Raw genomic sequence first — 113800 nt, forward strand, 5'->3', positions numbered from 1 at the left:
TGGTTCATCGCGATGTCCTGTGCCCTTTGGCGCCTTTGCGATTTGGTGTTCAGATCACCCTCATTTTCCTTGATTTCATCCATCATCTCTTCCCGCGACATGCGGTTGCGCTGTGCATGCGCATGTCGCTGCCAAAGAAGATCAGTCGCACCAATCACAAGGGTAATGAGGATCACAATCACCAGGAAGGTTCCGAGAAGCCAGAACAGATAGACAAGGGATTGGCGAGGATCGAGCGACGCTGTCGCCAATATGCCGTTAAGATGTTTCATCACAAACAGGCCAAGGGCGACAGAGACGATGCAAAGCTTGACCACAGTCTTTAAGAACTCAACCAGGCCTTCCCGCCCGAATTTCGATTTCGCGTTCGACCACGGCGAAATCCGAGAGAGTTTGGGGGACAGCTTTTGAGGCACGAACACAAAAGCGCGCTGGGCGAAGATTGCCAGAATGGCAGCGCAGGCCGGGATCAAAAGAATCAATATCAACGGCGAAATGGCATTATGTAGCACGGCGCCAAAAACACTGCGGCCAGAAGAGGCTGCCAAGGCTGCAAGTTCTGGCGCTTGGGCGATGAACGCCTTGCCTGCTGTGGCTGCCGTGTCGACCCCTTGCAGCCCAGCCACTCCAGCCAGAAAGAGCCCGCCGTAGGCCGCCGCCGCAATCAGTTCCGTCGACTTTGGAACGTCGCCTTGCCGCCGCGCATCCATCAGTTTCTTCTCGCTGGGCGCGTGTTCCTTGTCTTCTGATTTCTGGTCTTCGGAGCGCGACATCTGATTTAAGGAAGAGGCGCGGCGAGAAAGCGGTTCAAAGCCTGCAGCCAGACCATGAGCGCCAGCGGGGTAGACAGGGCGATCAGGGTCAAGCCACCGAGGCTGAGGGCAGGCGCCCCAATGAACATGACCATCAGCTGGGGCATGGCACGATTGATGACGCCCAAGGCCAGATTGTAGATCAGAGATGCAATCGCGCATGGCATCGCAATCATGAAGGCAAGCGAAAAGCTATGCGCGACCTGCAAGACTCCCCAGTTCACGATCATGTCTGACGTAGGCCACTGTCCTGCGGGAAGAAGTTGGTAACCAAGGATCAAGTAGTCGAAAACCCGAAGGTGAAGCCCGGACGTCACCGCAAGCGCCAAGCCTGTCATCACCAGAACTTTGGATACAGCTGGCTGCGCATCTGCGCCTGCGGGAAAAAGCTGTGTCAAAGACGTCGCATTTGCGGCGATCGTGCCTGCCGTCACAAGCGCGAGCACGAACAAGCGGATCATCAATCCCAAAACAAGGCCGATCAAAACCTCTGGTGCGAAGCCCGCGACGAGCGGCACGTCGACCATCTCAGGCTGTGCAACCGGAAAGAGTGCCGCGGAGAACATCAGGGCAAGCACCAATCGGATCCGGGCTGGCACACTCGTTTCACCAAAGGCGGGCAGTGTTGCCATGACCGCGCCGACGCGAAGAAACACAAGTGCAGCGGCCTCGGCCTGCTCGGCCGCCAAGGGGTGATACGACATCATCAGCGCCAGAAGCTCGTTCACTGGGGCACCAAGCCCACAATCGAGGGGCGTGCTTCAAGACCAATTTCATCATAGGAAAGAACCGGCGCACTCAGCCCCTTTGCGGCCAGAACCGTTCTGACGAACCGGCGCCTGAGTGTTGTCGTGACAACGGCAGCGGTGATCCCGCTTTCTGCAGCACGATTGACTTTTTCGGCAAGGAGGGACGACAGACGCGCAAACAGATCTGGAGGGAGCGCCACCTGCGTTTGACCGCGTTCGCCCTCCATCTGGTAGGACGCAAAGGTTTTTTCCCATTCAGGAGCGATTTGAATCAAAGGAATTGTTCCATCGGTCCGCTTCAGATCAGACACCAGCTGGAAGCCGATCTTGTGACGGACATGTTCGCAAACGGCTTCGGCTGAGGCCAGCCCCCTGCCCTCTGCAATGGCTTCGAGGATCAAGGGCAGGTTGCGAATAGAGACCCTCTCCTCCAGCAAGAGGCGCAGGACGGACAAAAGCAGGTCTGGCGGAACCTTATCGGGGATCAGATCGTCCAAAAGCTTGCGATTGGCCTCTGCCCGAGCGGTATCCGACACACTGACAAATTCGTCCAGCAGCCGACGCAGGCCTCGCAGCGACAAGAGCCGGGCAAGGTTGGCGCGAATGACCTCTAGCAGATGGGTGGCCAAAACCTCGGGCGCGGAGACCACGGTCATGCCTGCAATGACGGCATCCTCTTGCCGCTCAGGCAATATCCACCGTGCGGGCGTGCCATAGACAGGCTCGCTGACGTCAATGCCATCGGGGGCTGTCTGACCTTCGTTCAGAAGCACGAGCGACCGGTCCGGCATCAGCTGATTTGTCACACGCTCGACCCCCTGAACGCGAATCCGATAGGTGCCCAAGGGTAGGCTGGGCTCGTCGGTCAGACGGATCTCAGGTAAAATCAGGCCGTAGGTCGAGGCGATGTGGTTGCGCATGTTGCCGATCCTGCCGTCAAGCCCGGTGGCAGGATCCAGCACCATCGCGACCAGATCCGGCGAGAACTCAAGATGCAGCTCGTCGAAATCCAAGACATCGCCCAAGGGGCGTTTCCGGATTGGTTCTGATGGCAATGGGCGCGGAATGGGACGGCGGCGCTCACGTTGGTGCACCCAAAATGCGGTGCCCGCCAGAGCCAAGGCACCGAGCATAAACGGCACGAAGGGCATGCCGGGGACCAGCGCGAAAAGAGCCATCAGCACGGCGACCGTCCCAAGGGCGCCCGGATAGTGCCCCAACTGGGCGAAGAACGAGACATCTGCGGCCCCCTTCGTGCCGCCGCGCGCCAGCAGAAGTGCCGCGGCAACAGAGATGATGACAGCAGGGATCTGGCTGACCAAACCGTCCCCGACAGTGAGGATCGCATAGGTTTCAAACGCTTGGCCGACCGGCATCCCATGAAGGAAGATGCCCATCACCAGCCCCATGACGATGTTGAGGAGGGTAATCAGCAGGCCTGCAACGGCATCGCCCTTGACGAACTTTGACGCCCCATCAAGGGAGCCAAAAAAGTTGGTCTCGGCCAATTCGCGCTCTCGGCGTTCCTTGGCCTCGCCATGATCGATTGCGCCGGCAGCCATGTCCGCATCAATCGCCAGTTGCCGCCCCGGCATCCCATCAAGGGCAAAACGCGCCCCGACTTCGGCCATCCGGCCAGCGCCTTTGGTGATCACCATGAAGTTGACGATCAGCAAAACACAAAAAATCACCAAGCCCAAAAGCACATTGCCACCCATGATGAAGCTGGCGAAGCCTTCGATGACAGCCCCGGCAGCATCAGTGCCAGTATGCCCTTGGCCGATGATCAGTTTGGTGGAAGAGACATTCAACGAAAGCCTGAGCATCAGTGATGCGAGCAAGATGGTCGGAAATGCCGAAAAGTCCAAAGGACGCTCAATGAACAGCGTGACTGTCAGCATCAGGATCGCAAGGGCGAAGGACAAGGCCAAGCCAATATCAAGCAGCCAAGCCGGGACCGGAAGAACCATCATCATGATGATGGCCATCAGGGCCAAGGCCAAGAGAATGGTTGGACGAAACAGAAGAACGAGACGGGCCGGCGTGATCATGAAGATCTCACTGAAACAACGGGAGGAGCGGCTGGTCTGAAGCATTCGCCACCAGCGACCCCATCTGTCCGGAGTGCCCAAGCTGCAAAAGCGGATAGCGGTTTTCACGGTCCTTGGGCGGCGGAAGCCCGTGGAGGAACGGCGTGGACAGCGTGAGCCTGTCGGGCGTCCTTTCCATCACCCGCGCCACTTTTAAGGCATAAGTCGTGGCAGCGGCGGTTTTGCGGGAATGGTAGGCGCCAATCGCATCGTCCCAGTCCCCAAACTCATGATAGAGTTGCAGCAAAAAGCGGGCCGCATAGACTGCATTTTCGGTTGGCTCGAACATCGCCTCCACCGAGGTGAATTCCGCGCCGTGCCAACGGATGTTGATCTGAAAGCAACCGATATCGATGTTCCTTTGCCCTTGATCGAGAGCTAGCCGAACATGTGCGATGGCGTCTTGGGCAGAGTCGAAAAAGCTTCCAGATCCGGCTTGATTGACCGTCCAAGGCCAAGGCGAGAGCGTGCCGTCAATCGTTCTTCCAGTCTCGACCCGGGTGATTCCCATGAGAACGTCGACAGGCACCCCGATTTGACTTGCGGCAGTTGCCGCGGCGGCATCGCAAGGGTTTGGCGCGAGGCGCGCCAAGGCCAGTTTGGGCCAGAACCCCAAAGAGGCTACCAAGCCGATCAGGCCGCAGAGAAGACCCAGAGCAAATCGATGTCGCATAGACCACACCTGCCTGACATACCGCGCCTTCTGGCGCCGTTCTGGACGATACGCAGCGAATCTTTCCAATTTGGAAACGCGGTCCTTCGGAAGCGGGGTTGACCCTGCCTCTGGCCTCGTTACCCTTAGGCGCAAGGGTGGAAGCAACCCCTAAGTGACGGAGCAAACAGATGACCCAGCGGCTGCATTTGGTTTTCGGCGGCGAATTGATTGATCCGTCAAAATCGACCTTTATCGATGTGAATGACATCCATATCGTGGGCATGTTTCCCGACTATGCTTCGGCGCACAAAGCTTGGAAGGCCGAAGCGCAGCGGACGGTAGACAACGCCCATATGCGTTATTTCATCGCGCATATTCACCGCCTGCGGGATGAAGAGCAGGCCGCCTCGGCGACGGAAGAACTGGGCCGGTAGACCGACCAGACATATGGTGCATTCGCTTGGTCTGACGCTTTACAACCTGCGTCCCCGGCGCGTGCCTTCCAAAGGCGCTGTTTGGGCAGACAGGCCGGAAGGCCGCGTGATCTGGATGCATGCGCCCTCGGTTGAAACGTCGCGGGGTCTGTTTGAACTTGCGGGCCGTCTGATTGATGAAGAGCAAGTTACGGTGCTTTTCAGTTGCGCCGATCCGCTGCCGGAACGACGGGGGATCATCTGCGTCCGGCCACCCGAAGACCGAGCTTTGGAAGCACGTGCCTTTCTGGAGCATTGGCGCCCAGAGATTGCCCTGTTTTCCGATGGAGAGCTGCGGCCTGCCGTGCTGCATGCTGCCTCGGAAATCGGCTTGCATCAGATCATGGTGGACGGGCGCACGCCCTATGTGCTCAAGGACCGCAACGGGTGGTATCCCGGTCTTATGCGCTCTACGCTCCAAGGATTTACGCGGGTGCTCACCATGGATGAGGCCGCGGCACGCGCGTTTCGCAAAGGGGGTGCACCTTTGTCGGCGGTCAGTGTCGTTGGCCGCATGGAAGAAGACAGCACCGCGCTCCCCTGTCTGGAGGCAGAGCGTGCGGCCTTGGCGAAACTTCTGGCAACACGGCCGGTGTGGCTGGCCGTCGGCCTTCCCGAGGCGGAAGAGGCTGCGGTGATTGCAGCGCACCGTGCCGCCCAAAGCCTTGCACACAGGCTTTTGCTGATCATCGCGCCCGAAGATCCGGCGCGCGCGCAGGGTTTGGCAAAGCGGCTTGCCGATGAAGAAGGCTGGATCGTCGCCGAACGCGCCGAAGATCAGGAGCCAGATGCGGATGTCGAGGTGTTCATCGCAGATGGGGTGGCAGAGCTTGGCTTGTGGTATCGTTTGGCCCCGATCACCTTCATGGGCGGCAGCCTCGCCGGGCAAGGCTGCATTCGCAACCCGATGGAACCGGCAGCCCTTGGATCGGCCATTCTCTACGGCCCCCGTCCCGGCGTGTATGGCAGCACCTTCGGGCGCTTGGGGGCGGCACGAGCCGCGCGTGCCGTTGGCAGCGCCAGCGATCTTGGCGAAGCTTTGTCAGACTTGCTCTCGCCCGATCGCGCCGCGCGACTGGCGCAGGCCGCTTGGAGTGTCGCCTCGGATGGGGCAGAAGTGACAGAGCAGGTTTTGACAGTGGTCCGCCGGGTCCTTGCAGGAGAGAAATGATGCGACCGCCCGCGTTTTGGCAGAACCCGCCTCGCGCTGCTGGGGCGATGGCGCGCATGCTCCAGCCGCTGGGACTGATCTATGCTGCGGTGACGGCAAACCGCGTGGCGCGTCAAGGCTATCGCGCCGCGGTTCCGGTTGTGTGCATCGGCAATCTGAATGTGGGCGGCACCGGCAAAACCCCGGCCACAATCGCACTGCTGGCTCGGGTGGAAGGTGCACATGTCGTCTCACGCGGGTATGGGGGGGCGTTGGACGGCCCGGTGCGGGTCGACCCGATGCGCCATACCGCCGCAGAGGTGGGGGATGAACCCCTGCTCCTCTCCGCCTTTGCGCCGACTTGGGTGGCCAAAGACCGGGCGGCAGGCGTGCGTGCGGCCGAGGCCGCCGGAGCAAAACTTGTGCTGATGGATGATGGGTTTCAGAACCCGTCAGTCCAGAAGGATTTCTCCTTGATCGTGGTGGATGCCGAGCGCGGCTTTGGCAACGGCTTGTGCCTGCCCGCCGGTCCATTGCGAGAACCCGTCGCGGCAGGGTTGTCGCGTGCGCAGGCGCTGCTTTCCATCGGAGGGGAGGCGGCTCAAGCGCAATTTGTTCGGGACTGGGGGGCAACGATCCACATTCCGCATCTGCGCGGCCAGCTGAAGCCTTTGCGCATGGGAATGGATTGGCGCGGCCAACGCGTGCTGGCCTTCGCCGGAATCGGACATCCAGAAAAGTTCTTTGCAACTCTGCGCACGGAAGGCGCGGAAATCGTCAAGGCGGTGGCCTTGGACGATCATCAGCCCTTGTCTGACGCCTTGTTGCGCCGGCTTGAGACCGAGGCTGCAACCTTGGGCGCGCAGATGGTGACCACGGAAAAAGATCAGGTGCGGCTTCCTGTCAGCTTCCGATCGAAAGTGCTGACGCTGGTTGTGCGCTTGGAAGTGGAAGACTGGTCCTGTCTCGACAAGGCGATGGCTGGCCTGAAACAGTCCTGAGGGTTGGTCAGATGATCTCTGCCTGATGTTCCCCCAGCTTTGGCGCCGGACGCGCGAGCGCCAATTCCGCATCGGAAAACCGGAACGGGGAACGCACACCCGGCACACCCTCGGGGGCGATTTGAAGCTGGCGCGCGATGATCTGCGGATCGGCAAACACCTCGGACAGATCGTTGATGGGCCCTGCCGGCACACCCGCACCTTCGCAAGCGGCAAGAAGATCGGCTTTGGTCCACGTGCGGGTCGCCGCCGTGAGACGCAAGGTCAATGCATCCCGGTTTTTGACGCGGTCGGCGTTGGTCAGAAACTCAGGGGCCGACCCCATTTCGTCCAGCCCAAGGATCTGGCACAGACGCTGATACTGCCCATCGTTGCCTGTGGCCAGAATCAGCCAACCATCCGCACAGTCAAACACTGCATAGGGCGCTAGATTTGGATGTGCATTGCCCATCTTTTGCGGCGCGATTCCGGTGGCCAGATAGTTCATCGACTGATTGGCCATGGTCGCCGCAGCCACGTCCATCAACGCCATGTCGACATGCTGCCCGCGACCTGTGCTTTGCCGCTGATGCAGGGCCGCCAGAATTGCCGTCGCCGCGTAGATCCCGGTGAAAATATCGGTCACGGCCACGCCGACCTTTTGGGGCTGTCCGTCCGCCGCACCGGTCACACTCATCAGTCCGGCCATTCCTTGAATGATGAAGTCATAGCCTGCACGATGGGCATAGGGCCCATCCTGACCAAAGCCCGTGATCGAACAATAAACCAGACGCGGGTTGAGTTCGTGCAGGCTGGCATAATCCAAGCCATATTTGGCAAGCCCGCCAACCTTGAAATTCTCGATCACCACATCGGCATCCGCCACCAAGCGGCGAACGAGCGCTTGCCCTTCGGGCGTGCGGAAGTCGCAGGTGACAGAACGCTTGCCACGGTTGGTCGCGTGGAAATAGGCCGCTGACCTCTCGCCATCACGCTCGATGAACGGAGGCCCCCAGCGGCGCGTATCATCGCCTTCGGGAGCCTCAACCTTAATCACGTCCGCGCCGAGGTCTGCCAAAGTTTGTCCGGCCCATGGCCCCGCAAGAATGCGGGCCAATTCGATGACCTTTACCCCGGAAAGCGGTGCAGACATTACTTTGCCAGCTCAGCGTCAAGGATGGTCTTGAGATCGGCATAGGACATGTTGGCATGTTTGGTGCCATTGATGATCAGGGTCGGGGTGCCCTGAACCTCATATTCCTGCATGACCGTTTCATAGTGCTCGACCATGGCCTGCGCCATGGCGCCGTTCTGCATGCACGCGTCAAGCTGGGCATCGTCCATTCCAGCGGTGCGGCCAATCTTTTTCAGATTGCTGACAACGACGTTGGGATCATCAGATGCGGCCCAGCTTTGCATGTCGCTGTAGAGCATTTCCTGAACACCGAAATACTTCATGTCCCCCCCACAGCGCGCGACCATAGCGGCCCACAGACCGTAGCGGTCAAAATAGACCTCGCGGTAGACGAAATGGACCTTGCCGGTGTCGATGTAATCGCGCTTCAGATCCTTGAACACATTGGTGTGAAAATTCGCGCAATGCGGGCATGTGTAAGATGCATATTCGATCAAAGTCACCTTGGCATCAACGGGGCCAAGCGTCATGTCTTTGATTTCAATGGCCTGCGCATCTGCCGCCGGAGCCGTGTCCTGCGCCATGGCCGTGGAAACCGGGAGCAGCGTCTGTGCTGCGTTCTGCGAGGAAACAGACCAAAGGCCGAACCCGCCCGCGATGACAAGGGCCGCAGCGGCCAGAGTGGTTTTCTTTGACATCATTTTTCGCCTTCTGTCGTCCTGCGACGGTTTAGGATGTTTTCGGCCAAGGCTTCAAGAGCTGCCCTCAGGCCAGGATCGTGGATGGGCGCCACGGTTTCAGACGCCTCGGCTTTGATGGCCGGGTCAATGGTTGGCGCGGTCTTGGGGGCAGAGTGAAACTCTGCCTGCCCTTCTGCAAAGCCGATGGGCGCGGTCTGCGTGAGCAAGATGCGCGAGATGGCATTGTAGCCATAGATCGCATTCACCTTGGTGCGGATCATTTCCTTCTGCATCTCGATCATCGGCGCCATCGGCCCCGTCGTCAAAAGGGTCAGGGTTCCGCCAAAGCCGTCACGACCATAGCCAACCTTCACCGGCCGCGTGCATTTGGCCAGATCCTCGCCGACAACCTCTGCCCAATGGGTCAACAAACGCGCGACGGCAAAGCCGCGTGTTTCTCCGGCCATGCGGACCGGATCTTTCATCAGGCCAAACGCAGGTTCAAACCCGCGCATGCGGCGGAACGGCTTCTGAGAAGGGGGCGCGGTGCGGGCCATCTGGTATCCTGTGACACTGCCGCTATCTTATAGCCTCAGAGCAGCGCCGCCAGTGGCAAGACGGAATGAAGGGCATAAAGATTGCGTGACGCAGAGTTGAGTATGGCCTTGCTGCGCTGGTATGATCGTCACGCAAGGGTGATGCCATGGCGCGTCTCGCCGCAGGATCGTGCGCTTGGCGTTCGGCCTGATCCCTACCGCATCTGGCTGTCTGAAGTGATGTTACAGCAAACCACTGTTGCCGCGGTAAAGGATTACTTTCATCGCTTTACGGCACGCTGGCCCACAGTGGCAGATCTTGCTGCCGCGCGGGATGAAGATGTCATGGCCGAATGGGCAGGGCTTGGCTATTACGCCCGTGCGCGCAATCTGCTCAAGGCCGCACGTGCGGTGGCGCAAGATCATGCGGGCAAATTTCCCGGCAATCGGGAGGCCTTGCTGGCTCTGCCCGGGATCGGCCCTTATACCGCCAGCGCCATCGCCGCGATCGCCTATGACGAGCCTGCGACGGTGGTGGATGGCAATGTGGAACGTGTCATGGCGCGGCTTCATGCGGTGGAAACGCCACTGCCCCCCGCCAAGGCCGCGCTCACCGCGCTTGCAGCGGAACTCACGCCCGCGCACCGCCCAGGCGATTACGCTCAGGCCGTGATGGATCTGGGCGCCACAATCTGCACCCCTCGCAACCCCGCTTGCGGACTATGTCCATGGAATGATGTTTGCGAGGCACGACGGCTGGGTGTGCAGGCCGAGTTGCCGCGCAAGGTTGCGAAAGGAGAAAAGCCGACCCGCCGGGGCGTCCTTTGGCTGGCCACGCAAGGAAACCGGATCGTTTTGGAGCGTCGGCCTGAAAAGGGGCTGTTGGGGGGCATGCTCGGGTTTCCCGGCGATGGCTGGGACGGGTATGGCGGGCTGCCCCCGGCCTTGGCAGAGTGGCAAGAGATTGGTGACGTGCGCCACACCTTCACCCACTTTCACCTTCATCTGACGCTTTGTGCCGCAGAACTTCCGGCAGATGTGGTGGTCTCGCGCGGCGCACTTTATGCACCCGATGCCTTTCGCCCTGCTGACCTTCCAACAGTGATGCGCAAGGCCTATGATCAGCTTCGATCCGTTTTGCCACGTTGAAGGCCTGTCGCTCTTGGCGCATCATGCGCCAAGCCATTGCAAGCGTTTCCATGTCAGATCACATGCGCCAGAACATCGGTTTCCTCCAAGCCCTTCCATTCTGGCTCACCTTGGGCTTGGTGCCCCTTGCGGCAATCGGCGCAACGTTTGGCGGTTGGTATACGGCGCTGGTCCCCGCCTATTCGATCCTGATCTACTCGTCTCTGGACGCACTCACCGGCCTGAACGAGAGCAACGCTGATCCCGAGACTCCAGAGGAGATGCTGTTCTGGTATCAGTTGCTGACCTTGATCTGGGCCCCGCTGCAACTGCTGATCCTGTTTGGAACGATCTGGTATGCGACCCATACCAGCCACCTTTCCGGGCTGGAGCTTGGGGTGCTGTTCTTTGGGATCGGTCTCATCACGGGCACGGTGGGAATTAACTACAGCCATGAGCTGATGCATCAAAAGAGTAAGCTGGAACGGTGGCTGGCCGATATCCTGCTCGCGTCAGTGCTGTATTCCCATTTCCGATCAGAGCATCTGCGCGTGCATCATATCTATGTCGGCACCTGCCGCGACCCGGTGACAGCGCGCTACAATGAGGGGTTTCATCGCTTTTTCCCGCGCGTTCTGCGGCAAAGCCCGGCTTCCGCGTGGCAGGCAGAGGTTGCCATGCTGGCACGGCGCGGGCTGCCGTGGTGGCACCGCAGCAACCCGTTCTGGCGTTATGGAGCGCTTCAGGCGGGGATGCTGGCGGTTGCGTTTGGAGCAGGGGGCTGGCCGGGGTTGGGGCTGTTCGTTTATCAGGCTGCGGTGGCCATTTGGCAGTTGGAAGCTGTCAATTACGTCGAGCATTACGGGCTGACACGGCGACATCTCGGCGACGGGAAATATGAGCATGTCAAACCGCACCACAGCTGGAATGCGGCACATACCGCTTCAAACTGGTTGCTGATCAACTTGCAGCGACACTCGGATCACCACTTCAAGCCCGACCGGCGCTTTCCGCTTTTGCAGACCTATCATGCAGATCAGGCCCCCCAATTGCCGCTTGGCTATCCGCTGATGGTGTTCATTGCGATGAACCCGCTGTGGTGGCGACGGATCATGAACCCGCGCGTGCGGGCTTGGCGCAAGTTCCATTACCCCGACATCACGGACTGGAAACCCTACAACAAGGCATTGAACCCACCGCCCCGCTGACCTGCACCCAGTCACCGGGGCCGTTGTCTTGGATCATGCGCGCTCCAGCGCGATCGCAATGCCTTGGCCCACGCCGATGCACATGGTGGCAAGCGCGCGCCGCCCGCTGCCTCGCGCCAGTTGCAAGGCAGCGGTGCCGGTAATCCGCGCGCCCGACATGCCAAGCGGATGGCCAAGCGCAATCGCCCCTCCGTTTGGGTTCACGCGTGGGTCGTCGTCCGCGATGCCAAGCGCGCGCAGACTGGCAAGCCCTTGGGCGGCGAAAGCTTCGTTCAACTCGATCACATCCAGATCGTCTGGGCCCAGACCCAAGCGTGACAACAGCTTTTGCGACGCAGGCGCAGGTCCGATCCCCATCACCCTTGGTTCGACGCCAGCGGTGGCGCCGCCCAACACGCGCACCATCGGCGTCAGCCCATATTTTGCCGCCGTCTCGGCGTTGGCAAGGATCAGCGCCGCCGCGCCATCGTTCACCCCACTGGCATTGCCAGCCGTCACCGATCCGTTGGGAAACAAGGGCTTCAACTTGCCCAAAGCCTCGGCGGTGGTGGCGCGGGGGTGTTCGTCGCGGTCTACGATCACGGCCTCGCCCTTGCGCTGCGGAATGGTGACCGGAGTGATTTCCGCCGCCAAGCGCCCGTTGGCCTGCGCCGCCGCAGCCTTGGCTTGCGACGCAAGCGCCATGGCATCTTGTGCCTCTCGGCTGATGCCGTAGTCGTCGGCCACGTTCTGCCCGGTTTGCGGCATGGAATCCGTGCCATAGGCCTGCTCCATCGCCGGGTTTATGAACCGCCAGCCGATGGTGGTGTCATAAATGGCGGCCTCTCGGCTGAACGCAGTTCCGGCTTTCGGCATAACAAAGGGCGCGCGGCTCATGCTCTCAACGCCGCCGGCAATCATCAGATCGGCCTCACCAGCCGCAATCGCGCGGGCGGCCACCAGCACTGCATCCATACCCGATCCGCAAAGCCGGTTCAGGGTGGTGCCGCTGACGGTCACCGGCAATCCCGCCAAAAGCAAAGACATGCGGGCCACGTTGCGATTGTCTTCGCCCGCCTGATTGGCGCAGCCAAAGACAACATCCCCCACCGCTTCCCAATCGACACCCGCGTTACGTGCCATCAATGCCTTCAGCGGCACGGCGCCCAGATCATCGGGACGGACTGTCGCAAGACTGCCTGCATAACGCCCGATCGGCGTGCGGATGTAGTCGCAGATGAACACATCTTTCATGGTCAAACCTTCAAAGGGCGGGAACTTCAAGATCGGCCACCGCACCCTCAAGGTGCAACGGCGCGCCGGTCAGGGCTTGCAGCTCTTCCAATGACAGCGCCGCCAACTTTTCGCGCAAGACAAAGTGACCATCGACAATATCGATCACGGCAAGGCTAGAGTAGATCCTGGTCACGCAGCCAACCCCGGTCAGAGGCAGCGAACAGCGCTTCACCAATTTGGGCTTGCCATCCTTGGTGACGTGATCCGTGATCACCGCGACGGTCTTGGCCCCATGCACCAGATCCATCGCGCCCCCCACTGCGGGCACGCCACGCGGGCCGGTGGACCAATTTGCCAAATCGCCCGTCTCTGCCACTTCATAAGCGCCCAATATGGCCACATCGAGATGGCCACCGCGCACCATCGCGAAACTGTCAGCGTGATGGAAAAACGCAGTGCCCGGTTTCAATGTCACCGCCTTCTTTCCGGCGTTTATCAGATCCCAGTCCTCCGAACCCGCACTCGGCGCCTCTCCAAAGCCGAGAATGCCGTTCTCGGTATGAAAAATCGCCTCGCGTCCGGGCGGCTGGAACTTGGCAACCATTTCTGGAAAGCCAATCCCAAGGTTCACATAGGCGCCATCGGCAATGTCTTGGGCCGCACGCCATGCCATCTGGGTGGGGGAAAGTTTCGCGGTCATGCTGCGGACTCCGGATAAACGGCCTTGGCGCGGTTCAGATCTTCTTCCTGCTGAGGTTGCGAAACCTCCACCACCCCTTGCACAAAGATGCCGGGGGTGATCACCGCTTCCGGATCAATCGCGCCGGGCTCGACGATCCTTGAAACCTGCACGATGGTTCTGGCGGCGGCCATGCACATCAACGGATTGAAATTGCGGGCCGCCATGCGATAGGTCAGGTTCCCCAGACGATCCCCGAGATGCGCCTTGACCAAGGCGAAATCCGCCTTGAGCCAGCGTTCCTGCACATAGGACCTTCCGTCAAAAACCTCGACCGGCTTGCCCTTCGCCAGATCGGTGCCAAAGCTTGTCGGCGTATAAAAGGCCGGGATGCCAGCACCCCCTGCGCGGATGCGCTCTGCCAAAGTGCCCTGAGGCACAAGCTCAAGCTCAATCTCACCCGCCAGATACTTTTCACTAAAGACGACGGGATCAGCCGAGCGCGGGAAGGAACAGATCAGCTTGGCAACCATGCCTGTCTCGATCAGTGCGGCAAGCCCGACATGGCCGTTGCCCGCATTATTGTTGACGACAGTCAGATTGCGCGGGTGGCCGGTCGCCAGAAAGCGGTCAATCAGAGCATGGATCAGCTCGATGGGCGCGCCAGAGCCCCCAAAGCCCCCGATCATCACTGTCATCCCGTCGGCGATACCTTCCACTGCGGCGGCAAGCGTTGGCAAAGTCTTATCCATCAGCGGTCTCCGGCTGTAGCACATAACGACCCAAGATCAGGCGCCGCGGTCTTGGGTAGCGGGAAAGCTTGCTTGCCGTCCACCAACTTTGTGCGCTATACATACTTTGTTGACATATCGCACAACGAGGCTCAGGTGAGCATCACAGAACGTGACATCATGGGCGGTCTGGCCAAGGGTCTTGCGGTGATCGAGACCTTTTCCGCCGCCAAGCCGCGGCAATCCATCGCCGAGGTTGCCCAAGCCAGCGGCCTTGACCGCGCCACCGCCCGTCGTTGCTTGTTGACCTTGGCGCATCACGGATACGCGGATTGGGACGGCAAGTTCTTTACACTGACGCCGCGGGTTCTCAGGTTGGGCACCGCCTGCCTTGCCACCATGCCGCTGCCGCAAATCGTGCAGCCCATTCTGGATGACCTGTCTGAACGTATCGGACAAAGCAGTTCTGTCTCAATTCTGGACACTGCCGAAATCGTCTACATCGCTCGCGCCGCGCAGAAAAAGGTCATGTCCGTCGGCCTGATGCCCGGGTCGCGCCTGCCTGCGCATTGCACCAGCATGGGGCGCGTGCTGCTGGCCGCGCGGCCGAAAGCAGAGGTGGAAGAGCTGTTCAAGTCTCACCCCCCCCAGTCTCGCACAGCGCTGACCCGGACAGATCCGGCGGACCTTTTTGCAGAACTGGCAAATGTCGCGCGCCAAGGATATGCGATCATAGATCAAGAGGTGGAGCTTGGCCTTCGATCCCTCGCGGTGCCGCTTTTTGATGCGCGCGGCAGAGTGGTCGCGGCGCTGAATGTTGGCGTGGCCGCCGTTCAAGACGCACCCGAGGCGTTGATCGATCTGTATCTTGCACCTCTGCAACGCGTCCAAGCGCAGTTGCGCCCTCTGCTGCGCTAAAAAGTCAGCGCAGCTTTGCGCTGCGCATCCTGCGCCGCAATCGACCATCAAGACAAGCAAAGCGCCATCGCACGGATGGTCAGGGGTGCGCCCCCAAGATCATGTCTGTCAGGCTTTCTTCCAACGTGTAGTTCGGCGCCCAGCCTGTCGCGGCCATCAAACGGCGCGGATCTCCGATGCTGCGGCGCAGCGTGGATGTCGTGTTGCATTGCGCGGGGTGCACAAAAGGTTGCCAACCTCCAATCCGGCACAAGGCCGCAAGCAGATCGGCCACCTCCACACCCCGGCCCGAAGCAATGTTGAAAAGCCCGCGCGGCCCATTGCGCACGCAAAGCGCGATCAAAGCGGCAGCCACATCGCGCACATCGACCCAGTCACGCACAGCACCAGCCGTCACAGTGATTTTAGCCGCATCCGCACGCAATTGGTCGATCATGACTTGTGGCACAAGCCGCGAGGGCTGTCCGGGGCCAATCACATTGAACGGAACGGCTACGGCCAGATCAAGATCCTTCAAACTTGCCTCGGCAAGCGCAAACACGGTTGCGGCGGCCTTGCTCACCCCATAGCTGGCAACCGGACGGATGGGATGTGTTTCGTCAATCGCAGCTTGGCCTTCCGTCATCGGCGCCCAAATCGCCGCTGATGAGACCACAACAAGACGCACCGGGTTTGGCAGTCTGGACACCGCCGAAATCAGGCGGATCGTGGCGGTCAGATTGCTTTGAAAGAGATGCGCCTTTCCGGCTTGCGTCTCTTCGGCAAAGGTGCACCCCGCACAGTGGATGATTGCCGCTGGTTTCATCGCCTGCAACAGAGGGTCTAGTTCGTCTTTGACGAGGTCGACCTTGGCAAAGCCAATCCGCGGGTCAAGGTTCGGAACCGGTGGGGACCTGACCCAACCGACGGGCTTGGCACCAAACTGAAGAAGCCCGGCAAGCACAGACCTCCCCACAAAACCTGTTGCGCCTGTCACCAAGACGGAATGATCTGCCAAAGCCTGTGACACGCCATCCACCGCCCTTCCCTCTCCCGCAAAGGCAGTGTGTTCGCAAGGTCAAGGCCATGTCCAGCCCCTGCCCACCCGTCACAGCGCTTGATCTGGTATTCTGGTGATCCCGACAGGACTTGAACCTGTAACCTGCCCCTTAGGAGGGGGCTGCTCTATCCAGTTGAGCCACGGGACCACGCGAACCTTCATGCGGAAATTCGCATTCGGTTTCAAGCAATGTCTTTTGAAAGGTTCAGAGAAAGAAAAGGGGGAGTGAGTTTTGGCCCACCACTCCCCCTCTGGGTCCGTCGCGTCTGGGTTGAGAGCTTGCAGGACGCGCAGGATACGTTTGGCCGCTTCTGGGCCGTTAGCGTTAACATAGCAAAGGAATCGGGCTTGGACAAGGCCTGTGTTTGACGCTAACAAGAAATGGCACCCGCTGCAGAAGGCCCGATCCCTTGGCAAAGCCTCCCCAATCCGACCTGCGCCGCCCCTTGACCCTGCGCGATGTTTCAGAAGCGTCGGGCGTAAGCGAAATGACCGTCAGCCGGGTTCTGCGCAACCGGGGCGATGTTTCAGACAGCACGCGCGAGCGTGTGCTGGAAGCGGCACGAAGGCTTGGCTATGTGCCCAACAAAATTGCCGGAGCCTTGGCCAGTCAAAGGGTCAACCTTGTCGGCGTCATCATCCCGTCTTTGTCAAACATGGTGTTTCCGGAAGTCATGACCGGCATATCCGATGTGCTGGAAGACACGGGATTGCAGCCTGTTGTGGGCGTGACGAATTATCTGCCCGAAAGGGAAGAAACAGTGATCTATGAAATGCTGAGCTGGCGGCCTTCGGGTCTCATCTTGGCAGGATTGGAGCATAGCGAAGCCAGTCAGGCGATGCTTGCGCAGGCTGGGGTCCCCGTTGTCGAGATCATGGACATCGACGGCACGCCCGTGGATTCCGCCGTCGGGATTTCGCACCGACGCGCCGGCCGCAAGATGGCAGAGGCCATCGTGGCGGCGGGATATCGGCGCATTGCGTTTCTTGGCACACAGATGCCAAATGACCATCGCGCCAAAAAGCGCCTCGCTGGCTTTGAAGAGGCCTTGGCGCGCGAAGGCCTGCATCTGGCCGATCGTGAGTTCTACTCAGGAGGTTCGGCGCTTCTCAAAGGCCGCGAAATGACGGCGGCTGTGCTCAAGCGGACGCCCGACGTTGATTTCCTTTATTATTCCAATGACATGATTGGCGCCGGCGGCCTTTTGTATTGCCTTGACCAGGGAATCGACGTGCCTGGCCGGGTGGGCTTGGCGGGGTTCAACGGTGTCGAACTTTTAGACGGCTTGCCGCGTCGGCTTGCCACCATGGATGCCTGCCGTTTGGATATCGGACGATTGGCCGCAGAGATCATTTCGGGCAAGCGACCGAACGGAATTATCGGCGGGGAAATCATCGAACTTGCTCCGACGTTGCAACCGGGCGACACGATCCGAAGCCGTTAAGTCGGCGGCACCAGCCGCTTTATCGCCGCCACGTGATCCGCCGAGGCGGCCATGGCATCTGCGGCAAGACTGCGCGCTTCCTCCATAAGGGAGTCAGGGGCAGAAATCCGGTCGATCAGGCCCCACGCCAAGGCCTCGGCCGCATCAATGCGGGCGCCCGCCATCAACATCATCTTGGTGCGCGCCGGGCCGATCAGCGCAGCCATGCGCCGCGGATCTGTGGGCTGCGGCAAAAAGCCAAGTTTCATGACAGGATAAAAGAACTTGGCCGTGGGCACGGCAAGGCGCAGGTCGCATGCGAGCACCATCCCCATCGCCCCACCGGCCAATGTGCCGTTCAGCGCCGCGATGGTCAGACAGGGCAGACCAGCCACCCGCGCCGAGAGACGTTCCCACACGGGGTCGATGGCAAGGCCTGCGCGGGCATCATCAAGATCGGCGCCTGCCGAAAACACATTTCCCGCCCCCGTCAGGACAACGGCGCGCACGCCCTTGAGTTCAGCATGGGCAAGTGCCGCATCCAACTCCTCCAGCATCAGCCGCGTCAAGGCATTGGCCTTGTCCGGGCGATTAAGCGTGAGTGTCAGGAGGCGACCTTCAAGTTCGACATTGATCATTCCACAACTCCAATCGCGCGCCGAATGCCTTGGTCGCGCAGTGATACCTCTTCGCCCAGCCATGCATCGCCACCCGGCCCGCACATCCACAAAAGGCACTTGGCCGGCCAATCTGCCGGAATGTGAACAGCAGGGTCCAAGGCAGAGACGGGATTGATCCCGCTGGCCTTGATCCTGACCTGCATGTCGGTCGCGACGGTTCCCGGCGACATGCCCATGATGCGCAATCCGTTGCCCCCTTCTTCCAGATGAGCCGCGCGGGTCAGCATGGCGGCCCCGGCTTTGGCAGAACAATAGGCGCTCCACCCTTCCAACGGGTTACGGGCGGCGCCGGAACTGACGGTGATAATGGTTCCACCGCCCGCCGCCTTCATCACCGGAATCGCTGCGCGCATTCCGTTGAAAACACCTGTGAGGTTAACAGTGATCGCTTCCGCCCAGCGGCCCGCATCGGCATCCTCAATCCTTGCAATCGGGTCAATCACGCCTGCGTTGTTGATCAGGGCGTCTATGCGGCCCCATTTGGAAAGCACCGTCTGGAGCGCGGCTTGCATCGACTCATAATGGGCGACATCACAGGTCAGCGCGATGGCGTTCGCCCCGATTTCATCCGCGAGCGCGCAAATCTCAGAGGTGGAGCGCGCCAGAAGGGCAACGCGCCACCCTGCCTTGGCAAATTCGCGCGCGCTGGCCGCCCCGATTCCGCGGCTGGCCCCTGTGATGACGACGGTTTTCGCATGCATGATCTGCTTCCTTTTCCCTGACAAAACCAGTTAGCAGACGGGCACCGCCTGCGGAAAGCCTTGACCGACCCCGGCAGCAGACAGAGGATAGGCGTCAACCCGTGAATTTTTCGGAAAGGTGCATCATGCAAAGCGCGTTCGGCACAGTGGCCGTGGCTGGTTTGATAGGGCTGCTGGCAGCACCCGTCTTTGCGCAGGTCACGCCAGAAGACGTTTGGCAAGGCTGGCAACAGTTGGGGACCAGTTATGGTCAGACCGTTACCGCCGAAGAGGTGGCGCGCGACGGCGATACGCTTGTCGTCAAAGGCATGACAACGCAGATGGCCCGCGAGGACCTTCAGTTCGACGGAAAGATTGATGAGCTGCGCTTTCGGGATCTGAAGGATGGCACGGTCGAAGTCACAATGACCGATACCCACAAGATCACCATGGTTCTGCCCACGGAAGAAGGCGAAGCCCAAGAGGTCAGCATCACGCTGACCCACCCGCAAGCCTCTCTGATTGCGGGCGGCGACAGCAGCCAAACCTCATACACCTACGACGCGCCAAGCATGGTGGTCGATATGGTGGTGACCGAAGCTGCGCTTACGCTTGCCAACCTGCAGGCCACGCTGACCAATGTTTCAGGAACCTATCTTCTGAACCTGCAAGACAATGCGATGGCGCTGGACAGTGCCTTGGAGATGGACAGTCTTACGTTTTCAATCGAGGCGGGTGATGCCGAGACCAGCGCCAGCGTGACCGGCACGATGGCCGCCCTCAAGGTGGCGTCAGAGGGCAATTTTCTGGGCGTTGCGGCGATGGAGGATATGGCCCAAGCCCTGCGCGACGGATTTGTTGCCAATACAGAACTTACTTATGGGCAAGGCGACTACACCCTCGACGTGATGGATAAGGGCAAGCCGAGCAAGTTCGTCGCCTCGAACGAGACAGGGCATCTGCGTTTCAAGATGGGGGATGATGCCCTGCAATATGCCGCGGGCGCCACAGGGGTTTCGATGGCGGTCTCAGGCGCCGACATCCCCTTCCCCGAGATCAGGGTGGCGTATGGCGAGGCCTCTTTTGACTTCCTGATCCCGCTTCTGGCCAGCGACACTCCGACCGATTTCAGCCTGCTCACCCGAATTGTCGATCTGACAGTTTCGGACGAAATCTGGGCCATGTTCGACCCGACAGTCGCGCTTCCCCGCAGCCCCGCGACGCTCGTTCTGGATGCCAAAGGCAAAGTCAAACTGACGGCGGATCTGCTTGACGAAGCGGCTGTCAATGCTCTGGGCGGTGCATCTCCGGCAGAGATGCATGCGCTCGACATGACGGATCTGACGGTGAAATTTGCCGGGGCAGAGCTGACCGGCACCGGCGCCATGACATTTGACAACACGGACATGACCAGCTTCGATGGCATTCCGGCACCGACCGGCACGATTGACCTTCGGCTCAAGGGCGGCAACGGCTTGCTCGACAAGTTGGTTACCATGGGTGTGATCCCGCAGGATCAGGCCATGGGGGCCCGGATGATGATCGCGATGTTCGCAAAACCGGGCGAAGGCGATGACGTTCTGAACGCCTCGCTGGAATTCCGCGACAAGGGCTTCTTTGCGAACGGGCAGCGGCTGAAGTAGCGGCGGCCCGATACGGCAGGGCGCAAAGGTCTTCAAGGCTCACAGTCGGGCGCAGGTCGTGACTTGCGCCAACAGGCCCGACGGACTACCTCGACCATGATGCAGTGCAAGGAGCCCGCCATGACCGATCTTTCGCGCCTGACCGACGCCCTTTTGTCGGCCGCCAAACGTGCCGGAGCGGATCAAGCCGATGCCTTGGCGATGGAGGGCACCGCGCTGTCGATCGACATCCGGGGTGGCAAGCTTGAGCAGGCAGAGCGGTCGGAAGGCACAGAAATTGGCCTTCGCGTCCTGATCGGCGGGCGGCAGGCGTGCGTGTCGGCATCCGACACTTCGGATGCCACCATCGCCGCGCTGGCCGAGCGCGCGGTGGCCATGGCGCGCGAGGCACCGGCTGACCCGCACGCCGGACTTGCAGAGGCTGACCAGATCGCGCGGGCCTGGGATCTTGCCGCCTTGGAGCTTGCCGATCCCACAGCGGAGCCCTTGGCCTCAGATCTGGAGCTCTCCGCCCGCCGGGTTGAGGCTGCCGCACTGGAGCGGGCCGCGATCAGCCAAGTGGAGGCTTCGGCCAGCTATTCCAAGCGCGCGATGCATCTTGCCGCATCGAACGGGTTTTCGGGCGGCTATGGGCGCACATCCCATTCTCTTTCGGCAGTGGCCTTCACGGGAAGCGGCACCGCCATGGAACGCGATTGGGCGGCCGAGGGGCGCATTTTTGCAAGTGACATGCCAGATGCCGAGGCCATTGGCGCGCTCGCCAGCGCGCGGGCCTTGGAGCGGGCCGGAGCCGTCCGGCCCAAGACCGGAACTTACCCCGTGCTGTTCGACGAGCGTGTGGCTTCCAGCTTGATCGGGCATCTGCTGTCGGCGACCAATGGGGCCGCGATTGCACGGGGCGCCTCTTGGCTGCGCGATGCCTTGGGGCAACAGGTCTTGCCCGCGCATCTGTCGGTCATCGAAGATCCCCATCGCGTGCGGATCAGCGCCAGCCGTCCGTTCGATGGCGAAGGCTTGCCAACCCGGCGCCGCATGATCGTGGAAAACGGCATCCTGATGGGCTGGACACTGGACCTTGCCACCGGGCGCAAGTTGGGCATGCCCTCAACAGCCAATGCCGCACGCGGCCCTTCTTCACCGCCCTCCCCGTCGACCAGCAACATCGATCTTACCCCGGGGACAGCAAGCCGCGATGATCTGATTGCGCAGATGGGCACCGGGCTTTTGGTGACCTCGATGATCGGGTCGACAATCAGCGCGACCACCGGCGACTATTCGCGGGGGGCATCCGGCTTTTGGGTCGAGAACGGAGAGATCCGCTACCCGGTGAATGAGTGCACGATTGCGGGCAACCTGCGCGACATGCTTTTGCGGATCATTCCGGCCAATGATGCGCGCGCCCATCTGTCAACGCGCGTGCCCTCTTTGCTGATCGACGGGATGACCCTTGCCGGGGCTTGATCTTCCGCTCTTGGCCGAAGCTGCCCGTCTTGCGGGCGAAATCACTCTGCGTTTCTGGCGCGCAAGCCCTCAGGTCTGGGACAAGGGGGGCGACCATGGCCCGGTGACAGAGGCGGATCTTGCGGTCAACGATGCGCTCAAGACCATGCTGCTTGCCGCCCGCCCCGACTATGGCTGGCTGTCGGAAGAAACACCCGATTCACCGGAACGGCTGTCGGCCAAGCGTGTGTTCGTTCTTGATCCGATTGATGGAACGCGCGCCTTTGTGGCAGGGGAAGACAACTTTGCCGTCTCGCTGGCCGTGGTCGAAGCCGGGCGGGTGCTCGCGGGGGCTGTGATGCTGCCTGCCAAAAACAGGCTCTATACCGGCGAAATCGGCGGGCCCGCCTTGTGTAACGGGGTTGCGATCAAAGTTTCGGCGCGGCAGGATCTGGGTGGCTCAAGCCTCTTGGCCACCAAAGCCAATATGGAGCCCGCGCATTGGCCCGGCGGTGTGCCCGATCTGCGGCGCAGCTTCCGCACATCGCTTGCCTACCGGCTGTGCCTCGCCGCCGAGGGACGTTACGACGGCATGATCACCTTTCGCGACACTTGGGAATGGGACATTGCCGCTGGCAGCCTGATTTGTGAATGCGCTGGCGCGCGGGTCACCGACAGAACCGGTGCCGCGCTCCGCTTCAACGCGCCGAAAGCGATGACCGCTGGGGTCATCGCGACCAATCCGGCCTTGCACCAAGCCATCATGGCGCGGCTGTAAAGAAAAAGGGGAAAAGCCACCGCTTTCCCCCTTATGTCCTACTTACCGGACTGGCTTAGCGTTTCGCGCCTTTTGGCGGAACGAAGCGTTTTGAGGTGTCTTTTGCATCCGCCCGAGGACGGGCAGGCGCATCCGACTTCCGCGCAAAGGGCTTTTTGCCATCGGCGCCGACCGATTTGAAACCAGCTGACTTGCCAGCGGGCTTGCCTTCACGTTTTGCAAATGGACGCGATTCATCGCCTTTGGGCGCATAGGTGCGCTTCTCTGCCCGGTCGCCATCCGACTTGGGCTTGTAACCGGTGCCTTCCGCCGCATGGCTCTTGAAGCCCGCCGCGCGCGCGGGCTTGCCAGCGCCACCGCCAAAAGACTTATAGCCCGCGGATTTGAACTTGGCACCACCAGCCGGTGCCTCTTCGCGCTTTGCATAGGGCTTGCGGTCGCCACCTTCACGCGGGGTGTAGGGTTTGCGGTCTGCGTCGTCGCGCTTGGCATAGGGCTTGCGCTCGCTCGCTCCTTCGCGCGGGGCATAAGGCTTGCGCTCTGCCACGGCACGCGGAGCGTAAGGTTTCTCCTCGCGCGCCGCATAGGGCTTGCGCTCGCCGTCCTCGCGTTTGGCATAAGGTTTACGCGCCGGTGCGGCCTCGGCAATGATGGCGTCATCTTCCACCACGCGCGAAGGCTTTGGCTTATAGGCCGGGCGATCATCGCGCGCGGGGCGGGGCGCCCGTTCGGGCCGATCCAGGCTTGGCTCACCTTCCATCCGGGCCATCGTCAGGCCAGGTTCCAGCTCCAGCTGCGGCCCAAAGCGTCCGGCCAAAGGCGCAGCAATCTGAACAAAGGTCACATCTTCCTTCACACGGATCGCACCGATGCCATCCTTGGAGATGCCCGCACCGTCACAGATTTTCGGCAGAATCCAACGCGCTTCTGCGCGTCCCGAATGCCCGACCGACAACGAGAACCAGACGGAAGGCCCGAACTCGCCCCGTTCGCGCGGCGCGGAAGCTGGCGGCGGCGGCAAGCTGTCAGACAACACTTCCGGCGCCGAACGGCCTTCGCGCCACAAGCGGATGAATGCCGCAGCTGTCTGTTCGGCTCCAAAGCGCTCGATCAGGGTCGCCACCATCGCGGATTCTTCGCCAATGGCCTCGGCCAGTGCCGGATGTTCGAGAATGCGCTGGTCATCCTTGGCCTGCACCTCTTCCGCACTCGGGGCCTTTACCCAATCGGCCACCACCTTGGCGCCCGCCAGCAGGCGCTGTGCTTTCTTGGCCTCGGCCGGGACAACGATCAGCGCAGACACGCCCTTGTTGCCCGCGCGCCCGGTCCGACCCGAGCGGTGCAGCAGGGTTTCCGAATTGGAGGGCAGATCGGCATGGATCACAAGCTCCAACCCCGGAAGGTCGATGCCGCGCGCGGCGACATCCGTCGCGATGCAAACCCGGGCACGACCATCACGCAGCGATTGCAGCGCATGGGTCCGCTCTTGCTGCGACAGTTCGCCGGACAGCGCCACCACCTGAAAACCGCGGTTGGTCATGCGCGCCATCAAATGGTTCACGTTCATCCGGGTTTTGCAGAACACGATCGCCGTCGGCGCATCGTAAAAGCGCAAGACGTTGAAGATCGCATGCTCGCGGTCGCGGGCCGCCACCGACATTGCGCGATACTGGATATCCGCATGTTGCTTGGTTTCGCCCTTGGCAATGATCCGCATCGCATCGCGCTGGAACGTGCGCGCGAGAGATTCGATTTCCTTGGGCACGGTCGCCGAAAACATCAAGGTGCGGCGGTCTTCAGGGGCCGCGGCAAGGATGAATTCCAGATCTTCGGCAAAGCCGAGATCCAGCATTTCATCCGCTTCGTCCAGAACGACGGCCCGGCAGAACGAAAGGTCCAAAGAGCCCCGTTCAATGTGGTCCCGCAGACGGCCGGGCGTGCCGACCACGATATGGGCGCCACGATCCAACGCGCGCTTTTCCGTGCGATAATCCATGCCACCCACGCAAGAGGCGATCTGGGCGCCAGCGACACCGTAAAGCCATTCCAGTTCGCGCTTTACCTGCAAGGCCAATTCACGCGTCGGCGCCACGATCAGTGCGATCGGCTTGTCTGCGTAGAGCAGACGATCCGAACCCGCGAGGATTTCCGGCGCAATCGCCAGACCAAAGGCAACCGTCTTGCCCGACCCGGTTTGTGCAGACACCAGAAGGTCACGTCCTTCAACGCCTTCTGCAATCACAGACTGCTGCACGGCCGTAAGGGTTTCATAGCCCTTGGCTTCCAAAGCCTGCGCAAGCGGCGCGGCCACGTTCATATCGATCATTCTTTTTATTTCCAAAAGGAGGATGCCTTTGCATCCGTGAAGCCCTGTGCGGCGCCTTCTTTCCCTTTTGGCCGCAGGCCTCCTCGCCCGGCGTGCCCCCGGAATCCTCGGGCCGACGGGGGATCCTTAACGGAAACAAGACAGATTGTATAGCCTGTCTCTCGATCAACCTTGTTTGGCCCCCCGGAACGACCGGCTCCAATTCCCTGAATTGCGGGTTTGGCGATTGCCTCGCCACGCGCTTGCCGCAAAACTCGTCGCATGAAGCGAGGGCTTTGAATGACCAGCCTGCACGTCAAAACAAGCGAAAGCACCGAAGCCGGGTCCAGTGACATCTCTGCCGTGGTCGGCTCTCTGCTGACAGAGCTGGAAGCAGGCGGCGAAGATACGGCGCGCCGACTCTCACAAGAGCTGGACGGATTTGCGGGTGACATCGTGGTCTCTGAAGAAGCGATCGCCCGCGCCTGCGCGCGTGTGCCGCAGTCCTTGAAGGATGACATCGCCTATGCACATGAAAACATCGCAAACTTTGCGCAGGCACAGCGCGACAGCGTCAGAGAGACAGAGGTAGAATTGCGGCCCGGCCTGACGGCGGGGCAAAAGCTGATCCCTGTGCAATCGGCTGGATGCTACGTTCCGGGGGGGCGCTACAGCCATATCGCAAGCGCGATGATGACGGTAACAACCGCCCGGATCGCAGGGGTTTCGCACATTGCTGCCGTATCCCCACCACGCCGCGGCGTGGAAGCTGGGATACCCGATGCCATCCTCTACACGCTGCATCGCTGTGGCGCAGATCGCATTCTGGCCTTGGGCGGTGTTCAGGGAATCGCGGCCATGGCCTTTGGCCTGTTCGGCCTGCCTCGGGCGGATATTCTGGTTGGGCCGGGCAACCCTTATGTCGCCGAGGCAAAGCGCTTGCTGTTTGGCCGCGTGGGGATCGACATGGTCGCGGGACCGACCGATTCCCTGATCATCGCCGACGCCTCGGCCGACCCTTTGACTGTCGCTTGGGATTTGATCGGCCAAGCGGAACACGGTGGCAATTCACCCGTCTGGCTGATTACAGATTGCCCGAAGCTCGCGCAGGCTGTGGCGGGGCTGGCCCCCCGCTGCGCCGCCGAATTGCCACAACCCAACCGCGCGGCAGCGGAAATGGCATGGGCCAATCTGGGACAGATCATCCTGTGCAAAAACAGGGAGGCGATGGCCGCCGAGGCCGACCGCCTTGCGCCAGAGCACCTTCACGTTCAGGCCGCAGAGTTGGGATGGTGGAAAACGCGCCTGACCGCCTACGGGTCGCTTTTTCTGGGCGCCGAAACCACGGTTGCCTTTGGCGACAAGGCGGCTGGCACCAACCATGTTTTGCCGACGTCGGGGGCCGCGCGCTATACAGGTGGCCTCTCGGTTCACAAATTCCTCAAGACCGTGACTTGGCAGCGGGTGACCGCCGAAGCCTTACCAAGGCTTGCGGCAGTCACCGCAAACATCAGCCGCTTTGAAGGCATGGAAGGACATGCCCGAACCGCCGATCTAAGGCTAAAAATGTCTGCGCCCCCCGCCCCATAACCGCGCTTCGCCTTGGACAGGGTGGTTCAGCACTCATACTGTCCCTGCCTGAGGCGCCCATCAACAAAGGTTCACCCCATGCATCTTTCCCGCTTTCCCCGCATCCGCTTGGGTCATCTGCCCACGCCCTTGGAACCGATGCCACGGCTGACCGCTCTGCTGGGCGGGCCAGAGCTTTGGATCAAGCGAGACGACTGCACCGGTTTGTCGACGGGGGGCAACAAGACGCGGAAGCTTGAATTTCTGATGGCCGAGGCGTTGGCACAAGGCGCAGATATGGTGCTGACCCAAGGTGCAACCCAATCGAACCATGCCCGGCAAACGGCAGCGGCGGCGGCCAAGCTTGGGCTGGATTGCCATATCTTGCTGGAAGACCGGACCGGCTACAACGAACCCAACTATCGTTTGAACGGCAACGTGCTTCTGGACGTGCTGCATGGTGCAACGCTGGAACATCGCGGGCCGGGCTTGGACATGCAAGCCGAGCTGCTGGCCGCGGCCGAAACATTCCGCGCAAAAGGTCGTCGTCCTTATGCCATTCCGGGCGGGGGGTCTAACCCGACCGGGGCCTTGGGATATGTCAACTGTGCCCTCGAACTTTTGGGACAGATGGTCGAGCAAGGACTGGCCTTCGATCACATGGTCACGGCAACAGGCTCTGCCGGAACTCATGCCGGGCTGATTGTCGGACTGAAGGCTCTGAACGCGCAGTTGCCGCTGCTTGGCATTGGCGTGCGTGCGCCCAAGGACAAGCAGGAAGAGAACGTGTTCAAACTGGCGCAGGCCACGGAAGAGAAGCTGGGCCTTCACTCTGTGGTCAAGCGCGACGATGTGGTCGCGAACTGTGACTACATCGGCCAAGGCTACGGCATTCCGGCAGACAGCACTTTGGAGGCAATCGATCTGTTCGCCCGACAAGAGGCCATCCTGCTGGACCCGGTCTATTCGGGGAAAGGGGCGGCGGGACTGATCGACCTGATCCGCAAAGGGCATTTCAAAAAGGGGGAGCGCGTGGTCTTTCTTCACACCGGGGGGGCCATCGGCCTGACCGGATACACGCATGTCCTGCCCCACGCATGAGGCGGGTCGGCATCCTTGGCGGCATGGGGCCGGAAGCGACGATTCTGCTGATGCAGAGACTGTTGCGCGCGGTCCCCGCGCAGGACGACGCTGACCATATTCCGCTGATCGTTCATCAAAACCCGTCCGTGCCAAGCCGCATCGCCCGGCTGATCCAAGGCACGGGCGCAGACCCGGGCCCGGTTCTGGCGCAGATGGCCTGCGACTTGCAGGCCGCTGGCGCCCAAGCACTGGCGATGCCCTGCAACACGGCGCATGCCTATGCGCCGCAGATTGTTGCGGCGACCTCCCTGCCCTTTCTGGACATGCGCGCCGCCACGCTCAAAGCGCTGCCGAAAGGCCGGATCGGCATGCTGGCCTCTCCTGCGGTGCGGCTGACGGGTGTCTTCGCGGAAACGTTCCAAACGGCTGGATTAGAGCCGGTTTGGTCAGAGGAAGAGGCATCCCTTCTCGCCTTGATCCGCAGCGTGAAAGCTGGCCAAACTGGCCGCGAGGAACACGAAACCTTTGCTCGGCTGGCGGCACGCTTGTCTTTGCACTGCGACCATCTCCTTGTCGCCTGCACAGAGCTTTCCTTGTTGACCGCTGCCCTTTCCGCGCCTTTCACAGACAGCCTTGATTGCCTCGTGGGCGAAATCGTCGCCTATTCAAAGGGCGAAGACGGCGGCTCATGACTCGCTGATGACTTGGATCGCACCTGCCAGCGCTGGCGCGATGTTATCGAAGCGTGGCACCAGATGGCTGCGCACCAGCATTCTGCAATCCTGCGCGAGCGCGTCGGGCAACCGACCCAATTCCTCCATCCGGGAAATCAGATTCACACGGCGCACATCCCCCGCAAAGGGGAGCGGCAAGACCTCAAGCCTTGGCAGAACCCGCTCGGCATCCATCAGATTCAGGGGAGTCGTGATCGTCCATCCGTGTGTCTGCACGACCATTGCAAGGACAGAGCGCGTGGCTTCCAGCGCGAAGCGACGCTCGGGGTGCAGGCGAACGCGCGCCAAAAGCCTGCTTATACGTTGTCCGATGGGCAGGCTTTCTGAATACTGCACATAAGGCAGCCGCTCGAGCGCCGTGCGACAATCTCCCGTGATCGCCCCCTTGCCCGCGACAAGCACAAAAGGCTCTTGCAGGATGGGCAGCACCCGAAATCCAGATGTGTCCGGGGGCAACAGGGCTGACACGCCGATATCTGCTTCCCGCGCCAACAAACGCGCAATCACCTGATCTGATCGGCCCGAAAAGGCATGCACAAAGCATCGGGACATCCGCGCCTGCAAGGCAGAGACAAGCACCGGCGTCAGGGATGCATCCAGATCATCGATGATGGCCAAATTCAGTTGGGGCAAACTTGCAAGGCTGATCTCTGCCAAATCCGCCTGCGCTTCGGAAAGCGCTGCCAAAAGCCGATGGGCATGCTTTCGCAACACCTGCCCTGCCGGAGTCAGGGTAACCGGCTTTGTCTTGCGGTCAAACAGACGCGCGCCAACCGCCGCTTCCAACGCCGTGATGTGCTGACTGACGCCAGAAGGGGAACCGCCGATGCGACTGGCCGCCCCGATCACTGAACCCGCTTCCTCCAAGGCCACAAAGACACGCAATCCGCGCAGCGTGAGTTCGGCAGCGGGTTTGCCTTCGCCTGCCATCAGGGACGCAAACTGTCCATCACCCGCACGAGTCCGGCAGAGATTCCCGGCTCTGACAGCGCATGCCCGGCCAGAGGCACCATGGTCAGGTGGCACCGATCCCAGCCTTCAGCCAATCTCCACGCCGAAATCGGCGGGCAAATCATATCATAGCGGCCCTGAATGATATGTGCCGGGAGATGCGTGATGCGGTGCTTTTCGCGAAGGATCCAACCATCCTCTTCCAGAAATCCCCCGCTGTGAAAGTAATGGTTTTCAAGCCGAGAAAACGCCCGCGCATATTCGCCGGGACTTTCGCCGACCGGACCATCGTGATGCACCGAAGCGAGGGCATTTTCCCAGTTCGCCCAGATGCGCGCGAAGCGGGTTTCTTCCATCATGTTCCCCGAAAACAGCCGCCGGTGATAGGCCGCAATCAGGTTCTTGCGCTCATCTGGGGGGATGGGGGTCACGAAACGCGCCCAGAGTTCGGGAAAGAAAGCCCCCGCACCCCCCCCATAAAACCAGTCCAGTTCCGCCTGCGTCATCAGGAACACGCCGCGCAACACAAGATGCACCACACGAGAAGGATGGGTGATGGCATAGATCAGCGCCAAGGTGGCGCCCCAGCTCCCTCCGAAAAGGATAAAACGATCAATTCCAAGGGTGCTGCGGATGCGCTCGATGTCGCGCAAAAGATGCCACGTGGTGTTGTCCAGAACGCTGGCATGGGGACGCGACCGGCCACATCCGCGCTGATCAAACAGAACCACCCGATACACGGACGGATCGAAATACCGTCGCATCGCGGGCGAGCAGCCCCCCCCCGGCCCCCCGTGCAAGACAAGCACCGGGATGCCATCGGGTCGGCCACACTGTTCGACATAGATCTTGTGACCGTCGCCCATGTCGATCACGCGCTGGTCGAACGGGTCGACCGGCGGGTAAAGATATTCAACTGCGCGCTTTTGGCCTGATCTCTGATCCATCATCGCTCTATATAACGCCGAAGCGGCCTGCGTCCAAAGGCCAATCGAAAGGGAAACGTGATGGAAAGTCAAACAACCGTCGATCCGGCAGAAGTGGCAAAGTTCGAGGCAATGGCCGCCGAATGGTGGGACCCGAACGGAAAGTTCAAACCTTTGCACATGCTGAACCCCTGCCGCTTGGACTATATCACCGGCCAGATCGCCGCCGAGTTTGACAGGGATCCGTCAAACCCCCTGCCGTTCAAGGGGTTGCGGGTGCTGGACATTGGCTGCGGCGGCGGGCTCTTGTCAGAGCCGATGGCGCGCTTGGGGGCCGATGTGGTGGGCGCAGACGCGGCAGCCCGCAACATTCCAGTGGCGCAGGTCCACGCAGCCCAGCAAGGGTTGCAGATCGACTATCGGCACACCACCGCAGAAGCCATGGCAGCCGCAGGCGAACAATTCGATGTGGTGCTCAACATGGAAGTGGTCGAGCATGTCTCGGACCCGCTGGCCTATCTGACCGCCTGCCAGCAGCTTCTGAAACCCGGCGGGCTGATGATTTGCTCTACCCTCAACCGGAATGCCAAATCTTTCGTGATGGCCATCGTCGGAGCAGAGCATGTCATGCGTTGGTTGCCCAAGGGGACGCATGACTGGAAAAAGTTCATAACCCCGGATGAACTGCAAGATCTGATCCGCAGGGCAGGACTGGAGCCGGTGGATCGCAAGGGCATGGTCTTCAATCCCGTGTCTTGGTCATGGCGCCTGTCCCCCCGCGATCTCAGCGTGAATTATGTGACGGCGAGCGTGAAGCGCTAAACGTGCCGCGCAATCCTGTGGATGCGTTGGCGGGATGTTAACACTCTGAGGGCATGAAAGATCTTGGGTTGGGGGCCGATCCCTTTCACAGGATTTGATCTTGATGCCGTCTTTGTCGGCCAGCGCCAGCCAAAGCACCCTAGCGGGCAGCGAGCTTGATGCCGCGCTGCGCGAAAACCGCAGCCTGTTCGCTATGGCGGCGATTTTCAGCATCGTCGTCAACCTGCTGATGCTGACCGGCCCGATCTACATGCTGCAAGTGTATGATCGGGTGCTTGGCAGCAGATCAGAGCCAACCTTGCTCGCACTCTCGGTCTTGGCCCTGTTTCTCTACCTCGCGATGGGGGTGCTGGATCACGTCCGCGCCCGGTTGCTCGCACGCATCGGCATGAGGGTTCAGGCACGACTGGAACATCGTGTCTTCACAGCGGCCTTGGGGCGCGCCACGGCAAGACCAGACGATGCCTTGGCTGCATCGGCGCAGCACGACCTTGAGGCGATACAGCGGTATTGGACATCCCCCATGTCATCCGCGCTCCTTGATCTTCCTTGGACCCCTCTCTTCCTCCTCCTGCTTTTTGCATTTCACCACGTCCTTGGATGGTTTGCCCTGTTGGGGGCGGGCAGCCTTGTCTTCATGGCGGTCGTCAGCCAACGCCTTGGCAAAGACCCAAGCTTGCGGGCCAATCGTGCGGCTCTTTCGGCTGAGATCATGGCAGATCGCCTGAAAACACATGCCGAGGTCTTGCTGGCGCTGGGCATGACCCGCTCTGTCTATGTCCGATGGTCAGAGGCACGAACGCAGGCCATGCGCGCCATGTTGCAGGTCTCTGATCTCGCAGGGTCTTTTGTCAGCGCCACGCGCGCGCTGCGCCTGCTGCTTCAATCGGCCATCTTGGGTCTGGGTGCATGGCTGGTCCTGAAGGAAGAGTTGACGTCGGCTGTGATGATTGCAGCATCCATCGTGATGGGTCGTGCCATGGCGCCGATCGAGCAGGTGGTGGGTCTTTGGCCCGTGCTGACACGCGCCCGAGAGGGGCGCCGTCAACTGGTGCACCTGCTGGCCGCATCACCACCAAAAGCGCTCCGGACAGAACTGCCACGCCCCCATGCCAAACTGCGGGCAGAGGGGATTTCGCTGATGGTGGACGGCCGCAAAAACCCTGTCTTGCGCGGCATCAGCTTTCAGTTGGACCCGGGACAAGCCCTTGGGATCATCGGGCCGTCAGGGGCAGGAAAATCAACGCTAGGACGCGTGATCATCGGGGCAATTCAGCCGACACAAGGAAGAATCCAGCTCGATGGGGCGGATCTGGACCACTACGATCCGGACGTGCTCGGCAGTTTTTTGGGCTATCTTCCCCAGACTGCAACCTTGTTCGCCGGCACGATTGCAGAAAACATCGCGCGGCTGGCACCTGCACCAGATCCACAAGAGGTGGTGGCTGCAGCGAAAGCGGCCAATGCCCATGAGATGATCCTGAACTTGGCAAAGGGCTATGATACGCAGATCAGCGGGTCAGGTGCCCCGCTGTCCGGTGGTCAGATCCAGCGCGTCGGCCTTGCCAGAGCCTTGTATAAGAACCCGCTTTTGCTTGTGCTGGACGAGCCGAATTCTAACTTGGACAATGAAGGCTCCATCGCCCTGAATGCTGCGATCCGTCAGATCAAGGCAGCCGGGGGTGCAGCCATTGTGATCGCGCATCGTCCCGCCGCCCTACAGGAATGCGACCAGCTTCTCTTTCTGGAAGAAGGCCATCGCCGCGCCTACGGGCCACGGGATGACGTTCTGCGAGAGATGGTGAAAAACCATACGGAATTGATCCCCAGCAAAGCGGCGCGCGGCGGGCCATGACACCCTCTGGCACGCCGTCTTGGCTGGAAATCCGCCCGCATCTGTGGATTGGCCTGTCAACGCTTCTGGTTCTGTTCGGCGGTTTCGGGCTCTGGTCGGTGACGGCCACACTTTCAGGGGCCGTGATCGCGCCCGGCCGCGTTGAGGTTGCCGGCAACAGGCAGCCTTTGCAGCACCCTGAGGGTGGGCTCGTGGCCGAGGTTTTCGTGACGGAAGGTGCCACTGTCAAAGCCGGAGATCGAGTGTTGCGTCTCAACGGCACGCAGGCCCTGTCCGAACTTCGCGTGCTCCAAAGCCAATTGTTCGAATTGCGCGTCCGACGGAGCCGATTTCAGGCTGAGCGGGATGAAAGGGCAGAAATGGCCATTCCGCCCCCGCTTCTCCGGCAATCCACACAAGACCCAACGGCGGCCGATCAGCTTTCGGAGCAGATACGTCTGTTTCTATTCCGGCGTGACGCCTTGATGCGGGGGATCACAAGACTGGGCACGCGCATAGCGCAAAGCCAAGCGCATCTTGACGCGATGGAAGCACAAACCGCCTCTGTCGCCAAACAGTTGACGCTCATCCACAGGGAACTTGCCGATCAAGAAGCACTGCTGGCAAAAGGTTTGGCGCGGGCGTCCTCCGTGCAGGCGCTGCGGCGCGAGGCGGCGCGTCTGGCCGGTATGCGCGAGGAATTGGCCGCCAACCGCGTTCTGGCGGAAAAGCGCATGGAAGAGATCGGGTTGGAAATGGAAGATCTGCGGGCGCAAAGGCGCGCAGACGCCACCCTTGCGCTGCAAGAGGACGCCGCGACAGAACGGGAACTCGTCCAGCGCGAAGGCGTCCTGTTGGACCGGATAGCGCAGCTCGACCTCCGCGCGCCGGTAACGGGCAGAATCTTGGGTCTTACCATCACCACCCCGCCCGCAGTGTTGCGCCCGGTTGACCCTTTTGCTTTCATCGTTCCAACAGACCGGGCCCTCGTCATTGCGGCTGAGATTCCGCCCCTCCACATTGATGAGGTTTTCCCAGGTCAGTCCGTCCGGCTGGTCTTCCCGGCCCTCCCTGCGCAAATGATGCCAGAAATGCTGGGCCGCATCACCGTGCTCTCCGCCGATCTGGTTGTAGAGCCAAGATCAGGTCGGCCTTATTACCGCGCCGAAATTTCTATCGACGCGCATGCAATTGCGTCCATGGGGCAAAGATTGACCCCTGGGATGCCGGTTGAGGCTTTTATCCAAACCGGCGCGCGCACCCCCTTTGCGTATCTGACACAGCCTCTCACGAAATACCTCTCGCATGCCTTTCGTGAGAGGTGACGGTCACCCCATCCGTTCTGAGGCATAAGATCCGGGGGATGCAGGGAAAACCACGGTCTTTGTGCCATTGATGAACACGCGCCCATGCACATGGGCATGGATTGCCCGTGACAGCACCTGAGACTCTACATCACGCCCCAAGGAGACATAATCTTCATTCGACTGCGCATGTGTCACACGAATGGTGTCTTGCTCGATGATAGGGCCTTCATCGAGATCCGCGGTCACATAATGCGAGGTCGCGCCGATCAGCTTGACGCCTTTTTCAAAAGCCTGCTTGTAAGGATTGGCCCCCTTGAAGCTGGGCAGGAAAGAATGGTGGATGTTGATGATCCGGCCAGACATCTCGCGGCACATCTCATCTGACAGCACCTGCATGTAACGTGCCAGAACGATCAGCTCGGCACCGGTTTCCTGAACAATGCGCATCTGTTCAGCCTCGGCCTGGGCCTTGTTCTGGGGTGTGACCTTGATGCAGTAGTAAGGAATATCCTGGTTCACCACGACCTTCTGATAATCCATATGGTTGGAAATCACCGCCGCAATCTCGATCGGCAAGGCACCGATCCGCGAGCGATAGAGCAGATCGTTCAAGCAATGGCCAAAGCGGCTCACCATGATGATGACCCGCCGCTTCACCTGCTCATCAAAAAACTCTGCCTGCATGCCAAACTTGGCTGAGATCGGGGCAAAACCAGCCCGCAGATCCTCCAACCCCTTGTCACCCTCAGACCGGAAGCTGACGCGCATGAAAAAGTTGCCCGTCCCAGTGTCGTCAAATTGCGAACTGTCGGTGATGTTGCAGGATTGATCAGCCAGAAAGGCCGAGATGGCCGCCACGATCCCACGAGTCGAGGGGCATTGGACGCGAAGCGCAAAGCTTTTCATGAGAGGTTCTTTCAGAGACAGCGGGGCAAAGGGCTATAAGCCGGATCTTAATCAGGCGCCCTTACACCCGAATGATCGGCTGCGAACAAGCATGTTCTATTCGCGTCTTTCACGCGCAGGCGGCCGATCACTCGGCCGCCGCCAAAGGTGGCACAGCGCGCGGGCCAGACATGGCGTCCAACCGGTCACGCAAGGCCCGCTGTTCGGCATCAAGAAGCGCAATACGCTCAGCCAGAACTTCAGCAGGTGGTGCTTCGGGGTCTTCTTCCTTGGGCCCCACCAAACCGCTGAAAAGGCGCGCCAAAAGCCGTCCCAGATCATCCATGATCAGGTAGAAGGCGGGAACCACCACCAAAGACAAGATGGTAGACACAATGATGCCGCCGATCACAGCCGTGGCCATCGGCGCCCGGAACGAACCGCCCTCACCCACGCCCAAAGCCGAAGGAAGCATGCCAGCCGACATCGCGATGGATGTCATGACAATCGGGCGGGCGCGTTTGTGCCCCGCCTCCATCACGGCAGCAAACCGTTCCATTCCCTGCGCGCGCATCTCGATGGCGAAATCGATCAAAAGGATCGCGTTCTTGGTGACAATGCCCATCAGCATCAGAATCCCGATCAGCACCGGCATCGACACGGCCGAATTCGTGACGATCAATGCGGCAGCGACGCCACCGATGGCCAAGGGAAGCGAGAACAGGATCGTGAAGGGTTGGATCACGGATTTGAACAGAAGGATCAGAACGGTAAGCACCAGCATAAGGCCAAGCAGCATGGCATTGCCGAAGCTGGCGACCATTTCGTTCTGAACCTCGGCATCTCCGGCCTCAACCACACGGACCGTGGGCGGCAGTTCGACCGTCGCCACAATTTCCTTGAAGCGGGCGGTCGCGCTGCCCAGTGCAACCCCGACGGGCAGGTTGGCGCCAATAGTGGCCCGCCGCTCCCGGTTCAACCGGTTCACGGTCGACGGGCCTTCCGAGATCGCCACATCCGCAACGGCGGCCAAGGGGACCACCACACCTGTGGCAGTGGTCAGCTTCATCGAAGAGATACGGGCAAGATCTTCGCGGGCCGCGTTGTTCAACCTTACCCGCACAGGCACGAGGCGATTGTCGATCGAGAGCTTGGCCAGCGCCGCATCCACATCGCCGATCGTCGCCACCCGCACCGTCTCGGCAATCTGGGCCGTCGTAATCCCCAGCCGCGCGGCTTCATCCATGCGCGGCGTGATCTGGATTTCGGGCCGGGGCAAAGCGCCTTCAGAGGCCACATTGGCCAGCAAAGGGTCGCCCGACAGCGCCGCTTCCAGCCGACTGACGGCAAGGTTCAGATCGGCCTCGTTCGACGACAGGATCGAGAACGAAATGTCACGCTGCCCGCGATCATTCAGCTTGAAGGCGCGCATATCGGGCACCGCGGCCAAGCGCTCGAACACCTGTTCTTCGATAACGCTTTGGGGCACAGTCCGGCCCGTGTTTTCGACTTCAGGGAGAAAACCGCCGATCACGGGAATCGCCCGCGCGAGTTCCGACAGCTTCAGCAGCAGCGAATGATCCAGTCGCGTCAAAAGGATGGTGACAGAGGCACGCCTGATATCCTGTTCGCCGGTGGGGGAGGCCCCGCCCAAGATGAACACATTGTCGATCCATTCCACATCGGAAATGGCCGCATGAATGGCTTGGGTTGTGCGCTCGGTTTCCTGCAAGGTGGTGCCGGGTGGCAATTCTACCGAAACGGCGATCCGGCTGACATCCTCGGGCGGCAGAAACGACCCCGGGATCTGGATCATGTAGTAAACCGATACGGCAAGAACCCCAATCGCCGACATCAGCGTCATATACCGGAAGCGCAGCGATGTGCGGATCAAACGCAGATAACCGGTCATGATCCAGCCATCCTTGTGGCTCTCCTCATGGCCATCTTTGTCCCGCATCAGATAGGCGGCCATCATCGGTGTGATCAGGCGCGCCACGATCAGCGAGAAGATCACCGCGATCGCCACGGTCATCCCGAACTGTCTGAAGTATTGCCCCGGGATACCCGGCATAAAGGACACCGGCACAAAGACCGCAACGATGGTAAAGGTGGTGGCAATCACGGCCAGACCAATCTCGTCTGCGGCTTCGATCGCGGCGCGGAAGGGTGTTTTGCCCATCCGGATGTGGCGGGCGATGTTTTCGATCTCGACGATGGCATCATCGACAAGGATGCCCGTGGCAAGGGTAAGCGCCAAGAACGACACAAGGTTGAGCGAGAAGCCCAGCAGGTCCATCAGAAAAAAGGTTGGGACCGCAGACAATGGCAGGGCCACCGCCGCAATGATGGTGGCGCGCCAGTTCTTCAAGAAGGCCAGCACGACAAGAACCGCCAGAATGGCACCTTCTATAAGCGTGTGCAGAGCCGATTCATAGTTTCCGTAGGTGTAGAAAACCGTTTCATCCACCAATTGGATGTCCACATCGGGATGCGCGGCGCGGATCACATCCAGCTGCGCATTCACGGTTTCCGCCACCGACACCTCGGAGGCACCGCTCGCCCGATAGACTGCAAAGCTGACAACCCTGTCGCCATTCAGGCTCGAAAAGCTGCGCAACTCTTCATAGCTGTCGATTACCTCACCCAGATCAGACAGACGCACCTTGCGCCCCGAAGGCAGGGAGATTGTCGTCTCGGCCAAGCGGGCAACGGTGGCCGCATCGCCCAAGGTGCGAATGGCCTGTTCGCCAGCGCCCAATTCCGACCGCCCTGATCCAAGGTTGGCGTTCGTCGCGCGCAGCTGTTGATTGACCGCCGAAGCGCTGATGCCGAAACTGTCCAGACGCACCGGATCAAGCTCGATACGGATTTCACGATCCGCACCGCCAAAGCGCGTGACGCGGCCGATCCCCGGACGCCCCTGCAACCCGGGTGTCACGACATCATCGACGAACCATGACAGTTCCTCCAACGTCTTGTCGGGCGCCATGACCGCAAAGGTCATGATGGCCTGACCTTCAACGTCGATCCGGCTGACAATGGGGGCTTCGATCGAGGCCGGCAGATCGCCTCGGATCTGGTCAATCGCGTCCTTGGTGTCCTGCACCGCCTTTTCAGTCGCCACTTCCATGCGGAACTCGACCACGGTGGTCGAAATCCCATCGTTTACGGTGGAGGTGACGTTCTTCACGCCGTTCACGCCTGCGACGGCATCCTCGATCTCTTTGGTGACTTGGCTTTCCATCTCTGCCGGCGCCGCGCCGGGTTGCGCCACGGTGATGCCCACCAAGGGCACGTCAATGTTTGGAAAGCGGGTGATCGGCAGGGTATTGAAGCTGTTCCAGCCCAGCACCATCAGCATGAAGAAGGCAAGGATCGGCGCGATCGGGTTCTTGATGGACCAAGATGAAAAGTTCATCACGCGCCCCCGTCAATTCGTCGCCGGAACCGGATTGATCCGGTCACCGTCGCGCACAAATGCCCCTGCCTTTGTCACGACCACATCGCCGGCTTCCAGACCCGACAGAACCTCAACCCAACCTGCGTCACGAATGCCGATTGTCACCGGAACACGTTCGACAGCTCCATCCCTGACCCGCATGACCGAGGTGCCATCTGGACCCGATCCAACAGCCGTGACGGGAACGGCATTCACCTCATGCTCGGTCACCCTGATGTCCGCCTCGACATACATGCCGGCACGCACGGCATGACTGTCATCCACCGCGATGCGAACCCGCCCCAGACGCGTCTGGGTGCCAATCGTCGGCTCGACCAGACGCAGTGTGCCTTTCAAGGGCGGCTGAGAGCCGACCAATCGCAACGTCGCCGATTGACCGGGCTCAAGGCGCATCAGATCCGCTTCGGCCACATCTGCCAGCACTTCCAACGCATTGTCGCGGATAATGGTGAACATGGGCTCCCCCGCAGCCGACGCAACAGATCCGACGCGGGCGTTGCGGCCTGCGATTTCACCCGAAACCGGCGCCTTCACTTCGCTGCGGCTGAGCTGAAGGTCAATGTTGGCCATCTGCGCCTCAACCAAGGCAATCTGGGCGCGCGCCGCCTCGAGCGACTGCACAGCCACCGTCACGCGGGCCGTGGCCGCAATCGCATTCGACTGCGCCGTATCGGCGGCCGCCTGAGACGCGGTGCCTTGCTGACGCAAAGCCGATGTCCGCTCGCTCACCCGCTGGGCCTCATCCGCAGCGCTCCGGGCCTCCAGCATCTGAGCTTCGGCCTGCGCCATGGTGGCGCGCGCAGATGCCAAAGAGGCGTTCAACTGGCTTTTCTGAAGTTCAAGCGTGGTTTTCGACAAAACGGCAAGGGTCTGTCCCGCCTCGACAACATCACCGACATCGGCCAGCAAAGCCTCGATCGGCTGACCTTCGATCAGCGGCGCGACTTGGACATTCTCAATCGCGGCCACCAAACCCGAGGCGATCACGCGGTCACGCAGCACGCGCCGCTCAACCGAAGACACCGTGATGGCAGGCGCCACGACGCTCGCAGCGGGGACAGCTCCGGTGGCAGCCGCTGCCGTTTCGGCATGGACAAGACCGGCAGGAAGGCAAGCCAGACAGAAAGGAAGGAAAAACTGCAAGGGACGCATTTGGTCAGCCTTTCGCGGCGACAGATGAATCGATGTCTTGAAGGGTGATGTCGATGTTACGCATCAACAGGCGTTTCAGATCAGGTGTCACAGGACAATCTGGCGGATGCATCGCGCAAGATTTGACAAGCATGATCAGCAGCTGTGCATGGGCCATCCAGCGTGTCTGCGCATCTTGCACGGCAAGCCCTGAGGCGCGCGCAAAGATGGTGATCAGGTGTTCCGCAATCTTGGCTTCCATCCGCCGCGCCGCTTCACCGATTTCGGGCTTTCGCATCGAAGCTGCCGTGATCTCAGCCCAAAGCTGACCATCCCTTTGGCAATCCGCTTCGGAAATCTTGCGTTCGATGGTCTCCCGCAAAGCCTGAAGTGGCCGAGGATGCGCAAGAATAGAGACAAAATCTTGCTCCATTTCCTGCATGTCGATCTCGATCAACGCCTCGACGATACCCGATTTGGACGGAAAATAGCGGTAGAAATTGCCAACACTCATGCCAGCCTTGCGCGCGATGTCTTGCATTGATGCGCCGTCAAATCCCTTTTCGGCAAAGGCGAGGCGCGCGCTTTCAAGGATTTCTGCCGAACGCAGATCGGCAAGCGGAACGTCCGGCGACAGGTTCATAAATCACCCGAGAATGAATGTTCATTCATCAGGTAGCGAACCGTTTTCAACCGTCAAGCGGAATCACTGAAAAGCGCCGCGCAGACTGAAAAATTGCGCTGGTGAGCGCAGGGCGGACCGGAGTCTTCAGAGATCCTTGGTCAATCGTAGTGCATCGAAGATGGCGGCGTGGGTGTTGCGCGCGGCCACAGCGTCACCGATTCGATACAGGACAAAGCCCGCAGGACCATGTCCTTGCGGCTGAGGCAGCCCGGCGATGAGGGCATCATAATCGATTGCTCCAAGGTTCTGGGCCTGCGGCTTAAGCTCGAAATACAGGTCCGCCAGCGGTTGCGTCCCGTGATTGACCACAATCTGGTCAAAGCTCCGCTCTTTGACGATGTCCATGTAATCCGACCCGATCACAGCGCGAAGGTGATTGCCCTCACGTCTCACCCCGCGCAGGCGGTAGGTGACCGTAAAGGTCACAGGCTTGTCTTGAAGCGCCCGCATATAGGGGACCAAGTTCATCCCCATCACCTCGGGGGCAAAGCTGCGGTCCGGGGTCATCACCTCGACCGTCGCGCCGGAGTCGGCCAGCCGTTGCGCGGCCTGCAACGCGGTGTGATCCCCAGCGTCGTCATACAGCAAGACATTGGACCCGGGCTTCACATCGCCCGACAGAATATCCCAAGCCGAAACGGTCAGATCATTGCCATACTCCAGCACCGCCATGTCTGGGAGGCCCCCGGTCGCAATGATCACGACGTCGGGCGCCAGAGTCAGAACATCCTGCGCCTCTGCATATGTGTTGAACTGGAAGGTGACTCCCCGCGCCGCGCATTGCGCCATGCGCCAGTCGATGATGCCGATCATCTCGGCCCGCCGCTTTGTCTGCGCCGTCAGTCGGATTTGTCCGCCCGGCTGGCTTGCTGCCTCGAGAACGGTCACATCATGACCGCGTTCTGCGGCAACGCGCGCGGCTTCCAATCCTGCCGGACCGGCCCCCACAATCACGACCCGCCGCCGCACCACGGCTGGCGCAATCGCGTGCGGCATGGTCTCTTCCCGACCCGTGGCCGGGTTGTGGATACACAATGCCATGCCGCCCTGATAAATCCTGTCCAAGCAGTAGGTTGCGCCCACACAGGGCCGAATATCATCCTCACGCCCTTCCATGATCTTGCGCACGATATGGGGATCGGCCATGTGGGCGCGCGTCATACCCACCATGTCAAGCTGACCTGACTGCACCGCATAGCGGGCTGTTGCCACGTCCGGAATTCTTGCTGCATGGAAGGTGGGCAGACCAACCTCGGCCTTGATCCGCCCCGCAAAATCCAGATGGGGCGCAGAGCGCATGCCTTGAATCGGGATCACATCGGTCATCGCCGGGTCCGTGTGGATCCGGCCTTTGATGATATTGAGAAAATCCACAAAACCCGAATCGCGGAACATCTTTCCGATCGCGATGCCTTCGTCGGCATCAATCCCGCCCTGCGCCGCCTCATCGGCCGTGTAGCGCACCCCCAGCAGAAAGTTTTGCCCCACACGCTTGCGACAGGCGGCCAGCACTTCCATGGCAAAACGGGCGCGGTTCTCAAGACTGCCGCCATAGGGCTCCGCCATGGCATTGGTCAGCGGCGACATGAACTGATCCATCAGATGGCCATAGCACTCGAACTCTACCCCATCGAGACCGGCAGCCTGCATCCGCTCCGCCGCGTCTGCGTAATCCTTGATGATCCGCTCGATGTCCCACTCTTCGGCCACCTTTGGAAAGGCGCGATGGGCCGGTTCGCGGGAGGGGCCAGCGGCAACCACAGGCAGCCAGTCCCCTTTGTCCCAGCGCGTGCGGCGGCCCAGATGCGTGAGTTGAATCATCACGGCGGCACCGGCTTCGTGGCAATCATCGGCCAACCTGCGCAACCAAGGCACGACCTCATCCTTGTAGGCAAGAATGTTGTTGAACACAGGGGGGCTGTCCTTCGACACGGCGGCCGATCCCGCCGTCATCGTCAGCGCCACGCCCGCCTTGGCCCGCTCCAGGTGGTAGAGGCGGTAGCGATCCTTTGGCATGCCATCTTCAGGATAGGCCGGTTCATGACTTGTGGTCATGATCCGGTTGCGCAGGGTGAGGTGCTTGAGTGTATAGGGCTGCAGCAGAGGATCGCTTGTCATCATGCACCTTTCGCTTTTCCTGAAGGGTAGGTTTGCAAACCCACGCGCGCTGAACCGAAAACGACGACTGACAGCCTGTTCCTGCCGTTTCAAGAAAGGCCCGGAAAGCAGGCGTTGGCAAAGATGCGCGACATCAGCCCGCACAACGCAACGCAAAGGCTGCCTCCAAAAGCATTGCGGCACCCTCCCCCTCACCATGCGCGCCTCAGGGCGTTGTGGCCACAGCGTCTTTCCGGCACTGTCAGCCCGAAAGCGGCAAAGGCATCAATGGCCCTGCCGTCACAAGGAAGGTCAGCATGTGGGCATCAAGATGAACCTGCCGCGCATCCCTCTGAAAGGTGCTTGTGCCACCTTCTGGCAAGACCTTTCGTCAGACCGCCGCCAGAACGGGCCACCCCCCTCTCAGTTTGCGCATTTGGCGCCGAGCGCATCCGATCATCGAAACGGCCTGTTAAAGCGAGGTTCAGTGTATGCGCTGTCGCAAGGCAAGGAACATCTGCAATGAAAACACTCGCGGGTCTTTGCATGCTTATGCCCGGCGCCGCCTTTGCCTGCGCCTTGCCGCCATCGGTGATCCTGACCTTGCCCACCGGGCATTACATCACTGCAGCGGCGCTCACTGTTGCGGTGACCGCCCTGATGGGCGCGATGGCCGGCAAGCTTCCCCCCTCGCGCGCGACGCCCGTGCTCGAGCGACGGGTCTGGGTGCCAGATATCATCACGTCCTATCTGTCTTTTCTGTGCTTTATCGGCTTGGTGTTGATCGGTCTTTTCGGGGCGCGCGACCCGATGCACAATCTGATGACTTTGGTGTTCTGGACAGGCGTGTGGATTGCCGTCCCCCTTGGGTCCATGGTGTTTGGCAACATCTGGCGCGCCGTGAATCCATGGACGGCTCCTGTCCGCATTGCCCGAAGCCTGCTCGGACGGAAAGGAAGCGTCGGGCTTTCACACGCGGGCCATTGGCCCGCAGTGGCAGGCTACGCTGGCTTTTCTTGGTTTCAACTGGTCTCGATGTCGCCAGATGACCCCTCGGTCCTGGCACAGGTGGCGCTCTGTTACTGGTTGGTGATCTTCGCCCTTGCGGTGGCAGAAGGCGAAGATTGGCTTGAACAGGGCGAGTTCTTGACGGTGCTGATGGGCTATCTGGCCAAAGTCTCCCCGTTCTGGATGGACACTCGTGGCGCGCGCGTCCGTCTGATGCGCGGTTGGCCCGGCGCTCAGGTGACGCAGATGGCGCCCTTGTCCGTCTCTGCGATGGCCTTTGTGACACTTGCCCTCTCAGCCCTCACCTTCGACGGGCTGATGGAAACATTCTGGTGGCATGCTCTGATCGGAGAGAACCCTTTGGAGCCAACCGGGCGGTCCGCCGTGATCGGGGTCAACACCTTGGGGCTTTTCGGGGTTTGGCTGCTGACCACTGCGGCAATCTGGGCCGTGATCCGCTTGGGTCAGGCGATCGGAGGCGCTGGCTTTGCGACCGGGCCGGTGATGCTGTCCTTTCTTGCAATCGCAGCGGGATATCATGCCGCGCATTATCTCGTCACCTTGCTGACCGCCGGGCAATACACGCTGGCTGCGCTGAATGATCCTTGGTTTCGCGGCGATTCCTATCTGGGCCTGCCGCCGTTCTATGTCTCTTTCGGCTTTCTGACAGACCCGAACACGATGCCGATGATCTATGCCGCGCAATTCGCGCTCATACTGGCAGCGCATCTTTTGGCCGTTTTGCTGTCTTTGCAGATGGCAGGTCAGATGAAAGCGATGGCGCATTTGCCCATGACTGTCTTAATGGTGGCCTACACGATCTTGGGGCTTTGGCTTTTGTCGACGGCGCGGACAGGTTAAGACTTGCGCAGACCGAACCACCTGCTCAGAGACGACGGTGGGAAAAGGCTTCCCGCAGAGGTATGCCGCAACAGTGGAGATGGTGAAGATGACACAGAAACACATCGGGCTTGCACCATCTCGGCGCGCCGTGCTCAAGGCCGCGGGTGCGGGATTGCTGACAGCGGGGTTCGCGGCACCGGTCTGGTCACAAGCCGCTCCGGTAAAGCTCGGCTTTCAGCTGCACCGGACGGGGATCGGCGCCGCCTATGGGCGCTGGTATGAACGGACGGCGCAAGCGGCCCTCAAGGTTGTGAACGATGCCGGCGGCATCAATGGCCGCCCGGTCGAGATCGTGTTTGAAGATGATGGCACCGATCCGAAGCGCGGGGCCGAAGTGGTTGAAAAACTGACCAGACAGCACAATTGCGATCTGATCTTTGGACCTTTGTTCAGCCATGTCGTGATTGGCTCTGCCCCGCGCGCGGCAGAATTGAAAGTGCCCTATCTTGTCTGTTCCGAAGGGTTTCACGTTGCAGGCGGCATGCTGAACCGATGGACGATGCAGCCCGGAATCACGGATGTGCGCGCGCAGGTTTCTTCCATGGCACCTTGGGTCTTGGCCAATCTTGGCAAGAAGGTTGCGATGGTGTTTCCAGACTATGCCTTTGGCCACGATCACCGCGATTTCTTCTCTGCCGCGGTCGAGGCAGGCGGCGGGCAGGTTATCGCGCAGATCGCGGTTCCTCCGACGGAGACCAGCTTTACCCGCTATCTGCCGCAAATCCCCAATGACACCGAAGTTCTGTATCACGTGATGGTCGGCCCTGCCGTTCTCACCTTCGTCAAAGAGCTGGGCGAGTTTTACGGGACGGGGGCAAGGCCGGAAATCTTTGGCTTCATCGACTCGCTCGAGGCCGTGGATCTTGCATCGCCCGGTTTGGCGTTTCTCGAGGGCACTCATTTCTGGGAGGGCCATTGCCGCAACCAGCAGGCCGATGCCTCCGAGTTTGAAACCGCATATCGGGCGGCCGTTGGTGTCGATGCCAATGGCGCATCTGTTTCAGATGCCAAGGATGTCTCGACCTATGCCCATATGTTCAGCGTTTGGGAAACCTTGCACATCATCAAGGCCGGGATGGAGGCGTCGGGTTATCAAGGCGCCGCAGACAGGCAGAGGTTTGTCGAAGCGGTCGAAGCCATGACAGACATGCCAGAAAGTCTGGCCCATGTGCAGGGAAAGAAGCTGTTCAATGGCAAGACGCATCAGGTTTTTGGCCATCAGTTCATCAGCAAGGTCGAAGGCGGCAAGCTGATCAAGGTGCACACAACCAGCATCGAGGACAGCCTGTATCCCGACGCGGTGGACTACACGACGCAGAGCTTCTGAGTGCGCGCTTTGCCGGATCCGCACCTCGCGCCTGCCACCGTTTGCTGGGGGGTGCCGCTTTTGCAAGCGGTGCATCCGCGCGCATGAGTTTCGGTCCTTTCCTGCTTCTGGCCGTGCTGGAAGGCACGGTCATGGCGGCAGTTCTTGCCTTAACAGCCGTCGGCCTTTCGCTGGTCTTCGGGGTGATGCGTGTGGTCAACGTGGCGCATGGCGAGTTTTACATGCTGGGCGCTGTTCTGGCATGGTTCGTGACTTACTATCTGCCCTTCCCTCCCCTGCTTGCCTGGATGGCGGCCCTGATCATCGCGCCTGTTCTGGTGGCAGCGGTTGCGGCCTTGACCGATGTTCTGGTTCTGAAGCGGCTGAAGTATAACCCCGAGGCGACGATCATGGCGACGATCGGTCTGCTTTACATGTTGCAGCAGGCCGCGCTCACAGTCTACGGACCGGATGCCCGCCCGGTGGTTGCGCCGTTTGAATGGCGGATCCAACTGCCGTGGTTTGGATATTCCGGCTACAAGCTGTTCGTCGTTGTCGCGGCAATCCTTGTGTTGATGGCGGTCTGGTGGGTGATGACCCGCACCAAAGCCGGGCTTATCATGCGCGCCACTCAGGTCGACCGCGACACCGCACAAACCTTTGGGATCAACGTAAACAGGGTCTATGCCGGCACTTTTGCCTTTGGCGGTGCCTTGGCCGCGGTGGCGGCGGTGCTGATCGTCCCGATTCAGCAGGCCCATTATCTGATGGGACATGATCCGTTACTGCTGTCCTTCATCGTGGTGATCATCGGGGGCTTGGGTTCGATCCGCGGAACATTGGTGGCAGCGGTCATCATCGGCCTGTCTGACGGCATCATCAGCATGTTCTTTTCCCCCACCTTGGCGAAAATCATCGCCACCTTGCTGGTGGCGCTTGTCCTTGTCTTTCGCCCACAGGGCTTGTTTGGGGCAAAGGCATGACCCCCGCGATCAAAGTCTGGAGCCTTCATCTGCTGGTGCTTGCGCTCCTTTTCGCGGCGCAGTTCGTTTTGCCGCCCTACCACGCCACCAACCTTGCCCGGATCATGGTGCTGGCCGTGTTCGCCATGGGGTATAACATCGCCTTTGGCTACACCGGCCTGTTGTCCTTGGGACATGCGCTTTTTTTCGCGGCGGGCATGTATGCGATGGGACTGTCGGCTTGGCATCTGGATGCGCAGGCTTGGCCCGCCTTGATTGCGGGCCTGATCGCCGGTGGCGCCATCGCAGGGGCCGTGGGACTGCTGGCCCTGCGCGCTGTCGGGGTCAGCTTCATGATTGTGACGCTGATGTTCGCACAGGCCGGCTACCTCACATTGCTTTACCTGAACAGTTGGACAGGCGGTGATGAGGGTTTTGTGATCGCGCAGAATGCGCGGGTGCTCTCTGGATTTGACATGGCCACAGATACGCCCCGCTTTGTGGCCGCCTTCGTGCTGTTTGCCGTCGGTTTGCTGGCCTGCCTGTGGCTGGTGCGCTCGCCCTTTGGCAGGGTGATGATCGCCATGCGCGAAAATGAAGAGCGCAGCCGCATGTTGGGCTATAGCCCGTTTCACGTGAAACTGACAGCGCTCGTGCTTTCGGGTGTCTATGCCGGTGCGGCAGGTGCGGCCTATGGCATGTTGTTTGGCTATGTTGGGGCAACCTTCGCCACAATCCAGTATTCGATCCTGCCGATGCTTTACGTGCTCTTGGGCGGTGCGGGCACCGTGCTGGGGCCGTTTCTCGGGGCCTTGATCATGTTCTATCTGATCGACATCACAAGCGCCTACACCGACGCCTATTTCTTCGTCGTGGGCGCGGCATTGGTCGGCTTGGTGCTGTTTGCACCACAAGGCATATTGGGTGCCTTGCGCGAAAGGGTCTTGAAGTGGTTGCCGTGATCGAAGCCAAGCGCCTCACGCGCCACTTTGGCGGTGTGCGTGCCGTTGACGGAGTCGATTTCAGTCTCGAACAAGGCGAGATTCATGGGTTGATCGGCCCCAATGGGGCAGGAAAGACCACTTTCGTCAGCTTGTTGGCAGGCCGCGTCCCTGTGCAATCGGGCGAGATCCGACTTGAGGGCGAAGACATCACCCACCTCCCCGCGCATTTGCGCGTCCGCAAGGGTGTGGCCTATACGTTTCAGATCACCTCCATCTACCCGCGCCTTTCCGTGTATGACAATGTGATCTTGGCCGCACAAAGCCGGAACAGCACGGGTGCGGACAAAGACGCAACAGCAGCGCTGCACAAAGCCGGGCTGACCACTTTGGCAGGCGAACAGGCAGGCACCTTGTCTTACGGGCATCAGCGGCTGGTAGAGCTGGCCATGGGCCTTGCCCTGCGCCCCAAGGTGCTGATCCTTGATGAGCCGACACAGGGCTTGGCCTCAGGTGAGATCGAGAATTTCAAGCTTTTGATCCGGTCGCTGGTGCCGCACACCACGCTCTTGTTGATCGAACACAATATGGATGTGGTGATGGATCTTGCGCATCGCGTGTCGGTGCTGAACTTTGGTCAGATCCTCGCCGTGGGCACCCCCGAAGACATTCGCCACAACACGGCCGTTCAAGACGCCTATCTGGGGGGGCCCCATGCTGCGGGTTGATGGAATCACCGCAGGCTACGGCCCTGTCACCATCCTGCGAGACCTCTCCTTCAAGGCGGAAGCCGGGCAGGTGACCTGCATCATGGGCCGGAATGGGGTTGGAAAATCCACATTGATGCGCGCGATCATCGGGCTCGTGCCGGTGCAGTCGGGGCAAATCACCTTGGGCAAGGTGGCTTTGCACGCTCTGCCGCCTCACCAAGTACCAGTCCAAGGCGTGGCTTATGTTCCGCAAGGGCGTCGGCTGTTCGGCCCGTTGACGGTTGCCGAAAACATCGAGATTGGCTTGCTGGCACGCAAGAAAGGCCCCCAGAGGCGGGATTACGTATTGGACCTCTTTCCCCGCCTGCGCGAACGGCTGGATCAGGTGGCCAGCACACTTTCGGGCGGCGAGCAGCAGATGCTGGCCATCGCACGGGCCTTATGTCTAGAGCCTGAGGTGATGCTGCTGGATGAACCAAGCGAAGGTCTCCAGCCTTCGATGATCACATTGATCCACGAAACCATCCTGCGGCTCCGCGAAAGCGGGATCGCCATCATCCTTGTCGAACAGCGGGTGGACAGCGTGCTGCGGGTTGCGGATCATGTGGCCTTCATGGCGAACGGTCGGGTGGAAACGGTAGTCCCCCGGTCAGACCTTGCCCCGGACTCGATGCTGTTTCGGGATTATCTCGGGGTCTAGTCTGAACGCCGACCGGGGCCTGCGGTGAAGAACGCGGTGGCCAGACGGTTGAGGCCAGTTCAGCCTGATCAGACCCGCTTTTCGCCCGCTTGCCACACGTTCAAAACCTGAAAATCGGCATCCAGATGCACAAGGTCGGCCCGCGCGCCCGGCGTGAACTGCCCCAAATCGGCGCGACCGATCACGGCGGCAGGCACCCGGGTTGCCATCGCCAAGGTGCGCGCAGGCGCCAGCCCGATCGTGCGAACCATGAACGCCACCGCCTGCGGCAGGCTTAGGTCTGCCCCCGCAAGCGTGCCATCTTCCAAGGTCAACCTGCCCTCTTCGCGCAAGATCCTGCGCCCTCCGAGCATAAATTCACGCTCGGTCGTTCCAGCGGCGGCCATGCAATCAGACACCAGAAACAAGCCGTCAGGATGCGCAGCCAAGGCGATCCGCAAGGTGGCCGGGGCAATATGGATGCCATCGGCAATCAAACCCGCAGGGAGCCTCTGGTCAAGAACCGCCCCTACCAAGCCGGGTTCGCGGTTGCCCAGCTGGCTCATGGCGTTGAACAAATGCGTGGCACAGTGCGCACCCGCAGTGAAGGCCGCCATGGCCTCCTCATAGGTGCACTCCGCATGGCCAAGACTGACCGTTGCCCCGGCCCGCACCAGTGCCGCGATCTGATCCGGGCGCACCGCGGCTGGGGCCACCGTCACCATCAGCGCGGGCAAGCGTTGGGCGGCGCTGATCAGCATCGCAAGGTCCCGGTCCTCCATCGGCCGGATCAGCGCCGGATCATGCGCCCCCTTCCGGCGTGGGTCGAGATGCGGCCCCTCCAGATGCAGGCCCAGAAATCCGGGTGCGCCAAGGCAGGCAACGCCTGCCTCGACAACGCGGGCCGTTGCCGCGAAGCTGTCGGTGATCAGCGTCGGCAGAATCCCGGTCGAACCCATCCGGACATGGGTTTGGCAGATGGCGCGCAAGGAGGCGGCGGTGGTCGTGCCATCCACCATGACACCCCCACCGCCATTGACCTGAAGATCAATAAAGCCGGGCGAAAGAAGACCACCGCCCAGCGTGACGATCTCTGCCGTGGCAGGAACCGAAGATCCCACCTCGACAATGCCTTCACCTTCGGTGAGCAAGACGGCGTCGTCATGCAGCGCCACCCCGTCGAAGATCCGCGCCCCGGTGAAGGCCGTCAGCATCACACCGTCTCCGTCACTTTGCGCAGGTGGGGCGGTGTGTCAGGGTCGAATCCACGACGCCGGGCCAGCCCTTCCACAAAGCGATAAAACGCCGTCGCAAGAACCAGCGGAGCCACCAACGGATGCAAATCCGGCACCGAAGGCAATTCGGTCGCCCCCTGTGCCGCGGCGCCCGTCAGGAAGACATCGGCGCCTTGCGCCGCAAGCCGCTCTGCTGTGCTCACGACATGGGGCAAGGCCGCATCGGCAACACCCAAGGCAAGCACGGGGAATTGCGCCTGAACAATCGCCGCCGGACCATGCAGGACTTCCGCAGCCGAATAGGATTCAGCGTGCAGGCCACAGGTTTCCTTGAACTTCAACGCACACTCGTTGGCGATCGCAAAGGCAGGACCGCGCCCAAGAACATAGGCCGAATTCGCCCGCGACAGCCGCGCCGCAAGCGGCGACCAGTCAAGCTGCTGGGCCTTCTCGAAGGCCGCAGGCAAATCCGCAATGGCACGACGCAACGCGTCATCCTGTTGCCACTCGGCCAGCAGGGTCAGACCCGCCAGCACAGAGACAACAAAGGTTTTGGTGGCGGCAACGCTGTGCTCCACGCCAGCTTGCAACGCAAGACAGTGATCCGAAGCCGCCCCCATCGGGCTGCCAGAGAAATTCGTGATGGCGATCGACAAAGCGCCCCCACTTCGTCCCGCCCGCATCATCTCCACGATGTCCGGGCTCTGACCCGATTGCGAAATGCCCACACAGACCGCGCCCTTCAACCGCAGCGGACGACCATAAATGGACGCGACAGACGGTCCGACAGAGGCGACAGGCACGCCAGCAAGCAGTTCGACAGCGTATTTGAGATAGGTGGCCGCATGATCGGAAGACCCGCGCGCGACGGTCACCAGCAAGGCCGGGTCAAGCTGTTGCATGGCCTTGGCCGCCGCTTGAACGGCAGGCGCAGTCTCTTGCAGGAACCGCTCGGCCACTGCCGGGATCTCTGCCACTTCGCGCGCCATATGGGTTTGAGTCATGTCGTTGTCCTTTCCGAAAAGTCACCTTGCGGCGACAGGGTCAGTTCCACGGCAAAATCATAGGCATCGCCGCGATAGAGAGAGCGGGTGAATTCCACCACCCTGCCCGATGGAAGATAGCCGATCCTTTCGATGCGCAGCCCAGCGGCGCCCACCGGCACGCCCAGAAGCTCTGCATCGCGGCCCCCCAGATTGGCGGCCGAAATCCTCTGGACCGCGCGAACAGGCCGCAGGCCGCGCGACTCGAGCATGGCATAAAGGCTGGACTCCACGAGGTCGGGATCGGGCAAGGTTGCCGTGGAAAGCGAGGCGCGCTCAATGGCAAGCGGCACATCATCCGAACGCCGCACCCGTTCCAGACGCGAGACACGGTCGCCGATGCCCAATCCCAAGGCCATCACCTCCTCGGGCGAGGGTGTGGTGATCTGGCGCGACAGCCAGACGGATTCCACCGATTTGCCGCGGCGCGCCATATCTTCGGTAAACGAGGTCAGCAAGGACAGCGCCTGTTCCAGCCGCTCAACCTTGGGCGCGACAAAAGTGCCCGATCCCCTGCGCTGAACCAATTGCCCATTCGCCACCAAGGCCTGCACCGCTTTGCGGACCGTCACCCGCGACAGTCCCGTCATCGTGGCCATGTCGCGCTCTGCGGGAAGGCTGTCGCCCGCAGCAAGCCGCCCCGAGTTGATCGCTTCGGCCAAACGCTTCTGCAATTGCAGATACAACGGGCCAGACCCGGCCTCGTCAAAACCAGCGGGGGAAAACAGCAAATCCATCACGCTCCCTCACGGGCAAGGCGCAGCGCGCCATCCAGTGCCGTGCCATTGGCCTTGCGCTGTGGAAACTGCGCCAAAGCCTCTGCGTAGCTGGCCCCCAACCCCCCGATAAAGGTCACAGGCAAAGCATCGGCCTTTCGCAAATGCGACAGCGCTTTGGCCATGTCAGACACGGCTTGAGACCAGATCCTTGTGGCGGCCAGATCCTTGGACTGCACGACAGACGGCGCAATCTTTGCAAAATCTGTGGCGCGCGCGGTCTGTGCAAAGCTGACAACACCCGCAGGGCCGCCGAGATCGTCCAAAAGCTGCGTCAAAAAGGGCGTCATAGGCTCGAATCCGTCAACTGCGCGCAAAGCGCTCGAATAGGCCGCCCGACCAAGCCAAGCCCCACTGCCTTCGTCACCCAACACCAAACCCCACCCGCCATAACAGCGAATCTGACCCCCGCTTTGAACCGCAAACACCGATCCCGTCCCAATCGCGGCGACAATGCCATCAGCATCGGCCAATGCCCCCAAGGCGGCCGCGACCGCATCCGTCTCGATCCGAGCGCGCGCAAATGGCAAGCCAAGGCGCAACCGCCCCGCCGCGCCCGCCGCATTCGCGCCGGCCAAACCCAGCCCGGCAACCAGCAACGGAAGCTCGCGCGACAGGTTCTGCGCACCAACCGCCTGCACCATGGCCTGTCGGGTCGCCTCAAGAATGTTGTCACGCGCGCCCACCGGATCAGATGCGATATTGGCAGGACCACCCTGCCCAGAGCCAAGCACATGGCCCCGTTCATCGGCCACGACGGCACGGCACCCGGTCCCACCCCCATCGATTCCCAGATAAAGCGCCATCAGACTCCCCCTGAGCCAACAAGATACCAAAACAATACCATTTTGAAAGTGGTATCTTCAAGACATCCCTATTCTTGCAGGATTCCGGGATTCGGCGCTAAACGAAACTTCACACTTTACAATTGGTATTATTTTGGCATTGTTTTGATGCAAGGGAGAATCATATGTCCGAGCAGCGCACAGAAGGTCGGCACGTCTTGTCCACAGGTCTCCATGCCGTAGCGGCACAAGAGACGATGTCACGGATATTGGAGTGTCAGCTTCACGCCTTGGCCGCGCTGCGCCCTGCCCTTGCTCAGATTGAACGTGCGGCGCAGGCCGGGGCCGATGCATTGCGGCGCGGCGGCAAGATGGCCTATGCGGGCGCAGGATCATCGGGCTTGATGGCCTTGGCGGATTGCCTCGAACTGCCCGGAACATTTGGCATCGCGCCAGATCGCGTGCCAATGCTCTTTGCCGGGGGCGCCGATGCGCTCTTGCACATGCGGGGCGGGGTTGAGGATGATCCCGAACTGGCAAAATCCGACCTGAACCGGGCCCAACTTTCCCAAGGGGATGTCATCCTGTGCCTCGCGGCATCTGGCGGCACACCTTACACTTTGGCGGTCGCGCGTGGCGCCAAGGCGCTTGGCGTCACCGTTGTCGGGCTCTCCAACGTCCGGACGGCGGCGCTGCTTGATCTGGCCGATATTCCGATCCTGCTGGAGACGGGGCCGGAAATCGTCACCGGGTCGACCCGCATGGGCGCCGGAACCGCACAGAAAGTGGCGCTGAACATGGTGTCGGTTCTGATCGGAGTCGCACTTGGGCATGTGCACGACGGTTTCATGGTGAATCTGACAGCCGACAATGCCAAACTGGTGGGGCGCGCCGCCCGAATTGTGACCGAAGTTTCGGCAGTCACCGAACAGGCCGCGCGTGACGCGCTGTCGCAGACCCATGGTTCTGTCAAACCCGCCATTCTGGTCGCCCGGGGCATGTCCCCGGCGCAGGCGGAACAGGCGCTCGCCAAGACAGGCGGCCATTTGGCGCCGCTGCTGTCTGACGGCCAATAATCAACCGGGCAAAAAGCCCACCAACCGGGAGACGACGATGAAGAAGACCTCTGTCACCGCGCTGTTGACCAGCACATTGCTGGCCGGCCCAGCGCTTGCCCAAACCACCTTGACGATCGAAAGCTGGCGGAACGACGACCTGACCATCTGGCAAGAGACGATCATTCCCGCCTTTAACGCGCAACATCCTGATATTTCGGTGGTTTTCTCACCTACAGCACCGGCGGAATACAATGCCGTGCTGAACTCGAAGCTGTCTGCGGGCAGCGCTGGTGATCTGATCACCTGTCGGCCTTTTGACGCCTCGCTGGAACTGTTCAATCAGGGCCATCTGACCGATCTGACCGATCTGGCAGGCATGGCCAATTTTTCCGATGTGGCCAAGTCCGCATGGCAGACCGATGACGGTGCGGCCACCTTCTGCGTGCCGATGGCCTCGGTGATTCACGGCTTCATTTACAACGCCGATGCCTTTGCCGCTTTGGGCATCGAAGAGCCGAAAACGGAGGCCGAGTTTTACGCCGCCCTCGACAAAATCAAGGCAGACGGCACCTATATTCCGATGGCGATGGGCACCAACGACCAGTGGGAAGCCGCCACGATGGGCTATAACAACATCGGGCCGACGTATTGGAAGGGTGAAGAAGGCCGGCGCGCCTTGATCGCGGGCGAACAGAAGCTGACCGATCCCCAGTGGGTGGCCCCGTTCGAGCAGCTTGCCAAGTGGAAGGATTATCTGGGCGACGGATTTGAAGCGCAGACCTATCCAGACAGCCAGAACCTGTTCACCTTGGGCCGTGCCGCAATCTATCCTGCCGGATCGTGGGAGATTTCCGGCTTCAATGCGCAGGCCGACTTCAAGATGGGCGCCTTCGCCCCGCCGGTCGCCGCTGCCGGCGACACCTGCTATATCAGTGATCACACCGACATCGGCATTGGCATGAATGCGAAATCGCCCAACGCCGAAGCCGCCAAGGTGTTCTTGGATTGGGTGGCAAGCGCTGAATTCGCAACGCTTTACGCCAATGCACTGCCGGGCTTCTTCAGCCTGAATTCCACCCCGGTGCAGATGGAAGACCCTCTGGCACAGGAATTCGTGTCATGGCGCGGCGAATGCGAGCCGACGATCCGTTCCACCTATCAGATTCTGTCGCGCGGAACGCCGAATCTTGAAAACGAAACCTGGAACGCTTCGGCAAATGTGATCCGTGGGTCTGAGACCCCGGCAGATGCGGCCAAGCGGCTGCAGGACGGGCTGGCCAGCTGGTACGAGCCCCAGAAGTAAGCGCAGGCTGAAAGTCCGGGACTGGAGGGGCTGTTACCCCTCCAGACCACTCCGGCGAATTTCTTGAACAGATGAAAGGGGAGCGACATGGCTGCACGAAAGCCGGTGCGCTGGCATATTGCCGTTTTTCTGGCCCCTGCGGTGGTCATCTACACTGCCATCATGATCATTCCCCTGATCGGAACGCTAAACCTGTCCTTGTTCAACAAGGGCGCAGACGGCGTCGAATTCGTGGGGCTGTCGAATTTTGCAACGCTGTTTGGCGACCCGCGATGGTCTGCGTCCTTTTGGAACGCGCTTGGCAACAACGCTTGGTTCTTTTTCATCCACATGCTGGTGCAAAATCCGATCGGCATCGCGCTGGCAGCCATTCTCTCGACGCCGCGGCTCCGCATGGCCGCCTTCTATCGCACGGCCATCTTCATCCCCACGATCCTGAGCTTTGTGATCGTCGGCTTTGTCTGGAAACTGATCCTGTCACCAATCTGGGGCATCGCGCCGGGGCTGCTTGATCTGGTGGGATTGAAAAGCCTGTTTGCGCCGTGGCTCGGGCGCGAAGACTCCGCGCTGACCACATTGGCACTGATCTCGGTCTGGCAATTCGTCGGCATTCCCATGATGCTGATCTATGCCGCACTCTTGTCCATTCCCGATGAGGTGCTTGAGGCCGCAGAGATGGATGGCATTACCGGCATCAGCCAATTCTGGAAAATCAAGCTGCCGCTGATCCTGCCCAGCATCGGGATCATCTCGATCCTGACCTTTGTCGGAAACTTCAACGCCTTTGATCTGATCTATGTCGCACAAGGGGCCTTGGCCGGTCCTGACTTCAGCACAGACATCCTTGGAACCTTCCTGTATCGCACCTTCTTCGGGTTCCAACTGCAGCTTGGAGATCCCTATATGGGCTCGGCGATTGCAGGCGCGATGTTCGGCATCATCCTCTTGGGCGTCTGTGTCTATCTCTTCGGTATTCAGACCCGCCTGCGGAGGTATCAATTCTGATGGCACGCGCGCGCGCATCCCTCGGGCGAACCGTTGCCGCCCATGCTGTCCTGATCACCTGGACTGTGATTGCCCTCTTCCCCGTCTTTGTGACGGTGGTGAACAGCTTCAAATCGCGGCGGGCCATTTTTGCCGAGCCGCTGGCCCTGCCTTGGCCCGAGCATTTCGATCTGGTGGGCTATGCAACAGTTCTGAAACAGGGCGATTTTTTCGGCTACTTCCAGAACTCGCTGATCGTCACGGTGGTAAGCCTGTTTTTCGTTCTGCTGTTTGGCGCGATGGCCGCCTTTGCGCTGTCGGAATATCGCTTCAAGGGCAATCTCTTGATGGGTCTCTATCTGGCCCTTGGCATCATGATCCCGATCCGCCTTGGCACCGTGGCGATCTTGGAAATGATGGTGGCGGGCGGGCTGGTGAATACGCTGACCGCACTGATCCTCGTCTACACCGCACAAGGCTTGCCTCTGGCGGTCTTCATCCTGTCAGAGTTCATGAAAACGGTCTCTGATGATCTGAAGAACGCAGGGCGGATCGACGGCCTTTCCGAATATGCAATCTTCTTCACGCTCGTCTTGCCTCTGGTGCGTCCGGCCATGGCCACGGTGGCGGTCTTTACGATGATCCCAATCTGGAACGACCTTTGGTTCCCGCTCATCCTTGCGCCAGCCGAAGAGGTGAAAACCATCACCTTGGGCAGTCAGGTGTTCATCGGGCAATTTGTGACCAACTGGAATGCGGTTCTGGCGGCGCTCAGCCTCGCCATCGTTCCGGTGCTGGTCTTGTATCTGATCTTCTCGCGGCAACTGATCCGCGGCATCACGGCGGGGGCTGTCAAATGATCCGAACTCTTGTGGCTGGGCTGGGAACCATGGGGCGGAGCCATGCGCTGGCCTATCATCGCAACCCAGAGTTTGAGCTTGTCGGTCTGGTGAACCGCAGCACGCCCCGACTGGACCCTGACCTTGCGCCTTATGAAATCACGCCCGATTTTCATGAGGCCTTGGCAAGGTTAAAGCCTGATCTGGTGAACATCTCGACCTATACCGACAGCCACGCAGACTATGCCTGTGCGGCGATGGAAGCCGGTGCCCATGTGTTCGTCGAAAAGCCTTTGGCGGGCACGGTCCAAGATGCCAGACGCGTCGTTGATTGTGCGGTGGCGAACGGGCGCAAGCTTGTCGTGGGCTATATCCTGCGCCATCACCCCAGCTGGATGCGCCTGATCACCGAAGCGCGGGCGTTGGGCGGGCCGTTCGTGTTCCGGCTGAATCTCAATCAGCAAAGCAAGGGCGCAACATGGGACGTGCACAAAACACTGATGCAAAGCACCTCCCCGATTGTGGACTGCGGCGTCCATTATGTTGACGTGATGTGCCAGATCACCGATGCGAAACCAGTGGAAGTCCGGGGCATGGGCCTGCGGCTTTCGGACGAAATCGCCCCCGACATGTATAACTATGGCCACTTTCAGGTGTTGTTCGAGGATGGCAGCCTAGGGTGGTATGAGGCGGGCTGGGGGCCGATGATGAGCGACACCGCGTTTTTTGTGAAAGACGTGGTCAGCCCACACGGCGCCGTCTCGATCCGCATGCCAGAAAACGCGCGCTCAGACGATCATGACACCCATACAAAGACCTCTGTCATCCGGGTGCATCGCATCGGCCAGCCTGATGAGGATTTGAACATGGCCGACGAACCCGGCCATCAAGAGCTGTGTGAACGCGAACAAGCCTTCATGGCCCGCGCCATCACCGAGGATCTGGACCTGACACGCCACATGCAGGACGCCGTCCAATCGCTTGCCATTTGCCTTGCCGCCGATGAATCGGTGCGCAGCGGCCAACCCGTGAAATTGTGAGACCGAAATGGGTGCACTGGATCTGAAATCCGTCACAAAATCCTTTGGCGCGACCGACGTGATCAAAGGCATTGATCTGGAGGTGGCAGAGGGGGAATTCTGCGTCTTTGTCGGCCCGTCCGGCTGCGGAAAATCAACCCTGCTGCGCATCATCGCCGGTCTGGAAGACGCATCCAGCGGCGATATCCTGCTTGACGGAAAGCGCGTCAACGATGTTGCGCCCGCCAAGCGTGAACTGGCCATGGTGTTCCAGTCCTACGCCCTCTATCCGCATCTGAGCGTCCGCGACAATATGGGCTTGGCGCTGAAGCAGGCCGGTGTCGCCAAGGCCGAGATTGTCAGGGCCACGGATAAAGCGGCGGCCATGCTGTCGCTTGAAAACCTGCTGACGCGTCGTCCGGCAGAGCTGTCGGGCGGCCAACGCCAGCGCGTGGCGATCGGACGCGCCATTGTTCGAACACCGAAGCTGTTCCTGTTCGATGAGCCGCTGTCAAACCTTGACGCGGCACTCCGGGTGGCCACCCGCATCGAAATTGCACGCCTGCACCGCGAGCTTGCCGCAACGATGATCTATGTCACCCATGATCAGGTCGAGGCGATGACATTGGCCGATAAGATCGTGGTGCTGCGCGACGGTCGGGTCGAACAGGTGGGCAGCCCCATGCACCTATACAACGACCCGGACAATACCTTCGTGGCAGGCTTCATCGGCAGCCCGCAAATGAATTTCCTGAAGTCTTCCGAACTCGGGCATCCCGGTGAAACAACCGGCATCCGCCCAGAGCATTTGCACATTCGCACAGGCGCCGCCATCAAGGGCACCATCAGCCATGTGGAAAAGCTGGGGGGCGAAACCTTGGTTTACGTGCGCACCGCTGCCCACGGGCTCCTGACCGTGCGGATGTTCGGCGAACATGATTATGAGGTGGACAGCCAAGTGGCCCTGGACCTCGATCCATCCCGCGCCTTCTATTTCGACGGCATGGGCAAGCGCCTGCGCTAAACGGCAGGCGACCTGCATGTGCGCAGCACGACGGGTCGCTGGTCAAGCCTCGGCGCGCCAAATGTATCATTTTGCTCGAAACCGTGGTGCCGCTGAAGGGACTCGAACCCCCGACCCCATCATTACGAATGACGTGCTCTACCAGCTGAGCTACAGCGGCACTTTCTGGTGTGGTTCTAGTATGGCGGTGGTCAAATCAAGTCAACCCCCGCCGCTGAGGCGCCAAAGAACATTTGCTTGTGCAAGGAGATGTCGCCCGCCGGTCGCAAGCATCCGGCGGGGGCGAGATCAAACCCGTGCGGGTCAAGGCCTTGGAGGAGCGGACACGATATCCGCATCTTCCGCGCTCACCTCCGCCGCCTCCTTTGACGCATCAGCCCGCCCCACGATCAACGGCAAAAGCTCAGTGCCAGTGGCGCTCGGGCCCGAGGTGTCAACCGGCTCGCGCCAACTCAGCGTGTCAAATCCACCGCAATTGTCACAGATCGGGTGCCATTGCGCATGGATCGACTGGCACTTGTCACAGCACCACTGCGGGCCAAGCGGTGCGGTCAGCGCTCGCGTCAACCAGCCCCGAACCACCGATTCTTCCTCTCCTTCGCCACGCGCAATCGCCGCCATGATGGCCAAAGAGCGCTGGGTGGGATGAACCGTGACAATGTCGCCCAAGGCGCGGCGCGCGGCGGGAAAATCCTCGGCCGCGACGCAGAGTTCCGCCAAGAGCAAACGGGTCTGCTCGTGCCCGGGGCGAATGTCGGTCAGCACTTTGAACCGTTTCAGCCGGGCCGCCGGCGTTTCGTCGGGCGCGATCTCGGCGAAAGCTGCGGCAAGGTCTGGATGGGGTTCCACCGACCACGCTTTCTTAAGAACGCGTGTCGCGCCTTTGGCATCGCCCTTCGCGGTGAGGCTACGTCCCGCCATCGCCGCCGCCGGGATCAGATCGGGGGACAGACGGTTGGCCTCAATGGCTGCCTCGCGCGCTTCGATGCTGGCGTCATCATCGATCACCGTCTTGGCCTCTTGCAACGCCAACACAGCATCGCGCCGCCGATACACGTCTCGGGGCAGCGCCCCGGCTTTCAGCTTTGCGCCCAAGGTCCGGCGCGCGCCTTTCCAATCGGCTTTTTCGGCCTGAAGCTTCAGCAGAATGTCCTGCGTATCCGCATGCCGGGGCTTCATGGCAAAGGCCTTTTCAGCCAGCTTCAAGGCCATGTCCGTGTCGCCTTCGGTCAGCTTCTGTTTCAGCAGCCCGCGCACCCCGACAAAGCGGGTCTTTTCGTCTGCCAACAGCCGCTTGTAGGCCTCTGCGGCGCGCTTGGTGTCTCCGGCCGCTTCGGCGGATTGCGCCATCAGCAATGTCGTCAACTCCGGCTTCGCCAGATAGCGCTCGGCGCGTTGCGCACGCGCCATGGCCACCTTGCCCTCACCCGAGGCAAGCGCAAGAAAGCCCTCTGACAGGGCTTGATAGCCCTTTCGTTCGCGATTTCGGTCAAAGTAGCGCGAGATCGCGGTTTCGTCGCCAGCAAGAAAACGCAGCACGGCCACGACAAAACTGACGATCTTGAACACCAGCCAAAGGCCGACGATCACCATCAAAGACAGGATCACAAGCTGAAGCGGGCCAAAGGTCAGCTCCCAGCCAGCCACCGCAACGCGCAAGGCTCCGTCGGTGTCCAAAAGGACGCCCGCGCCATAAGCCATCGCCGCAATGGCAATGACAAAGAGAATAACTTTCAACAGGGTCCAGAGCATGAAAGACTTATCCTTCCACCGCAGCTGACAGGGATGAAACCGCAGCCAGCGCGTCCAGTCGCGTTTGCGCCATCGCCGTCCACGCCGCCATCTCGGCCTGACCTTCCGGAGGAAGGCTGGTAAGCTCCGTCAACGCAAGCTCAAGATCGCCCGCACGCAGGGCGGCTTCCGCACGCGACAAGACCGCGTCAGGATCGTCCCCTTCGCGGGGCACCAAAGACCGCGCCCCGGTCGTGGATTGAAGGAAGGTCGAGAACCGGTCAGACCACCCCTCTCCCATCGTTGCCCGCAATGAGGCGTCAAGCGCAGCGCGCGCAGCCGCTGGAAACGCGTCTTCCAGCGCGGCGCGCGACGGGACGCCAGCCTCGGCGACGCTGGAAAGGGTCTCCGGCACCTCCAGTTCCGCCAGATCGGTCAAGGCCCCGGCAAACGGCTGGCCGCTGTCGACGGCGGCCTGAACCCGGCCCAGCGCCGCCGCAACCACGGCTCTGCGCGCTGTTTGTTCCGCCTCTGCACGCAAGGCAGCGGCCTGCGCTTCGGCCTCGGCCAAGCGCGCTTCGGTCTGGGCGGCCAAGGCCTCAAGTCCGGCATTCGCATCCGCGCCCGATGCGCGCATGCTTTCCACCTCGGCGCGCAGCGTATCGACCAAGGCAACAAGATCACCCGACGGCGCCCCCGACGCGCCTTGCGGCGCTGCGGCCTCGACTTCGGCCAAGCGCTGTTCCAGCGCCGTCACGCTTTGCGACAGGCTCCCAAGCTCTTCTTCAGCTGCCGGGGCCGGGCGCGCTTCCAGCGCCGTCACGCGGTCAGTCAGGTCGCTCGATGGCGCCGGTGCGGTTTCCAGCGCGGCCAACCGCGCTTCCAGCGCCTGAACTTCGGCCTGCGTCGCAGTCAGCGGCGCGTCCGAGGTGCCAACACCCGGGAAGGGCACGACGATGGACAGCGCATAGCCGGCGGCGGCAGCAACCACGCCCCCCAAGGCCGTGGCAAGAAAGCCTCCGCCTCCGCGCTTTTCCATCGCCGGACGGGGCGGTTCAGAGACCGCCGCGCTTGGCGGTTCGGGCAGAACAGGTTCTGGCGCGGTTTTGTCTGTCTCGGGCGTCACCGTCTCGGGCGTCACCAGATCCGGCGTGACAGCGGGCGGCTCTGGCTCACCAATCGGTGCATCCCCGACCACCGCCGAAGGCTTTTCCTCCATACGGCGCGGCTCTGGCATCTCGACCGGTGGGATCGGGTCAGAGATCACGGCTTCCGCACTGCGCTCCGGTCTTTCAGGAACCCCAATCGCTTCAGAGGCGCTTTCGGTGCCCTCATCGGATTTTGAACTGGGGGGGCGTTTTGCCATAGCAAGTTTCCTGACTGTCATTTGGTGGAAGCGCGAAAACAGCGATCCGTGGTCAATCCTAATCCCGCAAGTCTTCGGGCATCAAGCAATGAAGATAAAACGATCCATGGCCGAGAACAGTTCCGTTTGCGTGGGCGCAGATGCCGTTACAATCTGGCGGGCGAAATCCCCCCCCACAGCGGATGCCACGGCGGGGCTGAGCGCCACGAGGCAAAGACGCTCCGAGAGTTTCACGTGCTCAGGCAATTGCGAAACCGCCTGCCGGAAAACTGTCGCACTGCGCGGCGAGAACAAAGGCGCAACCACCGGTCCTGCGCCTTGCAAGATCTCAAGCGCCTTGGACCCAAGGGGCTGTGGCTCTTGCGCATAAAGGATCACCTCATCGGCGGCAACTTCGGCATCTCTCAATCTTTGCACAATATCACCGCGCGTTTCGCGGCCCCGAAGATGCAGGAACGGGGCGTCTCCCCGCGCGCTTAGCAAAAGCTTCAGCAAGGCAGCGGCATCCCCCGCGGCAGATCGCGCGTCAAACCCAAGCGCTGTGGCCACTTCGGCGGTGTGGTCGCCCACGCAATAGGCCCGCTTGGGCAATGCCTCTGCCATCGCCGCCGCTGCTCTCGCACCGGTTTCCGAGGTCAGGATCACCGACCCGAACGGTCCGGAAGGCACAGCCGGATACAGCATCTTGGGCGCAAGCAAGGGCGACAAGACCGGAAAAACCTTCGGCCCGTAACGGGCCTGCAGATCCTGCGCGAAGCGGCTCGCTTGCGGCTCGGGCCGGGTAATCAGCACAGGAATGGCACAGGATTGCGGGACCATGCGCATGGTGTTACCCGTGGACACCTCTTGGCGCAACGGCGGACCATGCAAAACAGTCTTACTTTCCTCGGCATCGAATCAAGCTGCGACGACTCTGCCGCGGCTGTCGTGCGGGTGGGCGAAGGTGCAGAGATCCTGTCGTCGGTTGTCGAAGGGCAAACTGCCCTCCACGCGGCCTTCGGGGGCGTCGTGCCGGAAATTGCCGCCCGGGCGCATGCCGAACGTCTGGATGGCTGCGTCGCGCAGGCCATGGCTCAGGCGGGGGTCCGTTTCGACGATCTGGACGGGATCGCCGTCACCTCTGGCCCCGGTCTGATCGGTGGCGTGCTGTCGGGGGTGATGCTTGCCAAGGGTCTTGCAGCAGGGACCGGACTGCCGCTCATTGGCGTCAATCACCTTGCTGGCCATGCCCTGACACCGCGCCTGACCGACAATCTCGCCTACCCCTACCTCATGCTCTTGGTCTCGGGCGGGCACTGCCAGTTTCTCGTGGTGAACGGCCCCATGTCGTTCCGCCGGATCGGCGGCACCATCGATGATGCGCCCGGCGAAGCCTTCGACAAGACAGCAAAGCTCTTGGGATTGCCGCAACCCGGTGGCCCCGCAGTCGAGTCCGAGGCCGCGCTGGGTGACCCGGCCCGCTTCCCCCTGCCACGCCCCCTTCTCGACAAACCGGGCTGTGACATGTCCTTCTCCGGGCTCAAAACCGCTCTCCTCAGAGCACGAGATGGGATCGTCGCCGAAAAGGGCGGGCTGACAAAAGCGGATCGGCGCGATCTCTGCGCCGGGTTTCAGGCCGCCATGGTGGCTGTGCTCGAAGAAAAAACGCGCCGTGCGCTGAAGATCTATCTCGAGACCGCACCGCCTGTTCCTGCTTTGGCGGTTGCGGGGGGCGTCGCCGCCAATGCACGCATCCGGGCAGCGCTCGAGACACTCTGCCACGCCTCCTCTGTCACCTTCGTTGCCCCCCCGCTTCGGCTTTGCACCGACAATGCCGCCATGATCGCTTATGCCGGGATCGAACAGTTCAGGCTGGGGCATCTCGATGATGCGACCCTCTCGGCACGGCCCCGTTGGCCGCTGGATCAAACCGCACCCTCCCTGATCGGATCGGGAAAGAAGGGGGCCAAGGCGTGACGCACACAGTGGGCATCGCGGGCGCGGGTGCCTTTGGTTCGGCGCTTGCCATGGCCTTGGCGCATCAAGGCCGCAAGATCCGCCTTTGGGCGCGCGATCCCGCCGCTGCGCACCAGATGCAATCCACCCGCCACGTCCCGCACCTTCCGGGCGCCCGCTTGCCAGACAGTGTAACAGCCACATCTGAAATCGACGGTCTTTCGGAGTGTGAAACCATTCTGCTGGCAGTGCCGATGCAAGCCCTTGGCACATTCTTGGCCCTGCATCGCAAACGCCTTGATGCGCGCGTCTTGGTGGCCTGTTGCAAGGGCATGGATCTCACAACGCGGAAAGGGCCGACCGCACTGATCGCAGCGGCCTGTCCGCACGCCATCCCCATGATCCTCACCGGGCCAAGCTTCGCGGCCGACATCGCCAAAGGGCAAGCCACCGCGCTCACCTTGGCCTGCCGCGATGACGACGCGTGCAAAAGAACACAGGCAGAACTTTCCGGCTCTATCCTCAGGGTTTATCGCAATTCAGATGTGACAGGCGCAGAACTCGGCGGCGCCTTGAAGAACGTGGTGGCGATTGCGGCAGGCATCGTCATCGGCGCGGGATTGGGCGAAAGCGCGCGGGCCGCCTTGATGACACGCGGCTTTGCAGAAATGGTCCGCTTCGCAGGCCAGCTTGGCGCAAGACGCGAAACGCTGATGGGGCTGTCCGGTTTTGGCGACCTCGTCCTGACCTGCACCTCGGACCAATCCAGAAACTACCGGCATGGCTTGGCTTTGGGCCGCGCGGAACCCCCGCCCGTCGGGCAAACGGTCGAGGGTGTGGCCACCGCCCAAGCCATCTTGCAGCATGCCAAGGATAGCGGCATCATCGCGCAGATCCCGATAACCGCGATGGTGGCACAGGTCACCGCTGGACAAATCTCGATTGCCGATGCTGTCCAGACTCTCATGTCGCGCCCCCTGAAAGAGGAATAACATCATGCGTGTCGCACTGATCTGCATCGACAAACCCGATCACCTGCAAACCCGCATCGACAACCGCCCCGCGCATCTGGACCACATCACCCGCAGTGGCATTGTCGAGATGGCAGGCCCTTTCCTTGATCAGAACGGCAGCATGATCGGCAGTCTGGTTATCCTGAGCGTCACCACGATGGAAGAAGCGCAGGCTTGGGCCAAGGACGACCCCTATGCAAAGGCAGGCCTGTTTGAAAGCGTCACCCTTCGCGAGTGGAAAAAGGTGATCGGATGACCTTCTGGCTGTTCAAGTCAGAACCGGATGCCTGGAGCTGGGATCAGCAAATGGCCCGGGGTGATGCGGGCGAAGAGTGGACAGGGGTGCGCAACTATCAGGCCCGCAACAACATGCGGGCAATGAAGATGGGCGATCGTGGTTTTTTCTATCATTCCAACATCGGTAAAGAAATCGTCGGTGTGGTCGAGGTTGTGCGCGAAAGCGCACCCGACAGCAGCACGGAAGACCCCCGGTGGGATTGTGTGGTGATCAAGGCCGTCAAACCCCTGAAGCACGCCGTAACACTGGATTTGTGCAAAACCCTTCCAGAATTGCAAAACATGGCGCTGGTCACAAATACCCGCCTCTCCGTTCAACCCGTCCGAGAGACCGAGTGGAAGATCATCTGCCATCTGGGCGGGATCGAAGACTGACCCCATTTGTGCAGGATGAAGGGAAACCAGAGCGCTGCCCCAGTGTCAGACCTGACCGATGGGAATGGAGGGCCCCGGACTGACCAAAACCCTCCATCCACCCCACGTGCTCCCCTAGCACCACACGTGTTCTGATAAAGGGTCCGAGGCATACTGCCTGTCGCCTTGCAGTTAAGCGCAAAGCCACCCGCCTTGCAACACCCAGAAAACTAAAGTTTTTTTAAACACTGGTGCAATTGAAAACGGGCTCCGAAACCCGGAGCCCGTTTTCGATCACGATCCATCAGCCGTAAACGGCTTCTTTGCCGAAATGTTTCACCAACAGGTAATAAACCACCGCGCGGTATTTGCTGCGATTGGAACGCCCGTAAACATCGATGACGGCATTGATGGCCTCCATAAGCTTTGGGCTTTCGGGCAGGCCAAGCTTTTTCATCAAAAAGTTCTTCTTGATGGTTTCCAGCTCCGCAGCATCACTTCCCGCAACAGTGGATGCATCTTCACTGTAAATCGCCGGGCCGCATCCGATTGTCACCTTGGTCAGCAAGGCCAGATCAGGCTTCACATTGCACTTGGTAGAAAGCTCTTCTGCGTATTTAGCGATCAAGTCATCACGTTTGCTCATGCGCACCACCCCTGTCAGACCAAATTACCCTCTGCCCGGCAGAACGGCCTCGGCAGGCCTGAAGCTTAGCCATGACATGCGTGTCAGACCAAGAGAAAACTGTGCCAGCCCTGACGGCCAGAAGCATTTCCAAATTGGGGTGCCATGCGGCGGGCCAAGCCCGGTGGGGTCCGGCCCGCCGCGCGCTGGGTTCAATAGCGGTAATGCTCTGATTTGAACGGGCCTTCCACGGAAACGCCAATATAGTCCGCCTGTTCGCGGCGCAGCTCGGTCAGCTTCACGCCAATCTTTTTCAGGTGAAGTCTGGCCACCTTTTCGTCCAGCGCCTTGGGCAGGATGTAAACGCCGGGCTTGTACGTATCGCCCTTCGTCCACAGCTCGATCTGCGCAAGCACCTGATTGGTGAAAGAAGCCGACATCACAAAGGATGGGTGGCCCGTCGCATTGCCAAGGTTCAGCAGCCGTCCTTCGGACAACAGGATGATACGATTGCCATTCGGCATCTCGATCATGTCCACCTGTTCCTTGATATTGGTCCATTTGTGATTGCGCAGCGCCGCCACCTGAATCTCATTGTCGAAGTGGCCGATATTCCCGACGATCGCCATATCCTTCATCTCCCGGATATGTTCGATGCGGATCACATCGCGGTTGCCGGTGGTGGTGATGAAGATATCGGCGGTCGAGACGACATCCTCCAGCAGCACCACTTCAAAGCCGTCCATCGCCGCCTGCAACGCGCAGATCGGGTCAACTTCGGTCACTTTCACGCGCGCGCCTGCTCCCTGCAACGAGGCCGCCGAGCCTTTGCCCACGTCACCATAGCCGCAGACGACCGCAACCTTGCCCGCCATCATCGTATCGGTCGCGCGCCGGATTCCGTCGACCAAGGACTCTTTGCAGCCGTATTTGTTGTCAAACTTCGACTTCGTCACCGAGTCATTGACGTTGATCGCGGGGAAAGGCAGCTGCCCTTTCTTGTGCAGATCATACAGGCGATGCACGCCCGTCGTTGTTTCTTCCGACACACCCTTGATCGCGGCTTTCGTTTTGGCGAACCAGCCCGGCGATTGCTTCATCCGCTTCAGGATCTGTTGCTTGATGACTTCTTCTTCTTCCGACTGCGGAACAGACAGCACATCCTCGCCCGCTTCCATCCTTGCGCCAAGAAGCACATACAAGGTTGCATCGCCCCCGTCGTCGAGGATCATGTTTGCACCCTCGGGGAACAGGAACGACCGATCCAGATAGTCCCAGTGTTCTTCCAGCGTCTGGCCCTTCACCGCGAAAACAGGCGTGCCGCCCGCTGCAATCGCTGCCGCCGCGTGATCTTGGGTCGAGAAAATGTTGCACGATGCCCAGCGGACGTCAGCGCCAAGTGCGGTCAGCGTTTCAATCAGCACAGCCGTCTGAATCGTCATGTGCAACGACCCAACGATGCGCGCGCCTTTCAGCGGCTGGCTGGGTCCGAACTCTTCGCGGCAGGCCATCAGACCCGGCATTTCCGTTTCAGCAATGGTCAATTCCTTGCGCCCGAATTCCGCAAGTCCGATGTCTTTGACGATGTAATCCGCCATGTTCAACTTCTCCTATCTGTTGAACGTGGCCTTATCATCGAAGGGGCCTTGAAACAACGCAGCAAACCGCCGCGCTTAGCTCAGCGGACCACCCTGCACGACGGCCTCCGGGGTCATACCCTCTTGCCAGCCAAAGCCGGATTGCACGATGCAGGCCAGCCCGTCTTCATTGACGTGAAGCAGTGTCCACGTCCCCATCAGATCCGAGGCCCACAGCTCGATGCCTGAATCCCTTTGGGTCCAGCTCGCCTCCATCGTCTCGGCAAAGTCACCCGACAGCGAAGCCGTGATCACATCCTTGGTATCGCACAGCGGATCTTGAACCGTTTGCGGCAGTTGGCCGACAAATTCCTCGACAGACAGGCCCTGTGACGCCGGATAGGCTGCGACCTGACTTTGCGGCATCGCATCAAACGCACGATCCGTGCGCTCGACAGCGCCGAAATAACCAACGGCGACAGCGCCGAGTGCAAGCAATGGGAGCGGATTGAACATTTTGTGGTCTTCCGATCTATCTCATTCAAGAAGTCAACGGAAGAAAACCTGAAAAAGTTCCGTTTCCGGTTTCGGAATGCGTTTGAAAATGGGCGAAGGCGACGTTACGAACCGATGTTTTTCACAGAATTGGTGCTCCCGTGACCAAATCAAACCGCGCTTGGCAAAGAATGCTGTCGGGAAGACGCCTCGATCTGCTCGACCCGACTCCGGTCGACATCGAAATCGAAGACATCGCGCATGGCCTGTCTTTCGTTGCCCGCTGGAATGGTCAAACCAAAGGGGACTGGCCCTATTCGGTGGCCGAGCATTCCTTGCTTGTTGAAAAGATCTTCAGCCGAAACTCCCCAGCGCCCAGCCCAAAGTGGCGCTTGGCCGCTTTGCTGCATGATGCGCCCGAATATGTGATTGGCGATATGATCTCGCCCGTCAAGGCGGCCATCGGGCCGGGCTATGGCAAACTGGATGAAAAGCTCTCAGCCGCAATTCACTTGCGCTTTGGCCTGCCGGGCCTCTTGCCAAAATCCATCAAGGCACAAATCAAGGCGGCCGATCGCATTTCCGCATGGATGGAAGCTGTCAGCATCGCAGGCTTTTCAGAAACCGAGGCCAACAGGTTGTTTGGCCGGCTTGATGCCGCTTTGGTGGATGGGCTTGCCATAGAGTTGCGCCCTGCAAGCGTTGTTCGCGCCGATTTCATCCGCCGGCATCAGGAATTGCTGATTGACATCGGCCCCTGACAGCGGATTTGACCATCAACACCCATTAAAAAAAGCCATCCGAAAGGATGGCTTTTTTGTCAAATGGCAAGATCTTCGGCGCTTTTGCCCGCTTGCAAAGCCGCCTCAAACCAGCGCGGCTTGCGACCTCTTCCAGACCAAGTGTCTGCCGGATCATCAGGATTTGCATATTTCGCCACAGCGGGCGAACGTTTGCGCGCCGGTGAAACGCCCGTCAATTCGGCCAGAGAAAAACCCAAGGTCCGCGCTTTTTCTTCCAATTCTGCAAGTGCTTCTCTCTTGCGGCGGTCTTCATAGCCGCTGATCGCCTTTGCAACTTGCGATTGCAGATCTTTCAACTCTTTAAGCGACAGTTCGTTAAGATTGATGTCCAATTCTGCATCCTCGTTTTAAGTCACTGTCACGGGGAATACTCTGGAATCAGCACGCATTCAAGGAAAGCAGATAAACATTATTCACTTTGGACTTCTCTTAGCCAGAATGCGCTGCAACGTCCTGCGATGCATCGAAAGTCGGCGCGCAGTTTCTGAAACGTTTCGATCGCACATTTCATAAACCCGCTGAATATGTTCCCAGCGCACCCTGTCGGCCGACATTGGATTCTCAGGGGGGGCAGGCATCGCCTCGCCCTTTGAAAGCAACGCATTGGTCACATCATTGGCATCCGCCGGCTTTGACAAATAATCGATCGCGCCAATCTTTACAGCCGCCACGGCGGTCGCAATGGCGCCATACCCAGTCAGCACAACGATGCGGCAATCCGGGCGTCTTTCGCGCAACGCTTCCACCACGTCCAGACCGTTGCCATCTTCCAGCCGCAGATCCACAACCGCATAGGCCGGAGGGCGCGCTTGTGCAATCGCACGGCCCGCGGCAACGCTTTCGGCTGTTTCCGGGACAAAACCGCGCCGCTCCATCGCGCGCGCCAAGCGTTTGACAAAAGGCTCGTCATCATCGACCAGCAAAAGCGACCTGTCTTGTCCAAGATCTGCCGTCACATCTTCCGCCATCGCGTTTCCCCTGCCAAAATCTTTTCTGTTGCCGCAAAGGTAGGTTGGCACCCCCACCTGGTCAATTTTTCCCGCCAGCGGGCGCATTTGTGGCAAAACATGCCACGCGCTCTGCGATCTGATCGGCAGTCTCTTCGCGCCGGAAGAAATCAACGAAACCGATCCCCGGCAGGGTCAGATAGGTGAAGGTGGAATGGTCGACGAGGTAATAATCCGCGTCCCCCTCCTGTTTGCGGTAGAACGTTTTATAGGCCAAAGACGCTTGCCGCACCTGCTCGGGCGATCCGGTCAGACCCAGCATCTTGGGGTGCATGTATTCGGTGAACGTCGCCAAAACCTCGGGCGTGTCCCGCTCCGGGTCGACGGAAATGAAAATCGGGGTCACATCCACCCCCCATTCTTCCAGAATATCGACGGCCTCAGCATTTCTGGCGGCATCCAGCGGGCAGATATCGGGGCAAAACGTATAGCCAAAGTAAATCAGCGAAGGTTTTGTCAGCACCTCTGCGTCCGTCACCGTCGCGCCTGTCTCGTCGACCAGCGTGAAAGGCCCACCGATATCGCCCCCGCCCACCTGTCCACCGCGACATTGCGCAAAGGCATCGTCCTTTTGCTGCAAGACGATGTAGAGCGCGCTTCCCCCCAGAAGCCCTGCCACGGCGGCTGCGGCAACTGCTGCATATAACTTTGTCATTGGTGCCACCCTGTCCATTCACGCCCTGCGACCATCCCCGCATTGATCCCGGGGCGGGTCGCACCTAACACTGGCCTAGATAATGCCATCAGACGAGGGATGCCATGCTTTCCCAAGGCTATGCCTTGCTTTCGCGCGACGCACGCAGTGATTGGGTGCGCCTGCGAACCCTTATTTTACTGCGCTGGATGGCGATAGCGGGACAATTGGCCGCAATCACGGTGGCAGACCGCTATTACGACATGAACCTCCCGCTGGGGCTGTGTTACCTGGCGGTCGGGGCTTCGGTCATTGCAAACCTTGTCTCTGCTTTTGTCTTTCCGGAAAACAAGCGCTTGTCAGAGGCAGAAGCCATGCTGGTGCTTCTCTTTGATCTCTCGCAACTGTCGTTTCTCCTCTATCTGACAGGGGGCCTGACCAACCCCTTCGCCCTGCTGATCTTGGCGCCTGTCACCATTTCGGCCTCCGCGCTCGAACTGCGGACCACGCTGTTTTTGGGCAGCCTGTCGATCATCTTCATCACGCTGATCGCCTTCACCAGCGTGCCTTTGGAATATGCAGACGGGTCTCTCCTGTCGGTGCCTACGCTGTTCGAGTTCGGCTTCTGGCTCTCCATTGTCATCGGCATTCTGTTTCTGGGGCTTTACTCACGCCGCATCGCCACGGAAATGCGCTCTATGTCGGATGCTTTGCTGGCCACCCAAATGGCCTTGGCGCGTGAACAAAAGCTGACAGACCTTGGAGGTGTGGTGGCCGCCGCCGCGCATGAACTCGGCACCCCCTTGGCGACCATCAAACTGGTCTCAGCAGAAATGATGGACGCGTTGGAAGATCACCCCGAGCTTCTGGAAGACGCGCGGCTGATCCGGGAACAGGCGGACAGGTGCCGCGATATTCTGCGCTCGATGGGTCGGGTCGGCAAAGACGATCTGCACATGCGCTCTGTCCCGCTTGCCATGTTGGTGACAGAAGCCGCCGAACCGCACCAGACACGCGGCAAGCATGTCGCGCTCAGCTTTGCTCCGGGCAAAGAGGGCAGTGAAAAGCAACCCACCGTCAACAGACGGCCCGAAGTGATCCACGGCCTGCGAAATCTGATCCAGAATGCCGTTGATTTTGCACAGTCCAACGTTTGGATTCACGGGGAGTGGACCTCACACTCCATCATCATCCGGATCGTGGATGATGGCGATGGCTTTCCGTCCCATGTGATCGGTCGGATCGGCGATCCGTTCGTGCGCAGCCGCAGAACCTCACAGGATCTGGCCTTCCGCCCGGAATATGAAGGCATGGGCTTGGGTCTTTTCATCGCCAAGACCCTCTTGGAACGCACGGGCGCCGAACTGACCTTTGCCAACGCCACCGATCCCTTTCTCGCCCCGGCGGATCGGCCCGAACGCAAGGGGGCGATTGTCGAGGTCGTCTGGCCGATCGAGCGGTTGGTGCGCACGCATGACCAAGGCCTTGGTCAGAATGAGCCCTTCCAGGTGTAACGCAGACCGCTGATGTCCGGTCTTGAACCTATGCTGGCGGCATTCTTTGGGTTAACGTTACGTTAACGACGAGGCGTTTAGATAACGATCAATGACGTTTCAGCGGGTACATGATGGAAAGCTCTTTCATCTTCGGCCTCGGCATCGGCCTTGCCGCAGTTTTTGCGTCGCTGGGCAGCATTCTGATCCTTGCCGCGCTTCAGGCCCGCCGCAAACCCGCCCGCCACAGCATTTTTGACGAACGTCAGAAAGGCACCCTGTTTCTGTTCGATGGCGAAACACTGATCGATTGCACCCCCGGCGCGCAGGCGATCCTTGCTGCTTCCCCGGTTCCGGGCAGTGCTTGGGCCAAGTTGCTCGCCTATCTGGCGACAACCTTCCCCGAAATCGCCCAGCAACTCTCCAAACTGCCGGAAACCGGCATGCTGAGCTTGGCCTCGAATGGCCTGAACGGCCCGGCCCTTGTCGTCCGGGCTGAACATCGCGGCGGCCTTTCCCGGATCGCGCTGACAGACGGCGAAGCCGGGGAAGGTGCTCCGGGACAAGATCCGCTGGCGCAGCGCTGCATGACCGAAGAGTTGACGTTTCTGCAATCCATGATGTCACGCGCGCCATTTCTTGCATGGCGGGAACAAAAAGACGGTGACATCATCTGGGCCAACACGGCCTATCTGCTGCGCGCCGCAGATTTTCTCCCGCCCGGCAAAGACCTGTCGTGGCCCTTGCCGCGCCTGTTTGAAAAGACGGCGACACAGCAAGGAGCGTCCGGCCAAAGGCAACGATTGCGCCTGCCCAACGGAGGGGGCCTCTGGTTCGATCTCGTCAGCATGCCAGAGGGTGACGGCTGGCGCGTTTATGCGCTGCCCGCCGATTCAGCCGTGCAAGCGGAAACAACCTTGCGGGATTTCATGCAGATCCTGACCAAAACCTTTGCGCATCTTCCGATCGGACTTGCCATCTTTGACAACCGTCGGCGGCTGCAACTGTTCAATCCCGCATTGATTGATCTGACCGGACTCGCGCCAGATTTCCTGTCGATGCGCCCGTCGCTCCTTGCCGTGCTTGATGCCCTGCGCGATCACAATATGGTGCCCGAACCGAAGGACTATCGGGATTGGCGCAAGCAGATCACAGATCTCGAACGCGCCACGGCCTCGGGTGTCTATCAGGAAACCTGGAACCTGCCCGGCGGACAAACCTACAAGGTCATTTGCAGACCGCATCCGAACGGGGCCTTGGCCTTGATGATCGAAGACATCTCGTCCGAAATCACCCGAACACGCCGCTATCGCGCCGATCTGGAGCTTGGCCAATCCGTGATCGACTCCATGCCTGACGCGATGGCCGTCTTCTCTGAAACCGGCATCCTTGTGATGACCAATGCGGCCTATACCAAACTCTGGGGCCATGACCCGGCATCAACGCTGGCAAACGAAGGCATCCGGTCGCTTGCGCATCATTGGCGCAGCAAAACGGCGCCAAACGGGGTCTGGACCGAGGCCGAAGAGTATGTGTGCACCATCGGCGACCGCCAGATCTGGAGCGATGAGGTCCGGATGGCAGACGGTCGCCTGATTGTCTGCACCTTCACACCGCTTTCGGGCGGGGCCACGCTGGTCGGCTTCCGGGTCCAGCAGGGCACGGCTGACACGCCCTCGCGGTCCAGCGCGGAGCGGCGCTCTGCCTGAGCGGTAGTGCTTGCGGTGGCGGCGCGGCGCAGTAAAACTGTCGCCATGTCCAAACGCACGCATCTCAGCCTTTTTTTGCCCGATGAAGAGGCGACCGATGCACTGGGCGGCCTTCTGGCCGATCACCTTGTCCCGGGTGACACCGTCCTGCTCACCGGGAGCATCGGGGCAGGAAAGTCCCATCTGTCTCGGTCCATCATCCGCAGCCGGTTGAACCGGATGGAAGATGTGCCCTCGCCCACCTTCACCCTTGTGCAAACCTATGAGCATCCAGGGGGGGACATCTGGCACGCCGATCTTTACCGTCTTTCTCACCCGGACGAGGTGCTCGAACTCGGGCTGGAAGAGGCCTTCAGCACGGCCATCTGCCTTGTGGAATGGCCCGAAAGGCTTGGCCGCCATCTGCCGCGCGACGCGATTCAGGTGGCGCTTTCGCCAGAGGCCGAAGGTCGCCGCGCCGAGATTGCCTTTGTCGGCAGACCCGAACTGGCCGAGGCGCTCGATGAACGACCGTAGGGCTGCATCAAACCGCTTTCTGAACGCCAGCGGCTGGGGCGATGCCACGCGCGCCTTTCTCGCCGGGGATGCGTCAGACCGCAGCTATGACAGGCTGACCCGCGCAGGGGAAACGGCCGTGCTGATGGATGCCCCCCCCGGCACAGGCGACGATCCGGCGGCGTTCATCGCGATCGCCCGACATTTGCAAAAGATCGGTCTCTCTGCCCCAAGACTCTTGGCGCAAAATCTGGACCAAGGCTTTTTGCTGCTGGAAGATCTTGGCGATGCGCTCTTCGCCCATGTCGTAAAGACAAACCCGGAACGCGAGGCGTCGCTTTATTCCTCCGCGGCACAGGTCCTGATCCACCTTCAGGCGCACCCTGCCCCGCCCGGTCTTCCAAACCTCACGGCGGTTGACTGGGCCGAAGCCGCCGCCTTTGCTGTCGATTGGTATGCCTATGCCGCCACCGGCATCCGAGCCGACAAGACCGCCTTTGTCGCCGCTCTTGCCAAAGCGCTGTCGCTGCATGCGGATGGACCCAGAGTGCTGATCTTGCGGGATTTTCATGCTGAAAATCTGCTCGATCTGCCGGAAAGATCCGGCATCCGGTCGGTCGGCCTGCTCGATTTCCAGCTCGCGCAGATGGGGCAGCCCGGCTATGATCTGGTGTCTTTGCTGCAAGATGCCCGACGCGATGTCTCACCCGATCTTGCAAACCGTCTTGTTGCCGAGTTTGCCGCCGCAACCGGACGCCCTCTCGCCGATTTTCAAACCGAATATGCCGTCCTTGGCGCCCAGCGCGCGCTGCGCATTCTGGGTGTCTTCGCGCGGCTTTGCCTTGTGGGGGGAAAGTCCGGCTATGTGCCGATGATCCCGCGCGTCTGGGCGCAACTGCAACACAACCTGTCCCACCCCGCCCTCGCGGATCTGCGCAGCATCTGCACACATCTCTTGCCGCCCCCCACAGCGGGCGTCCTGCAAACCATCGGAGAAAAATGCGCGCCCCTTTCCCGCTGATGTTGTTTGCGGCTGGCTTTGGCACCCGCATGGGTCAGCTGACCGCCACGCAACCCAAACCCCTGATCCGCGTGGCAGGTTTGCCGCTGATCGATCATGCAAGGCGTCTCGCCGCACAGGCCGGCGTGCAAAGACAGGTGGCAAACCTGCATTATCGCGGCGAGCAGTTGGCACAGCATCTGGCTGGCACCGGGGTGGCGCTGTCTTGGGAAAAAGAGACGATCCTCGATACAGGGGGCGGCCTCAAGGCGGCGCTGCCCCTGTTGGGCGACGGCCCCGTCCTGACACTCAACACGGATGCGATCTGGACAGGACCAAACCCGCTCACCCGGCTGATGCAGATGTGGGACCCCGAGCGGATGGACCAGCTTTTCCTGTTGCTCCCTGCCGCTCAGGCCCAAAGCGCCTCGGGACGTTCCGATTTCGTGATGGACAGCCAAGGTCGGGTGGATTGGGCGAAAGGGCGTGACGGGTTTCTTTACTTGGGCGCGCAGATCATTCAGCCACACCTGCTCACCGAAAGCGAAGCGGCCTTCTCCCTTCACGGTCCATGGTCACGCGCCATGGCCGCCGGGCGGGCCTACGGTGTGCTGCACCAAGGCGGCTGGTGCGACGTTGGTCATCCGGGGGGCATCGCCGTGGCCGAACGCCTCTTGCGTGATGCAAAGGAATGGCCCGGTGTTTGATCCTGCCGACTCCCGCCTGTTTGCCTTGCCTCCGGGCGTGGATTTTCCACAAGCGCTGGTCGCTGGCTTGCAAGAACGGATGCAGGGGCAGCCGCCAGAGGCGATGGCGCGGGTCACCCTGTATCTGAACACCACCCGCATGCGCCGCCGCGTGGTGCAGATCTTCGGTCAAAGCGGGCCAGGGCTTTTGCCCCGCATCCGCCTTCTCAGCGATCTGGCGGCCGATATGGTGCTGCCCGACCTGCCTGCCCCGGTCCCCACCTTGCGGCGCAAGCTCCAGTTGACAGTGCTGATCGGTCGATTGCTCGATTCCCTCCCAGATCTGGCGCCCCGTTCGGCCCTGGCAGATCTGGCCGACAGCCTGACAGCCCTGATGTCTGAAATGCAGGGCGAAGGCGTCGGCCCAGAGGATGTTGCCGCCTTGGATGTGTCGGATCATTCCGAACACTGGGCGCGCACCCGCGCCTTTCTGACCATCATCGCCCCTTATTTCGCAGACAACACAGAGCCCGACAGTGAAGGCCGCCAAAGGCGCCTCGCGCTGATGCTGTCGGATCTGTGGGCCATATCTCCGCCCACAGACCCTGTGATTGTCGCGGGCTCCACCGGCTCGCGCGGGACCACCGCCCTTTTCATGCAGGCGGTGGCCCGGCTGCCTCAGGGCGCAATCGTCTTGCCGGGTTATGATTTCGATATGCCCGATCCGGTCTGGAGCGGGCTGAGCGATGCGCTCACATCAGAGGATCACCCCCAGTTCCGCTTTCACCGCTTGATGGAGCTGACGTCGACCTCCCCGCGCGATGTCAAACTCTGGCACAAGTCCCCGCCGCCCAGCGCCGCACGCAACAGCGTCGTTTCGCTCGCCCTCCGCCCTGCGCCTGTCACCGATCAATGGCTGATCGAAGGACCCGATCTTCCAGAACTGACAACCGCCCTACAGGATGTCACCCTGATGGAATCCGCAAATCCGCGGCAGGAAGCCTTGGGGATTGCGCTGATCATGCGCGAGGCGACAGAGCGCGGCACCCCCGTTGCGCTCATCTCTCCCGACCGGGTGTTGACACGGCAGGTCGCGGCGGCGCTGGACCGCTGGGGCATCAAACCGGATGACAGCGCAGGCATCCCGCTCAATCAAACCGCGCCCGGGCGGTTCTTGCGGCATCTGGTGCGGCTGACGGGGCAGCGGCTCACATCAGACGCGCTTCTGACGGTGCTCAAGCATCCGCTCACCGCCTCAGCGATGGACCGTGGCCAGCACCTTCTGCTGGCCCGCGATCTCGAACTGAAACTGCGGCGCGAAGGCCCGGCTTTTCCTGTCGGTGACGATTTGCTTCACTGGGCAGCCGCACAGCGAAACCCACATGCGCTTGGCTGGGCCACCGCCTTGGCGGGCGCCTTGGACGGGCTGGACCAGATCGGAACCCTGCCCCTCGCCCAACATGTCTTGCATTTGCGCCGCCTTGCAGAACGCCTGTCGCGGGGTCCGGCACCGGAAGGCACCGGAGAACTCTGGAACGAAGCGCCGGGCGAAGCGGCGCTAGCCTTCCTGACCGACCTTGAGACAGAGGCCTCGCACGGCGGCGACCTGTCGCCGGGCGAATTTAGGGATCTGTTCGATGGTCTGATCTCGGGCCAAGAGGTGCGGGCACCGATGATCGCGCATCCCGGTGTGATGATCTGGGGCACGCTCGAGGCGCGGGTGCAAGGCGCCGATCTGGTCATTCTCGCCGGGCTGAACGATGGCATATGGCCCGCTTTGCCTGCGCCAGATCCGTGGTTGAATCGCAAGATGCGGCTCGACGCCGGGCTTTTGCTTCCGGAACGCCGCATCGGTCTGTCCGCCCACGATTTTCAACAGGCCGTCGCGGCGCCCAAGGTGGTTTTGTCGCGCGCCCTGCGCAATGCCGATGCGGAAACCGTGCCGTCCCGCTGGATCAATCGCCTGACAAACCTGCTGGAGGGCCTGCCCATGCGCGGGGGGCCCGAAGCTCTGCGCCAGATGCGCGCACGCGGAGAGTCTTGGCTGACTTTGGCCCATGCCATGGACAGGCCCTTGGCAAACCCCGACCCGGGTCTTCTTCCTGCCAAGCGCCCTGCCCCGCGCCCGCCCGTGGCCGCGCGACCGGACTCGCTTTCCCTGACGCGGATCGAAACTCTGATCCGTGACCCATATGCCATCTACGCCGACAAGGTTCTGAAGCTTCAGACCTTGGACCCCATCCGCCAATCCCCCGATGCCCGCGATCGCGGCACGGTGGTGCACAGCATCCTCGAACGCTTCGTCCGGGAACGCCCCGCCACCGAAGACAGGCAAGAAGCCCGCAGCCGCCTGATGGCGCTGACCCGAGAGGTGTTGGAAGCCTTGGTGCCATGGCCCGCCGCCCGGGCGCTTTGGGAAGCCCGCATGGAGCGTGCGGCAGATCACTTCCTCAACATCGACGCGGCCGAAGGCGGCACCAGCGTGCTGGTGGAAGGCAAGGGCACGCTTGTGCTGCAAGGCCTGAACTTCACGCTGTTCGGCACACCAGACCGCATCGACATGCTGCCAAGCGGCAGATTACATCTGATTGATTACAAGACCGGCAGCCCTCCCTCCGAGAAAGAGCAGAAATCTTTCGCCAAACAGCTCCACCTCGCCGCTCTCCTTGCCGAAGAAGGCGGTTTCAAAGGGCTGGGACCGGCAGAGGTGGCGAAAATCACCTATGTGGGGCTCGGCTCGGCAGGCAAGGTGACCGAGGATGAAATCACTCCGGAAAAGCTCGAAAGCGTGCGCGACGGGCTCTACCATCTGATCGGCGCTTATGCGCGGCGCGGCCAAGGCTATGCCGCGCGAAGGGCCGTGTTTTCAGAACGTTTCCCCGGGGATTACGATCATCTGGCCCGTTTCGGAGAATGGGAAATGACCGATACACCGGTGCCGCAAGACGTGGGCGAAGAGGATGGCCGATGACACATGATGCCAGCCTCGCACAACGGGCAGCGGCGCAACCCGACCTGTCCACTTGGCTCTCTGCGAATGCCGGGTCGGGCAAAACCCGCGTTCTGACCGACCGTGTCGCCCGCCTTCTGCTCAACAAGGTCGAGCCACAGCACATCCTGTGCCTGACCTACACCAAAGCCGCCGCCACCGAGATGCAGAACCGCCTGTTCCGCCGCCTTGGCGAATGGGCCATGAAACCCGACGCCGCCTTGCGGGCCGACCTGACCGAGTTGGGGGAAGGCATGGTCATGGATGCGGAGCGCTTGGCTTTGGCGCGGCAGTTGTTCGCCCGCGCCATTGAAACGCCGGGCGGTCTGCGCATCCAGACCATCCACAGTTTCTGTGCCACCCTGTTGCGCCGTTATCCCCTTGAAGCAGGCGTCACGCCCGGTTTCAAGGAAATGGACGATCGCACCGCCCGGACCTTGCGTGAAGACATCGTGCAGGCCATGGCGGATCGGCTCGCGCCCGAGGTGGTCACCGATCTGGCCCGCCATTACACCGGCGAAGATTTCGCGGGCCTGATGGCCGAAATCTGCAGCCGCGCTGATGATTTCTCTCATCCCCTGACCCTCGGCCAAGCGCTTGCCCGTTTCGGCCAACCCGAAACGCTGACGAAAGAGCGTTTGCTGGACGCCGTTTTTCTGGGGGACGAGGCCGATCTTCTGACAGAGCTGACAGCGCGCTTGGCAGGCAGTGGCGCCAATGATCAAAAGGCAGGCAACCGGCTTGCGGCCCTTGATCCGTTCACCCCCAATCTGCACAGCCTTCAGGTGCTTGAATCCGTCTTCCTGTTTGCCTCGGGCGCGCGCGCCCATCAGGCCAAGGTCAACGATTTTCCCACCAAAGACCTGCGCAACGCCCTTGGCCCACTCGGCGACCGCCTTCAGAAACTGATGGGCCGGGTCGAAGCGGCACGCGGCGCGCGGGTGGCGCTGGACGCCGCCGAGAAAACAGTGGCGCTGCACCGCTTTGCGCAGGTCTTCCTGCGCCATTACACCGCCCGCAAGGCCGAGCGCGGCTTTCTCGATTTTGATGATCTCATCCGCAAGGCGCGCCAATTGCTGAACGATCCCGGGCTCGCGGCTTGGGTTCTGTTCCGGCTTGATGGCGGCATCGACCACATTCTTGTGGACGAGGCGCAAGACACCTCTCCGGCACAATGGGCGGTGATCGAAAAACTGACGGCCGAGTTCACGGCCGGGCAGGGGGCCAGTGACAAGACGCGGACACTCTTTGTGGTCGGGGACAAGAAACAGTCCATCTACTCCTTTCAGGGTGCGGATCTGTCGGCCTTTGACACCAAGCGCCTTGAATTCGGCGCGCGGTTTTCTGCGGTCGGGCAGCCGATGCAGGATCGCACGCTCGATTACTCCTTCCGCTCCTCGCCCGCTGTTCTGGACGTGGTCGACGCCACCTTCGGCTCTGCCTTTCCCGCAGCCTTGGGCGATCCGCCACGCCATCTGGCGTTTTTTGACCGGCTCCCGGGCCGCGTCGATCTGTGGCCGCTGATCGAAAAGGCTGACGTCACCTCGGATGAAGATGGCTGGAACCCTGTCGATCTGATTTCCGACAGCCATCACACGGTGGAACTGGCGCGGAAAATTGCGTCAGAAATCAAAGACATGATAGAGTCCGGCGTCCACATTCCCACCGCGCCCGGCCAAAGCCGCGCGGTGCAGGCGGGCGATGTGCTGATCTTGGTGCAAACCCGCGGCACCTTGTTTTCCCAGATCATTCGCGCGTGCAAACAGGCGGGCCTGCCCATCGCCGGGGCAGATCGGCTGAAGCTGGGCGAAGAACTGGCCGTCAAGGATCTCATCGCCCTGCTGTCCTTTCTGGCAACACCCGAAGACAGTCTGTCCTTGGCTGCGGCCTTGCGCTCGCCCTTGTTCGGCTGGTCGGAAGATCAGCTGTTCCGTCTGGCCCATGGCCGGTCCGAACGCCATCTTTGGGCCGCCTTGCGAAACGCGGATGCCCCGGAAACGCTAGCGGTGCTGACAGACCTGCGCAATCAGGCCGATTTCCTGCGCCCTTACGAGATGCTGGAACGTATCCTGACCCGCCACAAGGGCCGCCAAAGATTGCTGACCCGCTTGGGGCCCGAGGCGGAAGACGGGATCGACGAATTGCTCAATCAGGCCTTGGCCTATGAAAACAGTGATGTGCCCAGCTTGACAGGTTTCCTGATCTGGCTGGAAAGCGATGTGGTCGAGGTCAAACGCCAACTGGACAGCGAAGGCGCCAACATCCGCGTGATGACAGTGCATGGCTCCAAGGGGCTGGAAGCGCCGGTTGTCATCTTGCCGGACACCGCCGACCGCAACCCCCGCGACCATGGCGAAGTGATCAAGCTTGCCGATGGCCTGCCTGTCTGGAAAACCTCCGAAAAGGAAAGCCCTGCCGATGTCGCCGCCGCTTTGGGCCTGCGCAAGGCCAAGATGGCCGAAGAAAACCTGCGCTTGCTTTATGTGGCCCTGACCCGCGCAAGATCATGGCTGATAGTGGCAGGGGCCGGTGAAGCGAAAGTGACCACCGGGAAAGAAACCAAACCGCGCGAGAAATGGGCATGGTATCGGCAGGTCGAGGCCGGGTTGCAGGCCCTTGGCGCCCGCGCCGATGCGCAAGGTCGGCTGCGCCACGCCTCTGGCCAGTGGCCGGCAAACGCGCCCGCCGTCGTTGCCCCCCGCCTTCAGACCTTGCACCCCGACTGGCTGTCCCGTCCTGCGCCCGAGGTCGCCCGAAACCTCCTGCCGCTGTCGCCTTCGGATCTTGGCGGGCCAAAGGCGCTGCCGGGCGAAGGTGACGCGCCCGAGGTGGCAAAGGCGCGGGGCACCCTTCTGCATCGTCTGCTCGAGCTGTTGCCCGGCACCGCCCCTGAACACTGGTCAGAAATCGCCCGCGCGCTGTGTGTGGACGGGTTCGATCCAGACCAGCTTCTGGCAGAAGCATCCGCCGTGCTGGGCCGCCCAGACTTGTCGGTGCTTTTCGCGCCCGACACTCTGGCCGAAGTGGCGCTGACCGCAACGCTTGACGGGCGTCAGATCGAAGGCGTGATCGATCGTCTGGTGCTGTCTCCCGGGCAGGTGCTTGCGGTTGACTTCAAGTCCAACCGCGTGGTTCCCGCCACACCCGCGGCGGTTCCGGATGGCATTCTTCGGCAGATGGGGGCCTATGCCCATGCGCTTGGGCAGATCTATCCCGACCGTCTCATCAAGACAGCCATCTTGTGGACGGCGGGGCCCAGTCTCATGCCGCTTGATGCCGCGATGGTGAGCGCCGCGTTGAAGCGGGTCCCGGTCGCTTGACCTTTCGCCTGCCAGTGCCTAGCTTCGAGAGCTGATACATTCCATTCAGGAGATATGACATGGGCGCTGCGACCGTTGCTGTCACCGACGCCACCTTCGACGCCGAAGTCCGCAATTCGGACATCCCCGTCGTGGTGGATTTCTGGGCCGAATGGTGCGGTCCCTGCCGCCAGATCGGCCCCGCACTGGAAGAGCTTGCCACCGAATACGCGGGCAAGGTGAAGATCGTGAAGGTCAATGTGGACGAAAACCCGGACAGCCCGGCCCAACTGGGTGTGCGCGGGATTCCGGCGCTGTTCCTCTTCAAGGACGGGCAAGTCGTCTCCAACAAGGTCGGCGCGGCCCCCAAGGCAGCCTTGGCCACTTGGATTCAATCGGCGATCTGAACCTCGCCACCAGATGGAAAAGGGCGGTCCTCCGGGGCCGCCCTTTTGTTTTGCGCCTCCGTCGCCATATAAGGAGGCAGAAGACGGAGGCTGAGTGATGGCGGAAGACAAATTTCCCGGCTGGCATGGAACAACCATTCTTGCGGTCAGACGGGGGGGCGAAGTTGTGGTGGCCGGGGACGGACAGGTTTCCCTTGGCCAAACCGTGATCAAGGGCAGTGCCCGCAAGGTGCGTCGGTTGTCTCCGGGCGGGCATGATGTGGTCTGCGGATTTGCGGGCTCCACCGCTGACGCGTTCACATTGCTGGAACGTCTTGAGAAAAAGCTTGAATCGGCCCCCGGCCAACTGGCGCGGGCCTGTGTCGATCTGGCGAAAGACTGGCGCATGGACAAATACTTGCGCAATCTCGAAGCAATGCTGATCGTCACCGACGGGCGTGAGCTTTACGTCATCACCGGCGCGGGCGATGTGCTCGAACCAGAGCATGACGTTGCCGCCATCGGATCGGGCGGCAACTTCGCGCTGGCCGCCGCGCGCGGCCTGATGGAAACCGACCTCCCCGCCGAAGATGTCGCCCGAAAAGCAATGGCCATCGCAGCCAGCATCTGCGTTTACACCAACGGAAACCTGACGGTGGAACGGATTTCGGCGGCATGATCGAACCCCAAGACCTCCGTGCCGCCGTCCAGCGCGGCCTGCTCACCGAGGCACAGGCGGCAGGACTGACGGGCATTGCCGAAGCGCGTCGGCAAGCGGTCGCGGGGGTAGAGCCGGGCGAAGAGCCTTTCGTGCTCTTCAAAGGCTTCAACGAGATCTTCATCGTCATCGGCCTGTCGATCCTCTTCGTGGGCTGGATCGGTGTGACCGCCGTTCTGGGCGCAGAGGTCTTTGGCCCCGGTGACCTCGATACCGTCTTGGTGGCCGCTGTCACCTTGTTCGGCCTCGCAGCGGTTCAACGGTATTTCACCCTGACCCGGCGGATGATCGCGCCCTCCATCGCCTTGGCCCTCATGACCGCCCTGACGGCATGGGTGCTCGGGTCTGCCGTGGCTCATCTGCTGGGCATGCAAGACCTCATGGCTTCCGCGTTTTCCTCGGCAGTCATCGCCGCCACGATGCTCTTGCATTACCGCGCCTTCCGCGTGCCCTTCGATGCGGCACTCATCGCAACGGCGGTTTTCTCCACCGTCTGGACGCTGCTGGCGGGGGGCGGCGTTCTTCCCGAAGATGGGATCAGCCTGCTTCACCTGTCGGGAAGCGGCCCATTGGCCGTGCTGTCCCTCGTCTTCGGGCTGATGACCTTCGCGCTGGCCATGCGCTTTGACATGTCAGACCCGCTGCGCGTCTCCACGCGCAACACCACGGGGTTTTGGCTGCATGTCACCGCCGCACCTGCCATCGTGAACACGACCGCCCTTTTCCTGCTGGGCCACGGGCAGGGCGGGCAACTTCTGTTGCTCCTCTTCCTCCTTGCCATCGCTGCGGTTGCGCTGGTGATTGACCGTCGGTCCTTTCTGGTCTCCGGCGCGGGCTATGCGGTCTGGCTCATCTTCACCCTTTTCGACGGATCGGCGCTGGTGATCCTTTTCCTCGGCTTCGGCCTCGTTTTCCTTGGAGCGCAATGGGATCGCTTGCGCTCTGCCTTGATGCGCGCCTTGCCAGAGTTTCCGGGCAAGGACCGTCTTCCCCCATACATGAGCACAATATGACTGACCTGACCCCCCGTGAAATCGTCTCAGAGCTTGATCGCTTCATCATCGGGCAGAACGATGCCAAACGTGCCGTCGCCGTCGCCCTGCGCAACCGCTGGCGGCGCAAACTGCTCGCCGATGATCTGCGGGATGAAGTGTATCCCAAGAACATCCTGATGATCGGGCCAACCGGCGTTGGGAAAACCGAAATCTCCCGCCGTCTGGCCAAGCTGGCCAAGGCGCCGTTCCTGAAGGTCGAGGCGACCAAATTCACCGAAGTCGGCTATGTGGGCCGCGATGTCGACAGCATCATCCGCGATCTGGTGGACGCGGCCATGATCGACACCCGAGAGCGGATGCGCGACGAGGTAAAGGCCCGCGCCCAAAGCGCGGCCGAAGATCGCGTGATCGAGGCGCTTGCGGGCAAGGACGCGCGCGAGCAAACGCGTGAGATGTTCCGGGGCAAGCTGCGCCGGGGGGAACTCGACTCGACCGTGATCGAACTCGACATCGTCGATACCTCCAGCCCGCTGCCCATGATGGGCGGCCCGGGGATGGAAATGCAGATGCAAGGCCTGCAAGACCTGTTCAAGGCCTTTGGCGGGCGCACTGTGCGCAAGAAGGTCACGGTGGCGGACAGCTATGATCTTTTGATCGGGCAAGAGGCCGACAAGCTTCTGGATGACGAGGCGGTAAAGGCCGCAGCGCTGACGGCGGTTCAAGAAAATGGCATCGTCTTTCTGGATGAAATCGACAAGATCTGCGCCCGCAGCGATGCGCGGGGCGGGGATGTCAGCCGCGAAGGCGTGCAGCGCGATCTGCTGCCGCTGATCGAAGGCACCACGGTTTCCACCAAATATGGCCCGGTCAAGACCGACCACATTCTGTTCATCGCCAGCGGCGCCTTCCACATCGCCAAGCCCTCTGACCTGTTGCCTGAATTGCAGGGTCGCCTGCCGATCCGCGTGGAACTGAAGCCGCTGACCGAAGCCGATTTCGTCCGCATCCTGACGGAAACAGAAAACGCTCTGACACGGCAATACACGGCGCTGATGGCGACAGAAGAGGTCACGGCGACATTCACGCCCGATGGCATTTCTGCCTTGGCGCGGATCGCCGCCGAGGTGAACCAATCGGTTGAAAACATCGGCGCCCGGCGTCTTTACACCATTCTGGAGCGCGTCTTTGAAGAGCTGAGCTTCTCGGCACCCGACCGCTCGGGCGAAACGGTGACAATCGACGCCGCCTTTGTCGAGGCCAATGTGGGCGCGCTGGCGCGCTCTGCCGATCTGTCGCGTTACGTTCTGTAACACAGCTCGGCAAGGAACCGTCGCCGCCCCGGATCAAGCCGCTTGACGACTGACAACGAAGCGTCAATTGGATGAGCGGTGGTTTGGGGTGGGGTCGGATCGTGCTGCGGTCAATCAAGCTGACATTGTTCCTCTGCCTCTTGGCGGCCTGCTCGCCCAGAGGGCAGATGACCTATGCCCCCGAGGCTGCCGAGATTGGCAGCGTGCGGCAGATTTTTGTCGGCACCACGCGCGGGATCGACGAAAAGGGCAATTACAGCGGCACCCGGGTGGAAGCTGTCAGCTTCGCGCGCTTTGGCGTCTCCATCCCGCCGATGCGACAGCCGGGCCAGATCAACTGGCCGCCGCGCTCCGGGAAGACCGACCCGAACACCCAATTCCTGACAACCTCGGCCGGGCGCTATCAGTCAAGCGACGATTTCCGCGCGGCCGTGGCCAAGGATCTGCGCAGCAATGGCGGCGAAGCCGTGATTTTTGTGCATGGCTTCAACAACACCTTCTCGGAAGGCGTCTATCGCATCGCGCAAATGTCGCATGATCTGGAGCTGCCCGGCACCACGCTCCACTATTCTTGGCCATCTGCGGCACAGCCCTTGGGCTATGTCTATGACCGCGACTCGGCCTTGTTTGCGCGCGACGGGCTGGAAAGGCTGCTGGTCGAGGTTGAAAAGGCCGGGGCAAAGCGGATCGTCCTCGTGGCGCATTCGATGGGCAGCGCCTTGCTGATGGAATCCTTGCGCCAGATCGCGATCCGCAATGAAAGCGATCTGCTGGATCGGATCGGCGGCGTGATCCTGATCTCCCCAGATATCGACGTGGATGTGTTCCGTGCACAGGCGTTGGCCATTCCCAAGCTGCCCGAACCCTTCATCGTGTTTTCCTCAGAACGCGACCGCATCCTGCGCTTGTCTGCCACACTGACAGGGCAATGGGACAGGCTTGGCACCCTGAACGACATCTCGCGCGTGGGGGATCTGCCAATCACCTTCCTGGATACCGCCGCCTTCAGCAGCGGCTCGGGGCACTTCAATCTGGGGGATTCACCCGCCTTGTTGCGCTTGCTGGATGGCATTCTGGCGGTGGATGCCTCGCTGGATGCAGACCGGATCAGCAGAACCGGCTTGCTTCCGGGCGCGGTGCTGACCGTGCAAAGCGCCACGCAGATCATCCTCAGCCCCGTCGTGGCAATCGGGAACGAATTGCAGCGCTAGGCCTTACCGGCCGCGCCGCAGATAGACATAATAGGCACCACCGCCGCCATGGCGCAAATGCGCCTCGGTCACTTGCAGCACGATCGGCCCCAAGGGGGGCAGGCGAAGCCATTGCGGCACCTGATGGCGCAAGGCACCGATGCGGGACGGGATCGGCCCGAAATCGGGCTTTGCTTTCCCCTTGCCGGTGATCACCAGCACCAGCCGCATTCCCTGCGCATGGGCGCGCAAGATGAAATGGGTCAGATCAGGATGGGCCTCCGCCAAGGTCAGCCCATGCAGGTCGATCCGCGCCTCTGGCATCAACTTGCCCCGGGTCATCCGGCCATAGGTCTTGGCATCCATCTGCAACCCGGCGCTCGCAAGCGATTGCGCCAAGCTCGGCGCCAGATTGTGCCCGCTGGTGCTGCGCGCCTTTTCCCCCAGCCGAAAGCGGGGCAGGGGTGCCGCGCCTTTCTCCTCGCCGGGAAAGGCGACAGGCGGGGCAGGCTCTGCTGGTGGGTGCAAGACAGACTCGGCGTTCGAATGCATCGCCCGCGCGGTGCGGGTCACCGCCTGCCAAAGGTCGAGTTCATCTGGGCGCAGACTGCGGCGGCGGGCCATGGCTTAGCCCTCCGCCACAAGCGCATAAGCGCGGTCGATGGGCAAAAGCTGGATCAGACGGCCACCATCCTTGATGCGGCCCGCTTCTTCTCCGGCCACAGCGCCTGTGCCGTAAAAGATATCCGCCCGCTGCGCGCCCTTTATCGCCCCCCCGGTATCCTGTGCGATCATCAGGCGCCGCAGCGGGTTGGCGCCCTCCTTTTCAATCCAGACCGGAGCGCCCAAGGGCACATAGGCCGGATCAATCGCCACCGTGCGCAGATCGGTGATGGGCCGACCCATCGCGCCGATCGGACCACTTTCAGGCGGAAGATCTTTCAATTCACGAAAGAACACAAAGGACGGGTTGGAATTCAACAAAGCCCGGCCCGGTTCCGGATTGGCCCGCACCCAAGCCTTGATGTCTTGCGCCGAAACATCGGCCATCGACGCCCCTCTGCGGATCAACTCCTGCCCGATGGACCGATAGGGATGCCCATTCTTGCCCGCATAGGCCACGCGCATGATGCGCCCGTCGGGCAACTTGACGCGGCCAGACCCCTGAACCTGTAGAAAATAGACCTCCACCGGATCATCCAGCCAGACCAGTTCCAGACCGCGGCCCCGCAAGGCCCCTGCCTCGATCGCCGCGCGTGGGTGAAACAGGCTCCCTTCGGAAAGCTCGGGTGGCCGGCGATACAGCGGATAGGCAAAGCGCGGCGTCCGCGCCAAGGCGCCGTTCAGCTCCGGCTCATAATAGCCCGTAAACAACGCAGGCGGGGTGCCGACGACAACCGGTCGGAACAGCAGCTCAAAAAACTGGCGCGCCTCCGCCGGATCGCCGCCAACCTCCGCCGCAAGCTTGCACAGGGGCGACCAGAGCGGGTCCGTCAACGCGGCACAGGTGCTTTGAAACACCCGCAGCGCTGCGGCATGGTCATCGTGCTCCCAGCCATCAAGTTCTTGAAACTCAAGAACCTGCGCCGAAGCAAAAGGTGCGGCCGTCAAGGCCGCACCCAGCACAAAGGCAGAGAGCGCATGGCTGACCCAACCCACCGCAGACCTTAGTCGCCAGTGGCCACAAGCTGCCAGTTGGGATCAGACGACCCCATGACACGTGCATAGGTCCAGATGTCGCGCTGGCGCTTGATTTCCTTGGCATTGCCCTCGATCACCTCACCCGCTTTGTTGCGGATGACAGAGGTCAGTTCACCAACATAACGCACCGAGATTTCGGCGCGATTTGTCTCACGGTTGAACGTCGCATTGTGCAGGGCCAATTCGCGCAACCCAACAAAGGTCGCCTCAATCGTCAGCCCTTCGGCTTCGCGGGCTTGGATCGCCTGCGCAAAGGCGGCCTCAATCTCATCGTCAAGGAAAGGGCGGATGGCATCCAGCTCGCCGCGCTCGAACGACATCAGGATCATTTCATAAGCGCCGCGCGCGCCTTGCAAGAACGTGTTCACCGAAAAGCCCGGCTCGGCCAGCTTCATCGCCGCAAGGGCCTTCGCCGCCTCGGACCCATCGGCGACGTGATCGGTGATGTCACGGTCAGGGCCGCCTTCGATCACTTCGAAATCCCGTTTGACACGCGGCCGCACATCCTCCAGCGGCACCGGCGGCTTTTCAAAGCCATCCCGCGTGCCAAGAACAGACCGCAGCTTCAGGATCAGAAAAATTGCGATCCCGGCGAGCACGAGAAGCTGGATCAGGGAAGAGTTCATTCATAACCTCGATCAAACGCCGCAATAGGCCCGGCACAATTTGGGGGGTTGGTAACTTTGACCATCGGCTCTTATGTAGGGCTGGCAGGGGGCGGTGTCTACCGCCACGCGGCCTGCATTTTCCGTTGAAGGAGGCCAAGATGCGGCTTTTCGCCCTGTTTCTGATTGTCCCGCTGATCGAGATCGCGCTTTTCATCACCGTCGGGGGCTGGCTGACCTTGTGGCCCACTCTGGGGCTCGTGCTGTTGACAGGGATCGCCGGCACCGCCCTGATGCGCTGGCAAGGGCTGAAGGTTCTGGCAGAGCTGCGGGGCGACATGGGGCAGCTGAAAAACCCGCTGTCGCCCTTGGCGCATGGGGCCTTGATCCTGCTGGCAGGATTGCTGCTTCTGACGCCCGGATTTTTCACCGATACCATCGGCTTTCTCTTGATGGTGCCCAAGCTGCGTGAAGCGGTCATTCGCTTCGTGGGCGCTCGGGTGGCGGTCCAGACCTTTGGCAGCCAACAGACGCGCTCGCACAGCCATGGCCCCACCGTGATCGACGGCGAGTTCTTTGAAGTCGAGGAAAACCCTGCGCCCAAAGGCCCTTCAGGCTGGACCCGGCATTGAGAACGGCGGGATGACCTGATAGGTAGCCACCGAAGACTGTCTCAGGGAGAACACAGACGATGGCCGAAGAGGAAATTGGCGCTGCCGCCCAGCCGCAAGCGCAGCCGCAAATCAAGATGCAGGTGCTGGCACAGTTCATCCGCGACATGTCGTTTGAAAACGCGGTGGCTCAGAAAGGCTTGAACGGCGGCGAAGTCCAGCCAGACATTCAGGTCGCTGTCAGTCTGGACGCGCGCAAGCGTCCGCAAGACCACCAGTTCGAAGTGATCCAGAAGTTCCGCGTCACCTCGAAGAACCGCGCCAACAATGAAACGCTGTTCCTGCTGGAAATCGATTACGGCGGCGTCTTTCACATCGAAGGCGTGCCGGATGAACAGATGCATCCGTTTCTGCTGATCGAATGCCCCCGGCTGTTGTTCCCGTTCATCCGCCGCATCATCAGCGATGTGACCCGCGACGGCGGCTTCCCGGCGCTGAACATCGACACCGTCGATTATCTTGCGCTCTACCGCCAAGAACTGGCGCGCCGCGCTCAGACCCAAGCGGCCCAAGGTCAGCCGAACTGATCCTGTCGCCTGTGATGTCAAAGGCCGGTCCCATCGGACCGGCCTTTTGCACTCAGCCTCGCTTCAGCCAGATGGCCTGATCGCCCAGCTTGCCCACAAAGGCCGCATGCGCCGCCATCTCCTCTTCGGTGATCCGGCTTGCAAGCGGCACCGGACGGGGGCGGGGGCGCCAATCCGCGCTGGCCTCGGCAGCGCCGGTCTGCTTGGCAGCGCCCGAAGCGGCGGCCAGCATGAAATCAGGCTGTCGGCCCCCCACCAGTTCCAGATAGACCTCGGCAAGAATTTCCGAGTCGAGCAAGGCGCCGTGCTTTTCGCGCGCCGAGTTGTCGACACCAAAACGCCGGCACAGCGCATCAAGCGAGGCTGGCGAGCCCGGAAATTTGCGACGCGCGATCATCAAGGTATCGGTGGCGCGGCTGTTGGGCAGAACCGGAAGCCCCGCGCGCTCCAACTCGAAGTTCAAGAACTTCATGTCGAAGGCCGCATTGTGAATCACAAGCTGCGCATCGCCGACAAAATCCAGAAACGCCTGCCCGATCGCCTGAAACACCGGCTTGTCGCGCAGGAATTCATCCCCCAGCCCGTGCACCTCAAAGGCTTCCTTGGGCATGGGCCGTTCCGGGTTGATGTATTGGTGATAGGTCTGTCCGGTCGGCAAATGGTTGAACAGTTCCACCGCGCCAATCTCGACGATCCGATGCCCCTCCGACGGTTCAAAACCCGTGGTTTCAGTATCAAGGACGATTTCACGCATGATGGCTCCGCAAATGTGCGATCAGGGCCTCTACATAGGCGCGTGTCTGCGCAAGCGACAGGGTTTCCACGATATGCGTGGCCCGCGCCCGCTTTTCCGCATCGGGCATCTGCCGCGCCAAGATCAAGGCGAACTGCGCCTCTGTCATCCCCGGGCGCGCCATGACACGCGCGCGCTGAACCGCCGCAGGGGCGGTGACCAGCAAGGTTGCCTCCATCTCGCCTTCGCTGCCCTTCTCGAACAGCAAGGGAATGTCGAGAACCACAAGATCTGCCGTGGCATCCGCCACAAAACCCGCGCGATCGGCAGCCACCAAAGGATGCACCACCGCTTCAAGGCGCGCCAAGGCCCCGGGTTCCGCCGCAATCCATGCGCGCAGCGCGCCACGATCAATCGCGCCTGCCAGATGCGCTGTCGGGCAGATCTCTGCCACGGCAGCAACCGCGGCGCCCCCCTTGGCATAAAGCCGGTGCACGGCCGCATCGGCATCCCAAACCGGCACTCCGGCTTCGGCAAACAGGGCGGCCGTCGTGGATTTCCCCATGCCGATCGAGCCGGTCAGGCCAAGACGAAAGGCGCTCATGACATCAGGACAGCGCGGCGTGTCTCTTCATCCACCTCTGGCCGATGGCCGAACCACCGCTCGAATCCGGGTGCGGCTTGATGAAGCAGCATCCCCAGACCGTCGACAACGGTGCATCCTTTCGCTTGGGCTTCGATCAGGAATTGCGTCATCAAAGGGGTGTAGACCAGATCTGTCACCACGGCTTCGGGGCGCAGCGCGTCAAGCGGAACGCGAAAATCCGGCTTTCCGGTCATGCCCAAAGACGTGGTGTTGACCACCGTCGCCGCGTCCTCCAGCATATTGGCCGCCTGCACCCATTCCATCACCGTAACCTTGGCGCCAAAATCCGAACGCAGCGCCTCGGCCCGTGGCCGGGTCCGGTTCGTGATCCGCACCTCTGGCACCCCCACCTCGATCAAGGCCGCCACAACGGCCCGCGCCGCACCGCCCGCGCCAAAGATCACCGCTGGCCCGGCGGCCGGGTTCCACTGCGGGGCGTTCTGCCGCAGGTTTGCGATAAAGCCCGAACCATCGGTGTTGTCGGCCTGAATCCGACCATCCTTGCGGAAGATCAGCGTATTGGCCGCCCCGATCAGGGCCGCGCGGTCGGTGATGATGACATCCGGGATCTTCAGGATCGCTTCCTTGTGCGGAATCGTCACATTTGCCCCGACAAACCCCATCTTGGGCAGCGCGTGCAGCATCGCCTGAAGGTCTGCGGGCGCAATATCCAAAGGAACATAGTGACCCCGGATGCCATAGCGCTTCAGCCAATAGGTGTGCAGGGCAGGGGAACGGCTGTGGGCGATCGGATGGCCAATCACGCCGGCAAGGGGCACACGGGGATGATCTGTCATGTCTGGATAAGACCTCTCTGACCCAAATATCCCAGAACGGGCAACAGCGGAAGACCAAGCACCGTGAAGTAATCCCCATCGACCGCAGAAAACAAGCGCGATCCCTCTTCCTCGAGCTTGTAGGCCCCCACGCTGTCGCGCACCGAAGGCCAGTTGCGCGCCAGATACGCATCAAGATAGGCGTCCGAAAACGACCGCATGGTCAGCTTCGTTTCGGCAACGACACGCCAGACAGGCCGCGCCGCTTCATAAATCACGACCGCCGACCACAGGCTGTGAACCTTGCCCCGCAAAAGGCGGAGCTGCTCGCCAGCCTCTTCAACACTGGACGGTTTTGAAAAAACTTTCCCTTTAAGATCAAGGACCTGGTCGCATCCTATCACAAGGTCTTCGGGACAGCGTTCGGCAATCTTCCGGGCTTTCAGCTCTGCAAGCGTATCCGCCATGTCGCGCGGCTTTGCCGCCTCGGCTTCCAGACTTTGCCGGATCGACTCTTCATCGATCCGCGCTGGCTGCACGACGACGCTGACCCCGGCAGAGATGAGAAGATGGTGTCGTATCGCAGAGGTGGAGGCGAGAATAAGGCGCATGGCAGCGGGGACAGCTCTGTGGATATCTGTGCTTTGTTCTTGTGGCGGAGATTGTGCGCAGGACGCGATATGACGCAAAGGAGCGGCAGGGCAGGGCAGTTGTCAAGCGTGAGTCAAAAGATATCCCACTGTGCACGCCGGAATGCGACGGCTGTGGGAAAGCCGCAAAGCCCCTGTCGCAGTGTCGCGGCGTGGATGTTTTCTCCACCAAAGTCCACAAAGCTAACATTATGAATTTCAATAGAATTTAAAAAGTTTTCCACAGAAAAGGTGACTTATCCACCGACTTATCCCAGAAAGCCCGTCTGTGGAAAATCAGTTGGAAAAACGCTGAAATTCTGTTTTCCACAGGCCCTACATCTACATTCCTTTTCTCTCTTTATTTTAATAAAGAAGATGAGATCGTGAGGTGAGATGACCGAAGTTCTGACAAACTGGTATTTTTGGGTGAAGTCCTTGCACGTCATCTCGGTGATCGCGTGGATGGCGGGGCTGTTCTATCTGCCCAGATTGTTCGTTTACCATGTCGAGGCGGTCGCCCAAGGCAGCGACACGGACCGCTTGTTCCAGACGATGGAGCGCCGTTTGCTGAAAGCGATCATGAACCCGGCGATGATCTCAACCTGGATCTTCGGGCTGAGCCTTGTGGCCACGCCCGGAATTGTGGACTGGACGATGATCTGGCCATGGGTCAAGGCCGCGTCCGTTCTGGCGATGACCTGGTTTCACATGTGGCTTGCCAAACAAAGAAAATCCTTCGCGGCGGGCAGCAATACGCTGACAGGGCGGCGATACCGCCTGATGAACGAGGTGCCGACGCTGCTATTGCTGCTGATCGTCTTCTCGGTGATCGTGAAGTTCTGATTTCTTGACTTTTTCGCGCGCGGTCTGTATCGCGCCAGACAAGGGCCGTCCGGTCTTTGTTTTTCCCTTCGATGTGGTGTCGCTGTTTGTCTGCGTGACAAGCTGCAAAAGGACTATTCCATGACTGTAGAGCGCTTGAACCTTGCCGATTTGAAGGCAAAGACACCTGCTGATCTTCTCGCGATGGCGGAAGAGTGGGAAATCGAGAATGCGCCCAGCATGCGCAAGGGCGAGATGATGTTCCAGATTCTCAAGGAACATGCCGAAGAAGGCTTCGAGATCGGCGGCGACGGCGTTCTAGAGGTTCTGCAGGATGGCTTTGGCTTCTTGCGCAGCCCCTCTGCCAACTATCTGCCGGGCCCGGATGATATCTATGTCAGCCCTGACATGATCCGCCAGTTCAGTCTGCGGACCGGCGATTCGATCGAAGGGGTGATTCAGGCCCCGCGGGAAAACGAGAAGTATTTCAGCCTGATCAAGGCCACCAAGATCAACTTCGATGATCCGGAACGCGCCAAGCACAAGGTGCACTTCGACAACCTGACGCCGCTGTATCCGGATGAACGGTTGCGGATGGAAGTGGATGACCCCACCGTCAAGGATCGTTCGGCCCGCATCATTGATCTGGTCTGTCCGATCGGCAAAGGCCAACGCGCGCTGATCGTGGCGCCTCCGCGCACGGGTAAGACGGTCTTGCTTCAGAACATCGCGCATTCGGTGGCCACAAATCATCCGGAATGCTACCTGATCGTGCTTCTGATCGACGAGCGGCCGGAAGAAGTGACCGATATGCAGCGCAGCGTGAAAGGGGAGGTGGTTTCCTCCACCTTTGATGAACCTGCCACACGCCACGTGGCTGTTGCCGAAATGGTCATCGAGAAAGCGAAGCGGCTTGTGGAACACAAGCGGGACGTTGTGATCTTGCTTGATTCGATCACCCGTCTGGGGCGGGCCTTCAACACGGTGGTGCCGTCTTCGGGCAAAGTGCTGACCGGCGGGGTGGATGCCAATGCCTTGCAGCGTCCGAAGCGGTTTTTCGGCGCCGCGCGCAATATCGAGGAGGGGGGCTCGCTCACCATCATCGCGACGGCGCTGATCGATACGGGAAGCCGCATGGATGAGGTGATCTTTGAAGAATTCAAAGGCACCGGCAACAGCGAGATCGTTCTGGACCGGAAGGTTGCAGACAAGCGGGTTTTCCCTGCCATCGACATTCTGAAATCTGGCACGCGCAAGGAAGATCTTCTGGTCGAGAAGACCGATTTGCAAAAGACCTATGTCCTGCGTCGAATCCTCAACCCGATGGGAACCACGGATGCGGTGGAATTCCTGATCTCGAAATTGAAGCAGACCAAGTCGAACGCCGAATTCTTCGATTCGATGAATACGTAACGCGCAAAGCAGAGCATCACAGATGGCGGACACAATCTTCGCGCTGGCAACAGCTCGCGGCAAGGCTGGTGTTGCCGTCATCCGGGTTTCCGGCCCAAAGGCTTTGGAGGCCGCCTCGGCTTTGGGTGTGCAAGGGCTGACGCCCCGGCGCGCCAGCCTGCGGGATCTGGTCTTTGAAGGGGACGCGATCGATTCGGGGATCGTGATTTATTTCGAGCCGGGTCGCAGCTTTACGGGCGAAAAAGTTGTTGAATTTCAAATACATGGCGGCGAATCGGTGGTTTCTGCGCTTCTTTGGTCGCTGGAGAGGGTGCCCGGCCTGAGACTTGCCGAGGCAGGCGAATTCACGCGCCGCGCCTTGGAAAATGGCATGATGGATTTGACGCAGGTCGAGGCGCTTGCCGATTTGATCGATTCAGAGACCGAAGCGCAGAGGCGGCAGGCTCAGGCTGTGCTCAAGGGTGCGATTGGTCAGAAAGCTGCCGCTTGGCGCAAGGATCTGATCCGTGCGGCGGCGCTGATCGAAGCCTCTCTCGATTTTTCAGAAGAAGATGTTCCGGAAAATGTTGTTCCGGAAGTTCTTGCGCTTGTATCCGGGCTTCGTGACGCATTTCGTTTGGAACTGACGAAAAGCGAGGGCACCGAACGGGTGCGCGCCGGATTCGAGGTTGCGATCATCGGCGCGCCGAATGCCGGAAAATCCAGTCTTCTCAATGCGCTGGTTGGTCGAGAGGCCGCGATTACGTCATCGATTGCTGGAACCACGCGGGACATCATTGAAGTCCGCATGGAGATCGAGGGCTTGGCCGTTACCCTGCTTGATACCGCCGGGCTCCGGGAGACAGAGGACGAGATTGAAAAGATCGGCGTTGACCGCGCAAAGCAGCGCGCCGAAGCGGCCGATCTCAGAGTTCTGGTTTTGGCTCCCGAAGATTTGACCGATGTTCCTTATTGGACAGAGCAGGACATTGTCGTTCGGAGTAAGGCAGACCTTGTCCCGCAAGAGGGTGCGATTTCGGCCAAAACAGGCCAGGGTTTGGATGATCTGGTCAAAACCATTGGCCTGCGCTTAAAGGACAGGGTATCAGGCTCAGGGATTCTGATCCGTGAACGCCACCGCGCCGCTTTGAAGACAGCGTTCGAATCCATGGAGTCCGCCAGAAGTTCGTTGTATGGTGAAGCTCCGCCTTTGGAACTGGTGGCAGCGGACATCCGGATGGCTGCGCATGCGCTCGACCTGTTGGTGGGGAAAATCGGAGTTGAAACGCTGCTTGATGAGATCTTCAGCAGCTTCTGCATCGGAAAGTAGGATTGTTTCACGTGAAACATTTTGATGTCATTGTGATCGGTGGGGGACATGCGGGAACAGAGGCGGCTTTCGCGGCTGCCCGTACAGGCGCGTCCGTAGGCTTGGTGACCCAGAAACTCAGCTCCATCGGGATGATGTCCTGCAACCCCGCCATCGGAGGCTTGGGAAAAGGCCATCTTGTACGCGAGATTGATGCCTTCGACGGGCTGATGGGACGGGCCGCAGATGCGGCTGGCATTCAATTTCGGCTTTTGAACAAAAGAAAAGGGCCTGCCGTGCAAGGCCCTCGCGCACAGATTGATCGAAAACTGTACCGTCAGTTTGTGCAATCAGAGCTTCGTCTCACCAAAGGCCTGACGCTCATCGAAGGCGAGGTGGTGGACCTTCTGGTGGAATCCGCGCAGGTCACAGGCGTTTTGTTGGGGAACGGCGAACGCGTCGCCGCGCCCGCCGTGGTTTTGACGGCGGGAACTTTCCTGAATGGTCTGATTCACATCGGCCAAGACCGTCATTCTGGCGGGCGGATGGGCGATGATGCGTCTCTTCGGCTTGGAGACCGTCTGAACGATCTTGGCTTGAAACGCGGCCGTTTGAAAACTGGGACGCCTCCACGCCTTGATGGAAAGACCATCGACTGGTCCATGCTTGAGATGCAGGCCGGTGACGAAGTTCCGACGATGTTCTCTTTTCTCAATACCCGGCCCGTGGCGCGGCAGATTTCCTGCGGCATCACCCGCACAAATGAGAAAACGCATGAGATCATCCGGGCCAACTTGTCAAAATCTGCCATGTATGGCGGCCATATCGAAGGCGTCGGGCCGCGGTACTGCCCTTCGATCGAAGACAAGGTGACGCGTTTTTCCGATAAGGATGGGCATCAAGTCTTTCTGGAGCCTGAAGGATTGGACGACGACACCATCTATCCCAATGGCATTTCGTCCTCCCTCCCGATTGACGTGCAAGAGGCCTATGTTGCCTCGATCCCAGGGCTTGAACACGCCAGAATTCTTCAACCCGCTTACGCGATCGAATACGACTATTTCGATCCACGCGCCCTGTCGCCATCGCTGGAACTTCCAGATCTGCCCGGGCTCTTCCTCGCCGGCCAAATCAATGGGACGACGGGATATGAAGAGGCGGCGGCGCAAGGGCTTTGTGCCGGATTGAACGCGGCACAACTTGCCCTTCAAAAGCCCAGTGTCACCTTCCATCGCTCTGACAGTTACATCGGCGTTCTGATTGATGATCTGCGCACAATGGGGGTGACAGAGCCTTATCGCATGTTCACCTCTCGGGCTGAATTCCGGCTTTCGTTGCGGGCGGATAATGCGGATCAGCGTCTTACGGCGCGCGCCATTGATCTTGGTATGGTCAGCGAAGAACGCGTTGGCGCCTTTACCCAAAAACTCGATCGTCTTGAAAAAGCAAAAGCCGCGTTGGATAGCCTGAGTTTCACCCCGAGGGAACTTTTGGCCTTTGGTCTCCAGGTCAGCGCTGACGGCACCCGCCGGTCCGCGCTTGAAGTGTTGGGCGCCTATCCGATGTCGCCGGAAGAGCAAACCCGGTTGGTCCCCATGCTTGATGATCTTTCGCCCGAAACACGAGAGCAATTGATCCGTGACGCGATGTATGGGCGTTATCTCACTCGGCAGTCAGAACAGATTTCACAACTCAAAAGGGAAGAGGCGACCGAAATCCCGCATGATTTTGCCTATGCCTCCATGTCTGGCTTGTCTGGGGAGCTGAAGTCAAAGCTGACTGTGCGCCGTCCGGCATCTTTGGCAGAAGCCGCCAAGATCGAAGGAATGACACCTGCAGCATTGGCGTTGATCCTCGCCAACTTGCGCAAACACACCGCGTCACGGGCCGCTGTATGATGTCATCGGTGGAAAGATCTTTCGCAGGAAATGTTTCACGTGAAACAATGGAACGTTACAACCTCCTCGAAAGTCTCGTCAAAAAATGGAACCCGGCCATAAACCTGGTTTCCAAGGAAAGCGTCGCTCACCTCTATGACCGTCACATCCAAGATTCTGCCCAGCTATTTTACCTTGCCAATTGCACCTCAGGGCTATGGTGTGATCTGGGCAGCGGTGGCGGATTCCCCGGACTCGTCATCGCAATCCTCATGAAAGGGGAGGGTGTTGCCGCCAACCTGACGCTTGTCGAATCCGATGCGCGCAAATGTGCATTTCTCCGAGAAGCAGCGCGTCAACTCGACCTTGATGTCGCGGTTTCGAACCACAGGATCGAGGAATTGCCGCCCTCTCACGCAGACTATCTTTCTGCAAGGGCACTCTCGTCCCTCACAAACCTGTGCGCCTTCGCAGATCGCCACCTTGCTGCCAACGGCACCGCATTTTTTCCGAAAGGAGAGCGCTTTGCCGCCGAGGTTGAAGAGGCGAAACGGCTCTGGACCTTCGATCTTCGTGTTCATCCCAGCATCACTCATCCCGCCGCCGCGATCCTTGAACTGAAGAATATTCGCCATGTCTGATGTCGCCTCACGCACCGCGCCTCGTGTCATCGCCATCGCCAATCAGAAAGGGGGCGTGGGCAAAACCACGACCACGATCAACCTCGCCGCTGGACTTGTCGAGTTTGGCTATAAAGTCCTGGTCATCGACATTGATCCTCAGGGAAATGCGTCGACAGGCCTCGGCATCTCCGCCGAGAACCGGCACCGCACCAGTTACGATCTGCTGCTCGAACAGGCCAAGCTGGTGGATCTCATTCAAAGTGGCTCGGTGCCGGGCATTTTCGTATGCCCCGCCAATGCAGATCTCGCCTCCGCCGATATCGACCTCGTGGCCAGCGAAAAGCGCTCTTTTCTGCTGTCGGATGCCATCCGAGACGCCGCCTTCTTGTCGGAAGCCTTCGATTTCGTGCTGATCGATTGCCCGCCGTCCTTGTCGCTCCTGACCGTCAATGCGCTGGTGGCCGCGGAATCCGTCTTGATTCCCTTGCAAAGTGAGTTCTTCGCGCTCGAAGGCCTCTCGCAACTGATGCTGACAATCCGAGACATCCGAAAATCCGCCAACCCTCGCCTGCGCATCGAAGGGGTTTTGGTTACGATGACAGACAGCAGGAACAGGCTGTCCCAACAGGTTGAGGCGGACGCAAGGGCAAATCTGGGCGATATGGTCTTTGCAACCACGATTCCCCGCAATGTCAGGGTCTCCGAGGCACCCTCCTACGCGCTGCCTGTGCTCCAATATGATCCGACATCAAAAGGGGCCGAGGCCTATCGCCGCCTGTCACTCGAGATCATTTCGCGCCGGCCCAACGGGCGCGCCGCCTGAAGAAGAAAGAGCAGTTATGGACAAAAAAGCAGACCGCAAAGGGCTAGGGCGCGGCCTCTCCGCATTGATGGCGGATGTGAATTTGCTGAAAGGCGATGTCGAGCCCCGTGAGGGCACAGCGCCAATCCCCGACACAACGCTGCCGATCGAGCTTGTCTTCCCCAACCCAAATCAGCCGCGCAGAGATTTCGACCCCGAGCTCTTGGAAGAACTCGCCGCGTCGATCCGAAGCCGAGGCATCATCCAGCCGTTGGTCGTGCGGGCCATCAAGGGCCGTGAGGCTTACGAAATTGTCGCGGGCGAGCGGCGGTGGCGCGCCGCGCAGATGGCGCAACTCCACACGGTTCCGGTGGTCATCCGCGACTTTTCGGATGATGAGGTCCTCGAAATCGCGATCATCGAGAACATTCAGCGCGCCGATCTCAACGCGGTGGAAGAAGCGCTCAGCTTCCGGCAGCTGATGGAAAGCTATGGGCATACGCAGGAAAAACTCGCGGAAGCCCTGTCAAAAAGCCGCTCTCACATCGCGAACACGATGCGTCTGCTCACCTTGCCAGATGATGTTCTGAACATGATCCGGGCCGGCAAGCTGACCGCCGGCCACGCCCGTGCCCTGATCGGCACACCCGAACCCGCTGCCTTGGCGGCCAAGGTTGTGGGCGGCGGCCTCTCGGTCAGGGAAACGGAAAAACTCGTCAAAAGCGCCCTGTCGCAGCCCGCAAAGCGCGCGCAGAAATCCGGTCGCTCCGAAAAAGACGCCGATACCCGCGCGATAGAGGCCGATATCAGTGCGAATTTGCGCATGACCGTGACCATCGATCACGACTCTGCGGGGGAAGGCGGAACCCTTCGCATCCGCTACGCCAATCTGGATGAGCTGGATATGCTCTGCCAAGTCCTCTCTGTCATTCCCCGCGATTTTGCGAAGTAAACAGCCCCCAAGAAGATGTTCACCGCTCAGATCCGGTGAACATCTCGTTCTCATCAGAGACCAGAAAAGCCCAAAAGCGCGCTCAGTCCACGCGAAAGGGCAGGGGCCTCACGCGATCAAAAGCTGTTTGATCACCCAATTCAGCACCAACCGCCCCGCAGGTGTCGCGCAAATCCTGCCCTCGGCCACGGAGATCAGCCCCAAACCGCGCAATTCCTCGATCGCGGATGCCGAGACTGCACTTCCCCCGATGCTCTCATACTCGGCCAGCTCGACACCCTCCGTCACCCGCAGACCCATCATCATGAATTCCTGCGCATGCTCTTCGGCACTCAGCTGCACATGGTCTCCCTCGATCACCTCACCCGCCCGCGAAAGCCAGGCTGTGGGCGCCGCCGGGCGCTGCGTGGCATAGCGCGCGCCTGCCTTGGTGGTGATCCGTCCATGCGCCCCGGGGCCGACCCCGACGTAATCCCCCCCGTTCCAGTAAATTAGATTGTGCCGAGATTCATGCTCCGGCCGCGCATGGTTCGAGACTTCATAGGCCGCATAGCCTTCTGCCGCGCAAAGATCCTGCGTGATCTGATACATATCGGCCGCCAGATCTTCGACCGGCAGCCCCTTCAGCTGGCCCTTGTCGAACCGCGCGGCAAACACAGTGCCGGGCTCGATCGTCAGCTGATACAGCGACAGATGGCCATTCGCCATCTGCAACGCCTGTTGCAACTCCGCCTCCCATGCCCGCAGGCTCTGATCCTGCCGCGCATAGATCAGGTCGAAACTGGTCCGGTCAAACACGGCCTGAGCGGTGGCAATCGCCCGCTGGCCTTCGTCGGCACTGTGCATGCGCCCCAAGCGCCGCAGGTCATTGTCGTTCAGGGCCTGAATGCCGACAGAGACCCGATTAACCCCGGCGATGCGGAAATCCCTGAACCGCTCAATCTCAACCGAGGTCGGATTGGCTTCCAAGGTGATCTCGATATCATTCGCGGGCGTCCACAAACGGGTCGCTTCATCAATGATGGCGGCCACCGTCGCCGGAGGCATCAAGGACGGCGTCCCCCCGCCAAAGAAGATGCTGCTCAGGTTGCGGTCCGGCGCTTCGCGCGCATAGCGCCGCAACTCCGTCAGATAGGCCAAACGCCATGCATCCTGATCAACCGATGCCGAAACATGGCTGTTGAAATCGCAGTAGGGGCACTTGGACTGGCAAAAAGGCCAATGCACATACAGACCGAACCCGGCCTTTTGCCATCTTTCCATCATGAGCTCGCCTTCTCAGCGTTAAAGACGCACCGGGCGCAAAAGCGCCCGACGGTCAGGAAAAGCAGTGCTTTACGAATTTTTCAAAGGCGTCCGCCCGGTGACTGATCTTGCCCTTTTCCGCAAGGCTCATCTCGGCAAAGGTCACATCATAGCCATCGGGTTGGAACATCGGGTCATATCCATGTCCCTCGGCCCCCCGCATCGGCCAGACCAGCCGTCCGCCAACCGCGCCTTCGAAAATCTCCTCGCGCCCATCCGGCCAGGCAAGAACCAGCGTGCAGCGAAACTGCGCTTTGCGGGGCTCCGCCGCCTGCGCCGCCTCGCAGGCCTCCCACGTGCGCGTCATCGCCAAGGTAAAATCGCGTCCTTGCGGCGTTTCTGCCCAATCTGCCGTGTAAACACCCGGCGCGCCGTTCAGCGCATCCACGCAGATCCCGGAATCATCCGCCAAGGCGGGCAGCCCGCTGGCCTGTGCCGCCGCATGCGCCTTGATCCGCGCATTTCCCACAAAACTATCCTCGGTTTCCGCCGGCTCAGGCAGGCCCAGTGCCGCAGCCGAGATCACCTCAACCCCATAGGGCTGAAGAAGCGCCGCAATCTCCTCCAGTTTTCCCTTGTTGTGGGTTGCAATCAACAACCGCGTGCCAAGATCGGCCCGGGCGGTCATCGTGCCACCGCCGCGCGCTGCGCTTCAACCAACGCGGCAGAGCCTTGGTCGGCAAGGTCCAGCAACTGCATCATCTCCTCACGTGAAAATGACGCGCCTTCCGCCGACATCTGCACTTCGATCAGGCGGCCCCGCCCGGTCATGACAAAGTTGCCATCCGTCCCGGCCGCCGAATCCTCTGGATAATCAAGATCCAAAACCGGCTGACCCGCATAGATGCCGCAAGACACGGCGGCCACATGGTCAATGATCGGGTCACTCACGATGGCGCCGGTGCTCAGCAATTTGTTCACGGCCAAACGCAAAGCCACCCACCCGCCGGTGATCGAGGCACAGCGCGTGCCGCCATCGGCCTGCAAAACATCACAATCCACCACGATCTGCCGCTCACCCAAGGCGCTGCGATCCACGCCGGCGCGCAAAGACCTTCCGATAAGCCGTTGAATTTCTTGCGTTCTTCCGCTCTGCTTGCCCAAAGCGGCTTCCCGCCGCGTGCGGCTGTTGGTGGCGCGGGGCAACATGCCATATTCGGCCGTCACCCATCCCAGCCCCGTGTTCTTCAGGAAAGACGGCGCCTTGTCCTCGATCGTCGCCGAGCACAGCACATGCGTATCCCCAACCTTGATCAGGCAAGAGCCTTCTGCGTGCCGCATGACGCCCGTTTCGATTGAGATAGAGCGCATTTGGTCCAGTTTCCGGCCAGAGGGACGCATGTTTTCTTCCTTTCTATGGGTCAAGGGCAGATATGCGCGTCGAACCTTGCGATGCAACCCCGATTGACCACGCCGCCCATCGGAATACTCTGGTTCCACAAGAGGAGTCACACATGACTGACGGTGCCAATCTGCTCAAGGAAATGAATGACCGCTCTCGTGAAGTGTTTCGCCGTGTCGTCGAGGGCTATCTCACGAATGGAGAGCCGGTCGGATCGCGCAGCCTGACCCGAAGCATGACCGAAAAGGTCTCGGCCGCCACCATCCGCAATGTGATGCAGGATCTGGAATATCTCGGCCTGCTGGACAGTCCGCATGTCTCGGCAGGCCGCATTCCCACCCAGCGCGGCCTGCGCATGTTTGTCGATGGGTTGCTGGAAATCGGGGCGGTCGCGCAGGAAGACCGCGAAAAGATCGACGCCACCTTCGGCGAGTCCGACCGGGATGTGGCCTCTTTGCTCGATCAGGTCGGCTCCGCGCTTTCTGGCATCACGCGCGGCGCCAGCCTTGTCCTGTCGCCGAAACGCGAAGCCCCGATCAAGCACATCGAATTCGTCAGCCTGTCCCCCGAGCGGGCCTTGGTGGTTCTGGTGTTCGGGGACGGGCATGTCGAAAACCGCCTGTTCACCCCGCCGCCCGGCCAAACGCCGTCTTCCATGCGCGAAGCCGCAAACTTCCTCAACGCTTTGGCCGAAGGCCGCACCTTGTCCGATCTGCGGCGCACCATGGCGCAAGACATCGACCGGCACCGTCAGGAAATCGACGTTCTCGCGCGCGAACTTGTCGAAAGCGGCCTCGCGATCTGGGACAGGGGTGGCACCGATGCCGCGCGTCTGATCGTCCGTGGCCGTGCGAACCTGCTGGACGGCGCAACCGAAGGGGCCGAGATCGACCGGATCAGAACCCTCTTCGATGACCTTGAACGCAAGCGTGACATCGCCGACTTCCTCGAATTGACCGAGGCAGGCGATGGTGTGCGCATTTTTATCGGCTCAGAGAACAAGCTTTTCTCACTTTCGGGTTCCTCTCTGGTGGTGTCTCCCTATATGAACGCTGATCGTAAGATCATCGGCGCCGTCGGTGTGATTGGTCCGACGCGGTTGAATTATGGCCGCATCGTTCCGATCGTCGACTATACGGCGCAGCTTGTCGGCCGGATGGTATCCGAGCGGGGCAAGGGATGATCTCCCAAAGGTTTGTGTAAGGAAGACGAAAAGATGGCACAGGACAACCCAAGCCCGGACGCGGCAGAGATCGGTGAGATCGAGGATTTTATCGAAGCCGAAGAACTCGATGCTTTGCGGGCAGAACGTGATGAGCTGCGCGATCGTTTCATGCGCGCGCTCGCCGATGCCGAAAACTCCCGCAAGCGCGCCGAGCGTGACCGTCGTGAGGCCGAGCAATATGGCAGCACCCGTCTGGCGCGCGATCTTTTGCCCGTGTTCGACAATCTGAAACGCGCGCTCGATGCCGCCACCGATGAAACCCGCACGCAGGCGGCAGCCCTCATCGAAGGTGTGGATCTGACGTTGCGCGAACTCACCAATGTGATGACGAAACACGGGGTGACGCCGATTTCCCCCGTCGCGGGCGATACCTTCGATCCGCAACTGCATCAGGCGATGTTCGAGGCACCGGTTCCCGGCACCAAGGCCGGGCAGATCATTCAGGTGATGACCGAAGGTTTCATGCTGCACGATCGTCTGCTGCGCCCGGCACAGGTCGGCGTCTCTTCCACCCCGGCAAACTGAAGGCACAGCTCCGTTGCGGCGTGCGCGGCACGGCCGAGTGCCGCCATCCGGCATGATCCGGGCAAAAAAACGCCGGACCCCACAGGGGGGTCCGGCACGCGTGCTGAAAAGGCCTTGGTCCAATCGTCCGGCGCCGCCACCGGCGGCCAATGTCATACGGGGACCCCAGATCCTCCCGCAGCAGGGCAAGGCACCCCCAAGGTCAGGGAAGCTCTCCCGGCACCCACAACAGGCTCAGGGATAAAGCCCGTTGGTGACACGCTCTTGACAGCATCATGGCGCTGGGATGGCCGCGGCCTTCAAAGCAACTGCTTCAGGTCGTAAACCAGCCGCAAAGCCTCGATCGGGGTCAGCTCATCGGGGCGAATGTCTTTCAGACGCGCCTCCACAGCCGAGTCTTTCGCAGCCGCCTTCTGCATCACGGGCGGCGGTGCGGCGCGGAACAGCGGCAGATCATCAATCAGCGCCATTTGCTTGCCACCGTCCCGGTCGCCTTTTTCCAGCGCCTCCAGCACCGCCTTGGCGCGCTCCACCACCGAAGGCGGCAGCCCGGCCAGCCGCGCCACCTGCACCCCATAGCTGCGGTCGGCGGCGCCTTTGCGCACTTCATGCAGGAAGATCACGTCGCCTTCCCATTCCTTCACCGCCACGGTGGCATTCTCCACCCCGCGCAGCTTCCCGGCCAGCGCGGTCATCTCATGGTAATGCGTCGCAAACAGTGCGCGGCAGCGGTTGCTCTCGTGCAGATGTTCCAGCGTGGCCCAGGCAATGGAAAGCCCATCATAGGTCGCGGTGCCGCGCCCGATTTCATCCAGAATCACCAAGGCGCGATCATCGGCCTGATTCAGAATGGCTGCGGTTTCCACCATCTCCACCATAAAGGTGGATCGGCCCCGCGCCAGATCATCCGCCGCACCCACCCGGCTGAAAAGCTGGCTGACAAGGCCGATATGGGCAAAGCGCGCCGGCACAAAGCTTCCGGCCTGTGCCAGCAAGGCGATCAAGGCGTTCTGCCGCAGAAAGGTGGATTTACCCGCCATATTGGGGCCGGTCAGCAGCCAGATCGCAGGCGTCGTCGCCTCTGTCAGGCTGCAATCATTGGCGACAAAAGGCCCTGCACCTTGGCGCTTCAGCGCACGCTCCACCACAGGATGCCGTCCTCCGCGGATCACAAAGGCATGGCTCTTGTCCACCACGGGCTCCACCCAATCCTCCGCGGCGGCCAGATCGGCAAGCCCCGCCGCAAGGTCGATCTCGGCCAAGGCGCGGGCGGTGGCGCCAATCGGCCCGGACCTGTCCAGAATCGCCTGTTTCAGGCTGTCGAAATGCCGCCGCTCCAGCTCCAGCGCATGGTTGCCCGCGTTCAGAATGCGGGTTTCAATCTCATTCAGCGCCACCGTGGTAAAGCGCACCTGTCCCGCCGTGGTCTGCCGATGGATGAACAGCTCTGGCTTCGCCCGCATCGCCGCTTCATGGGTCGAGGTCACTTCGATGAAATAGCCCAGCACATTGTTGTGCTTGATCTTCAGCCCGGCCACACCCGACGCCGCCGCATAATCGGCCTGCATCTTCCCGATGACCGACCGCCCTTCATCGCGCAGGGCGCGGGTCTCATCCAGCTCCGGGTCAAAGCCGCTTGCGATGAACCCGCCGTCCCGCGCCAAAAGCGGCGGTTCCGCCACCAGCGCCGCCTCCAGCAGCCGGGTCAAATCCGCGTGCCCTTGCAAGGCCTCTGCCGCCTCGCCAAGAACGGCAGGGGCATGGTCCAGCAACGGATGAATCTCCAAGGCTTGTGCCAGCCCCGCGCGGATCGCCGCCAGATCGCGCGGCCCGCCCCGGTCCAAGGCCAGACGCGACAGCGCGCGGTCCATATCGGGAACCCCGCGCAACCGCGTTCTCAGCGCCTCCCGCAGGCCGCTGTCTTCCAGCAAAGACCGCACGGCCTCATGCCGTCCCCGGATGATGCCCAGATCACAGGACGGCGCCGAGATCCGCCGCTCCAGCAAACGCGCCCCCGCAGGCGTCACCGTCCGGTCGATGGCCAGCAAAAGCGATCCCTCGCGCCCCCCTGACAAGGCCTGCGTCAATTCCAGATTCCGGCGCGTCGCAAAGTCGATCTGCATCGCACCGCCCGCCGTTTCCCGCACAGGCGGCTGCAGCAGGGGAATCTTCCCCCGCTGTGTCAGATCCAGATAATCGACCAGCGCCCCCATGGCCGACACTTCGGCCCGGTCAAAGCTGCCATAGGCCTCCAAAGACCCCACCGCAAACAGCGCGCACAGACGCTTTTCCGCCGACACAGAGTCGAAACTGCCCCGGGCCAGCGGCGTCAGCGCCGCGCCAAGGTCTTCTGCGATCGGGGCCACCACCCGTTCCTGCTGATCACTGACCAAAACCTCGCGCGGGGCCAGCCGGGCCAGTTCCGGCGACAGACGGCTCACAGGGCAGGGGATCACCCGCAACTCCCCCGTCGAGATATCGACCCAAGCCAAGGCCGCCTGATCCCGCACTTCGGACCATGCGGCCAGATAATTGTGTCTGCGCGCATCCAGCAGCGCGTCCTCGGTCAAGGTTCCGGGGGTGACCAGCCGCACCACATCGCGCCGCACCACAGATTTCGAGCCACGCTTTTTCGCTTCCGCCGGGTCTTCCAGCTGCTCGGCAATCGCCACGCGAAATCCTTTGCGGATCAGCGTCAGAAGATAGCCCTCGGCGGAATGGACCGGCACCCCGCACATCGGGATCGGTTCCCCCAGATGAAAGCCGCGTTTGGTCAGCGCAATGTCCAAGGCTTCTGCGGCGGCCAAGGCATCGTCGAAGAACATCTCATAGAAGTCGCCCATGCGGTAAAACAGCAAGGCGCCGGGATTGGCTTCCCGGATCTCAAGGTATTGCGCCATCATCGGCGTCACAGTTGCGTCGTCTTGTGGCACACGTGGCCTCCCTGCTGCGCGCCGACCCTACAAAACCCGTGAGAGGGGGGAAAGACCTATCCCCCGGCAAACCGGCAGGCCCTGCGCGCAAGCCTTGGCACGCTGCAAACGGCCCCGCCCCGCGATGCTTGCCCGCGATGTTTGCCCGCGATGTTTGATTGTGTGGCGGGATTTGGCTCGTTATGACGAAACAAACCCATCAAGGAACATATGGCCCATGTCCTCGAAGAACCGTGTGACCCCCGAAGAAGCGCTTGCCTATCACCTCGAACCGCGCCCCGGCAAATACGATGTGGTCGCCTCAACACCGATGGCCACCCAGCGCGATCTCAGCCTCGCCTACAGCCCCGGGGTCGCCGTTCCGGTTCAGGCCATCGCCGACAATCCGGCCTTGGCCTATGATTACACCGTCAAGGGCAACATGGTGGCGGTCATCTCCAACGGCACCGCCATTCTGGGCATGGGCAATCTGGGCGCGCTGGCCTCGAAACCGGTGATGGAAGGCAAGGCCGTGCTCTTCAAGCGCTTCGCCGATGTGAACGCCATCGACATCGAACTCGATACCGAAGACCCGGACGAGATCATCAAGGCCGTCAGCCTGATGGGGCCAACCTTTGGCGGGATCAACCTTGAAGACATCAAGGCCCCGGAATGCTTCATCATCGAACAGCGCCTGAAAGAGATCATGGACATTCCGGTGTTCCACGATGACCAGCACGGCACAGCGGTGATCTGCGCGGCGGGCCTGATCAACGCGCTGGAACTGTCGGGCAAAAAGATCGAAGACTGTCGGATCGTCCTGAACGGGGCAGGGGCCGCCGGGATCGCCTGCCTTGAACTGCTCAAATCCATGGGCGCCAAGCATGACAATTGCATCATGTGCGACACCAAGGGCGTCATCTATCAAGGCCGCAGCGAAGGCATGAACCAGTGGAAATCGGCGCATGCCGCCAACACCCCGCTGCGCACGCTGGAAGAGGCGATGATCGGCGCCGATGTGTTTCTCGGCGTCTCGGCCAAAGGGGCCGTCACTCCGGAAATGGTCTCGAATATGGCGGAAAACCCCGTCATCTTCGCAATGGCCAACCCCGACCCCGAGATCACGCCGGAAGAAGCCCATGCGGTGCGCCCCGATGCGATCGTGGCCACCGGGCGGTCGGATTATCCCAATCAGGTGAACAACGTCCTAGGCTTCCCCTATCTGTTCCGTGGCGCGCTCGACATTCACGCCCGCGCCATCAATGACGAGATGAAAATCGCCTGCGCCCGCGCACTCGCTGCCCTCGCCCGCGAAGATGTCCCGGACGAGGTGGCCATGGCCTATGGCCGCAAGCTGTCCTTTGGCCGCGATTACATCATTCCCACGCCCTTCGACCCGCGCCTGATCTACGTGATCCCGCCTGCGGTGGCCAAGGCGGGGATGGACACCGGCGTGGCCCGGCGCCCCATCACCGACCTCAAGGCCTATGAACAAAGCCTGAAATCCCGCATGGACCCGACCGCCAGCATCCTCCAAGGCATTCATGCCCGCGCCAAACAGGCACAGGCCCGGATGATCTTTGCCGAAGGCGACGATCCCCGTGTTCTGCGTGCCGCCGTGGCCTATCAGCGCGCGGGGCTTGGCAAGGCAATCGTGGTGGGGCGAGAGCCGGATGTGCGCGAAAAGCTGGAAGCCGCAGGTCTGGCCGATGCCGTGCGCGAGCTCGAGGTCGTCAATGCCGCCAACACCCGCCACCTCGAGACCTATAAAGACTTCCTCTACAAACGCCTCCAGCGCAGCGGTCATGACGGGGAAGACATTCACCGCCTTGCCGCCCGTGACAGGCATGTGTTTTCGGCTCTGATGTTGCAGCACGGGCATGGTGACGGGCTGGTTACGGGCGTCACCCGCAAATCGGCGCATATCCTGTCGCTGATCAACCATGTCTTCGACGCCACGGCCGCCGATGGCGCGGTCGGCGTCACGGCCTTGCTGCACAAGGGCCGGATCGTTCTTGTGGCCGATACGCTGGTGCAGGAATGGCCGGAGCCGGAAGATCTTGCCACCATCGCCATCCGCTCGGCGGGTGTGGCACGCTCTCTGGGGCTCGAACCTCGGGTGGCCTTCGTCTCCTTCTCGACCTTCGGCTATCCGGTGTCAGAGCGGGCCACCAAGATGCACGCCGCACCGCGCCTGCTCGACAAGATGGGGGTTGATTTCGAATACGAAGGCGAAATGACCGTCGATGTGGCCCTGAACATGGACCAGATGAAGCATTACCCCTTCTGCCGCCTGACGGGGCCTGCCAATATTCTGGTGGTCCCTGCGCGCCACTCTGCCAGCATCTCGGTGAAACTGATGCAGGAAATGGCCGGCGCCACCGTGATCGGTCCCATCCTCACCGGCGTGAAAAAGCCGATTCAGATCTGTTCCACCAATTCCACCGTGAACGATATCCTGAACATGGCCGTGATGACCGCCTGCAAGATCGGGCAATAAAACGCACAGGGCCCGCCGGTCAGGCGGGCCCTATCCTTATGCGCAGTCCGGCGGTGTCACTTGGCAAAGACGGCCTGATTGCCCCAAAGCTGCTTCACGCGGGCATCCCGCCCACAGGCTTGCCGATAGAAACTATAGGCATTCTTCTTCTGCTTCGGCCCGGCGCGGGTCAGCACGATGTCCGAGCTTTTGTAGTAATCCTGATGATAGGCTTCGGCCTTCCAGAAGGTGCTGGCCGCAAGCACGGGGGTCACAACCTTGGTGCCCAAGCTGCGGCTGGCTTCGGCCACCGCCGCCTCGGCTGCTGCCTTTTGTGCGGCATCAGAGACGAAAATCGCTGTCCGGTAAGACGCGCCCCGGTCACAGAACTGCCCGCCATTGTCGGTCACATCCACCGATCTCAGGAACATCCCGATCAACTGCTCATAAGAAATCTGGCTGTTGTCGAAGATGATCTCGACCGCCTCATAATGCCCCTCATGGTTCTGATAGGTCGGATTCTGCGACGTGCCGCCCGTGTAACCCGAAACAACCGAGCGGACGCCCCGCACCTTTTCAAAATCCGCTTCCACACACCAGAAGCATCCGCCTGCCACGATGGCGCGTTCTGTCGCCGCATGCGCTCCACCACTCATTGCCAGCATCCCCAGCAGGGCGATGGCCATCACCATTGACACAATCCGTTGCATCTTGCGCTCCTCGTTTCCAACCGCAAAGGTTTACCCATCATGGCCCGGCGTCCACTCACCCTGCCGTGATGTCACGCAGTGGTGATCCTTGCTCTTTCCCTTGCGCGAAACAGGGCTTAGCCTGCCGGAAAATCCGGAGATCCCCATGACAGACAATGTGTCCACCCATCAGGCCGAAGACGATGCCCGCAATGAATCGATCCTGATCTGGGTGAACGGCGTGCTGAAGCCAAAGGCCGAGGCGCTGGTGTCGGTCTATGATTCCGGCTTCATGCTGGGGGATGGGGTCTGGGAAGGCATACGGCTCTACAACGGCCGCTGGACCTTTCTGGATGAACATATGGATCGCCTGTTCGAAGCGGCCAAGGCGATTGATCTTGAAATCGGGATGACCGCCGAACAGCTCATCGCGGCCGTGCATGAAACGCAGGCCGCCAATCAGATGACAACCGATGCCCATGCGCGGCTGATGGTGACCCGCGGGGTCAAGACCCGCCCGTTCCAGCATCCAAAGCTGTCACAGCGCGGCCCGACGGTTGTGATCATCATGGAACATTCGCGCCAGAAACTGCCGCGTCCGATCCGGCTGGCCACGGTGCCGCATCTGCGCGGTCTGCCGATGACGCAAGACCCAAAGCTGAACTCGCATTCCAAGCTGAACTGCATCCTCGCCTGTATCGCCGCAGAAAAGGCGGGCGCGGATGAGGCGCTGATGCTTGATGTGCATGGCTTCGTGAACACCACCAACGCCTGCAACTTCTTTATCGTGAAGAAGGGGCAGGTTTGGACCAGCACGGGCGATTACTGCATGAACGGAATCACGCGAGCCAAGGTGATCGACCTGTGCCGCGCCAATGTTATTCCGGTCTTTGAACGCAACTTCAGTCTGGTCGATACCTACAGCGCGGATGAGGCCTTTCTCACCGGCACCTTTGGCGCGCAAACGCCGGTCGGCATGATTGATGGCCGCGTGATCGGGACAGGCCAGATGGGGCCGATGACAGAGCGGATTCGCGGGCTTTATAAGGCGCTTGTCGGCGGGTGAACCGCTGCCGCCCACGTCATGACGTAAACCATACCTTTTCCCTACCTTGAACATACGGAAAACAGCCATGAAAATCGCGATGTGGTCCGGGCCGCGCAACCTCTCGACCGCGATGATGTATGCCTTTGCGGCGCGGGGCGATTGCGCGGTCTGGGATGAACCTTTCTATGCGGCCTATCTCCGCCAAACCGGCATCGACCACCCGATGCGCGACCAGATCATCGCCGCGCATGAAGATGATCCTGCCAAGGTCGCCGCGGCCTGTATCTCAGAGATCCCGCAGGGAAAAACGCTGTTTTATCAAAAGCATATGACCCTGCACATGATCCCGGAGTTTGACCGCCAGTTCATGCGCAGCCTGAAAAATGTCTTTTTGATCCGCCACCCGGCGCGGGTCGTCGCGTCCTATGCCAAAAAGCGCGAGGGCCCAACCCTTGCCGACATCGGCTTTGTTCAGCAGGCGGACCTGTTCGATCAGGTCGCCGGATGGACGGGAAAGCCACCTCTGGTGATCGACAGCGCCGACATCCGCGCCAACCCCAAAGGCGCGCTGCAACGCCTTTGCGCAGCGCTCACAATTCCGTTTAAAGACAGTATGTTACACTGGCCCGCCGGGCCAAAGCCCTATGATGGAATCTGGGCCGAACACTGGTATGGCGCGGTGCACCGCTCCACCGGTTTTGAAGATCCCGAAGGCCCGCTGCCCGACCTGCCCCCCGCCTATCAGGCGCTCGTCGATGAGGCGCTGCCGTTTTACGAAAAACTAACCGCTTACAAGCTATGAAAAAGGGCCGGAGACCCGGCCCTTTCGCAAAACGCTGGAATGGGTCTCAGCCCTTGGCCACCCGCGCATTGCGGTTGGCAATCAGCTTCAGGCGCAGCGCGTTCAGGC

At 60.8% G+C, this 113800-nt stretch carries 106 protein-coding genes and 2 tRNA genes (2 of these 108 running past the window's edge); 59 read left to right on the forward strand and 49 right to left on the reverse strand.

Features of this window, described 5'->3' with window-relative positions; all coding sequences use genetic code 11:
* The 4 genes in view from CUR21_RS08475 to CUR21_RS08490 are tightly spaced (at most 35 nt apart) and all read right to left on the reverse strand, a layout consistent with a single transcriptional unit that may run on beyond the window.
* Positions 1-773 carry the 5' portion of a flagellar biosynthesis protein FlhB gene (locus CUR21_RS08475; protein ID WP_100196561.1) on the reverse strand. It extends 316 nt beyond the left edge of the window, so 773 of the gene's 1089 nt are visible here — the first part of the coding sequence; it begins with the start codon at positions 771-773; its stop codon lies beyond the left edge, outside the window.
* Between the two features lie 5 nt (positions 774-778).
* Positions 779-1501 (reverse strand): flagellar biosynthetic protein FliR, encoded by a 723-nt coding sequence (locus CUR21_RS08480; protein ID WP_232622728.1) that lies wholly within the window; start codon positions 1499-1501, stop codon positions 779-781.
* A gap of 35 nt (positions 1502-1536) precedes the next feature.
* A complete protein-coding gene (locus CUR21_RS08485; RefSeq protein WP_100196813.1) occupies positions 1537-3612 on the reverse strand; it encodes a flagellar biosynthesis protein FlhA in 2076 nt (691 codons plus the stop codon).
* Positions 3613-3619: 7 nt separating this feature from the next.
* Positions 3620-4324 (reverse strand): transglycosylase SLT domain-containing protein, encoded by a 705-nt coding sequence (locus CUR21_RS08490; RefSeq protein ID WP_100196562.1) that lies wholly within the window; start codon positions 4322-4324, stop codon positions 3620-3622.
* A 170-nt stretch (positions 4325-4494) separates the two neighbouring features.
* Between CUR21_RS08490 and CUR21_RS08495 the strand changes: the two genes are divergently transcribed.
* The 3 genes from CUR21_RS08495 to lpxK are packed head-to-tail and all read left to right on the forward strand — an operon-like array spanning position 4495 to position 6930.
* Entirely contained in the window at positions 4495-4740 is a 246-nt protein-coding gene (locus CUR21_RS08495; protein WP_100196563.1) for a DUF4170 domain-containing protein, read from the forward strand.
* Between the two features lie 13 nt (positions 4741-4753).
* On the forward strand, positions 4754-5950 hold the full coding sequence (locus CUR21_RS08500) for a 3-deoxy-D-manno-octulosonic acid transferase (protein WP_100196564.1): 1197 nt from the start codon (positions 4754-4756) through the stop codon (positions 5948-5950).
* The gene (gene lpxK, locus CUR21_RS08505; protein WP_100196565.1) at positions 5950-6930 is read left to right on the forward strand and encodes a tetraacyldisaccharide 4'-kinase; all 981 of its coding nucleotides are present in this window, start codon (positions 5950-5952) and stop codon (positions 6928-6930) included. The genes CUR21_RS08500 and lpxK overlap by 1 nt, the downstream gene beginning before the upstream one ends.
* A gap of 7 nt (positions 6931-6937) precedes the next feature.
* Here the strand turns inward: lpxK and CUR21_RS08510 are convergent, their stop codons facing one another.
* From CUR21_RS08510 to CUR21_RS08520, 3 genes are read right to left on the reverse strand one after another with little or no spacing between them, the layout of a single operon-like run.
* Complete coding sequence (locus tag CUR21_RS08510) at positions 6938-8062, reverse strand: CaiB/BaiF CoA-transferase family protein (RefSeq protein WP_100196566.1); 1125 nt, start codon at positions 8060-8062, stop codon at positions 6938-6940.
* Positions 8062-8742, reverse strand: coding sequence for a DsbA family protein (locus CUR21_RS08515; RefSeq protein ID WP_100196814.1), 681 nt, complete (start codon positions 8740-8742; stop codon positions 8062-8064). The genes CUR21_RS08510 and CUR21_RS08515 overlap by 1 nt, the downstream gene beginning before the upstream one ends.
* Entirely contained in the window at positions 8742-9281 is a 540-nt protein-coding gene (locus CUR21_RS08520; protein ID WP_100196567.1) for a DUF721 domain-containing protein, read from the reverse strand. The genes CUR21_RS08515 and CUR21_RS08520 overlap by 1 nt, the downstream gene beginning before the upstream one ends.
* Positions 9282-9362: 81 nt before the next feature.
* Here CUR21_RS08520 and mutY point away from each other — a divergent pair, with 81 nt between their 5' ends.
* Both mutY and CUR21_RS08530 read left to right on the forward strand, forming a co-directional pair.
* A complete protein-coding gene (gene mutY, locus CUR21_RS08525) occupies positions 9363-10409 on the forward strand; it encodes an A/G-specific adenine glycosylase (protein WP_369802514.1) in 1047 nt (348 codons plus the stop codon).
* A 50-nt stretch (positions 10410-10459) separates the two neighbouring features.
* Positions 10460-11596 carry an alkane 1-monooxygenase gene (locus CUR21_RS08530; RefSeq protein WP_100196815.1) on the forward strand — a complete coding sequence of 379 codons (1137 nt, stop codon included), beginning with the start codon at positions 10460-10462 and terminating at the stop codon, positions 11594-11596.
* Between the two features lie 33 nt (positions 11597-11629).
* Here the strand turns inward: CUR21_RS08530 and pcaF are convergent, their stop codons facing one another.
* From pcaF to CUR21_RS08545, 3 genes are read right to left on the reverse strand one after another with little or no spacing between them, the layout of a single operon-like run.
* Positions 11630-12829: a 3-oxoadipyl-CoA thiolase gene (pcaF, locus tag CUR21_RS08535; protein WP_100196569.1), complete on the reverse strand. Its 1200-nt coding sequence runs from the start codon at positions 12827-12829 to the stop codon at positions 11630-11632.
* Between the two features lie 10 nt (positions 12830-12839).
* A complete protein-coding gene (locus tag CUR21_RS08540; protein ID WP_100196570.1) occupies positions 12840-13511 on the reverse strand; it encodes a 3-oxoacid CoA-transferase subunit B in 672 nt (223 codons plus the stop codon).
* Complete coding sequence (locus tag CUR21_RS08545) at positions 13508-14242, reverse strand: 3-oxoacid CoA-transferase subunit A (RefSeq protein ID WP_100196571.1); 735 nt, start codon at positions 14240-14242, stop codon at positions 13508-13510. Before CUR21_RS08545 ends, CUR21_RS08540 begins: the two co-directional genes overlap by 4 nt.
* Positions 14243-14401: 159 nt before the next feature.
* On the opposite strand from CUR21_RS08545, the gene CUR21_RS08550 reads away from it, so the two are divergent.
* Positions 14402-15139 carry an IclR family transcriptional regulator C-terminal domain-containing protein gene (locus CUR21_RS08550; RefSeq protein ID WP_198431659.1) on the forward strand — a complete coding sequence of 246 codons (738 nt, stop codon included), beginning with the start codon at positions 14402-14404 and terminating at the stop codon, positions 15137-15139.
* A gap of 79 nt (positions 15140-15218) precedes the next feature.
* Here the strand turns inward: CUR21_RS08550 and CUR21_RS08555 are convergent, their stop codons facing one another.
* Positions 15219-16157: an NAD(P)-dependent oxidoreductase gene (locus CUR21_RS08555; protein ID WP_100196573.1), complete on the reverse strand. Its 939-nt coding sequence runs from the start codon at positions 16155-16157 to the stop codon at positions 15219-15221.
* Positions 16158-16249: 92 nt separating this feature from the next.
* Positions 16250-16326: transfer RNA gene (locus CUR21_RS08560), tRNA-Arg, on the reverse strand.
* A 262-nt stretch (positions 16327-16588) separates the two neighbouring features.
* Here CUR21_RS08560 and CUR21_RS08565 point away from each other — a divergent pair.
* Positions 16589-17623, forward strand: coding sequence for a LacI family DNA-binding transcriptional regulator (locus tag CUR21_RS08565; RefSeq protein WP_100196574.1), 1035 nt, complete (start codon positions 16589-16591; stop codon positions 17621-17623).
* Here CUR21_RS08565 and CUR21_RS08570 read toward each other — a convergent pair.
* Both CUR21_RS08570 and CUR21_RS08575 read right to left on the reverse strand, forming a co-directional pair.
* Positions 17620-18240 (reverse strand): enoyl-CoA hydratase/isomerase family protein, encoded by a 621-nt coding sequence (locus tag CUR21_RS08570; protein ID WP_100196575.1) that lies wholly within the window; start codon positions 18238-18240, stop codon positions 17620-17622. The genes CUR21_RS08565 and CUR21_RS08570 overlap by 4 nt on opposite strands.
* The gene (locus CUR21_RS08575) at positions 18237-18983 is read right to left on the reverse strand and encodes an SDR family oxidoreductase (protein WP_100196576.1); all 747 of its coding nucleotides are present in this window, start codon (positions 18981-18983) and stop codon (positions 18237-18239) included. Before CUR21_RS08575 ends, CUR21_RS08570 begins: the two co-directional genes overlap by 4 nt.
* A gap of 125 nt (positions 18984-19108) precedes the next feature.
* On the opposite strand from CUR21_RS08575, the gene CUR21_RS08580 reads away from it, so the two are divergent.
* From CUR21_RS08580 to CUR21_RS08590, 3 genes are all read left to right on the forward strand, one after another.
* Positions 19109-20605 (forward strand): DUF2125 domain-containing protein, encoded by a 1497-nt coding sequence (locus CUR21_RS08580; RefSeq protein ID WP_100196577.1) that lies wholly within the window; start codon positions 19109-19111, stop codon positions 20603-20605.
* A gap of 120 nt (positions 20606-20725) precedes the next feature.
* Entirely contained in the window at positions 20726-22066 is a 1341-nt protein-coding gene (locus CUR21_RS08585) for a TldD/PmbA family protein (protein ID WP_100196578.1), read from the forward strand.
* Positions 22053-22823, forward strand: coding sequence for a 3'(2'),5'-bisphosphate nucleotidase CysQ (locus CUR21_RS08590; RefSeq protein WP_100196579.1), 771 nt, complete (start codon positions 22053-22055; stop codon positions 22821-22823). The genes CUR21_RS08585 and CUR21_RS08590 overlap by 14 nt, the downstream gene beginning before the upstream one ends.
* A 55-nt stretch (positions 22824-22878) precedes the next feature.
* Here CUR21_RS08590 and CUR21_RS08595 read toward each other — a convergent pair whose 3' ends face one another.
* Complete coding sequence (locus CUR21_RS08595; protein WP_100196580.1) at positions 22879-25149, reverse strand: DEAD/DEAH box helicase; 2271 nt, start codon at positions 25147-25149, stop codon at positions 22879-22881.
* A gap of 279 nt (positions 25150-25428) precedes the next feature.
* Here CUR21_RS08595 and hisD point away from each other — a divergent pair, with 279 nt between their 5' ends.
* From hisD to CUR21_RS08610, 3 genes are all read left to right on the forward strand, one after another.
* Positions 25429-26718 (forward strand): histidinol dehydrogenase, encoded by a 1290-nt coding sequence (hisD, locus tag CUR21_RS08600; protein ID WP_100196581.1) that lies wholly within the window; start codon positions 25429-25431, stop codon positions 26716-26718.
* Positions 26719-26796: 78 nt separating this feature from the next.
* Positions 26797-27798, forward strand: a complete 1002-nt coding sequence (locus CUR21_RS08605) for a D-cysteine desulfhydrase (RefSeq protein ID WP_100196582.1) — start codon at positions 26797-26799, stop codon at positions 27796-27798.
* Entirely contained in the window at positions 27795-28472 is a 678-nt protein-coding gene (locus CUR21_RS08610; protein ID WP_100196583.1) for an aspartate/glutamate racemase family protein, read from the forward strand. Before CUR21_RS08605 ends, CUR21_RS08610 begins: the two co-directional genes overlap by 4 nt.
* On the opposite strand, the gene CUR21_RS08615 is transcribed toward CUR21_RS08610, so the two are convergent.
* A complete protein-coding gene (locus CUR21_RS08615; RefSeq protein ID WP_100196584.1) occupies positions 28467-29444 on the reverse strand; it encodes a LysR family transcriptional regulator in 978 nt (325 codons plus the stop codon). The two genes, CUR21_RS08610 and CUR21_RS08615, sit on opposite strands and share 6 nt — an antisense overlap.
* The gene (gene pip / locus CUR21_RS08620) at positions 29444-30412 is read right to left on the reverse strand and encodes a prolyl aminopeptidase (RefSeq protein ID WP_100196816.1); all 969 of its coding nucleotides are present in this window, start codon (positions 30410-30412) and stop codon (positions 29444-29446) included. Before pip ends, CUR21_RS08615 begins: the two co-directional genes overlap by 1 nt.
* Positions 30413-30472: 60 nt before the next feature.
* Between pip and ubiG the strand changes: the two genes are divergently transcribed.
* The 3 genes from ubiG to CUR21_RS08635 all read left to right on the forward strand — a co-directional run bounded on the left by ubiG (position 30473) and on the right by CUR21_RS08635 (position 34372).
* Complete coding sequence (ubiG, locus tag CUR21_RS08625; protein ID WP_100196585.1) at positions 30473-31213, forward strand: bifunctional 2-polyprenyl-6-hydroxyphenol methylase/3-demethylubiquinol 3-O-methyltransferase UbiG; 741 nt, start codon at positions 30473-30475, stop codon at positions 31211-31213.
* A 103-nt stretch (positions 31214-31316) separates the two neighbouring features.
* Positions 31317-33068 (forward strand): type I secretion system permease/ATPase, encoded by a 1752-nt coding sequence (locus CUR21_RS08630; RefSeq protein ID WP_100196817.1) that lies wholly within the window; start codon positions 31317-31319, stop codon positions 33066-33068.
* Positions 33065-34372, forward strand: a complete 1308-nt coding sequence (locus tag CUR21_RS08635) for an HlyD family type I secretion periplasmic adaptor subunit (protein ID WP_100196586.1) — start codon at positions 33065-33067, stop codon at positions 34370-34372. Before CUR21_RS08630 ends, CUR21_RS08635 begins: the two co-directional genes overlap by 4 nt.
* A gap of 3 nt (positions 34373-34375) precedes the next feature.
* On the opposite strand, the gene purU is transcribed toward CUR21_RS08635, so the two are convergent.
* From purU to CUR21_RS08660, 5 genes are all read right to left on the reverse strand, one after another.
* Positions 34376-35260, reverse strand: coding sequence for a formyltetrahydrofolate deformylase (gene purU, locus CUR21_RS08640; protein ID WP_100196587.1), 885 nt, complete (start codon positions 35258-35260; stop codon positions 34376-34378).
* A gap of 127 nt (positions 35261-35387) precedes the next feature.
* Positions 35388-38660, reverse strand: a complete 3273-nt coding sequence (locus CUR21_RS08645) for an efflux RND transporter permease subunit (protein ID WP_100196588.1) — start codon at positions 38658-38660, stop codon at positions 35388-35390.
* Between the two features lie 12 nt (positions 38661-38672).
* Positions 38673-39854, reverse strand: a complete 1182-nt coding sequence (locus CUR21_RS08650; RefSeq protein WP_100196589.1) for an efflux RND transporter periplasmic adaptor subunit — start codon at positions 39852-39854, stop codon at positions 38673-38675.
* A gap of 4 nt (positions 39855-39858) precedes the next feature.
* Entirely contained in the window at positions 39859-40476 is a 618-nt protein-coding gene (locus CUR21_RS08655) for a TetR/AcrR family transcriptional regulator (RefSeq protein WP_100196590.1), read from the reverse strand.
* 126 nt (positions 40477-40602) lie between these two features.
* Positions 40603-42636, reverse strand: coding sequence for an NADH:flavin oxidoreductase (locus CUR21_RS08660; protein ID WP_100196818.1), 2034 nt, complete (start codon positions 42634-42636; stop codon positions 40603-40605).
* Between the two features lie 501 nt (positions 42637-43137).
* Here CUR21_RS08660 and CUR21_RS08670 point away from each other — a divergent pair.
* From CUR21_RS08670 to CUR21_RS08695, 6 genes are all read left to right on the forward strand, one after another.
* On the forward strand, positions 43138-44484 hold the full coding sequence (locus CUR21_RS08670; protein WP_100196592.1) for a hypothetical protein: 1347 nt from the start codon (positions 43138-43140) through the stop codon (positions 44482-44484).
* An 88-nt stretch (positions 44485-44572) separates the two neighbouring features.
* Entirely contained in the window at positions 44573-45853 is a 1281-nt protein-coding gene (locus CUR21_RS08675; RefSeq protein WP_100196819.1) for an ABC transporter substrate-binding protein, read from the forward strand.
* 83 nt (positions 45854-45936) lie between these two features.
* On the forward strand, positions 45937-46815 hold the full coding sequence (locus CUR21_RS08680) for a branched-chain amino acid ABC transporter permease (protein WP_100196593.1): 879 nt from the start codon (positions 45937-45939) through the stop codon (positions 46813-46815).
* On the forward strand, positions 46812-47756 hold the full coding sequence (locus CUR21_RS08685) for a branched-chain amino acid ABC transporter permease (protein ID WP_232622729.1): 945 nt from the start codon (positions 46812-46814) through the stop codon (positions 47754-47756). The genes CUR21_RS08680 and CUR21_RS08685 overlap by 4 nt, the downstream gene beginning before the upstream one ends.
* Entirely contained in the window at positions 47744-48463 is a 720-nt protein-coding gene (locus CUR21_RS08690; RefSeq protein WP_100196594.1) for an ABC transporter ATP-binding protein, read from the forward strand. Before CUR21_RS08685 ends, CUR21_RS08690 begins: the two co-directional genes overlap by 13 nt.
* Positions 48450-49145 (forward strand): ABC transporter ATP-binding protein, encoded by a 696-nt coding sequence (locus CUR21_RS08695; protein ID WP_100196595.1) that lies wholly within the window; start codon positions 48450-48452, stop codon positions 49143-49145. The genes CUR21_RS08690 and CUR21_RS08695 overlap by 14 nt, the downstream gene beginning before the upstream one ends.
* A gap of 68 nt (positions 49146-49213) precedes the next feature.
* Here the strand turns inward: CUR21_RS08695 and nagA are convergent, their stop codons facing one another.
* Genes nagA through CUR21_RS08715 form a run of 4 tightly spaced genes read right to left on the reverse strand, consistent with a single transcriptional unit; the run spans position 49214 to position 52984 of the window.
* Complete coding sequence (gene nagA / locus CUR21_RS08700; protein WP_100196596.1) at positions 49214-50338, reverse strand: N-acetylglucosamine-6-phosphate deacetylase; 1125 nt, start codon at positions 50336-50338, stop codon at positions 49214-49216.
* Positions 50338-51363 (reverse strand): SIS domain-containing protein, encoded by a 1026-nt coding sequence (locus CUR21_RS08705; protein ID WP_100196597.1) that lies wholly within the window; start codon positions 51361-51363, stop codon positions 50338-50340. Before CUR21_RS08705 ends, nagA begins: the two co-directional genes overlap by 1 nt.
* Positions 51360-52139: a GntR family transcriptional regulator gene (locus CUR21_RS08710; RefSeq protein ID WP_100196598.1), complete on the reverse strand. Its 780-nt coding sequence runs from the start codon at positions 52137-52139 to the stop codon at positions 51360-51362. The genes CUR21_RS08705 and CUR21_RS08710 overlap by 4 nt, the downstream gene beginning before the upstream one ends.
* Positions 52139-52984, reverse strand: coding sequence for a BadF/BadG/BcrA/BcrD ATPase family protein (locus tag CUR21_RS08715; RefSeq protein ID WP_100196599.1), 846 nt, complete (start codon positions 52982-52984; stop codon positions 52139-52141). Before CUR21_RS08715 ends, CUR21_RS08710 begins: the two co-directional genes overlap by 1 nt.
* A gap of 164 nt (positions 52985-53148) precedes the next feature.
* Here CUR21_RS08715 and CUR21_RS08720 point away from each other — a divergent pair, with 164 nt between their 5' ends.
* The 6 genes from CUR21_RS08720 to CUR21_RS08745 all read left to right on the forward strand — a co-directional run bounded on the left by CUR21_RS08720 (position 53149) and on the right by CUR21_RS08745 (position 59190).
* Entirely contained in the window at positions 53149-54039 is an 891-nt protein-coding gene (locus CUR21_RS08720) for an N-acetylmuramic acid 6-phosphate etherase (protein ID WP_100196600.1), read from the forward strand.
* A 37-nt stretch (positions 54040-54076) separates the two neighbouring features.
* Complete coding sequence (locus CUR21_RS08725) at positions 54077-55324, forward strand: ABC transporter substrate-binding protein (protein ID WP_100196601.1); 1248 nt, start codon at positions 54077-54079, stop codon at positions 55322-55324.
* Positions 55325-55411: 87 nt separating this feature from the next.
* Entirely contained in the window at positions 55412-56329 is a 918-nt protein-coding gene (locus CUR21_RS08730) for a carbohydrate ABC transporter permease (protein ID WP_100196602.1), read from the forward strand.
* Positions 56329-57168 (forward strand): carbohydrate ABC transporter permease, encoded by an 840-nt coding sequence (locus tag CUR21_RS08735; protein WP_100196603.1) that lies wholly within the window; start codon positions 56329-56331, stop codon positions 57166-57168. Before CUR21_RS08730 ends, CUR21_RS08735 begins: the two co-directional genes overlap by 1 nt.
* The gene (locus CUR21_RS08740) at positions 57165-58187 is read left to right on the forward strand and encodes a Gfo/Idh/MocA family protein (RefSeq protein WP_100196604.1); all 1023 of its coding nucleotides are present in this window, start codon (positions 57165-57167) and stop codon (positions 58185-58187) included. Before CUR21_RS08735 ends, CUR21_RS08740 begins: the two co-directional genes overlap by 4 nt.
* A gap of 7 nt (positions 58188-58194) precedes the next feature.
* On the forward strand, positions 58195-59190 hold the full coding sequence (locus CUR21_RS08745) for an ABC transporter ATP-binding protein (protein WP_100196605.1): 996 nt from the start codon (positions 58195-58197) through the stop codon (positions 59188-59190).
* A gap of 84 nt (positions 59191-59274) precedes the next feature.
* Here CUR21_RS08745 and CUR21_RS08750 read toward each other — a convergent pair.
* The 4 genes from CUR21_RS08750 to CUR21_RS08775 all read right to left on the reverse strand — a co-directional run bounded on the left by CUR21_RS08750 (position 59275) and on the right by CUR21_RS08775 (position 63112).
* Positions 59275-59350: transfer RNA gene (locus tag CUR21_RS08750), tRNA-Thr, on the reverse strand.
* A gap of 143 nt (positions 59351-59493) precedes the next feature.
* Positions 59494-60942 carry a heme biosynthesis protein HemY gene (locus CUR21_RS08755; RefSeq protein ID WP_100196606.1) on the reverse strand — a complete coding sequence of 483 codons (1449 nt, stop codon included), beginning with the start codon at positions 60940-60942 and terminating at the stop codon, positions 59494-59496.
* Positions 60943-60949: 7 nt separating this feature from the next.
* The gene (locus tag CUR21_RS18590; protein WP_157791970.1) at positions 60950-62287 is read right to left on the reverse strand and encodes a COG4223 family protein; all 1338 of its coding nucleotides are present in this window, start codon (positions 62285-62287) and stop codon (positions 60950-60952) included.
* Between the two features lie 81 nt (positions 62288-62368).
* Positions 62369-63112 (reverse strand): uroporphyrinogen-III synthase, encoded by a 744-nt coding sequence (locus CUR21_RS08775; RefSeq protein ID WP_100196609.1) that lies wholly within the window; start codon positions 63110-63112, stop codon positions 62369-62371.
* A 39-nt stretch (positions 63113-63151) separates the two neighbouring features.
* On the opposite strand from CUR21_RS08775, the gene tsaD reads away from it, so the two are divergent.
* Genes tsaD through CUR21_RS08795 form a run of 4 tightly spaced genes read left to right on the forward strand, consistent with a single transcriptional unit; the run spans position 63152 to position 65907 of the window.
* Positions 63152-64243: a tRNA (adenosine(37)-N6)-threonylcarbamoyltransferase complex transferase subunit TsaD gene (gene tsaD, locus CUR21_RS08780; protein ID WP_100196610.1), complete on the forward strand. Its 1092-nt coding sequence runs from the start codon at positions 63152-63154 to the stop codon at positions 64241-64243.
* A complete protein-coding gene (locus tag CUR21_RS08785; RefSeq protein ID WP_100196611.1) occupies positions 64240-65214 on the forward strand; it encodes an NAD(P)H-dependent glycerol-3-phosphate dehydrogenase in 975 nt (324 codons plus the stop codon). The genes tsaD and CUR21_RS08785 overlap by 4 nt, the downstream gene beginning before the upstream one ends.
* Positions 65215-65218: 4 nt before the next feature.
* On the forward strand, positions 65219-65491 hold the full coding sequence (locus CUR21_RS08790) for a YciI family protein (protein WP_100196612.1): 273 nt from the start codon (positions 65219-65221) through the stop codon (positions 65489-65491).
* Positions 65488-65907 carry an EVE domain-containing protein gene (locus CUR21_RS08795; RefSeq protein WP_100196613.1) on the forward strand — a complete coding sequence of 140 codons (420 nt, stop codon included), beginning with the start codon at positions 65488-65490 and terminating at the stop codon, positions 65905-65907. Before CUR21_RS08790 ends, CUR21_RS08795 begins: the two co-directional genes overlap by 4 nt.
* A 283-nt stretch (positions 65908-66190) precedes the next feature.
* Here the strand turns inward: CUR21_RS08795 and CUR21_RS08800 are convergent, their stop codons facing one another.
* From CUR21_RS08800 to CUR21_RS08810, 3 genes are all read right to left on the reverse strand, one after another.
* Entirely contained in the window at positions 66191-66532 is a 342-nt protein-coding gene (locus CUR21_RS08800; RefSeq protein ID WP_100196614.1) for a DUF2853 family protein, read from the reverse strand.
* A gap of 191 nt (positions 66533-66723) precedes the next feature.
* Positions 66724-68109: an adenosylhomocysteinase gene (gene ahcY, locus CUR21_RS08805; protein ID WP_100196615.1), complete on the reverse strand. Its 1386-nt coding sequence runs from the start codon at positions 68107-68109 to the stop codon at positions 66724-66726.
* 75 nt (positions 68110-68184) lie between these two features.
* Positions 68185-68604, reverse strand: a complete 420-nt coding sequence (locus CUR21_RS08810; RefSeq protein ID WP_100196616.1) for a hypothetical protein — start codon at positions 68602-68604, stop codon at positions 68185-68187.
* 170 nt (positions 68605-68774) lie between these two features.
* Between CUR21_RS08810 and CUR21_RS08815 the strand changes: the two genes are divergently transcribed.
* Positions 68775-69344: a hypothetical protein gene (locus CUR21_RS08815; protein WP_198431660.1), complete on the forward strand. Its 570-nt coding sequence runs from the start codon at positions 68775-68777 to the stop codon at positions 69342-69344.
* 59 nt (positions 69345-69403) lie between these two features.
* Here the strand turns inward: CUR21_RS08815 and CUR21_RS08820 are convergent, their stop codons facing one another.
* From CUR21_RS08820 to CUR21_RS08830, 3 genes are all read right to left on the reverse strand, one after another.
* Positions 69404-69718, reverse strand: coding sequence for an H-NS family nucleoid-associated regulatory protein (locus CUR21_RS08820; RefSeq protein ID WP_100196618.1), 315 nt, complete (start codon positions 69716-69718; stop codon positions 69404-69406).
* An 81-nt stretch (positions 69719-69799) separates the two neighbouring features.
* Positions 69800-70354: an ActR/PrrA/RegA family redox response regulator transcription factor gene (locus CUR21_RS08825; RefSeq protein WP_100196821.1), complete on the reverse strand. Its 555-nt coding sequence runs from the start codon at positions 70352-70354 to the stop codon at positions 69800-69802.
* Between the two features lie 61 nt (positions 70355-70415).
* Complete coding sequence (locus CUR21_RS08830) at positions 70416-71048, reverse strand: SCO family protein (RefSeq protein ID WP_100196619.1); 633 nt, start codon at positions 71046-71048, stop codon at positions 70416-70418.
* 104 nt (positions 71049-71152) lie between these two features.
* On the opposite strand from CUR21_RS08830, the gene regB reads away from it, so the two are divergent.
* The 12 genes from regB (at position 71153) to CUR21_RS08890 (ending at position 87318) form a co-directional block, all read left to right on the forward strand.
* The gene (gene regB / locus CUR21_RS08835; RefSeq protein WP_100196620.1) at positions 71153-72541 is read left to right on the forward strand and encodes a sensor histidine kinase RegB; all 1389 of its coding nucleotides are present in this window, start codon (positions 71153-71155) and stop codon (positions 72539-72541) included.
* A 110-nt stretch (positions 72542-72651) separates the two neighbouring features.
* Positions 72652-74229: a PAS-domain containing protein gene (locus CUR21_RS08840; protein ID WP_232622730.1), complete on the forward strand. Its 1578-nt coding sequence runs from the start codon at positions 72652-72654 to the stop codon at positions 74227-74229.
* 45 nt (positions 74230-74274) lie between these two features.
* The gene (gene tsaE, locus CUR21_RS08845) at positions 74275-74745 is read left to right on the forward strand and encodes a tRNA (adenosine(37)-N6)-threonylcarbamoyltransferase complex ATPase subunit type 1 TsaE (protein ID WP_100196621.1); all 471 of its coding nucleotides are present in this window, start codon (positions 74275-74277) and stop codon (positions 74743-74745) included.
* Entirely contained in the window at positions 74732-75745 is a 1014-nt protein-coding gene (locus CUR21_RS08850) for an aminoglycoside phosphotransferase family protein (protein ID WP_100196622.1), read from the forward strand. Before tsaE ends, CUR21_RS08850 begins: the two co-directional genes overlap by 14 nt.
* Positions 75724-76431, forward strand: coding sequence for a nucleotidyltransferase family protein (locus tag CUR21_RS08855; protein ID WP_100196623.1), 708 nt, complete (start codon positions 75724-75726; stop codon positions 76429-76431). The genes CUR21_RS08850 and CUR21_RS08855 overlap by 22 nt, the downstream gene beginning before the upstream one ends.
* Positions 76424-79381: a double-strand break repair protein AddB gene (gene addB / locus CUR21_RS08860; protein WP_232622731.1), complete on the forward strand. Its 2958-nt coding sequence runs from the start codon at positions 76424-76426 to the stop codon at positions 79379-79381. Before CUR21_RS08855 ends, addB begins: the two co-directional genes overlap by 8 nt.
* Positions 79378-82719: a double-strand break repair helicase AddA gene (gene addA, locus CUR21_RS08865; protein ID WP_100196625.1), complete on the forward strand. Its 3342-nt coding sequence runs from the start codon at positions 79378-79380 to the stop codon at positions 82717-82719. The genes addB and addA overlap by 4 nt, the downstream gene beginning before the upstream one ends.
* 59 nt (positions 82720-82778) lie before the next feature.
* Positions 82779-83105, forward strand: a complete 327-nt coding sequence (gene trxA / locus CUR21_RS08870; protein ID WP_100196626.1) for a thioredoxin — start codon at positions 82779-82781, stop codon at positions 83103-83105.
* Positions 83106-83202: 97 nt separating this feature from the next.
* A complete protein-coding gene (gene hslV / locus CUR21_RS08875) occupies positions 83203-83763 on the forward strand; it encodes an ATP-dependent protease subunit HslV (RefSeq protein ID WP_100196627.1) in 561 nt (186 codons plus the stop codon).
* The gene (locus CUR21_RS08880) at positions 83760-84815 is read left to right on the forward strand and encodes a hypothetical protein (RefSeq protein WP_100196628.1); all 1056 of its coding nucleotides are present in this window, start codon (positions 83760-83762) and stop codon (positions 84813-84815) included. Before hslV ends, CUR21_RS08880 begins: the two co-directional genes overlap by 4 nt.
* The gene (gene hslU, locus CUR21_RS08885; RefSeq protein ID WP_100196629.1) at positions 84812-86107 is read left to right on the forward strand and encodes an ATP-dependent protease ATPase subunit HslU; all 1296 of its coding nucleotides are present in this window, start codon (positions 84812-84814) and stop codon (positions 86105-86107) included. Before CUR21_RS08880 ends, hslU begins: the two co-directional genes overlap by 4 nt.
* Before the next feature lie 167 nt (positions 86108-86274).
* On the forward strand, positions 86275-87318 hold the full coding sequence (locus CUR21_RS08890; protein ID WP_157791971.1) for an alpha/beta hydrolase: 1044 nt from the start codon (positions 86275-86277) through the stop codon (positions 87316-87318).
* Positions 87319-87321: 3 nt separating this feature from the next.
* Here the strand turns inward: CUR21_RS08890 and CUR21_RS08895 are convergent, their stop codons facing one another.
* From CUR21_RS08895 to CUR21_RS08905, 3 genes are read right to left on the reverse strand one after another with little or no spacing between them, the layout of a single operon-like run.
* On the reverse strand, positions 87322-87921 hold the full coding sequence (locus CUR21_RS08895; protein ID WP_100196631.1) for a Smr/MutS family protein: 600 nt from the start codon (positions 87919-87921) through the stop codon (positions 87322-87324).
* Positions 87922-87924: 3 nt separating this feature from the next.
* Positions 87925-88956, reverse strand: coding sequence for a murein transglycosylase A (locus tag CUR21_RS08900; RefSeq protein WP_232622732.1), 1032 nt, complete (start codon positions 88954-88956; stop codon positions 87925-87927).
* Between the two features lie 8 nt (positions 88957-88964).
* Positions 88965-89624, reverse strand: coding sequence for a Tim44/TimA family putative adaptor protein (locus CUR21_RS08905; RefSeq protein ID WP_100196632.1), 660 nt, complete (start codon positions 89622-89624; stop codon positions 88965-88967).
* 140 nt (positions 89625-89764) lie between these two features.
* On the opposite strand from CUR21_RS08905, the gene CUR21_RS08910 reads away from it, so the two are divergent.
* The gene (locus tag CUR21_RS08910; RefSeq protein ID WP_100196633.1) at positions 89765-90235 is read left to right on the forward strand and encodes an FxsA family protein; all 471 of its coding nucleotides are present in this window, start codon (positions 89765-89767) and stop codon (positions 90233-90235) included.
* A 59-nt stretch (positions 90236-90294) separates the two neighbouring features.
* Positions 90295-90801, forward strand: coding sequence for a protein-export chaperone SecB (gene secB, locus CUR21_RS08915; RefSeq protein WP_100196634.1), 507 nt, complete (start codon positions 90295-90297; stop codon positions 90799-90801).
* Between the two features lie 52 nt (positions 90802-90853).
* On the opposite strand, the gene dnaQ is transcribed toward secB, so the two are convergent.
* Genes dnaQ through CUR21_RS08935 form a run of 4 tightly spaced genes read right to left on the reverse strand, consistent with a single transcriptional unit; the run spans position 90854 to position 93567 of the window.
* The gene (dnaQ, locus tag CUR21_RS08920) at positions 90854-91555 is read right to left on the reverse strand and encodes a DNA polymerase III subunit epsilon (RefSeq protein WP_100196635.1); all 702 of its coding nucleotides are present in this window, start codon (positions 91553-91555) and stop codon (positions 90854-90856) included.
* The gene (gene coaE, locus CUR21_RS08925; protein ID WP_100196636.1) at positions 91548-92138 is read right to left on the reverse strand and encodes a dephospho-CoA kinase; all 591 of its coding nucleotides are present in this window, start codon (positions 92136-92138) and stop codon (positions 91548-91550) included. Before coaE ends, dnaQ begins: the two co-directional genes overlap by 8 nt.
* On the reverse strand, positions 92135-92977 hold the full coding sequence (locus tag CUR21_RS08930) for a shikimate dehydrogenase (RefSeq protein WP_100196637.1): 843 nt from the start codon (positions 92975-92977) through the stop codon (positions 92135-92137). The genes coaE and CUR21_RS08930 overlap by 4 nt, the downstream gene beginning before the upstream one ends.
* A complete protein-coding gene (locus CUR21_RS08935) occupies positions 92974-93567 on the reverse strand; it encodes a nucleoside triphosphate pyrophosphatase (RefSeq protein WP_100196638.1) in 594 nt (197 codons plus the stop codon). The genes CUR21_RS08930 and CUR21_RS08935 overlap by 4 nt, the downstream gene beginning before the upstream one ends.
* A gap of 414 nt (positions 93568-93981) precedes the next feature.
* Here CUR21_RS08935 and hemJ point away from each other — a divergent pair, with 414 nt between their 5' ends.
* From hemJ to CUR21_RS08970, 7 genes are all read left to right on the forward strand, one after another.
* A complete protein-coding gene (gene hemJ, locus CUR21_RS08940; RefSeq protein WP_100196639.1) occupies positions 93982-94431 on the forward strand; it encodes a protoporphyrinogen oxidase HemJ in 450 nt (149 codons plus the stop codon).
* 120 nt (positions 94432-94551) lie between these two features.
* A complete protein-coding gene (gene rho / locus CUR21_RS08945; protein WP_100196640.1) occupies positions 94552-95823 on the forward strand; it encodes a transcription termination factor Rho in 1272 nt (423 codons plus the stop codon).
* 22 nt (positions 95824-95845) lie between these two features.
* The gene (mnmE, locus tag CUR21_RS08950; protein ID WP_100196641.1) at positions 95846-97132 is read left to right on the forward strand and encodes a tRNA uridine-5-carboxymethylaminomethyl(34) synthesis GTPase MnmE; all 1287 of its coding nucleotides are present in this window, start codon (positions 95846-95848) and stop codon (positions 97130-97132) included.
* Between the two features lie 11 nt (positions 97133-97143).
* Positions 97144-99009: a tRNA uridine-5-carboxymethylaminomethyl(34) synthesis enzyme MnmG gene (gene mnmG / locus CUR21_RS08955; protein WP_100196824.1), complete on the forward strand. Its 1866-nt coding sequence runs from the start codon at positions 97144-97146 to the stop codon at positions 99007-99009.
* The gene (gene rsmG, locus CUR21_RS08960) at positions 99006-99629 is read left to right on the forward strand and encodes a 16S rRNA (guanine(527)-N(7))-methyltransferase RsmG (RefSeq protein WP_232622733.1); all 624 of its coding nucleotides are present in this window, start codon (positions 99006-99008) and stop codon (positions 99627-99629) included. The genes mnmG and rsmG overlap by 4 nt, the downstream gene beginning before the upstream one ends.
* Positions 99622-100434 (forward strand): ParA family protein, encoded by an 813-nt coding sequence (locus CUR21_RS08965; protein WP_100196642.1) that lies wholly within the window; start codon positions 99622-99624, stop codon positions 100432-100434. Before rsmG ends, CUR21_RS08965 begins: the two co-directional genes overlap by 8 nt.
* Positions 100435-100450: 16 nt before the next feature.
* Positions 100451-101365, forward strand: a complete 915-nt coding sequence (locus CUR21_RS08970) for a ParB/RepB/Spo0J family partition protein (protein ID WP_100196643.1) — start codon at positions 100451-100453, stop codon at positions 101363-101365.
* A 108-nt stretch (positions 101366-101473) separates the two neighbouring features.
* Here CUR21_RS08970 and hemW read toward each other — a convergent pair whose 3' ends face one another.
* From hemW to rph, 3 genes are read right to left on the reverse strand one after another with little or no spacing between them, the layout of a single operon-like run.
* Positions 101474-102628: a radical SAM family heme chaperone HemW gene (gene hemW, locus CUR21_RS08975; RefSeq protein WP_100196826.1), complete on the reverse strand. Its 1155-nt coding sequence runs from the start codon at positions 102626-102628 to the stop codon at positions 101474-101476.
* A 55-nt stretch (positions 102629-102683) separates the two neighbouring features.
* Positions 102684-103298 (reverse strand): RdgB/HAM1 family non-canonical purine NTP pyrophosphatase, encoded by a 615-nt coding sequence (gene rdgB / locus CUR21_RS08980; protein ID WP_100196644.1) that lies wholly within the window; start codon positions 103296-103298, stop codon positions 102684-102686.
* Positions 103295-104011, reverse strand: coding sequence for a ribonuclease PH (rph, locus tag CUR21_RS08985; protein ID WP_100196645.1), 717 nt, complete (start codon positions 104009-104011; stop codon positions 103295-103297). The genes rdgB and rph overlap by 4 nt, the downstream gene beginning before the upstream one ends.
* A gap of 113 nt (positions 104012-104124) precedes the next feature.
* Here rph and hrcA point away from each other — a divergent pair, with 113 nt between their 5' ends.
* The gene (gene hrcA / locus CUR21_RS08990; RefSeq protein WP_100196646.1) at positions 104125-105195 is read left to right on the forward strand and encodes a heat-inducible transcriptional repressor HrcA; all 1071 of its coding nucleotides are present in this window, start codon (positions 104125-104127) and stop codon (positions 105193-105195) included.
* A gap of 33 nt (positions 105196-105228) precedes the next feature.
* The gene (locus CUR21_RS08995) at positions 105229-105762 is read left to right on the forward strand and encodes a nucleotide exchange factor GrpE (protein ID WP_100196647.1); all 534 of its coding nucleotides are present in this window, start codon (positions 105229-105231) and stop codon (positions 105760-105762) included.
* A 299-nt stretch (positions 105763-106061) separates the two neighbouring features.
* Here the strand turns inward: CUR21_RS08995 and mutS are convergent, their stop codons facing one another.
* Positions 106062-108665 (reverse strand): DNA mismatch repair protein MutS, encoded by a 2604-nt coding sequence (mutS, locus tag CUR21_RS09000; RefSeq protein ID WP_100196648.1) that lies wholly within the window; start codon positions 108663-108665, stop codon positions 106062-106064.
* 247 nt (positions 108666-108912) lie between these two features.
* Between mutS and CUR21_RS09005 the strand changes: the two genes are divergently transcribed.
* Positions 108913-111174 carry an NADP-dependent malic enzyme gene (locus CUR21_RS09005; RefSeq protein WP_100196649.1) on the forward strand — a complete coding sequence of 754 codons (2262 nt, stop codon included), beginning with the start codon at positions 108913-108915 and terminating at the stop codon, positions 111172-111174.
* 56 nt (positions 111175-111230) lie between these two features.
* Here CUR21_RS09005 and msrA read toward each other — a convergent pair whose 3' ends face one another.
* Positions 111231-111863: a peptide-methionine (S)-S-oxide reductase MsrA gene (msrA, locus tag CUR21_RS09010; RefSeq protein ID WP_100196650.1), complete on the reverse strand. Its 633-nt coding sequence runs from the start codon at positions 111861-111863 to the stop codon at positions 111231-111233.
* A gap of 145 nt (positions 111864-112008) precedes the next feature.
* On the opposite strand from msrA, the gene CUR21_RS09015 reads away from it, so the two are divergent.
* Both CUR21_RS09015 and CUR21_RS09020 read left to right on the forward strand, forming a co-directional pair.
* Positions 112009-112908: a D-amino acid aminotransferase gene (locus CUR21_RS09015; RefSeq protein WP_100196651.1), complete on the forward strand. Its 900-nt coding sequence runs from the start codon at positions 112009-112011 to the stop codon at positions 112906-112908.
* Positions 112909-112975: 67 nt separating this feature from the next.
* Positions 112976-113692, forward strand: coding sequence for a sulfotransferase family protein (locus tag CUR21_RS09020; protein WP_100196652.1), 717 nt, complete (start codon positions 112976-112978; stop codon positions 113690-113692).
* Positions 113693-113738: 46 nt separating this feature from the next.
* On the opposite strand, the gene CUR21_RS09025 is transcribed toward CUR21_RS09020, so the two are convergent.
* On the reverse strand, positions 113739-113800 hold the 3' end of the coding sequence (locus CUR21_RS09025) for an argininosuccinate synthase (protein ID WP_100196653.1). The gene runs 1186 nt beyond the window's last position; 62 of the gene's 1248 nt are visible here — the last part of the coding sequence; its start codon lies off the right edge, out of view; the stop codon is at positions 113739-113741.

The organism is Pseudorhodobacter sp. MZDSW-24AT, from assembly GCF_002794355.1.
GTDB lineage: Bacteria > Pseudomonadota > Alphaproteobacteria > Rhodobacterales > Rhodobacteraceae > Pseudotabrizicola.

Coding starts and splice junctions, on each gene's coding strand:
- CUR21_RS08520 (WP_100196567.1), bottom strand. CDS start 9,281: ATGGCCCGCACCGCGCCCCCTTCTCAGAAGCCGTTCCGCCGCATGCGC.
- hslU (WP_100196629.1), top strand. CDS start 84,812: ATGACTGACCTGACCCCCCGTGAAATCGTCTCAGAGCTTGATCGCTTC.
- CUR21_RS08675 (WP_100196819.1), top strand. CDS start 44,573: ATGACACAGAAACACATCGGGCTTGCACCATCTCGGCGCGCCGTGCTC.
- CUR21_RS08545 (WP_100196571.1), bottom strand. CDS start 14,242: ATGGATAAGACTTTGCCAACGCTTGCCGCCGCAGTGGAAGGTATCGCC.
- nagA (WP_100196596.1), bottom strand. CDS start 50,338: ATGCTGACGGCCTTCACCGGGGCGCGGATCTTCGACGGGGTGGCGCTG.
- CUR21_RS08720 (WP_100196600.1), top strand. CDS start 53,149: ATGTCCGAGCAGCGCACAGAAGGTCGGCACGTCTTGTCCACAGGTCTC.
- CUR21_RS08795 (WP_100196613.1), top strand. CDS start 65,488: ATGACCTTCTGGCTGTTCAAGTCAGAACCGGATGCCTGGAGCTGGGAT.
- CUR21_RS08515 (WP_100196814.1), bottom strand. CDS start 8,742: ATGTCAAAGAAAACCACTCTGGCCGCTGCGGCCCTTGTCATCGCGGGC.
- CUR21_RS08755 (WP_100196606.1), bottom strand. CDS start 60,942: ATGCTCTGGACCCTGTTGAAAGTTATTCTCTTTGTCATTGCCATTGCG.
- CUR21_RS08735 (WP_100196603.1), top strand. CDS start 56,329: ATGGCACGCGCGCGCGCATCCCTCGGGCGAACCGTTGCCGCCCATGCT.
- CUR21_RS08685 (WP_232622729.1), top strand. CDS start 46,812: ATGACCCCCGCGATCAAAGTCTGGAGCCTTCATCTGCTGGTGCTTGCG.
- CUR21_RS08650 (WP_100196589.1), bottom strand. CDS start 39,854: ATGCGTCCCTTGCAGTTTTTCCTTCCTTTCTGTCTGGCTTGCCTTCCT.
- hrcA (WP_100196646.1), top strand. CDS start 104,125: ATGACTGACGGTGCCAATCTGCTCAAGGAAATGAATGACCGCTCTCGT.
- CUR21_RS08775 (WP_100196609.1), bottom strand. CDS start 63,112: ATGCGCATGGTCCCGCAATCCTGTGCCATTCCTGTGCTGATTACCCGG.
- dnaQ (WP_100196635.1), bottom strand. CDS start 91,555: ATGCGTGAAATCGTCCTTGATACTGAAACCACGGGTTTTGAACCGTCG.
- CUR21_RS08530 (WP_100196815.1), top strand. CDS start 10,460: ATGTCAGATCACATGCGCCAGAACATCGGTTTCCTCCAAGCCCTTCCA.
- CUR21_RS08550 (WP_198431659.1), top strand. CDS start 14,402: ATGGGCGGTCTGGCCAAGGGTCTTGCGGTGATCGAGACCTTTTCCGCC.
- CUR21_RS08815 (WP_198431660.1), top strand. CDS start 68,775: ATGCTGTCGGGAAGACGCCTCGATCTGCTCGACCCGACTCCGGTCGAC.
- CUR21_RS08695 (WP_100196595.1), top strand. CDS start 48,450: ATGCTGCGGGTTGATGGAATCACCGCAGGCTACGGCCCTGTCACCATC.
- CUR21_RS09005 (WP_100196649.1), top strand. CDS start 108,913: ATGTCCTCGAAGAACCGTGTGACCCCCGAAGAAGCGCTTGCCTATCAC.
- CUR21_RS08705 (WP_100196597.1), bottom strand. CDS start 51,363: ATGACTCAAACCCATATGGCGCGCGAAGTGGCAGAGATCCCGGCAGTG.
- CUR21_RS08855 (WP_100196623.1), top strand. CDS start 75,724: ATGCGCGCCCCTTTCCCGCTGATGTTGTTTGCGGCTGGCTTTGGCACC.
- CUR21_RS08930 (WP_100196637.1), bottom strand. CDS start 92,977: ATGACAGATCATCCCCGTGTGCCCCTTGCCGGCGTGATTGGCCATCCG.
- CUR21_RS08510 (WP_100196566.1), bottom strand. CDS start 8,062: ATGTCTGCACCGCTTTCCGGGGTAAAGGTCATCGAATTGGCCCGCATT.
- trxA (WP_100196626.1), top strand. CDS start 82,779: ATGGGCGCTGCGACCGTTGCTGTCACCGACGCCACCTTCGACGCCGAA.
- CUR21_RS08630 (WP_100196817.1), top strand. CDS start 31,317: ATGCCGTCTTTGTCGGCCAGCGCCAGCCAAAGCACCCTAGCGGGCAGC.
- CUR21_RS08680 (WP_100196593.1), top strand. CDS start 45,937: ATGAGTTTCGGTCCTTTCCTGCTTCTGGCCGTGCTGGAAGGCACGGTC.
- CUR21_RS08615 (WP_100196584.1), bottom strand. CDS start 29,444: ATGGCAGGCGAAGGCAAACCCGCTGCCGAACTCACGCTGCGCGGATTG.
- CUR21_RS08710 (WP_100196598.1), bottom strand. CDS start 52,139: ATGGATTTGCTGTTTTCCCCCGCTGGTTTTGACGAGGCCGGGTCTGGC.
- CUR21_RS08540 (WP_100196570.1), bottom strand. CDS start 13,511: ATGACCGCGAAACTTTCCCCCACCCAGATGGCATGGCGTGCGGCCCAA.
- CUR21_RS08905 (WP_100196632.1), bottom strand. CDS start 89,624: ATGAACTCTTCCCTGATCCAGCTTCTCGTGCTCGCCGGGATCGCAATT.
- CUR21_RS08840 (WP_232622730.1), top strand. CDS start 72,652: ATGATGGAAAGCTCTTTCATCTTCGGCCTCGGCATCGGCCTTGCCGCA.
- CUR21_RS08725 (WP_100196601.1), top strand. CDS start 54,077: ATGAAGAAGACCTCTGTCACCGCGCTGTTGACCAGCACATTGCTGGCC.
- CUR21_RS08595 (WP_100196580.1), bottom strand. CDS start 25,149: ATGATCGATATGAACGTGGCCGCGCCGCTTGCGCAGGCTTTGGAAGCC.
- pcaF (WP_100196569.1), bottom strand. CDS start 12,829: ATGAAAGATGTGTTCATCTGCGACTACATCCGCACGCCGATCGGGCGT.
- CUR21_RS08670 (WP_100196592.1), top strand. CDS start 43,138: ATGAAAACACTCGCGGGTCTTTGCATGCTTATGCCCGGCGCCGCCTTT.
- CUR21_RS08715 (WP_100196599.1), bottom strand. CDS start 52,984: ATGGCGCTTTATCTGGGAATCGATGGGGGTGGGACCGGGTGCCGTGCC.
- hemJ (WP_100196639.1), top strand. CDS start 93,982: ATGACCGAAGTTCTGACAAACTGGTATTTTTGGGTGAAGTCCTTGCAC.
- regB (WP_100196620.1), top strand. CDS start 71,153: ATGCTTTCCCAAGGCTATGCCTTGCTTTCGCGCGACGCACGCAGTGAT.
- rdgB (WP_100196644.1), bottom strand. CDS start 103,298: ATGACCGCCCGGGCCGATCTTGGCACGCGGTTGTTGATTGCAACCCAC.
- CUR21_RS08645 (WP_100196588.1), bottom strand. CDS start 38,660: ATGAACTTTTCATCTTGGTCCATCAAGAACCCGATCGCGCCGATCCTT.
- hemW (WP_100196826.1), bottom strand. CDS start 102,628: ATGGAAAGATGGCAAAAGGCCGGGTTCGGTCTGTATGTGCATTGGCCT.
- mnmE (WP_100196641.1), top strand. CDS start 95,846: ATGGCGGACACAATCTTCGCGCTGGCAACAGCTCGCGGCAAGGCTGGT.
- CUR21_RS08485 (WP_100196813.1), bottom strand. CDS start 3,612: ATGATCACGCCGGCCCGTCTCGTTCTTCTGTTTCGTCCAACCATTCTC.
- CUR21_RS08585 (WP_100196578.1), top strand. CDS start 20,726: ATGACCGATCTTTCGCGCCTGACCGACGCCCTTTTGTCGGCCGCCAAA.
- CUR21_RS08745 (WP_100196605.1), top strand. CDS start 58,195: ATGGGTGCACTGGATCTGAAATCCGTCACAAAATCCTTTGGCGCGACC.
- tsaE (WP_100196621.1), top strand. CDS start 74,275: ATGTCCAAACGCACGCATCTCAGCCTTTTTTTGCCCGATGAAGAGGCG.
- CUR21_RS08825 (WP_100196821.1), bottom strand. CDS start 70,354: ATGGCGGAAGATGTGACGGCAGATCTTGGACAAGACAGGTCGCTTTTG.
- CUR21_RS08605 (WP_100196582.1), top strand. CDS start 26,797: ATGCATCTTTCCCGCTTTCCCCGCATCCGCTTGGGTCATCTGCCCACG.
- CUR21_RS09015 (WP_100196651.1), top strand. CDS start 112,009: ATGACAGACAATGTGTCCACCCATCAGGCCGAAGACGATGCCCGCAAT.
- CUR21_RS08740 (WP_100196604.1), top strand. CDS start 57,165: ATGATCCGAACTCTTGTGGCTGGGCTGGGAACCATGGGGCGGAGCCAT.
- CUR21_RS08635 (WP_100196586.1), top strand. CDS start 33,065: ATGACACCCTCTGGCACGCCGTCTTGGCTGGAAATCCGCCCGCATCTG.
- CUR21_RS08935 (WP_100196638.1), bottom strand. CDS start 93,567: ATGCGCCTTATTCTCGCCTCCACCTCTGCGATACGACACCATCTTCTC.
- CUR21_RS08970 (WP_100196643.1), top strand. CDS start 100,451: ATGGACAAAAAAGCAGACCGCAAAGGGCTAGGGCGCGGCCTCTCCGCA.
- CUR21_RS08655 (WP_100196590.1), bottom strand. CDS start 40,476: ATGAACCTGTCGCCGGACGTTCCGCTTGCCGATCTGCGTTCGGCAGAA.
- CUR21_RS08495 (WP_100196563.1), top strand. CDS start 4,495: ATGACCCAGCGGCTGCATTTGGTTTTCGGCGGCGAATTGATTGATCCG.
- rho (WP_100196640.1), top strand. CDS start 94,552: ATGACTGTAGAGCGCTTGAACCTTGCCGATTTGAAGGCAAAGACACCT.
- CUR21_RS08965 (WP_100196642.1), top strand. CDS start 99,622: ATGTCTGATGTCGCCTCACGCACCGCGCCTCGTGTCATCGCCATCGCC.
- CUR21_RS08490 (WP_100196562.1), bottom strand. CDS start 4,324: ATGCGACATCGATTTGCTCTGGGTCTTCTCTGCGGCCTGATCGGCTTG.
- CUR21_RS08570 (WP_100196575.1), bottom strand. CDS start 18,240: ATGATCAATGTCGAACTTGAAGGTCGCCTCCTGACACTCACGCTTAAT.
- CUR21_RS08995 (WP_100196647.1), top strand. CDS start 105,229: ATGGCACAGGACAACCCAAGCCCGGACGCGGCAGAGATCGGTGAGATC.
- CUR21_RS08500 (WP_100196564.1), top strand. CDS start 4,754: ATGGTGCATTCGCTTGGTCTGACGCTTTACAACCTGCGTCCCCGGCGC.
- CUR21_RS08610 (WP_100196583.1), top strand. CDS start 27,795: ATGAGGCGGGTCGGCATCCTTGGCGGCATGGGGCCGGAAGCGACGATT.
- CUR21_RS18590 (WP_157791970.1), bottom strand. CDS start 62,287: ATGGCAAAACGCCCCCCCAGTTCAAAATCCGATGAGGGCACCGAAAGC.
- CUR21_RS08850 (WP_100196622.1), top strand. CDS start 74,732: ATGAACGACCGTAGGGCTGCATCAAACCGCTTTCTGAACGCCAGCGGC.
- CUR21_RS09020 (WP_100196652.1), top strand. CDS start 112,976: ATGAAAATCGCGATGTGGTCCGGGCCGCGCAACCTCTCGACCGCGATG.
- CUR21_RS08800 (WP_100196614.1), bottom strand. CDS start 66,532: ATGAGCAAACGTGATGACTTGATCGCTAAATACGCAGAAGAGCTTTCT.
- hslV (WP_100196627.1), top strand. CDS start 83,203: ATGGCGGAAGACAAATTTCCCGGCTGGCATGGAACAACCATTCTTGCG.
- addA (WP_100196625.1), top strand. CDS start 79,378: ATGACACATGATGCCAGCCTCGCACAACGGGCAGCGGCGCAACCCGAC.
- rph (WP_100196645.1), bottom strand. CDS start 104,011: ATGCGTCCCTCTGGCCGGAAACTGGACCAAATGCGCTCTATCTCAATC.
- msrA (WP_100196650.1), bottom strand. CDS start 111,863: ATGCAACGGATTGTGTCAATGGTGATGGCCATCGCCCTGCTGGGGATG.
- ahcY (WP_100196615.1), bottom strand. CDS start 68,109: ATGGCGGATTACATCGTCAAAGACATCGGACTTGCGGAATTCGGGCGC.
- CUR21_RS08790 (WP_100196612.1), top strand. CDS start 65,219: ATGCGTGTCGCACTGATCTGCATCGACAAACCCGATCACCTGCAAACC.
- lpxK (WP_100196565.1), top strand. CDS start 5,950: ATGCGACCGCCCGCGTTTTGGCAGAACCCGCCTCGCGCTGCTGGGGCG.
- CUR21_RS08580 (WP_100196577.1), top strand. CDS start 19,109: ATGCAAAGCGCGTTCGGCACAGTGGCCGTGGCTGGTTTGATAGGGCTG.
- CUR21_RS08880 (WP_100196628.1), top strand. CDS start 83,760: ATGATCGAACCCCAAGACCTCCGTGCCGCCGTCCAGCGCGGCCTGCTC.
- CUR21_RS08575 (WP_100196576.1), bottom strand. CDS start 18,983: ATGCATGCGAAAACCGTCGTCATCACAGGGGCCAGCCGCGGAATCGGG.
- coaE (WP_100196636.1), bottom strand. CDS start 92,138: ATGAGCGCCTTTCGTCTTGGCCTGACCGGCTCGATCGGCATGGGGAAA.
- pip (WP_100196816.1), bottom strand. CDS start 30,412: ATGGATCAGAGATCAGGCCAAAAGCGCGCAGTTGAATATCTTTACCCG.
- purU (WP_100196587.1), bottom strand. CDS start 35,260: ATGAAAAGCTTTGCGCTTCGCGTCCAATGCCCCTCGACTCGTGGGATC.
- CUR21_RS08810 (WP_100196616.1), bottom strand. CDS start 68,604: ATGTTCAATCCGCTCCCATTGCTTGCACTCGGCGCTGTCGCCGTTGGT.
- CUR21_RS08830 (WP_100196619.1), bottom strand. CDS start 71,048: ATGACAAAGTTATATGCAGCAGTTGCCGCAGCCGCCGTGGCAGGGCTT.
- CUR21_RS08895 (WP_100196631.1), bottom strand. CDS start 87,921: ATGGCCCGCCGCCGCAGTCTGCGCCCAGATGAACTCGACCTTTGGCAG.
- CUR21_RS08730 (WP_100196602.1), top strand. CDS start 55,412: ATGGCTGCACGAAAGCCGGTGCGCTGGCATATTGCCGTTTTTCTGGCC.
- tsaD (WP_100196610.1), top strand. CDS start 63,152: ATGCAAAACAGTCTTACTTTCCTCGGCATCGAATCAAGCTGCGACGAC.
- rsmG (WP_232622733.1), top strand. CDS start 99,006: ATGATGTCATCGGTGGAAAGATCTTTCGCAGGAAATGTTTCACGTGAA.
- hisD (WP_100196581.1), top strand. CDS start 25,429: ATGACCAGCCTGCACGTCAAAACAAGCGAAAGCACCGAAGCCGGGTCC.
- secB (WP_100196634.1), top strand. CDS start 90,295: ATGGCCGAAGAGGAAATTGGCGCTGCCGCCCAGCCGCAAGCGCAGCCG.
- CUR21_RS08910 (WP_100196633.1), top strand. CDS start 89,765: ATGCGGCTTTTCGCCCTGTTTCTGATTGTCCCGCTGATCGAGATCGCG.
- CUR21_RS08660 (WP_100196818.1), bottom strand. CDS start 42,636: ATGACAAGCGATCCTCTGCTGCAGCCCTATACACTCAAGCACCTCACC.
- mutS (WP_100196648.1), bottom strand. CDS start 108,665: ATGATGGCGCAATACCTTGAGATCCGGGAAGCCAATCCCGGCGCCTTG.
- ubiG (WP_100196585.1), top strand. CDS start 30,473: ATGGAAAGTCAAACAACCGTCGATCCGGCAGAAGTGGCAAAGTTCGAG.
- CUR21_RS08890 (WP_157791971.1), top strand. CDS start 86,275: ATGACCTATGCCCCCGAGGCTGCCGAGATTGGCAGCGTGCGGCAGATT.